The organism is Halobacillus sp. B23F22_1, from assembly GCF_043497005.1.
Lineage (GTDB): Bacteria > Bacillota > Bacilli > Bacillales > Halobacillaceae > Halobacillus_A.
This window is the reverse complement of record NZ_JBIEKE010000002.1, coordinates 460,016-575,358: the sequence shown is the minus strand read 5'-3', so window position 1 is coordinate 575,358 and position 115,343 is coordinate 460,016. Positions and strand designations below refer to the sequence as shown.

114 protein-coding genes, 1 other RNA gene and 1 pseudogene (2 of these 116 running past the window's edge) are annotated in these 115,343 nt (G+C 38.9%); 29 read left to right on the top strand and 87 right to left on the bottom strand.

Annotated elements, in window-relative coordinates; genetic code table 11:
* Both folE2 and plsY read right to left on the bottom strand, forming a co-directional pair.
* Window positions 1-700 carry the 5' portion of a GTP cyclohydrolase FolE2 gene (folE2, locus tag ACGTNH_RS10720; protein ID WP_394586727.1) on the bottom strand. Its footprint begins 233 nt before the window's first position, so the window shows 700 of its 933 coding nt (coding positions 1-700); its start codon is at window positions 698-700; its stop codon lies off the left edge, out of view.
* 171 nt (window positions 701-871) lie between these two features.
* Complete coding sequence (gene plsY / locus ACGTNH_RS10715; RefSeq protein WP_394586725.1) at window positions 872-1,453, bottom strand: glycerol-3-phosphate 1-O-acyltransferase PlsY; 582 nt, start codon at window positions 1,451-1,453, stop codon at window positions 872-874.
* A 174-nt stretch (window positions 1,454-1,627) separates the two neighbouring features.
* Here plsY and ACGTNH_RS10710 point away from each other — a divergent pair, with 174 nt between their 5' ends.
* The 3 genes from ACGTNH_RS10710 (at window position 1,628) to gnd (ending at window position 6,449) form a co-directional block, all read left to right on the top strand.
* Complete coding sequence (locus ACGTNH_RS10710; protein WP_394586724.1) at window positions 1,628-3,103, top strand: flavin monoamine oxidase family protein; 1,476 nt, start codon at window positions 1,628-1,630, stop codon at window positions 3,101-3,103.
* A gap of 421 nt (window positions 3,104-3,524) precedes the next feature.
* Window positions 3,525-4,973: a glucose-6-phosphate dehydrogenase gene (zwf, locus tag ACGTNH_RS10705; RefSeq protein WP_394586722.1), complete on the top strand. Its 1,449-nt coding sequence runs from the start codon at window positions 3,525-3,527 to the stop codon at window positions 4,971-4,973.
* A 63-nt stretch (window positions 4,974-5,036) separates the two neighbouring features.
* Window positions 5,037-6,449: an NADP-dependent phosphogluconate dehydrogenase gene (gene gnd, locus ACGTNH_RS10700; RefSeq protein ID WP_394586720.1), complete on the top strand. Its 1,413-nt coding sequence runs from the start codon at window positions 5,037-5,039 to the stop codon at window positions 6,447-6,449.
* A gap of 722 nt (window positions 6,450-7,171) precedes the next feature.
* On the opposite strand, the gene ACGTNH_RS10695 is transcribed toward gnd, so the two are convergent.
* Entirely contained in the window at window positions 7,172-7,789 is a 618-nt protein-coding gene (locus tag ACGTNH_RS10695; protein ID WP_394586719.1) for a cyclase family protein, read from the bottom strand.
* A gap of 434 nt (window positions 7,790-8,223) precedes the next feature.
* Between ACGTNH_RS10695 and ACGTNH_RS10690 the strand changes: the two genes are divergently transcribed.
* The 14 genes from ACGTNH_RS10690 to ACGTNH_RS10625 all read left to right on the top strand — a co-directional run bounded on the left by ACGTNH_RS10690 (window position 8,224) and on the right by ACGTNH_RS10625 (window position 25,465).
* Window positions 8,224-9,294: an AI-2E family transporter gene (locus ACGTNH_RS10690; RefSeq protein WP_394586717.1), complete on the top strand. Its 1,071-nt coding sequence runs from the start codon at window positions 8,224-8,226 to the stop codon at window positions 9,292-9,294.
* 75 nt (window positions 9,295-9,369) lie between these two features.
* Complete coding sequence (locus ACGTNH_RS10685; RefSeq protein ID WP_394586716.1) at window positions 9,370-10,437, top strand: ABC transporter ATP-binding protein; 1,068 nt, start codon at window positions 9,370-9,372, stop codon at window positions 10,435-10,437.
* The gene (locus ACGTNH_RS10680) at window positions 10,434-11,960 is read left to right on the top strand and encodes an ABC transporter permease/substrate-binding protein (protein ID WP_394586714.1); all 1,527 of its coding nucleotides are present in this window, start codon (window positions 10,434-10,436) and stop codon (window positions 11,958-11,960) included. The genes ACGTNH_RS10685 and ACGTNH_RS10680 overlap by 4 nt, the downstream gene beginning before the upstream one ends.
* Before the next feature lie 12 nt (window positions 11,961-11,972).
* Window positions 11,973-12,383: a CoA-binding protein gene (locus ACGTNH_RS10675; RefSeq protein ID WP_394586713.1), complete on the top strand. Its 411-nt coding sequence runs from the start codon at window positions 11,973-11,975 to the stop codon at window positions 12,381-12,383.
* A 190-nt stretch (window positions 12,384-12,573) separates the two neighbouring features.
* On the top strand, window positions 12,574-14,526 hold the full coding sequence (parE, locus tag ACGTNH_RS10670) for a DNA topoisomerase IV subunit B (protein ID WP_394586711.1): 1,953 nt from the start codon (window positions 12,574-12,576) through the stop codon (window positions 14,524-14,526).
* 15 nt (window positions 14,527-14,541) lie between these two features.
* Window positions 14,542-16,992 carry a DNA topoisomerase IV subunit A gene (gene parC / locus ACGTNH_RS10665; protein ID WP_394586710.1) on the top strand — a complete coding sequence of 817 codons (2,451 nt, stop codon included), beginning with the start codon at window positions 14,542-14,544 and terminating at the stop codon, window positions 16,990-16,992.
* 129 nt (window positions 16,993-17,121) lie between these two features.
* A complete protein-coding gene (locus ACGTNH_RS10660; RefSeq protein ID WP_394586709.1) occupies window positions 17,122-17,754 on the top strand; it encodes a TetR/AcrR family transcriptional regulator in 633 nt (210 codons plus the stop codon).
* A gap of 65 nt (window positions 17,755-17,819) precedes the next feature.
* On the top strand, window positions 17,820-18,962 hold the full coding sequence (locus ACGTNH_RS10655) for an acyl-CoA dehydrogenase family protein (RefSeq protein ID WP_394586708.1): 1,143 nt from the start codon (window positions 17,820-17,822) through the stop codon (window positions 18,960-18,962).
* An 18-nt stretch (window positions 18,963-18,980) separates the two neighbouring features.
* On the top strand, window positions 18,981-20,621 hold the full coding sequence (locus ACGTNH_RS10650) for an AMP-binding protein (RefSeq protein WP_394586706.1): 1,641 nt from the start codon (window positions 18,981-18,983) through the stop codon (window positions 20,619-20,621).
* Between the two features lie 13 nt (window positions 20,622-20,634).
* Window positions 20,635-21,990: an acetyl-CoA carboxylase biotin carboxylase subunit gene (locus ACGTNH_RS10645; protein ID WP_394586705.1), complete on the top strand. Its 1,356-nt coding sequence runs from the start codon at window positions 20,635-20,637 to the stop codon at window positions 21,988-21,990.
* A gap of 12 nt (window positions 21,991-22,002) precedes the next feature.
* Entirely contained in the window at window positions 22,003-22,218 is a 216-nt protein-coding gene (locus ACGTNH_RS10640) for an acetyl-CoA carboxylase biotin carboxyl carrier protein subunit (RefSeq protein ID WP_394586703.1), read from the top strand.
* A gap of 11 nt (window positions 22,219-22,229) precedes the next feature.
* Window positions 22,230-23,150, top strand: coding sequence for a hydroxymethylglutaryl-CoA lyase (locus ACGTNH_RS10635; RefSeq protein ID WP_394586702.1), 921 nt, complete (start codon window positions 22,230-22,232; stop codon window positions 23,148-23,150).
* Window positions 23,150-23,926, top strand: a complete 777-nt coding sequence (locus ACGTNH_RS10630) for an enoyl-CoA hydratase-related protein (RefSeq protein WP_394586700.1) — start codon at window positions 23,150-23,152, stop codon at window positions 23,924-23,926. The genes ACGTNH_RS10635 and ACGTNH_RS10630 overlap by 1 nt, the downstream gene beginning before the upstream one ends.
* Before the next feature lie 15 nt (window positions 23,927-23,941).
* Window positions 23,942-25,465: an acyl-CoA carboxylase subunit beta gene (locus tag ACGTNH_RS10625; RefSeq protein WP_394586699.1), complete on the top strand. Its 1,524-nt coding sequence runs from the start codon at window positions 23,942-23,944 to the stop codon at window positions 25,463-25,465.
* A gap of 39 nt (window positions 25,466-25,504) precedes the next feature.
* On the opposite strand, the gene ACGTNH_RS10620 is transcribed toward ACGTNH_RS10625, so the two are convergent.
* Window positions 25,505-27,466 (bottom strand): AMP-binding protein, encoded by a 1,962-nt coding sequence (locus ACGTNH_RS10620; protein WP_394586698.1) that lies wholly within the window; start codon window positions 27,464-27,466, stop codon window positions 25,505-25,507.
* A 324-nt stretch (window positions 27,467-27,790) separates the two neighbouring features.
* On the opposite strand from ACGTNH_RS10620, the gene ACGTNH_RS10615 reads away from it, so the two are divergent.
* From ACGTNH_RS10615 to ACGTNH_RS10605, 3 genes are all read left to right on the top strand, one after another.
* Complete coding sequence (locus ACGTNH_RS10615) at window positions 27,791-28,939, top strand: NAD-dependent epimerase/dehydratase family protein (RefSeq protein WP_394586697.1); 1,149 nt, start codon at window positions 27,791-27,793, stop codon at window positions 28,937-28,939.
* Window positions 28,940-28,952: 13 nt separating this feature from the next.
* Window positions 28,953-30,122 (top strand): glycosyltransferase family 4 protein, encoded by a 1,170-nt coding sequence (locus tag ACGTNH_RS10610; RefSeq protein ID WP_394586695.1) that lies wholly within the window; start codon window positions 28,953-28,955, stop codon window positions 30,120-30,122.
* Between the two features lie 1,049 nt (window positions 30,123-31,171).
* Complete coding sequence (locus ACGTNH_RS10605; RefSeq protein WP_394586693.1) at window positions 31,172-31,729, top strand: hypothetical protein; 558 nt, start codon at window positions 31,172-31,174, stop codon at window positions 31,727-31,729.
* Window positions 31,730-31,747: 18 nt separating this feature from the next.
* Here the strand turns inward: ACGTNH_RS10605 and ACGTNH_RS10600 are convergent, their stop codons facing one another.
* The 10 genes from ACGTNH_RS10600 to ACGTNH_RS10555 all read right to left on the bottom strand — a co-directional run bounded on the left by ACGTNH_RS10600 (window position 31,748) and on the right by ACGTNH_RS10555 (window position 40,299).
* The gene (locus ACGTNH_RS10600) at window positions 31,748-32,989 is read right to left on the bottom strand and encodes an MFS transporter (RefSeq protein WP_394586692.1); all 1,242 of its coding nucleotides are present in this window, start codon (window positions 32,987-32,989) and stop codon (window positions 31,748-31,750) included.
* 117 nt (window positions 32,990-33,106) lie between these two features.
* Window positions 33,107-33,973, bottom strand: a complete 867-nt coding sequence (locus tag ACGTNH_RS10595) for a CvfB family protein (RefSeq protein WP_394586691.1) — start codon at window positions 33,971-33,973, stop codon at window positions 33,107-33,109.
* 19 nt (window positions 33,974-33,992) lie between these two features.
* Complete coding sequence (locus ACGTNH_RS10590; protein ID WP_394586689.1) at window positions 33,993-34,997, bottom strand: LLM class flavin-dependent oxidoreductase; 1,005 nt, start codon at window positions 34,995-34,997, stop codon at window positions 33,993-33,995.
* Window positions 34,998-35,023: 26 nt separating this feature from the next.
* Window positions 35,024-35,404, bottom strand: a complete 381-nt coding sequence (locus tag ACGTNH_RS10585; protein ID WP_394586688.1) for a PadR family transcriptional regulator — start codon at window positions 35,402-35,404, stop codon at window positions 35,024-35,026.
* A gap of 115 nt (window positions 35,405-35,519) precedes the next feature.
* Window positions 35,520-36,041: a P-loop NTPase family protein gene (locus ACGTNH_RS10580; RefSeq protein WP_394586687.1), complete on the bottom strand. Its 522-nt coding sequence runs from the start codon at window positions 36,039-36,041 to the stop codon at window positions 35,520-35,522.
* 176 nt (window positions 36,042-36,217) lie between these two features.
* On the bottom strand, window positions 36,218-37,048 hold the full coding sequence (locus ACGTNH_RS10575; protein ID WP_394586686.1) for a LysM peptidoglycan-binding domain-containing protein: 831 nt from the start codon (window positions 37,046-37,048) through the stop codon (window positions 36,218-36,220).
* 296 nt (window positions 37,049-37,344) lie between these two features.
* On the bottom strand, window positions 37,345-38,961 hold the full coding sequence (locus tag ACGTNH_RS10570) for an ABC-F family ATP-binding cassette domain-containing protein (protein ID WP_394586685.1): 1,617 nt from the start codon (window positions 38,959-38,961) through the stop codon (window positions 37,345-37,347).
* Window positions 38,962-39,085: 124 nt separating this feature from the next.
* Window positions 39,086-39,295, bottom strand: coding sequence for a cold-shock protein (locus tag ACGTNH_RS10565; RefSeq protein WP_188375938.1), 210 nt, complete (start codon window positions 39,293-39,295; stop codon window positions 39,086-39,088).
* A 75-nt stretch (window positions 39,296-39,370) separates the two neighbouring features.
* Window positions 39,371-39,571 (bottom strand): cold-shock protein, encoded by a 201-nt coding sequence (locus ACGTNH_RS10560; RefSeq protein WP_188375937.1) that lies wholly within the window; start codon window positions 39,569-39,571, stop codon window positions 39,371-39,373.
* Window positions 39,572-39,807: 236 nt separating this feature from the next.
* The gene (locus ACGTNH_RS10555) at window positions 39,808-40,299 is read right to left on the bottom strand and encodes a superoxide dismutase family protein (RefSeq protein ID WP_394586684.1); all 492 of its coding nucleotides are present in this window, start codon (window positions 40,297-40,299) and stop codon (window positions 39,808-39,810) included.
* 17 nt (window positions 40,300-40,316) lie between these two features.
* On the opposite strand from ACGTNH_RS10555, the gene ACGTNH_RS10550 reads away from it, so the two are divergent.
* On the top strand, window positions 40,317-41,129 hold the full coding sequence (locus tag ACGTNH_RS10550; protein WP_394586683.1) for a SurA N-terminal domain-containing protein: 813 nt from the start codon (window positions 40,317-40,319) through the stop codon (window positions 41,127-41,129).
* A gap of 240 nt (window positions 41,130-41,369) precedes the next feature.
* On the opposite strand, the gene ACGTNH_RS10545 is transcribed toward ACGTNH_RS10550, so the two are convergent.
* From ACGTNH_RS10545 to ACGTNH_RS10530, 4 genes are all read right to left on the bottom strand, one after another.
* The gene (locus ACGTNH_RS10545; RefSeq protein ID WP_394586682.1) at window positions 41,370-44,999 is read right to left on the bottom strand and encodes a dynamin family protein; all 3,630 of its coding nucleotides are present in this window, start codon (window positions 44,997-44,999) and stop codon (window positions 41,370-41,372) included.
* An 82-nt stretch (window positions 45,000-45,081) separates the two neighbouring features.
* Window positions 45,082-45,900: an alpha/beta fold hydrolase gene (locus tag ACGTNH_RS10540; RefSeq protein WP_394586680.1), complete on the bottom strand. Its 819-nt coding sequence runs from the start codon at window positions 45,898-45,900 to the stop codon at window positions 45,082-45,084.
* Between the two features lies 1 nt (window position 45,901).
* Window positions 45,902-46,789 (bottom strand): gamma-glutamylcyclotransferase family protein, encoded by an 888-nt coding sequence (locus ACGTNH_RS10535; protein WP_394586679.1) that lies wholly within the window; start codon window positions 46,787-46,789, stop codon window positions 45,902-45,904.
* Between the two features lie 7 nt (window positions 46,790-46,796).
* Complete coding sequence (locus tag ACGTNH_RS10530; protein WP_394586678.1) at window positions 46,797-47,771, bottom strand: P1 family peptidase; 975 nt, start codon at window positions 47,769-47,771, stop codon at window positions 46,797-46,799.
* A gap of 64 nt (window positions 47,772-47,835) precedes the next feature.
* Here ACGTNH_RS10530 and ACGTNH_RS10525 point away from each other — a divergent pair, with 64 nt between their 5' ends.
* The gene (locus ACGTNH_RS10525; protein WP_394586677.1) at window positions 47,836-48,111 is read left to right on the top strand and encodes an acylphosphatase; all 276 of its coding nucleotides are present in this window, start codon (window positions 47,836-47,838) and stop codon (window positions 48,109-48,111) included.
* A gap of 39 nt (window positions 48,112-48,150) precedes the next feature.
* Here ACGTNH_RS10525 and ACGTNH_RS10520 read toward each other — a convergent pair whose 3' ends face one another.
* From ACGTNH_RS10520 to ACGTNH_RS10500, 5 genes are all read right to left on the bottom strand, one after another.
* Window positions 48,151-48,891, bottom strand: coding sequence for an SDR family oxidoreductase (locus ACGTNH_RS10520; protein WP_394586676.1), 741 nt, complete (start codon window positions 48,889-48,891; stop codon window positions 48,151-48,153).
* A 118-nt stretch (window positions 48,892-49,009) separates the two neighbouring features.
* On the bottom strand, window positions 49,010-49,249 hold the full coding sequence (locus ACGTNH_RS10515; RefSeq protein WP_394586674.1) for a ferredoxin family protein: 240 nt from the start codon (window positions 49,247-49,249) through the stop codon (window positions 49,010-49,012).
* Window positions 49,250-49,382: 133 nt separating this feature from the next.
* Window positions 49,383-49,928, bottom strand: a complete 546-nt coding sequence (locus ACGTNH_RS10510) for a histidine phosphatase family protein (RefSeq protein ID WP_394586673.1) — start codon at window positions 49,926-49,928, stop codon at window positions 49,383-49,385.
* Between the two features lie 148 nt (window positions 49,929-50,076).
* Window positions 50,077-50,280, bottom strand: coding sequence for a DUF6501 family protein (locus ACGTNH_RS10505; protein ID WP_394586672.1), 204 nt, complete (start codon window positions 50,278-50,280; stop codon window positions 50,077-50,079).
* A 53-nt stretch (window positions 50,281-50,333) separates the two neighbouring features.
* Window positions 50,334-50,945, bottom strand: coding sequence for an alpha/beta hydrolase (locus tag ACGTNH_RS10500; protein ID WP_394586671.1), 612 nt, complete (start codon window positions 50,943-50,945; stop codon window positions 50,334-50,336).
* 178 nt (window positions 50,946-51,123) lie between these two features.
* Here ACGTNH_RS10500 and ACGTNH_RS10495 point away from each other — a divergent pair, with 178 nt between their 5' ends.
* The gene (locus ACGTNH_RS10495; protein ID WP_394586670.1) at window positions 51,124-51,786 is read left to right on the top strand and encodes a GNAT family N-acetyltransferase; all 663 of its coding nucleotides are present in this window, start codon (window positions 51,124-51,126) and stop codon (window positions 51,784-51,786) included.
* A 3-nt stretch (window positions 51,787-51,789) separates the two neighbouring features.
* Here the strand turns inward: ACGTNH_RS10495 and ACGTNH_RS10490 are convergent, their stop codons facing one another.
* From ACGTNH_RS10490 to ACGTNH_RS10410, 17 genes are all read right to left on the bottom strand, one after another.
* Window positions 51,790-52,368, bottom strand: a complete 579-nt coding sequence (locus tag ACGTNH_RS10490) for a TetR/AcrR family transcriptional regulator (protein WP_394586667.1) — start codon at window positions 52,366-52,368, stop codon at window positions 51,790-51,792.
* 88 nt (window positions 52,369-52,456) lie between these two features.
* Entirely contained in the window at window positions 52,457-53,419 is a 963-nt protein-coding gene (gene msrB, locus ACGTNH_RS10485; RefSeq protein WP_394586665.1) for a peptide-methionine (R)-S-oxide reductase MsrB, read from the bottom strand.
* An 85-nt stretch (window positions 53,420-53,504) separates the two neighbouring features.
* On the bottom strand, window positions 53,505-54,020 hold the full coding sequence (vrrA, locus tag ACGTNH_RS10480) for a VrrA/YqfQ family protein (RefSeq protein WP_394586664.1): 516 nt from the start codon (window positions 54,018-54,020) through the stop codon (window positions 53,505-53,507).
* 70 nt (window positions 54,021-54,090) lie between these two features.
* A complete protein-coding gene (locus ACGTNH_RS10475; RefSeq protein WP_394587690.1) occupies window positions 54,091-54,771 on the bottom strand; it encodes a uracil-DNA glycosylase in 681 nt (226 codons plus the stop codon).
* A 91-nt stretch (window positions 54,772-54,862) separates the two neighbouring features.
* Complete coding sequence (locus ACGTNH_RS10470) at window positions 54,863-55,111, bottom strand: DUF2584 family protein (RefSeq protein WP_394586662.1); 249 nt, start codon at window positions 55,109-55,111, stop codon at window positions 54,863-54,865.
* A 22-nt stretch (window positions 55,112-55,133) separates the two neighbouring features.
* On the bottom strand, window positions 55,134-58,250 hold the full coding sequence (locus ACGTNH_RS10465) for an AAA family ATPase (RefSeq protein ID WP_394586661.1): 3,117 nt from the start codon (window positions 58,248-58,250) through the stop codon (window positions 55,134-55,136).
* A 1-nt stretch (window position 58,251) separates the two neighbouring features.
* The gene (locus tag ACGTNH_RS10460) at window positions 58,252-59,406 is read right to left on the bottom strand and encodes an exonuclease SbcCD subunit D (protein WP_394586660.1); all 1,155 of its coding nucleotides are present in this window, start codon (window positions 59,404-59,406) and stop codon (window positions 58,252-58,254) included.
* 100 nt (window positions 59,407-59,506) lie between these two features.
* Complete coding sequence (locus ACGTNH_RS10455) at window positions 59,507-59,725, bottom strand: YozE family protein (protein WP_394586659.1); 219 nt, start codon at window positions 59,723-59,725, stop codon at window positions 59,507-59,509.
* Between the two features lie 84 nt (window positions 59,726-59,809).
* Complete coding sequence (tatC, locus tag ACGTNH_RS10450; RefSeq protein ID WP_394586657.1) at window positions 59,810-60,577, bottom strand: twin-arginine translocase subunit TatC; 768 nt, start codon at window positions 60,575-60,577, stop codon at window positions 59,810-59,812.
* 72 nt (window positions 60,578-60,649) lie between these two features.
* A complete protein-coding gene (tatA, locus tag ACGTNH_RS10445) occupies window positions 60,650-60,832 on the bottom strand; it encodes a twin-arginine translocase TatA/TatE family subunit (protein ID WP_394586656.1) in 183 nt (60 codons plus the stop codon).
* Window positions 60,833-60,846: 14 nt separating this feature from the next.
* Complete coding sequence (locus ACGTNH_RS10440) at window positions 60,847-61,065, bottom strand: twin-arginine translocase TatA/TatE family subunit (RefSeq protein WP_394586655.1); 219 nt, start codon at window positions 61,063-61,065, stop codon at window positions 60,847-60,849.
* 115 nt (window positions 61,066-61,180) lie between these two features.
* The gene (gene mobA / locus ACGTNH_RS10435; protein ID WP_394586653.1) at window positions 61,181-61,768 is read right to left on the bottom strand and encodes a molybdenum cofactor guanylyltransferase; all 588 of its coding nucleotides are present in this window, start codon (window positions 61,766-61,768) and stop codon (window positions 61,181-61,183) included.
* On the bottom strand, window positions 61,765-62,259 hold the full coding sequence (locus ACGTNH_RS10430) for a dihydrofolate reductase (RefSeq protein WP_394586652.1): 495 nt from the start codon (window positions 62,257-62,259) through the stop codon (window positions 61,765-61,767). The genes mobA and ACGTNH_RS10430 overlap by 4 nt, the downstream gene beginning before the upstream one ends.
* A gap of 20 nt (window positions 62,260-62,279) precedes the next feature.
* A complete protein-coding gene (locus ACGTNH_RS10425) occupies window positions 62,280-63,236 on the bottom strand; it encodes a thymidylate synthase (protein WP_394586651.1) in 957 nt (318 codons plus the stop codon).
* The gene (locus ACGTNH_RS10420) at window positions 63,226-63,852 is read right to left on the bottom strand and encodes an HD domain-containing protein (protein WP_394586650.1); all 627 of its coding nucleotides are present in this window, start codon (window positions 63,850-63,852) and stop codon (window positions 63,226-63,228) included. The genes ACGTNH_RS10425 and ACGTNH_RS10420 overlap by 11 nt, the downstream gene beginning before the upstream one ends.
* A gap of 9 nt (window positions 63,853-63,861) precedes the next feature.
* The gene (locus ACGTNH_RS10415; protein ID WP_394586649.1) at window positions 63,862-64,716 is read right to left on the bottom strand and encodes a DUF72 domain-containing protein; all 855 of its coding nucleotides are present in this window, start codon (window positions 64,714-64,716) and stop codon (window positions 63,862-63,864) included.
* 53 nt (window positions 64,717-64,769) lie between these two features.
* Window positions 64,770-66,440: a formate--tetrahydrofolate ligase gene (locus ACGTNH_RS10410; protein ID WP_394586648.1), complete on the bottom strand. Its 1,671-nt coding sequence runs from the start codon at window positions 66,438-66,440 to the stop codon at window positions 64,770-64,772.
* Between the two features lie 180 nt (window positions 66,441-66,620).
* Here ACGTNH_RS10410 and ACGTNH_RS10405 point away from each other — a divergent pair, with 180 nt between their 5' ends.
* A complete protein-coding gene (locus ACGTNH_RS10405; RefSeq protein WP_394586647.1) occupies window positions 66,621-67,295 on the top strand; it encodes a queuosine precursor transporter in 675 nt (224 codons plus the stop codon).
* 18 nt (window positions 67,296-67,313) lie between these two features.
* A complete protein-coding gene (locus ACGTNH_RS10400; protein WP_394586646.1) occupies window positions 67,314-67,697 on the top strand; it encodes a ribonuclease HI family protein in 384 nt (127 codons plus the stop codon).
* A 7-nt stretch (window positions 67,698-67,704) separates the two neighbouring features.
* Here ACGTNH_RS10400 and ACGTNH_RS10395 read toward each other — a convergent pair whose 3' ends face one another.
* From ACGTNH_RS10395 to cdd, 9 genes are all read right to left on the bottom strand, one after another.
* Entirely contained in the window at window positions 67,705-68,007 is a 303-nt protein-coding gene (locus ACGTNH_RS10395) for a DUF6123 family protein (protein ID WP_394586645.1), read from the bottom strand.
* 90 nt (window positions 68,008-68,097) lie between these two features.
* Entirely contained in the window at window positions 68,098-68,619 is a 522-nt protein-coding gene (locus tag ACGTNH_RS10390) for an isoprenylcysteine carboxyl methyltransferase family protein (protein WP_394586644.1), read from the bottom strand.
* A 1-nt stretch (window position 68,620) separates the two neighbouring features.
* Window positions 68,621-69,706, bottom strand: coding sequence for a type III polyketide synthase (locus ACGTNH_RS10385; RefSeq protein ID WP_394586643.1), 1,086 nt, complete (start codon window positions 69,704-69,706; stop codon window positions 68,621-68,623).
* A gap of 340 nt (window positions 69,707-70,046) precedes the next feature.
* Window positions 70,047-71,540 carry a carboxypeptidase M32 gene (locus tag ACGTNH_RS10380; protein WP_394586642.1) on the bottom strand — a complete coding sequence of 498 codons (1,494 nt, stop codon included), beginning with the start codon at window positions 71,538-71,540 and terminating at the stop codon, window positions 70,047-70,049.
* 17 nt (window positions 71,541-71,557) lie between these two features.
* A complete protein-coding gene (locus tag ACGTNH_RS10375) occupies window positions 71,558-72,691 on the bottom strand; it encodes a THUMP domain-containing class I SAM-dependent RNA methyltransferase (protein WP_394586641.1) in 1,134 nt (377 codons plus the stop codon).
* A gap of 121 nt (window positions 72,692-72,812) precedes the next feature.
* Window positions 72,813-73,190: RNase P RNA component class B (rnpB, locus tag ACGTNH_RS10370), an RNA gene on the bottom strand.
* A gap of 89 nt (window positions 73,191-73,279) precedes the next feature.
* The gene (gpsB, locus tag ACGTNH_RS10365; protein WP_394586640.1) at window positions 73,280-73,600 is read right to left on the bottom strand and encodes a cell division regulator GpsB; all 321 of its coding nucleotides are present in this window, start codon (window positions 73,598-73,600) and stop codon (window positions 73,280-73,282) included.
* 113 nt (window positions 73,601-73,713) lie between these two features.
* Window positions 73,714-74,277, bottom strand: coding sequence for an SLOG family protein (locus ACGTNH_RS10360; RefSeq protein ID WP_394586639.1), 564 nt, complete (start codon window positions 74,275-74,277; stop codon window positions 73,714-73,716).
* 81 nt (window positions 74,278-74,358) lie between these two features.
* Window positions 74,359-74,766, bottom strand: a complete 408-nt coding sequence (cdd, locus tag ACGTNH_RS10355; RefSeq protein ID WP_394586638.1) for a cytidine deaminase — start codon at window positions 74,764-74,766, stop codon at window positions 74,359-74,361.
* A gap of 170 nt (window positions 74,767-74,936) precedes the next feature.
* On the opposite strand from cdd, the gene ACGTNH_RS10350 reads away from it, so the two are divergent.
* On the top strand, window positions 74,937-78,002 hold the full coding sequence (locus tag ACGTNH_RS10350; RefSeq protein ID WP_394586637.1) for an efflux RND transporter permease subunit: 3,066 nt from the start codon (window positions 74,937-74,939) through the stop codon (window positions 78,000-78,002).
* 116 nt (window positions 78,003-78,118) lie between these two features.
* Here the strand turns inward: ACGTNH_RS10350 and ACGTNH_RS10345 are convergent, their stop codons facing one another.
* On the bottom strand, window positions 78,119-78,490 hold the full coding sequence (locus ACGTNH_RS10345) for a DUF1798 family protein (protein WP_394586636.1): 372 nt from the start codon (window positions 78,488-78,490) through the stop codon (window positions 78,119-78,121).
* A 56-nt stretch (window positions 78,491-78,546) separates the two neighbouring features.
* On the bottom strand, window positions 78,547-78,813 hold the full coding sequence (locus ACGTNH_RS10340; protein ID WP_394586635.1) for a hypothetical protein: 267 nt from the start codon (window positions 78,811-78,813) through the stop codon (window positions 78,547-78,549).
* A gap of 494 nt (window positions 78,814-79,307) precedes the next feature.
* On the opposite strand from ACGTNH_RS10340, the gene recU reads away from it, so the two are divergent.
* Together recU and ACGTNH_RS10330 are read left to right on the top strand one after the other, a co-directional pair.
* Complete coding sequence (gene recU, locus ACGTNH_RS10335) at window positions 79,308-79,892, top strand: Holliday junction resolvase RecU (protein WP_394586634.1); 585 nt, start codon at window positions 79,308-79,310, stop codon at window positions 79,890-79,892.
* 16 nt (window positions 79,893-79,908) lie between these two features.
* Window positions 79,909-82,578, top strand: coding sequence for a PBP1A family penicillin-binding protein (locus ACGTNH_RS10330; RefSeq protein WP_394586633.1), 2,670 nt, complete (start codon window positions 79,909-79,911; stop codon window positions 82,576-82,578).
* A 58-nt stretch (window positions 82,579-82,636) separates the two neighbouring features.
* Here ACGTNH_RS10330 and ACGTNH_RS10325 read toward each other — a convergent pair.
* The 17 genes and pseudogenes from ACGTNH_RS10325 to ACGTNH_RS10245 form a co-directional block, all read right to left on the bottom strand.
* A pseudogene (locus tag ACGTNH_RS10325) lies at window positions 82,637-83,073 on the bottom strand (IS3 family transposase); the annotation flags it as partial.
* A 296-nt stretch (window positions 83,074-83,369) separates the two neighbouring features.
* Entirely contained in the window at window positions 83,370-84,032 is a 663-nt protein-coding gene (gene nth / locus ACGTNH_RS10320) for an endonuclease III (RefSeq protein ID WP_394586631.1), read from the bottom strand.
* Between the two features lie 13 nt (window positions 84,033-84,045).
* Complete coding sequence (locus tag ACGTNH_RS10315) at window positions 84,046-84,741, bottom strand: DnaD domain-containing protein (protein WP_394586630.1); 696 nt, start codon at window positions 84,739-84,741, stop codon at window positions 84,046-84,048.
* A 74-nt stretch (window positions 84,742-84,815) separates the two neighbouring features.
* Window positions 84,816-86,108: an asparagine--tRNA ligase gene (gene asnS / locus ACGTNH_RS10310; RefSeq protein ID WP_394586629.1), complete on the bottom strand. Its 1,293-nt coding sequence runs from the start codon at window positions 86,106-86,108 to the stop codon at window positions 84,816-84,818.
* 22 nt (window positions 86,109-86,130) lie between these two features.
* Window positions 86,131-87,315 carry a pyridoxal phosphate-dependent aminotransferase gene (locus ACGTNH_RS10305; RefSeq protein WP_394586628.1) on the bottom strand — a complete coding sequence of 395 codons (1,185 nt, stop codon included), beginning with the start codon at window positions 87,313-87,315 and terminating at the stop codon, window positions 86,131-86,133.
* Window positions 87,316-87,336: 21 nt separating this feature from the next.
* The gene (locus ACGTNH_RS10300; RefSeq protein WP_394586627.1) at window positions 87,337-87,867 is read right to left on the bottom strand and encodes a cell wall elongation regulator TseB-like domain-containing protein; all 531 of its coding nucleotides are present in this window, start codon (window positions 87,865-87,867) and stop codon (window positions 87,337-87,339) included.
* A complete protein-coding gene (locus ACGTNH_RS10295) occupies window positions 87,821-87,991 on the bottom strand; it encodes a YpmA family protein (RefSeq protein WP_188375887.1) in 171 nt (56 codons plus the stop codon). The genes ACGTNH_RS10300 and ACGTNH_RS10295 overlap by 47 nt, the downstream gene beginning before the upstream one ends.
* 98 nt (window positions 87,992-88,089) lie before the next feature.
* Complete coding sequence (dinG, locus tag ACGTNH_RS10290; protein ID WP_394586626.1) at window positions 88,090-90,864, bottom strand: ATP-dependent DNA helicase DinG; 2,775 nt, start codon at window positions 90,862-90,864, stop codon at window positions 88,090-88,092.
* Between the two features lie 128 nt (window positions 90,865-90,992).
* Window positions 90,993-91,382 carry an aspartate 1-decarboxylase gene (gene panD / locus ACGTNH_RS10285; protein WP_394586625.1) on the bottom strand — a complete coding sequence of 130 codons (390 nt, stop codon included), beginning with the start codon at window positions 91,380-91,382 and terminating at the stop codon, window positions 90,993-90,995.
* A 34-nt stretch (window positions 91,383-91,416) separates the two neighbouring features.
* Window positions 91,417-92,268, bottom strand: coding sequence for a pantoate--beta-alanine ligase (gene panC, locus ACGTNH_RS10280; RefSeq protein ID WP_394586624.1), 852 nt, complete (start codon window positions 92,266-92,268; stop codon window positions 91,417-91,419).
* A gap of 13 nt (window positions 92,269-92,281) precedes the next feature.
* Window positions 92,282-93,103: a 3-methyl-2-oxobutanoate hydroxymethyltransferase gene (gene panB / locus ACGTNH_RS10275; protein WP_394586623.1), complete on the bottom strand. Its 822-nt coding sequence runs from the start codon at window positions 93,101-93,103 to the stop codon at window positions 92,282-92,284.
* A complete protein-coding gene (locus tag ACGTNH_RS10270) occupies window positions 93,093-94,088 on the bottom strand; it encodes a biotin--[acetyl-CoA-carboxylase] ligase (RefSeq protein ID WP_394586622.1) in 996 nt (331 codons plus the stop codon). Before ACGTNH_RS10270 ends, panB begins: the two co-directional genes overlap by 11 nt.
* Window positions 94,064-95,251, bottom strand: a complete 1,188-nt coding sequence (locus ACGTNH_RS10265; protein ID WP_394586621.1) for a CCA tRNA nucleotidyltransferase — start codon at window positions 95,249-95,251, stop codon at window positions 94,064-94,066. The genes ACGTNH_RS10270 and ACGTNH_RS10265 overlap by 25 nt, the downstream gene beginning before the upstream one ends.
* Window positions 95,232-96,371 carry an N-acetyl-alpha-D-glucosaminyl L-malate synthase BshA gene (gene bshA, locus ACGTNH_RS10260; protein WP_394586620.1) on the bottom strand — a complete coding sequence of 380 codons (1,140 nt, stop codon included), beginning with the start codon at window positions 96,369-96,371 and terminating at the stop codon, window positions 95,232-95,234. The genes ACGTNH_RS10265 and bshA overlap by 20 nt, the downstream gene beginning before the upstream one ends.
* A gap of 5 nt (window positions 96,372-96,376) precedes the next feature.
* Window positions 96,377-96,790: a methylglyoxal synthase gene (locus tag ACGTNH_RS10255; RefSeq protein WP_394586619.1), complete on the bottom strand. Its 414-nt coding sequence runs from the start codon at window positions 96,788-96,790 to the stop codon at window positions 96,377-96,379.
* A 15-nt stretch (window positions 96,791-96,805) separates the two neighbouring features.
* Window positions 96,806-97,606, bottom strand: coding sequence for a 4-hydroxy-tetrahydrodipicolinate reductase (dapB, locus tag ACGTNH_RS10250; RefSeq protein WP_394586618.1), 801 nt, complete (start codon window positions 97,604-97,606; stop codon window positions 96,806-96,808).
* Window positions 97,593-97,940 carry a nucleotide pyrophosphohydrolase gene (locus tag ACGTNH_RS10245; protein WP_394586616.1) on the bottom strand — a complete coding sequence of 116 codons (348 nt, stop codon included), beginning with the start codon at window positions 97,938-97,940 and terminating at the stop codon, window positions 97,593-97,595. Before ACGTNH_RS10245 ends, dapB begins: the two co-directional genes overlap by 14 nt.
* Window positions 97,941-98,085: 145 nt before the next feature.
* Between ACGTNH_RS10245 and ACGTNH_RS10240 the strand changes: the two genes are divergently transcribed.
* Entirely contained in the window at window positions 98,086-98,958 is an 873-nt protein-coding gene (locus tag ACGTNH_RS10240) for a YitT family protein (protein WP_394586615.1), read from the top strand.
* A 34-nt stretch (window positions 98,959-98,992) separates the two neighbouring features.
* On the opposite strand, the gene ACGTNH_RS10235 is transcribed toward ACGTNH_RS10240, so the two are convergent.
* From ACGTNH_RS10235 to hepT, 19 genes are all read right to left on the bottom strand, one after another.
* Window positions 98,993-99,667: a zinc metallopeptidase gene (locus tag ACGTNH_RS10235; protein ID WP_394586614.1), complete on the bottom strand. Its 675-nt coding sequence runs from the start codon at window positions 99,665-99,667 to the stop codon at window positions 98,993-98,995.
* A gap of 65 nt (window positions 99,668-99,732) precedes the next feature.
* Window positions 99,733-100,434, bottom strand: coding sequence for a sporulation protein YpjB (locus ACGTNH_RS10230; protein ID WP_394586613.1), 702 nt, complete (start codon window positions 100,432-100,434; stop codon window positions 99,733-99,735).
* 57 nt (window positions 100,435-100,491) lie between these two features.
* Window positions 100,492-101,076 carry a lipoprotein heptaprenylglyceryl N-acetyltransferase LhaT gene (gene lhaT, locus ACGTNH_RS10225; protein ID WP_394586612.1) on the bottom strand — a complete coding sequence of 195 codons (585 nt, stop codon included), beginning with the start codon at window positions 101,074-101,076 and terminating at the stop codon, window positions 100,492-100,494.
* Window positions 101,077-101,144: 68 nt separating this feature from the next.
* Window positions 101,145-101,999 carry a menaquinol-cytochrome c reductase cytochrome b/c subunit gene (locus tag ACGTNH_RS10220; RefSeq protein WP_394586611.1) on the bottom strand — a complete coding sequence of 285 codons (855 nt, stop codon included), beginning with the start codon at window positions 101,997-101,999 and terminating at the stop codon, window positions 101,145-101,147.
* Between the two features lie 29 nt (window positions 102,000-102,028).
* Window positions 102,029-102,703 carry a menaquinol-cytochrome c reductase cytochrome b subunit gene (gene qcrB / locus ACGTNH_RS10215; RefSeq protein ID WP_394586610.1) on the bottom strand — a complete coding sequence of 225 codons (675 nt, stop codon included), beginning with the start codon at window positions 102,701-102,703 and terminating at the stop codon, window positions 102,029-102,031.
* 12 nt (window positions 102,704-102,715) lie between these two features.
* A complete protein-coding gene (locus ACGTNH_RS10210; protein WP_394586609.1) occupies window positions 102,716-103,213 on the bottom strand; it encodes a QcrA and Rieske domain-containing protein in 498 nt (165 codons plus the stop codon).
* A gap of 129 nt (window positions 103,214-103,342) precedes the next feature.
* Window positions 103,343-103,801, bottom strand: a complete 459-nt coding sequence (locus ACGTNH_RS10205; protein ID WP_394586608.1) for a DUF2487 family protein — start codon at window positions 103,799-103,801, stop codon at window positions 103,343-103,345.
* Between the two features lie 87 nt (window positions 103,802-103,888).
* Window positions 103,889-104,455 carry a ReoY family proteolytic degradation factor gene (locus tag ACGTNH_RS10200; RefSeq protein WP_394586607.1) on the bottom strand — a complete coding sequence of 189 codons (567 nt, stop codon included), beginning with the start codon at window positions 104,453-104,455 and terminating at the stop codon, window positions 103,889-103,891.
* A 26-nt stretch (window positions 104,456-104,481) separates the two neighbouring features.
* A complete protein-coding gene (locus ACGTNH_RS10195; protein ID WP_394586606.1) occupies window positions 104,482-105,735 on the bottom strand; it encodes a tetratricopeptide repeat protein in 1,254 nt (417 codons plus the stop codon).
* A 19-nt stretch (window positions 105,736-105,754) separates the two neighbouring features.
* Window positions 105,755-106,627, bottom strand: coding sequence for a hypothetical protein (locus tag ACGTNH_RS10190; protein WP_394586605.1), 873 nt, complete (start codon window positions 106,625-106,627; stop codon window positions 105,755-105,757).
* Between the two features lie 61 nt (window positions 106,628-106,688).
* Window positions 106,689-107,978 (bottom strand): 3-phosphoshikimate 1-carboxyvinyltransferase, encoded by a 1,290-nt coding sequence (gene aroA, locus ACGTNH_RS10185; RefSeq protein WP_394586603.1) that lies wholly within the window; start codon window positions 107,976-107,978, stop codon window positions 106,689-106,691.
* Between the two features lie 11 nt (window positions 107,979-107,989).
* Window positions 107,990-109,090, bottom strand: coding sequence for a prephenate dehydrogenase (locus ACGTNH_RS10180; RefSeq protein ID WP_394586602.1), 1,101 nt, complete (start codon window positions 109,088-109,090; stop codon window positions 107,990-107,992).
* A complete protein-coding gene (hisC, locus tag ACGTNH_RS10175) occupies window positions 109,087-110,181 on the bottom strand; it encodes a histidinol-phosphate transaminase (RefSeq protein ID WP_394586601.1) in 1,095 nt (364 codons plus the stop codon). The genes ACGTNH_RS10180 and hisC overlap by 4 nt, the downstream gene beginning before the upstream one ends.
* Window positions 110,171-110,554 (bottom strand): chorismate mutase, encoded by a 384-nt coding sequence (gene aroH / locus ACGTNH_RS10170; RefSeq protein ID WP_394586600.1) that lies wholly within the window; start codon window positions 110,552-110,554, stop codon window positions 110,171-110,173. The genes hisC and aroH overlap by 11 nt, the downstream gene beginning before the upstream one ends.
* Window positions 110,541-111,632, bottom strand: a complete 1,092-nt coding sequence (aroB, locus tag ACGTNH_RS10165) for a 3-dehydroquinate synthase (protein ID WP_394586599.1) — start codon at window positions 111,630-111,632, stop codon at window positions 110,541-110,543. The genes aroH and aroB overlap by 14 nt, the downstream gene beginning before the upstream one ends.
* Window positions 111,632-112,798 (bottom strand): chorismate synthase, encoded by a 1,167-nt coding sequence (gene aroC, locus ACGTNH_RS10160; RefSeq protein WP_394586598.1) that lies wholly within the window; start codon window positions 112,796-112,798, stop codon window positions 111,632-111,634. The genes aroB and aroC overlap by 1 nt, the downstream gene beginning before the upstream one ends.
* 123 nt (window positions 112,799-112,921) lie before the next feature.
* A complete protein-coding gene (locus tag ACGTNH_RS10155) occupies window positions 112,922-113,695 on the bottom strand; it encodes a CheR family methyltransferase (protein WP_394586597.1) in 774 nt (257 codons plus the stop codon).
* A 181-nt stretch (window positions 113,696-113,876) separates the two neighbouring features.
* Window positions 113,877-114,323 (bottom strand): nucleoside-diphosphate kinase, encoded by a 447-nt coding sequence (gene ndk, locus ACGTNH_RS10150; RefSeq protein ID WP_394586596.1) that lies wholly within the window; start codon window positions 114,321-114,323, stop codon window positions 113,877-113,879.
* Window positions 114,324-114,413: 90 nt separating this feature from the next.
* On the bottom strand, window positions 114,414-115,343 hold the 3' portion of the coding sequence (gene hepT, locus ACGTNH_RS10145; RefSeq protein WP_394586595.1) for a heptaprenyl diphosphate synthase component II. Its footprint extends 39 nt past the window's final position; the window shows 930 of its 969 coding nt (coding positions 40-969); the start codon falls outside the window, past its right edge; its stop codon occupies window positions 114,414-114,416.

Here is a 115,343-nt window from a genome sequence, read left to right as displayed (position 1 = left end):
TACTTTCAGCGGCTTCTAGTAAAGCGGCCTTCCAGTCTGTTTTTTGTTCATTAAAATCTTCAGTTAGTTTCACTTCCATTGTGACATTTCCCCGCTGGTTGTGTGCACTGTATTCGCTTATCTCTTTTGAACATGGACATAGCGTAGTAATCTTGCCGGTTAAGCTGACAGTCACATCATATCCTGTATTTTGATCATACTTAACTTGAATCGAAGCATCCGCATGGTTCATCCCAGCCAACTGAGAATAAGGTCCTTTTCTCTCGAAAAACCAGGGGAAAGATACTTCAACTTCAGCATCCTCCTGCTTGAGTCTTGAAGCAAGCTCAGCTGTGAAGTTTTTTAATGTCTCGATGTCTATAGCAAAACCTTCATGATGGTATTTGTCTAATTGTTCAGTGAAACGGCTCATGTTAGTGCCTTTACTGCCTTGAGCAATAGACGATCCAAAGCTAAATGTTCCGATTGTAGTTTGAATTTCTGGTGTTAAATGACTCGGAATGGTAATCGGATGCTTAACATTAGAAATACCTACCATGTCTATATTGAATAGAAAATCTCTTTTAGAATTTTGTAAATCTGCCATTTTTTCTTTTTCAATGGGCTTCGTTCTGGGACCTGGATCGACTGACCCAAATAGTTTATGACGATCCTCTTTAGGAGGAAGTTGTTTTGTTTTATTTAATTCTGCTTGATTCATAACATAGGCTCCTTTCAGACCAGCTCTATAAAACAAAGTATACAATATGTATATTAGTTAATAAAATTTATTGCTTTTATAATGCACCTTATGAAACTGATTATACACACATAGAGAAACCTACGACAACAGTGCTGCCGTAGGTTTTATTGGTGGTGGAATGAAAATATTCTACATCCAAGTAATTTTTGGCTCTGTCTTATTTATAATACGTTTGATATTTGTTCTATGGCGATAGACTACAAAAATCGTCATAATGGCAATCACTATGGCTAAGCCATACTCTCCCAGTACCAATGTCACGATAAAAGAAACTAACCCTGTAACCATGGAAGAGAGAGAGACATATTTAGTTAAATAAAGAAGTAGGAAAAAGGTACCTAATAGGATGCCAAAAACGAGTGGATTGACTCCTAAAATAACCCCTCCTGAAGTAGCTACTGCTTTTCCACCTTTAAATCCAGCAAATACTGGGTACATATGTCCAATGACTGCAAAGATTCCAACAATAAGAGTGATCACTTCAACGCCAAAGAGTAAAGGAAGCACGGTAGCAGCAGTACCCTTTAGAATATCTGCGATGGTTACGATGAGACCTGCTTTTAAGCCAAGGACTCTAAAGGTGTTTGTACCGCCTAAATTTCCACTCCCGTGCTCCCGTATATCTATCCCATATCCCAATTTACCAACAATAAGACCAGAGGGAATTGCTCCTAATAAATAAGCCAAAATGATAAAAATAATGTATTCCATGTCGTACAACTCCTTACGTCTTTGTTATTAGTTTATCATTATATTAGTTTTGAAAGAACAATAATCTTCACTATTTTTCACTTATTGTACTCGCGATAGAGTCAGCTGGGGAGGTTTCTCGAACATACTTAATTTCCCTTTTACATAACTTGGATAAGAAAGGAGAGGTTTCTTATGTTTACGAAAAGACAAGCTCCAGCAAACTTAAATACTGTACAGGAAGAAATGGAAGCTATCATAGATAAAGGATTGGACCTAAATAATCGACCATATTCAGTAATCGTTGTTGGAGCTGGAGTGGCAGGGCTTGTAGCAGCTTCACTTTTAAAACGAGCCGGACACCGAGTGACAATTTTAGAAGGGAATAACCGGGTGGGCGGCCGTGTATACACCATTCGGGAGCCATTTACAATAGGCAATTACCTCGAAGCAGGAGCTATGAGGTTTCCAGACACACATAAACTAACGTTAGCTTACATTAATAAATTTAAGCTTCCTTTCCATCGCTTTAATAATACGAATGAAAATGATTATTTATTCGTAAATGGAAAGGTCCTCCCTACTGCGCTTTATGAAGAAAATCCAGACTTGCTTGGGTTTCCTTTACCAGAAGAGGAACAAGGAAAAACAGCAGAAGAATTATTTACAGAGTCTGTTCAACCGTTTATTGATTTGTATAATAGTCAGGATGAAGAAGGCAAAAAGTTATTAATAGAAAAGTTCAATAAATACTCATTTGAAGACTTTTTAAGAAATAATCCAATTGGACGTTCGCTATCCCCAAACGCCATACGAATGATTAAAGTATTGCTTGGAATCGAAGGATTTCCTGAATATTCATTTACTGACATTTTACTGGATATAGTAAGTACGGTTTTCAACGAAGATTTACGTTTTTTACAAATTACTGGCGGAAACGACCTTCTTCCAAAAGCCTTCCTAAATGAGGTGGGTTCTAACATCATACTTAATCAAAAAGTAGAAGAAATCATTCAATACCCCGACCATGTCTCAGTTATAGCAAGAGATGTAAAAAGTGGAAGCCATAATATTTACAACGGTGATTTTTTAATTACAACGGTTCCATATTCCGCATTTCAATTTATAGATGTTCATCCTTATTCATCCTTTTCATTTGATAAATGGAAAGCCATAAGGGAGTTAAATTATGTGACATCTGTTAAAATTGGATTAGAATTTAAGCGGAAGTTCTGGGAAACCCAAAATATAGGGAATATTACTAGCGATTTTCCAATCCGGTTCACCTATAACCCGAGTGACAGCTACTACGATCAAGGACCGGCCGTGATGTTAGCCAGCTACAGCTGGGGTCAAAATGCAATGTTATGGAGCAGTTTATCTGATGAAGTAAAAATAAGCGAAGCGTTAAGAGGTTTAGCCAAAATTTATGGTCATGTAGTTTATGAGGAATATTTAAATGGAGCAGTCTATGATTGGGGACGTAACCCTTATTCTGCGGGATGTTTCACTCTTTTTACACCCTATCAAGAGCAGGATTTTGGCGATGCTCTATTTACGCCCGAAGGTCGAGTCCACTTTGCTGGAGAGCACACTTCCAACTATCACGGTTGGGTGGAGGGAGCTATAGAATCTGGTATTAGAGCAGCCATTGAGGTTAATGGCAGATAAATCAGCCATAAAACTCTCTTAAGTAAGCTGAAAAGAGAGACCCGCCAGCATACGTATTTTTGATTTTAATTATTTACTGCGTTAATTTATAATAAACCTATCGTGTTTTATGAAGTCGAATGCTTCATTTGTAAAAAGAAGTGTGGAAAAATAACTTTTGTTCCGGCTTATATCCTTTATTATTTTTGACATATAAAATGTTTACATTAGAATATTGAGTACAAAGAAATATTTAAAAATGAAAAAATGGCTTAGTACCAAAGAATAAAGGGTTTACATAAGCGGCTGTTTTTTCAATTTTTAGGTCAATTGTAAATATATTACTTGTGTAATCGATCCCAATATTTTAATGTAACGAGAGTAGTATTTTGAAGAAACTGAAAAATTGGACAAAAGTATTTTAAAAGTGGAGGAAAAGCTATTGGATTCTATGTCGTTTATCTTATTTGGGTCTACGGGTGATTTAGCTAAAAGGAAAATTTACCCTGCTTTATACAATTTATTTATAGATAAATCCATGCCTGCTTCCTTTTCTGTTGTAGGTTTAGGCCGGAGAAATTGGTCACATGAGGAACTTCAGGGTAATGTAGAGGATGCTGTACGTACGTTTTCTAGAAATCCTGTTGATGAAGAAGTGATGGAGAAATTCCTTCAAGCTTTTCGCTATCACCCTCTCGATGTTACGGAGCCAGAAGCCTATGAAAATCTATATCAATACGTTCAAAAACGAGAAAAAGAATTAAACATTACAGACAATCGTATGTTTTATCTTTCTGTTTCTCCTAAACTATTCGACGTCATCATTACCAACGTTAAAAACAGCGGGTTAAGTGATACACAAGGGTGGAAACGATTGATTATTGAGAAACCCTTCGGTCACGATCTTGAATCGTCAAGAGAACTAAATCGAAAAATCAGCGCTGTTTTTGATGAAAAAGAAATATATCGTATTGATCATTACTTAGGGAAGCCCATGGTTCAAAACCTTGAAGCTCTTGAGCACTCTAATCCAGTTCTGCAGGCTTTATGGAATAAAAAGTATATTGCTAATATGCAAATAACAGCCAGCGAAATTGTCGGAGTGGAGGAAAGAGCAGGATATTATGATAAAGTGGGTGCTATCCGTGACATGGTCCAGAACCATATGCTGCAGTTAATAATGATGACAGCAATGCGTCTGCCAAACGAAATTAATGCTGAAAACATACGAAATGAAAAGAAAAAAGTGATGGAAGCTCTCCGCCCCTTAACGAAAGCAGAGGTACCAAAAAACGTCGTCCGAGGTCAATATGGTCCTGGTATTGTAAATGATGAACATGCTCAAGGTTATTTAGATGAAGAAGGAATTGAAGATGATTCAAAAAACGATACGTACATTGCCGCTCGTCTTTGGATTGATAATGACTTTTGGAGAGACGTTCCTTTTTATATCCGGACAGGAAAGCGGATGAAAGAAAAATCCACACGAATTGTTATGGAGTTTAAGAGCCCATATGGCAGGAGGTACGAAGATCAAGATCTCGAACCTAACCTGCTCATTATTGAAATCAGCCCGAATAAAGGTGTCACCCTGCAATTAAACAGTAAAAACTCGCTAAATAATGGTAAACTCGAACCTGTGCATATAAACTTTTCTAAGGATCAAAGAGACCTGCCAGAAGCTTACGAATTATTACTGCTGGACGCCATGCGTGGGGATCAGACCTACTTTGCTCACTGGGACGAAGTTGAAATGTCATGGGAATGGGTGCAGCCGATTTTGGATGTGTATGAGCAGGACGATGCGCCGTTGTATCTCTACGAAGCAGGATCAATGGGACCAAAAGCTGCAGATCGATTAATTGATGAAGATGGGTTTCAATGGTGGTAATTAGCGAAATCATACTTTAAATACAGGTAAATATAGTCATAACTATTAAAGGAGATGAAGGTTTTGAAACAGGAAATTGGTGTAATCGGCCTAGCGGTTATGGGAAAGAATTTAGCGTTAAACATTGAAAGCAGAGGGTATTCTGTAGCGGTGTACAACCGTACAAAAGAAAAAACAGACGTTTTTCTTAACGAGGAAGCATCTGGCAAGAACTTCAAAGGGGCAGAGACAATTGAAGAATTCGTCTCATCTCTTGAAAAGCCAAGGAAGATTCTTCTTATGGTTAAAGCGGGACCAGCTACAGATGCTACCATTGAATCGTTATTGCCTCACTTAGACAAAGGGGACATCTTAATTGATGGAGGAAATACATTCTATCAGGATACGATTCGCAGAAATAATGAACTCAAAGAGTCAGGAGTTCATTTCATTGGTACTGGAGTATCAGGTGGGGAAGAAGGGGCATTAACAGGCCCGTCCATCATGCCAGGGGGCCAAAGGGAAGCTTATGAGCATGTGAAGCCGATACTAGAAGCCATCGCTGCAAAAGTAGATGAAACGCCTTGTACTACCTATGTAGGTCCTGATGGAGCGGGGCATTATGTTAAAATGGTACATAACGGGATTGAATATGGAGATATGCAGTTAATATCTGAAGCTTATTTCATTCTAAAAAATGTACTGGGACTTTCAGCACAAGAACTGCATGAAGTTTTCTCCGAGTGGAACGACGGGGAATTGGACAGCTATCTTATTGAAATTACAGCGGATATCTTTACGAAGATTGATGAGGAAACAGGTAAGCCTCTCGTTGATGTAATTCTTGATACAGCAGGTCAAAAAGGTACTGGGAAATGGACAAGCATTAGCTCTCTAGAGCTGGGTGTACCACTTCCAGTAATCACTGAATCAGTATTTTCCAGATTTATCTCTGCTATGAAACAAGAAAGGGTTAAAGCTAGTAAAATTCTAAGCGGACCAGAGCAGAAGCCATTCACTGGTGATAAGAAAGCAGTTATTGAGTCGATCCGTAAAGCGTTGTATATGAGTAAAATCGTTTCCTATGCTCAAGGGTTCGCTCAAATGCGTTCAGCTTCTGAACATTATGACTGGAACTTGCAGTATGGAGATATTGCGATGATCTTCCGTGGTGGATGCATTATTCGTGCTCAATTCCTTCAAAAAATTAAAGAAGCTTATGACCGTGACAGCGATCTAGATAATTTATTACTAGATCCATACTTTAACGATATAGCCAAAAATTATCAGTCCGGCCTTCGAGAAGTGCTCTCATTAGCGATTGAGCGCGGTGTGCCTGTACCGGCTTTCTCCAGTGCTCTAGCTTATTATGACAGCTACCGTACAGAAACTTTACCAGCAAATCTCTTGCAGGCTCAACGTGACTATTTTGGAGCTCACACGTATCAAAGAATTGATAAAGAAGGTATATTCCATACAGAATGGATGGAAAAATAATAGAGTTAAAAAGGGTGGCACAATTCATCCTTACAGGCTGTCGAGAAAATTCTCGACAGTTTTTTTATGGCTTTTGTATGAGAAAGCCCCTTTATTTCTCGTTACTCTATTAATGTAAAATGCGGTAGGGGAATAAAAGATTCTTGGACGCTATAGTGTGGAAAAAGAAAAGTCAAATACCAGGTGCTGATGACCACTGTCTTCCATCATATGGGAATATTGTCTTTCATCTAGCATGGGTGAGCTAGGTGAAGGAATATTTTTTCTGTCTTATAGAAATCCCAAGTATTTAAGTTTATTGAGTTCACTGAAAAAGTCCTGCCTCTTCTTAAAGAGGCTTGCGAATCGCTTTCTGTTTATGCTTGCCGCAGTTACAGTAAGGAATGGACCTTCCTCCCGGCGGCAAAAAGAATGCTTAAGGGTTTCTCTAAGAGTTGAAAAGGCTGCCGGGACAGAAGTAAAGCAGGGAGATCAAAAAAACGAACACCTGTATAAATGCAGAATAGCAGCGTAGTCAAAATACGAAGACTCCTTTGTGAACAGCGTGAGTATAAGGTAACGCAGGAACGCGTATTCTGAGATTCTGCGGTCTTGCCCTTGGAATGCAGAGGATTTTGACGGAGCGGCGGGCATTTGATTTCATATAAATAATCCGAACTGATTGCTACAGAATCGTCCGGATTATTTTATGCTTTATTCAGTTTTATTCCCGTCTGGTTTTATTATTGATCTTTATCAAACAAAAGAACACGTGCCGGCGACGCATCGGTTCCTACCAGCTTCATCGGAGCAGCAATCATTTGATAAGATTTTTCATCCACATCTTTTAATCTTAACCCTTCAATAACGATAATGTCAGCAGTAAACAACGACTTATGAGTCGGGTGCTCTGGCTGACTCCTTTCGATACCGAGTGAATCGATTCCCACGCCTCGAATGTTTTTCTCAGCTAGAAACCTGGCTCCATCTTCTTTTAAATAAATGAATTCAAAATTAAATTCATCTTCGAAGGAATTGCGTGTTTTAAACAAGACAAAATCATTTTGTTGGATGTCTAATCCTTCAAGATCCTGCTTCGTAATTCCATCCTCAACGCGAGAGAGGTCAAACACTTTTGCTTCCCCGATCAACTTATTCATAGAAATGGATTCAAACGTGTCACCGTCATTCACCATATGTAGCGGTGCATCAATATGCGTGCCTGTGTGAGCGTCTAATTCTAAGCGTGATTCAGTTACATGCCCATTTGTATTGCTCTTAAAGTTTGGCTGCTTCTCTGGTTTGTTCTTATAAACCGGCATTCCTTCGTAAACTGGTTGGGTAATATCGATCATCTTCATAAAAAAACTCCTCTCTGAATATTTAACTAATTGAATTCAATTTCTATTCTTACATTGTTTTAAACGAGTAGCAAATGAAAGGAAGGTTATTTGCAGGAATTTTAAGACTTTTGTCGAATAAAATTTATTGGGATTATCAAGGAGCGTGAATCCATGCGACAAGAGGAGTTATTTAATTTTATCGGAGAAAATCTTGACCCTTTATATAAAGAGCTTGAGAAACTAGTACAGGGGGCCCCATCAGTTAGAATAGCCAATTATAAAATACGGAAAAACAGGTTCGGTATTTTTGAGATTGAAGGAGAGGGTGTTTTTGATTGTGCCAGTTCCCTTGAACAGTGCTACAGATACTTGCGTTTATCTATAAAATAAGATTAAAAAAGAATTAGGTGAGGTATACACCATTGTAATTATGAAAACACGAGGTGTATAGTATGTGGTTGAACCATTCTTATTTTAAATACATGACAGGATTTATTTTAGCATTAATCAGTATTTATTTATTAAGCCTGCTTGACGCTTTTGCGCCCATTGGAACCATCATCAGCACCTTGTTTTATCCGATTCTTATCGCGGGCTTTTTTTATTACATATGTAAGCCAATAGTTCATGTCCTTAGCAAATTAAAGTTTGTCCCGCGTACTTTTGCTATCCTTTTTGTTTATGCCTCAGGTGCGGGTCTCTTTTATTTATTGTATCGACTATTGGCTGCTACTATTCAATCTCAAGTATCCAACCTATCTTCAAATCTTCCAGAGGATTTGAAAAAATCGGCACAGGAAGCGGAGAAGACCATAGAAGAGAACGATATGGGAGTTGTTTCTTTAAGCAGCATTCGTCAGAAAGCAACCAGCTTCTTTAGTGATTTAGCAAGCGCTGCTGGAGATCACGCAACTGAAATTTTTTCTGCCCTTACAGGTGCTGCTACTGTACTAGTAGTCGTTCCGTTTGTTCTTTTTTTCCTGTTAAAAGATGGTCACCGACTGCTTCCATTTTTAATGAATTTTATTCCGGCTCAGCACCAGGAAGAAGGGAAAAAGATTTTAAAAGATATTGACCAGACCCTGGGGGCGTATATCATTGGTCAAATTACCGTGGCTTTTACTGATGGCGTATTAATGTATATTGGCTACCTTATTATTGGAATTGATTATGCTTTAGTACTAAGTATCTTTGTGTTTTTAACAGCTGTTGTACCATTCTTTGGGCCATTACTTGGCGTGCTTCCTGCTGTTGTCGTTAGTTTAACGCAGGATCCTGCTATGGTTATTTATGTTTTTATCATTATGATTGTAGTTCAGCAGCTCGAAGGAAATATTGTAGCGCCGGTTGTATTAGGAAACCGATTAAATGTACATCCACTTACTATTATATTATTATTAATCGTTACTGCTGCGTTATATGGTTTTATCGGGATGCTTATTGCGGTACCGCTTTACGCTGTTTTAAAAGTAACACTTAAAAATCTCTATCACTTCTATCGTTTACGGCGGATTCAAACGTGAAGCAACGATCATATGTTTCGATTTACGAAAAGTTGGGGAATATAATGTTGATATTTGTTATACAGGGGGAACGACATGATTACCTTTAAGGATGTTACAAAGACATACCCAGATGGTACAACTGCACTTAAGTCGATTAATTTAAGTGTCAATGAGGGCGAATTATTAACTTTAATTGGACCTAGCGGGTGTGGGAAAACCACCACAATGAAAATGATTAACCGTCTAATTGAACCGACAGACGGGGAAGTTTTCATACATAATAAAAACATTAAAGATTATAACATTCATGAACTTCGTTGGAATATCGGTTATGTATTACAAGAAATTGCGCTATTTCCGCACATGACAATTGAAGAAAATATATCCATTGTGCCAGAAATGAAAAAGTGGAACAAAAAAAACGTATCCAAAAGAATCGATGAGCTTATGTCAATGGTTGGTCTGGACCCCGGAAAGCACCGCAAACGGAAACCAAGTGAACTATCAGGGGGACAGCAGCAGCGGGTAGGCGTACTGCGTGCGCTGGCTGCTGATCCCGATATCATTTTAATGGATGAACCTTTTAGTGCGCTTGATCCTATTAGCAGGGAACAGCTACAAAAAGATATACTTTCTCTTCATAAAGAAATAAAGAAAACCATTGTTTTTGTAACGCATGATATTGATGAAGCGCTGGCGATGGGGGATCGTGTATGCTTGATGCAGGAAGGGGAAATCGTTCAAGTTGATAAACCCCAACAGTTAATCCTGCAGCCTGCAAACGAGTTTGTTGAAAGCTTTATTGGGGAAAGAAAGTCTCCCTGGCAGACGGCTGTTGACGTAATTATTGATCAAACAAGCCAGTATGTCTTTTCTTCCCAACAACACGAAGAAAAGTCCATTCCAGATCAGGAGGCGTACGTGGTTAAAAATCCAGATGACTCGTTTGCGTTTGGCGTCTATAACAGAAAGAAAGTAGAGATGCCTGTAATTGAACACGGAAAGACTTTAGCAGAAGCAATGGAGTACTTTAATCAAGTCAGCTATCCTTTACTGCCTGTGACTCGAAACCATTCTGTAATTGGAACACTTTCATATAAAGATATGGTGCTTCACTTGAAGAAACAAATGAAACCGAACGGTGAGGTGACTCACTTATGAATGAATTTATAAATGTGTTTCAAGCCCGTCAGGACATTTTTATTGAAAAAGTTTGGGAGCATCTGCAGATTTCAATTATTGCACTCGTTATTGCCACGTTAATTTCTGTTCCTTTAGGATTAATTTTAACGAGAAAGAAACGGTTAGCTGAGCCAATTATAGGGGCTACAGCCGTACTGCAGACGATTCCTAGTTTAGCTGTACTCGCTTTCCTCATTCCTTTTTTTGGGATTGGACAAACTCCGGCAGTCATTGCATTAACGGCTTATGGTTTGCTTCCAATTTTAAGAAACACGTATACAGGAATTAAAGAAGTGAATCCAGCTTTACGAGAAGCAGCAACAGGGATGGGAATGAATTCTTTCCGCCGTCTTTCTAAGATTGAACTGCCGCTGGCTATGCCTGTTATTATGGCCGGTATCCGTACCTCGATGGTTTTAATTGTCGGGACAACAACGATTGCTGCTTTAATCGGTGCCGGGGGTCTGGGGGATTTAATCTTACTAGGCTTAGACCGCGGCGGAGACGTGAATTTAATTTTACTTGGTGCGATTCCGGCTGCTATTCTGGCGATTGCTTTAGATTTAATTCTGCGTTTATTTGAACGTACCTCAGCAAAATCGGGGTTTCGTTCCCTTGTCAGTTTACTTGTTATTGCGGCACTTGTGGCCTTAGGCCCGTTAGCTTTTGGCGGTAAAATTCAAAACGACATTACGATCGGTGCAAAATTAGGTGCTGAACCTGCAATTTTAATCAACATGTATAAGCTGCTCATCGAAGAAGAAACAGACCTGAATGTAGGGCTGGAAGAAAATCTCGGAAAAACGGACCTCGTGTTTGGTGCCCTTCAAGAAGGTAGTATCGATATGTATCCAGAGTTCACAGGAACAGCTATCGTTTCATTATTAGAAAGTGAAGCAGAAAGTAACGAAGAAGGAGAAGTTTATGAACAGGCTAAAGAAGGAATGGCTGAAGAATTTAACCTTGCCTTCCTGGAGCCTATGGAGTTTAATAACACGTATGCTGTAGCTACAACGCAAGAAACAGCTGAACAATATGACTTGGAAACAATTGGGGATCTAAGAGCCGTTGAAGATGAAATCACAGCAGGGTTTACTCTTGAGTTCAATGATCGGCAGGATGGTTACCAAGGAATGAAAGAAATATACGGCTTGGATCTTCGGGAAGTTAGAACGATGGATGCCGGATTAAGGCAAGGCGCAATTGAAAGTGGTGAAGTTGATGTAATCGACGCCTATGCGACAGACAGCTATATGATCGATCTTGATTTAACAGTCCTAGACGATCCAGAGAATTTATTTCCACCTTATCAGGGTGCTCCTCTCATGAGAGAAGAAACGCTGGAACAATATCCTGAAATAGAAGAAGCGTTAAACCAATTAAGCGGTCAAATATCTGACGATGAAATGAGAGAAATGAACTACGAAGTAGACTTTAATGACCGTGATCCTGAGGAAGTAGCGCGCGAATATTTAACAGAAAACGGTTTATTAGAAGAATAGGAGGTATAAACTATGTTCAAAAATCCTAGTCATGATGTTTTACGTACACTGCTAAAAGAATCTAAAACCATTGCAGTTGTAGGTTTATCTAATAAAGCAAACCGAACGTCTTATCAAATTAGTGAAGCTATGAAGCAAGCGGGGTATAAAATTATCCCTGTAAACCCTGAAATAAAAGAAGCTCTAGGTGAAAAAGCCTATGCTTCCCTTCATGAGGTAGAAGAATCCATTGATATTATTAATGTCTTTCGACGTTCGATTTTTCTTCCTGAACTTGCGAAAGAAGCGAAAGAGATACAAGCTAAAGCTTTTTGGACCCAGCAAGGTGTTTATCACGAGGATGTTCCCGCCATTTTAGAAGGAAGCGGGAAAGAAGTAATCATGAATAATTGCATTAAAGTGACGCATGCTCTTCTAAAATAAATTCAATAATTTATTTAAATCCCTGTTTTTACAGGGGTTTTTTCGTGTATGATAATGAAAATAGATTTGCGTCTTTTCGTAAAACCGCTACAATGTAACAAGTGATGTTTTTAAATGTACGTTTACAGTTGGGAACATTTGTTCTATTATAATAGTAGGTTTTGTCGTGTAGAAAGGAGCCGATGGAAAATTGTCGAGTCAAAATCAAGTATATTCAGATGATTCCATACAAGTATTAGAAGGTTTGGAGGCCGTACGTAAGAGACCTGGAATGTATATAGGGTCTACCGATCAACGCGGCCTTCATCATCTCGTCTATGAGATTGTAGACAACTCAGTAGATGAAGCTTTAGCTGGGTTTGGTAAACAATTAACAGTTACTCTTCATCGTGATGGGAGTGTTTCTGTGGCTGATGAAGCCCGCGGGATGCCCACAGGGATGCACCAGACAGGAAAGCCCACTCCTGAGGTTATACTAACGGTCCTTCACGCTGGAGGTAAATTTGGACAAGGCGGCTATAAGTCAAGTGGAGGGTTGCACGGTGTCGGTGCTTCAGTCGTAAACGCCTTATCGGAGTGGCTGGACGTGCATATATTCAGGGACGGTGAAAAATTTTATCAAAGGTTTGAGAATGGCGGAGTTCCCGTTACTTCCCTGGAGAACAGGGGGCCGACAAGAAAGTCAGGGACCACTATCCACTTTAAACCGGACACCTCTATTTTTTCGGTTACGAAATTTAATTATGAAACTCTCTCTGAACGTCTTAGAGAAGCAGCTTTCCTTCTTAAAGGTTTTAAAATTAACCTAAAAGATGAACGGGAAGGTTTAGAAGACTCCTATCAGTTTAACGATGGGATTGAGTCTTTTGTATCTTACTTAAATGAAGAAAAAGATACGCTTCATCCTGTAGTTTCTTTTGAAGGGGAGCATGCGCAAATTGAAGTAGATTTTGCCTTTCAATTTAATGATGGCTTTACTGACAGCATTCTTTCGTTCGTTAACAACGTTCGAACGAAAGACGGTGGAACGCATGAGTCAGGGGCAAAGTCAGCGATTACGAGAGTTTTTAATGATTACGCCAGACGGGCGCAGCATTTAAAGGAGAAAGATAAAAATCTTGAAGGCAATGATATTCGTGAAGGATTTACGGCAATTATCTCTGTTCGTATTCCTGAGGAATTGCTGCAATTTGAAGGACAGACAAAAAGTAAGCTGGGTACCTCAGAAGCACGCTCTTCAGTTGATGCAGTAGTAGCAGAGCAGCTATCTTATTTTCTTGAAGAGAACCCTGATGTTTCATCAATGCTCGTTAAAAAAGCTATTCGTGCTAAAGAAGCTAGAGAAGCCGCACGAAAAGCTCGAGAAGATGCGCGTTCAGGTAAGAAACGCAAGCGTAAAGATGCATTACTGAGCGGAAAGTTAACGCCGGCGCAGTCTCGTAACGCTGAGAAAAACGAGCTTTATTTAGTGGAGGGTGATTCTGCTGGTGGTTCAGCAAAGCAAGGCCGCGATCGAAAGTTTCAAGCTGTGCTTCCTTTACGAGGCAAAGTGATTAACACCGAAAAAGCAAAAATAGCAGATATTTTTAAAAACGAAGAAATCTCAACAATTATTAATACAATTGGAGCGGGAGTAGGCGGAGATTTTGACGTTGAAGATTGTAATTATAATAAAGTTGTCATTATGACGGATGCAGATACAGATGGAGCTCATATTCAGGTTCTGCTGCTCACGTTCTTCTATCGTTACATGCGTCCATTAGTGGAATCCGGTAAAGTATTTATTGCGCTTCCACCTTTGTATAAAGTATCAAAAGGAAAAGGTAAAAAAGAAAAGACCGAGTACGCCTGGGATGAAGAAGGCATGCAAAAGATTATAAAAGAGTTTAAGAATGGCTATACGATTCAGCGTTATAAAGGTCTCGGCGAGATGAATGCCGAGCAGCTGTGGGAAACCACGATGAATCCAGAAACTAGAACATTAATCCGGGTGACTATAGATGATTTAGCACGCGCAGAACGTCGAGTAACAACGTTAATGGGTGACAAAGTCGAACCTCGCCGTAAATGGATTGAATCCCACGTAGCTTTCGGTCTTGAAGACGAAGCGAATATTTTAGAAAATGAGAAAATCGAGAAATAAAAGGGGGATTTTCTGTTGGCTGAGGCAGAGAAGTATTTAGATTTACCACTAGAGGAAGTACTTGGCGACCGGTTTGGACGCTATAGTAAATACATCATTCAAGAACGGGCTTTACCTGATGCCAGAGACGGGTTGAAGCCCGTTCAGCGCCGCATACTGTACGCGATGCATCAAGAGAAAAATACCCATGATAAAGCTTACCGTAAGTCAGCTAAAACGGTAGGTACGGTGATCGGTAACTACCATCCTCACGGCGATACCTCGGTTTATGATGCCATGGTGCGGTTAAGTCAAAATTGGAAAGTAAGAAAATCACTGGTTGAAATGCATGGAAACAACGGTAGCGTTGACGGAGATCCACCGGCTGCTATGCGTTATACGGAGGCAAGGTTATCAAGTATTTCTTCTGAATTGTTAAGAGATATTGAAAAAGATACGGTAGAACACATTCCTAACTTTGATGATACAATTCACGAGCCTACCGTTTTGCCTGCAAAGTTCCCTAATCTACTAGCAAATGGAGCTACAGGTATTTCAGCAGGTTATGCGACAGAAATCCCTCCTCATAACCTTGGGGAAGTGATTGATGCGGTAATTATGAGAATTGATAAACCTGCATCCTCCGTAGATGAATTAATGACGAAAATAAAAGGGCCGGATTTTCCAACCGGAGGTATTCTTCAGGGAATTGAAGGATTGAAAAAAGCATACGAGACAGGTAAAGGCAAAATTATACTAAGAGGTAAAGCATACATTCAGACGGTGCGAGGCGGCAGAGAACAAATCGTTATTGATGAAATTCCTTATGAAGTGAATAAAGCAACACTTGTGAAACGTATGGATGAGTTACGAATTGATCGTAAGGTTGAGGGGATTTCTGAGGTGCGTGATGAAACGGACCGTACAGGAATGAGAATTGTAGTCGAGTTAAAGAAAGATGCAAACAGTGAAGGTGTCTTAAATTACTTGTACAAGCACACAGACTTGCAAATTACGTATAACTTTAACATGGTGGCCATTTATGATCGCAAACCAACGCTGTTGAGTTTACCTCAAATGCTGGATGCTTACATTGCTCACCAAAAAGAAGTCGTGACCCGACAGTCCATATTTGATTTAAACAAAGCTCAAAAAAGAGCCCATATTGTCGAAGGATTAATTAAAGCGATCTCTATCTTAGATGAAGTCATTGCTACGATTCGTGCTTCTAAAGATAAAGCGGATGCTAAACACCAGTTAATCCAAGCGTATGGATTTACGGAAGAACAAGCTGAGGCTATTGTTACTTTACAGCTTTACCGATTAACGAATACTGATATTACAGAACTGCAAAAAGAAGCCGAAGAGCTAAATAAGCAAATTGCGTACCTTCAAACCCTTCTAGCGAGTGAAAATAAACTTTTCAATGTCATTAAAGCGGATCTTCGTTCGATGAAAAAGAAATATGCGGATGACCGTATGACGAGAATTCAAGAAAAGGTGGAAGAATTAAAGGTAGATTTAGAAGTTACTGTAGCAAGCGAAGATATTGTGGTATCTGTAACGAAAGATGGGTATGTAAAGCGGACAAGTTTACGTTCTTATGGGGCTTCTAATGGGGAAGGCCTTGCCTTAAAAGATGGCGATCACGTCCTGCGGCTGCTTGAAATTAATACGACTGATACTATTTTATTATTTACGAATCTAGGGAAATATCTGTACCTCCCTGTTCATAAACTCCCGGATATTCGCTGGAAAGATCTTGGCCAGCATATTGCTAATATCGTTTCGATTGATAAGGAAGAGTATTTAATCGATGCGATCCCGATTCGTGAATATAAAGATGATCAGTACCTGCTGTTTTTTACGAAAAGCGGCATGGTTAAGAAAAGTGAACTCACTCTCTATCAAGCGACACGCCATTCCAAGCCTTTAATTGCTGTTAATTTAAAAGGGGATGATGAAGTCGTAGATGTACATTTAACCAATGGCCAGTCCGACTTATTTATCGCCTCTAATAAAGCGTATGGCTTATGGTACTCTGAGGAAGAAGTCAATACTGTAGGACAACGAGCGTCGGGAGTTAAGGCCATTCAATTAAAAGAGGGAGAACGTGTGGTATCTGGCCAGGTTTTTGATGTAGAAACGGATCCTTCCTTATTGCTCACCACCCATAGAGGTGCGGTGAAGAGGATGCGCCTTAAAGAATTCGAACGGACATCTCGAGCCAAACGCGGCGTTATTATGCTGCGGGAGTTAAAGAAAAATCCTCATCAAGTGGTCGATGTTCAAGCTGTATCTAATCAAGATACACTTGTTGTCAAGACTGTAAAAGATAAACTGTTAACTGTCCAACCTATGGACTTTAAGGCAAACGACCGTTATAGTAACGGCTCCTACGTACTCGATATTGAGCAGAGTGGAGAGGTAACGGAGACATGGATTGAACCTAAATATGAAAAACCATTTATGATAGATGAATCGTAAAAAATTAAAGACTCTTTCCTTTCTCGAAAGGAGAGTCTTTTTTTGTATATTGGTTTTAAAAATGGGAAATGTTGTGTTTTTTAAAAATTATGATAAGATGAATGTATATTCAGTTTGAGGGGATGGTGTATGTTAAATTTAAGAGACCGAATTATCGAGCAATCACTGGGTTTATTTGATCGGTATGGTTATCATGGCGTAACAGTAAAGCAAATTGTAGAGGCTTCTGAAACGTCAAAAGGCGGATTTTATCATCACTTTCAATCTAAAGATGAGCTTCTTTTCGTTATTCACGATGCTTTCATTACATATGTGTCTAAAGAAGCGAGGCGAGCTGACAAAACACACACTTCACCTATTGATAAAATTCAGGAGATTACGAGAGTCTTCGTGAAAGTATTTGATCTCTATAAACCTCACCTTTCCGTTTTCTATCAGGAAAGTAAATACTTAAAGCCGGAATATGAAAAGCTAATCAAGCAAAAACGAGATGAGTTTAAAAATTTAATTTTGCAAGTAATTATTGAAGGACAGCAGTCTGGGCATTTTCGAAAAGAACTGCCTCCATCGCTTGTAAGCATGGCTATTTTAGGAATGGTAAACTGGATGTATAAATGGTATCGGCGGGATGGTGAATATTCGATTGACGAAATTGCAGACGTGTTTATCGATCTTATACTTCATTCACTGCTGCCATCCAACGAATCAGCTTTTTATCAAGATCAAATGTTACACATCCCTTTTTTTTACGAAGGAAAGTAAACGCTTACATTTATTTCTGTCCAATACAGACCAACCAGTCGGTCTTTAAACGAGGGGGAAGCTTTATGAATTTCGAGTTAACGAAAGAACAAGAGATGACTAGAAAAATGGTGAGAGATTTCGCAGATGGAGTGATACGCCCGCGGGCAATTGAGATTGATCACAAAGCTGAATTTCCAGAAGATATTTTTAAAGAAATGGGTCAATTAGGCCTGCTCGGTATTCCATTTCCAGAGGAATATGGCGGAGCTGGGGGAGATACAGTCACTTATGCTTTAGCCGTGGAAGAAATCGGGAAAGTGTGCGGGTCAACTGGGTTAAGTTACGCAGCTGCTGTTTCACTTGGAGCAAGTCCGATTTATTATTTCGGATCAGAGGAACAGAAACAAGAATTTCTCATTCCTTTAGCCAAAGGGGAAGGTTTAGCTTCCTTTGGTTTAACCGAGCCGAATGCCGGGTCAGATGCTGGTGGCACAAAAACACGAGCAGAGCTGAATGGAGATCACTACGTCATCAATGGGGAAAAATGCTGGATTACGAACGCGGAATATGCACGGTCCATTACAGTAACAGCGGTGTCTGGTAAACGTGAAGACGGGAAAAATATCATTTCTGCTTTTATTATTCCAAAAGATACACCAGGTATGAAGATAACAAGTCCGTATGAAAAAATGGGCGTGAGAGGATCAAATACTTCAGAAATAATTTTAGAAGATGTTCGTGTACCAAAACAAAATATTTTAGGTGATCCCACTGGAGGCTTTAAACAATTTCTGTATACGTTAGATGGAGGACGTATCTCCATCGGCGCACTGGCCGTCGGGATCGCGCAAGCTTCCCTAGATAAAGCATTAGCTTATGCTAAAGATAGAAAGCAGTTTGGACAATCGATTTCAAACTTTCAAGCGATTCAATTTAAACTAGCTGATATGGCGATGGAAGTAGAACTGGCTCGAAATATGGTTTTAAAAGCAGCTTGGCTGAAGGACCAGAAGAAAAACTTCTCTAAAGAAGCAGCTTATGCCAAACTTTTTGCTTCTGAAACAAGCTTCCGTTCAGCAAATCAGGCGATTCAAATTCATGGGGGTTATGGTTACATGCAGGAGTACGAGGTCGAACGATATTTACGAGATGCGAAGCTTCTTGAAATCGGAGAAGGTACCTCTGAAGTTCAACGCCTCGTCATTGCTCGTCAATTAGGCTGCTAAATTTAAAGGAGGGTTAGGATGTCTCTATTAAAAATGACTGTTGGAGAGTTACTAGAAAAGCAAGTGGAACTATATCCGGAACACGAAGCCTTTGTATATCCTCAATTAAACTTGAGAAAAACGTATAAAGAATTTAATGATATGGTCGACAAAGCGGCTAAAGGGCTTATGGCGTTAGGCATTGAAAAGGGCGATCATATGGCTATCTGGTCAGATAACAAACCAGAGTGGCTCACTTCCCAGTTTGCAACAGGAAAAATGGGAGCCGTTCTCGTTACCGTAAATACCAATTATCGGGCGCAGGAGCTGGAGTATCTTTTAAAACAATCAGATGCTTCCACACTCGTTTTAGCAGAAGAATTTAGAGGTGTCTCCTACATCGATATTTTAAAAGAAATCTGTCCAGAACTTGAGCATTCCCCTAAAGGAGACTTACAAAGTGAAAAGCTTCCCCGATTAAAAAATGTCATTGTGTTAAGTGATCAGGAACATCCAGGTTGTTATACGTGGGAGGACGTCATCCGCGGCAGCCGTTCTGTTAGTGATTCCATGTTGGAAGACCGTCACGCCTCCCTGCATTATGAAGATGTCATTAATATGCAGTACACGTCTGGCACGACAGGATTCCCTAAAGGTGTCATGCTCAGTCACTATAATATTGTAAACAATGGGAATCAAGTGGCGGACTGCATGCGTCTTACCAACGAAGATCGCTTATGTATTCCCGTGCCTTTTTTCCATTGTTTCGGCTGTGTGTTAGGAACGATGGCGGCTGTCTCAAAAGGTACCACGATGGTCATCCTTGAACAATTTGACCCCGAAGCGGTGTTAAAAGCAGTCACGGAAGAAGCTTGCACAGGGCTTCACGGTGTACCGACGATGTTTATTGCTGAATTAAACCATCCAAGTTTTGATAAATATAAGCCGACTACTCTTCGAACAGGCATTATGGCAGGGTCGACTTGTCCAATGGAAGTAATGAAAGATGTCATGAATAAAATGGGGGCGGATGAAATTACAATTGCTTATGGGCAAACGGAATCTTCCCCTGTGATTACGCAAACAAGAACAGACGACCCGATAGAGCTTCGCGTGAAATCGGTTGGAAAAGCTCACCCGAATGTAGAAGTTAAAGTCATTGATCCAGCGACTAGAGAAGAAAATGAACCAGGCATTCCTGGAGAATTATGTACACGCGGTTACCTCGTAATGAAAGGCTATTACAAAAATGAAGAAGCGACACAAGCCACGATTGACGAGGAGCAGTGGCTTCATACGGGCGATATTGCCGTCATGGACGAAAATGGGTATGTGGAAATTACGGGGCGGATGAAGGATATGATTATTCGTGGGGGAGAAAATGTGTACCCTAGAGAAATTGAAGAGTTTCTTTATCAACATCCGGACATTCTTGACGTTCAAGTGATCGGCGTTCCGGATGCCAAATATGGGGAAGAGATTATGGCCTTTGTGATTCCTAAAGAAAACACACATCCAAGTGAGGAAGACATTCGAAAATTCTGCGATGGACGAATTTCCAAACATAAAATCCCGCGCTACATTCGTTTAACAGACGAGTACCCAATGACGGCTAGTGGAAAAATTCAAAAGTATAAGTTAAAAGAAGTGGCCCTTGAAACATTGAGTACAAACGAATAGGAGGGGAAGATACATGTTTACAAAGCTGTTAATCGCCAATCGAGGAGAAATTGCTGCACGAATTATACGAACATGCAAGCGGCTTAACATTCAGTCGGTAGCTGTCTATTCAGAAGCGGATCAAGACGCGCCGTACGTGAAAGAAGCGGACGAAAGCTATTTAATAGGAAAACCCCGTGTTAATGAATCTTACTTAAATATCGATAAAATTATTAAAGTTGCTAAAGATTCCGGGGCAGAAGCCGTACATCCCGGCTATGGCTTATTAAGTGAAAATGCTGCATTCGCTAAACGTGTAGAAGAAGATGGACTCACGTTCATCGGTCCGTCTGCTGAAGTGATTGCAAAAATGGGCGATAAAGTAGAAGCGCGAAACGTCATGAAACAAGCCGGCGTTCCTGTCGTCCCGGGAACGATGGATGCGGTGAGTAATGTTAACGAGGCTAGAGAGGTAGCCGAAGACATAGGCTATCCTGTGATGGTCAAAGCTGCTGCAGGCGGTGGAGGTATTGGCATGCAGGCCGTGTCTTCAAGTGAAGAACTTGAAAAAGCATTTGAAGGAAATCAAAAGCGGGCGAAAACCTTTTTTGGTGATGGAAAAATGTTTATCGAAAAGCAAATCTTAAACCCGAGACATATTGAAATTCAAGTACTCGCTGATCTTCATGGGCATGCTCTTCATCTATTTGAAAGAGAATGCTCCATCCAAAGAAGACATCAAAAAGTAATTGAAGAAGCTCCCTCTCCTTTTTTATCCGAAGAAACGCGTGAAAAAATGGGAGAAAGTGCACTTCAAGCCGTACGCACGCTTGGTTACGCCAATGCAGGAACGATTGAATTTTTAGTTGATGAAGACGAAAACTTTTATTTTCTAGAAATGAACACACGGCTGCAAGTTGAACATCCAGTTACAGAAGAGATCACGGGTGTGGATTTAGTGGAACAACAGCTGAGGATCGCTTTTGGAGAAGCTTTAACGTTAAAGCAAAACGATCTTGTCATTAATGGCCATGCGATTGAAGTACGCGTCTATGCAGAAGATTCAAATACCTTTTATCCTTCACCTGGCCAGTTGACAAAGCTGTCATTACCGAAAGACGAAGGAGTCAGGCACGAGTTAGCCGTACACTCTACTTCAGTGGTGTCTCCTTTTTACGACCCTATGATCGCTAAGTTGATCGTTCATGGAGATACAAGAGACGAAGCAATTGACAAACTAACGGCTGCGCTTCATCAATATGAGATAGAAGGAATTAAAAGTAACTTAACAATGCTGAAGCGGATTGTGACGAATGAGCAATACTTACAAGGCAATACGACCACCTCATTCATCCAAGACTATTATTTACCAGCTATCACAAAACCGTAAGGAGGAAAAATAATGACAGAAATTAAAGCATCCATGGCCGGAAGTGTATGGAAAATTGTGGCGCAGGCAGGGGAGCAAGTAGGCATGGGAGACGATATCGTAATTTTAGAATCTATGAAAATGGAAATTCCTATCGCTTCAGAAGAAGAAGGTACCGTGAAGGAGTTAAAAGTAGCAGAAGGCGATTTTGTCAATGAAGGAGACGTTATCGCGATTATCGAGTCATAAGGAGCGTCAGTATGAACGGACTGCCTGAATTTGTCACTGTCAAAGAAGTGGGACCACGCGATGGTCTTCAAAATGAAGCAGAACACATACCTACAGAATTTAAAGTGGAATGGATGGATCTGCTATCAGAAGCAGGCTATTCCTCCATCGAATTTAGTTCTTTTGTCCATCCAAAATGGATTCCTCAATTAAAAGATGCGAAACAAGTCGCTGAGCAAATGACAAGAAACCCAAATATCACTTACGCAGCACTCGTCCCAAACAAAAAAGGATTAGAAGCTGCGCTTGAAGCGGATATCGATGAAGTTGCTGTATTTATGTCTGCTAGTGAGACCCATAACTTGAAAAACATAAACAAAACGATACAGGATACTTTTCCTGTATTGAAGGAAGTCATACAAGAAGCAAAGCACCATAACAAACGAGTGCGCGGCTATGTGTCGACGGTATTTGGATGTCCATATGAAGGAGAAGTGCCTATCTCTCAAGTGTTACACGTATGTCAGCAATTGATAGACATGGGAGTTGATGAGATTTCACTAGGAGATACCATTGGCGTGGCCGATCCTTTGCAAGTCGAACAATTTCTCAAAACGATAGAGGGGAAAATGGATTTTAACCGCCTTGCGATGCATTTTCATAACACTCATGGCATGGCATTAGCGAATACTCTCGTATCTCTCAAGCATGGCATTACTATTTTTGATAGTTCACTCGGTGGACTCGGCGGATGTCCCTATGCGAAAGGTGCGTCGGGAAACTTAGCTACTGATGATTTAGTGCACATGCTTCACAAAATGGGAATACAGACTGGAATACGTGAAACGAAGTTAAAAGAAGCGGCTTTATTCATCCAGCAGGCTATCCAAAAAGAATTACCTAGCCATCAAATGCAAATTTATAACCGTATGGACCAAGGGGAGGGCTGTTAATGGCTGGTGTTGAACTTGAATTTATTGATTCACAGATTGCTTTACTCACGTTAACTCGAAAAGAAGCGGCCAACAGTTTATCCATTGAACTGCTCGATGAACTTTCCGAACGGTTGGACGAAATTGAAGCGTCCAATGCCAGAGTTGCTGTAATCACCGGAAGTGGTGAAAAAGCGTTCTGCGCTGGTGCCGATTTAAAAGAACGAGCAGGAATGTCAGATGAGGAAGTTGTGCAAACCGTTAAAAAAATCAGAGATACGGTCATGAAGCTCGAACAGCTGTCGATTCCGACGATCGCCATGATAAACGGTGCGGCGTATGGTGGGGGGCTTGAATTAGCCCTGGCTTGTGATATCCGTACGATGAGTGAATCTGCTAAATGCGGCTTAACTGAAACATCGTTAGCTATTATTCCCGGGGCAGGAGGGACACAGCGTCTGCCTCGATTAATCGGATTAGGAAAAGCGAAAGAGCTTATTTTTACAGCAACACCTGTGACTGCCGCAGAAGCTCTGACCATTAGTCTTGTGGAACATGTCTATCCCGGTGATCAATTAGTAGAACAAACATTAACCATGGCAAGAGCGATCGCTAAAAATGGTCCAGTCGCCTTAAAAATGGCGAAGACTTCCATACAATATGGAAACGAGACAGACTTACGAACGGGCCTTGAATTCGAACGACAGTGTTATAAGCAAACCATTCCAACTCTTGATCGTACAGAAGGGCTGAGAGCCTTTAAAGAAAAACGCAAGCCTGAGTATACCGGAAAATAGGGAGGGAGACTTAAAATGAACGAAACGTTACAGTCAATGCAGGAGAAAGTAGCTTCAGGCGGACTGGAAAAATATCATAAAAGCAATCGCAGCAAGGGAAAGATGTTCGTCAGAGAAAGACTGCAGCGATTATTCGATGATGATATAAACATTGAGGATGCTTTCTTTGCCAATTGTATGGATGGATCATTACCAGCTGATGGAGTCGTCACTGGTATTGGAAAAATTAATGGAGAGCAAGTATGTGTGATGGCTAATGATTCAACCGTTAAAGCAGGGTCATGGGGCGCACGTACCGTTGAAAAAATTATCCGTATCCAAGAAACAGCGATGAAACTTGAAGTACCGATGTTATACTTAGTGGATTCTGCAGGGGCAAGAATAACCGACCAGGTGGACATGTTTCCTAACCGAAGAGGAGCGGGACGTATTTTCCATAATCAAATAAAGTTATCAGGACGCGTGCCTCAAGTCTGTTTGTTATTTGGACCATCAGCAGCTGGAGGAGCTTACATCCCTGCCTTTTGTGATATTGTGGTCATGGTAGAAGGTAATGCCTCCATGTACTTGGGATCACCGAGAATGGCCGAGAAAGTAATTGGAGAAAAGGTTAGCTTAGAAGAAATGGGCGGAGCTAAAATGCATTGTTCCATTTCTGGCTGCGGCGATGTTTTAGCCAGTGACGAAGAGGAAGCAATCAATTATGCGCGCCGTTATTTGAGCTACTTTCCGTCTAATTTTAGAAGTATACCTAAGCGAAGGGAAACGATCGATCCGCCTGAATTAGAAAAAAGTATCGCCGATCTTATTCCGCAGAACCAAAACGCACCTTTTGATATGTATCATTTGATTGAGCGGCTCATTGATGAGGAATCTTTTTGCGAAATTAAAAAGAAATTTGCTCCAGAGCTGATCACAGGATTAGCTCGCATCGATGGACGTACGGTTGGTATTATCGCTAATCAGCCTCGAGCAAAAGGAGGCGTGCTGTTTCCGGATTCTGCAGATAAAGCAGCTAAATTTATGCAGCTGTGTGACGCGTTTAATATCCCACTGCTATTCTTAGTAGATATTCCAGGCTTCATGATCGGAACGAAGGTAGAACGAGCAGGAATTATTCGTCACGGAGCAAAAATGCTTTCAGCCATGAGTGAAGCAACCGTTCCTAAAATATCAGTGATTGTTCGCAAGGCTTATGGAGCAGGCTTATATGCGATGGCAGGCCCTGCTTTTGAACCAGATGCCTGTATTGCATTACCATCAGCACAAATTGCTGTTATGGGACCGGAAGCGGCTGTAAATGCTGTATATGCGAACAAAATTGCTGCGCTTGATGAAGCAGAGCGTCCTGCTTTTATAAAAGAAAAACAAGAAGAATATAAAGAGAATATCGATTTATATCGCTTAGCCTCAGAAATGGTTATTGATGATATCGTACAGCCTGAGAGGCTGAGACAAGATTTAATGCTTCGCTTTGAAGCCTATCAAAGTAAAAATGTCACGTTTACGGAACGTAAGCACGGCGTGTATCCTGTCTAATGAAAAAGTGCCACTAAGCAGTGGCACTTTTTTAATCCTTTATTTTTTGGTCAGCTCTCGTTTGCCTATTGCTTGGATTTCCTCCACCGTATGAGAGTTTTCAAGAGCACTAAGATCCCCTGCTGGTTTATCTAAATAAGCCGATTTAATAGCTCTTCTCATCACTTTAGCATTTCTTGTTTTGGGCAGATCAGACACTGCGTAAATTTTACGAGGGGCCAATGCTTTGCCTAATTTACGAATGACATATTCTTTTATTTCATCTATTAATGATTCCTGTTGCTGAGCAGAGGCGTCTAACACAATAAAGGCCACAGGTTCTTCACCCTTCACATCATGAGGCACGCCAATTACACCTGCTTCCGTGACAGCATCGTGCCCAACAAGTACGGATTCAACTTCAGCAGGTCCTAATCGTTTTCCAGCAACATTGAGAACGTCATCTGAGCGGCCAGTGATCGTGTAAAAACCTTCATCATCTACGGTGATCCAATCCCCATGAACCCATATATCTTCAAAGCGGCTCCAGTACGTTTCGTGATAGCGTTCATCATCTTCAAAAAACCCTTTCGTCATTCCTACCCATGGCTGCTTAATGACGAGCTCTCCGACTTCATTTGATAATGATTTTCCTTGCTCATCATAGACATCAACGTCCATCCCAGGTAAGGCAGCGTTAAATGTCACAGGTTGGATAGGCTTAACGAGTACGTTACCCAAAATACCTCCTGAAATCTCAGTACCTCCTGAGTAATTAAAAATCGGAACTTTTGATCGGCCTACATGTTCAAAAAGCCATTTCCACGGTTCAGGATTCCAAGGTTCACCCGTAGAACCGATGAGACGGAGAGACGATAAATCATGTTTATCAATCCATTTTGTTCCATGTTTAATCATAGAGCGAATAAGCGTAGGGGAGATTCCTAAGTGAGTAACCTGGTAATCATCAACCATTCTCCACAGGCGATCAGGTTCTTCGTAATCAGGAGTTCCTTCAAACATTATAATAGAGGATCCATTTAAAAGACCACCGTATACGAGAAATGGACCCATCATCCATCCCATATCCGTATACCAGAAGAACGTATCATCTTGTTTTACATCCATCGCCAGGCCAGCATCAAATGCAGCTTTAATAGGAAAGCCAGCGTGAGTATGGAGTACGCCTTTGGGTCTTCCAGTCGTCCCTGACGTATAAATCAACATAAATGGGTCATTCGATTTTGTATGATTAGTGGGATATGGATTTGGATTTTGCATAAGAGAATCGAAAGAAATATCTCTTTCCTTATTCCATGAAATCTCTTGATTGGTTCGTTTAACGACAATTACATGTTTCAGCTCGTTACATTGTTCTGCAGCTAGATCTGCTTCTTGTTTCATTGAGATTACTTTACCTCTTCGGTAAAAGCCATCAGCAGTAATTAACAGCTTAGAACGGGAAGCGCTTACACGAGTGGCGACAGCATCAGCCTTATACCCTGAGAAGGTAGGACAAATAACAGCTCCGACTTTTGAAATGGCGAGCATGGCAATTAATGTTTCTTTTAGCATTGGCAAATACAAAGTAACGATATCACCCGTTCCAATACCAATGTCCTCTAATCCATTCGCAAATGCGTCAACTTCTGTTTGAAGCTCCCTAAAAGTTAACGACGCTTTCTCACCATTATCTCCCTCCCAGTACAAGGCGATTTGATCTTGCGTAACTTTATCTTCAGCCCATTTGTCCAAAGCATTATGAGCCACATTAATTTCTCCTTCGACAAACCATTCCGGGTATTTAATTCCATTTGAAAGGTCCAGTGTCTTAGAATAATCTTTGTACCATTCGATCCCTAATACAGCGGAGGCTTGGTCCCAAAGCCATTCTATGTCCTGAATCGATTTTTTATAGAATGCGTCATAATGATCATATCCTAAGGATTTCATCCATTGGTAAAGTCTTGTGCTTTGTTTTCCTTCGTCAGTAGGGGTCCATGCAATTTCATATTCACTCATTGTCATCCTCCTTACAATTTACTGAAACTTTAAAATACTTCTATCTACAGTATAACTGAATTAAACATATGAATGAACATTCAATGTAGAGTTAAAAAATAGAATGTTTAAAAACATGAATACTTTTCTAGGAAGTTTGGGTATATAGAGGAGAAGACTTTGGTCAAATGGTGATTAATTGTGTTTCTTTTTTTATAATGGTAAAGTCAACATCGTAGGTATATGGTAAGATAATTTAAAAAATTATAATGTTTTCATTACCTGCACTGAATGAAAGAATGTTATTCTAAAATGGAATTGTTAATTGGAACTAGGAGGTAGATTATGAGGATTATAGTAGCAGGGGGAGACGGTTTTTGCGGATGGCCAACCGCATTATACTTATCAAAACAAGGTCACGAAGTAACCATCGTAGATAATTTAGCTAGAAGAAAAATAGATGATGAATTACACTCAAATTCGGTGACACCGATCGCGACATTAGAAGAGCGAGTAGCAAAATGGAAAGAACTCACTGGTAAAGAAATTCGTACATTTATTGGTGATCTAAACCATTATGATTTTCTTAGAGAAGTGTTCCGTCAAACGGAGCCAGAAGCTTTCGTACACTTTGCCGAGCAGCGCTCTGCACCTTATTCAATGATTGACCGTGAGCATGCTGCCTATACACAGACGAATAATGTAATTGGTAATCTAAATGTGCTGTATGCCATTAAAGAGTTTGCTCCAGAATGCCACCTGATTAAGCTCGGCACAATGGGTGAGTATGGGACGCCTAATATTGATATTGAAGAAGGGTATATTGAAATCGAACACAATGGAAGAAAAGATACTCTTCCTTATCCAAAGCAGCCTGGATCTTTCTATCATTTATCGAAGGTCCACGACAGTCACAACATTATGTTTGCTTGTAAAATCTGGGGTATACGAGCGACAGATTTAAACCAGGGGATCGTCTACGGTCTTCATACGGAAGAAACTCAGTTAGACTCTGTATTAGTCAATCGCGTAGATTATGATGGAGTATTCGGAACAGCTCTAAACCGTTTTATTAATCAAGCAGCGATCGGACATGATTTAACCGTTTACGGTTCTGGAGGACAAACACGTGCTTTCCTTAATATTGAAGATACTGTACGCTGCGTGGAGATTGCAGCTGAGAATCCAGCCGACCGTGGCGAGTTCCGAGTGTTTAACCAATTTACAGAATGGTTCTCCGTACAAGATCTAGCCGATCGAGTGCAAAAGATCGCGAAAGAAGAAGGGTTTGACACACAAGTAAAAAATATCGAAAACCCAAGAATAGAAAATGAAGATCATTACTACAACGCAAAAAATACGAAACTTCGCGACTTAGGCTTGGAGCCACATCTCTTAACAGATGAAGTGATTCGAGATATATTAAAAGTTGCTGTAGAAAATAAAGATCGAATCATTGAAGAGAACGTGCTACCATCTATTACTTGGAAGTAAGGAGTTTTCCGCTTTGAAAATCGCCATAATTACAGAAACATTCTTACCATCGACCGACGGAGTCGTAACAAGATTAAAAGAGGCTATTAAATATCTAAGACAACAAAACCATGAGATTGTTGTTATTGCTCCGGACTTTGGGGTAACTGAATATGAAGGTGCGATTGTTGAAGGGGTAAAAACAACTACTATGCCTTTCTACAGGTATAGAGAATTTTCTATGCCTCAGAAAAGAGTGAAGAGTTTACTTTTAAAGCATGATCCAGACCTTGTTCACGTCGTAAATCCTGCACTAGTTGGTGTTTCAGGTGTTTATTACGCGAGCAAGCTTGATTATCCATTATTAGCTTCTTATCACACACATGTACCTAAATATTTAGAGTATTATCGGTTGTATCCTTTTGTACCAATTGTTTGGTGGTATTTTAAGAAGCTTCATAACTATGCTCATTTAAACTTATGTACATCTAAAGCTATTCAAGGTGAGCTTATGGAAAAGAAATTCCATAATGTGCACGTTTGGGATCGAGGAGTAGCTATCGATCATTTTCATCCAAGTCATAGAAGTGAAGAAATGAGAAACAGATTATCAAATGGTGAGCCTGCCAATAAATTACTTGTTTTTGTCGGTAGATTAGCACCTGAAAAAGAAATTCATAAGATAAAGCCACTACTGGAACAGAGAGAGGACCTTTCTTTAGCCATCGTCGGTGATGGACCAGAAAAAGAATCTCTTGAAAAGATTTTTGCCGGGACAAAAACAACATTCACAGGGTTGCTGCATGGAGAGGAGCTTGCCCAGGCTTTCGCTTCATCAGACGCCTTAATCTTCCCGTCAGTCACAGAAACATTAGGGCTTGTAATTCTAGAATCCATGGCCTCAGGACTGCCTGTTATTGCAGCGAAAAGCGGGCCTACTATGGAGCAAGTGGAAGATGGGCATACAGGTTTGTTGTTTGAAAATGAAAATACGGACAGTATGATTGAAGCCATTAATCAACTTGAAGATGAAGAACTTTACACTCAACTAAGTACCAACGCCAGAGAAGAAGCAGAAAAGTTCAGTTGGCAGAAGCCTTCAGAGCAAATATTAGAATTTTACAAAGAAACATTAGAAGTATACGAACAAAATAAGGCAAAATCTAGATCTTCAAGGAAATCTAAAATTAAGGTCACAGAGTAAGCCAAAAATTCTGTGGCTTTTTTATTTTGTCTGTAAACAACAGTGGAGTTTGACTTAAAACTTAGTAGTAACTCCGAATTAAAATTTAAAACCATTACAATAAAATGAAAAAAGACCTGGATAAATTATAATGGATAGCAGCTAATGATTTATTAAGTGTGAATTATAGCATATAAGTTAAATGTAAAATAACTGGAGTTTACAGTTAATGAATTAAATAGAATGTTTTGTTGTATTTTAATTTTCAATTGTGTCTCACTATCAAGAGTATACTTAGCCATTGAGACATAATTGAGTTTTTATGTATAACTTCCTATAATATATATTATGTCTACTCGAAAAAATTAAAACGTTATCTGATCTTCAATCTACTTACCTTCTCTGAATTTTAATCATAATAAATCCACTGATAAAACTTCGTTACGTTTATTTCTCCACTAATATAAATTCTATATTGCTTTGAATTAATTTCCTTTAAAATAGGATCAATCCCATGTTTTTTTAGTTCAGAAAACGCTGTTAACATAAAATTATGATCCACTTATGAGATCCACTCACGATATTAACAAAAAATTTATCTTTATAGATACAACCATCTCCGTCAAAGTATCCTCTCATAAAGTGTGATAAATAACAATTTGGCACATTAGGAAATTCTAAGCTTAATGATTTAGCAGAACCTATTCCATGAAGGTTTACTAAATCTTCTTTTATTATTTTTCTATTTAACATAAGTGTGTATTTTGTTTTCATTTGTCCTAATTGGCTGTTCAGCTAGCATTTCGTTTTTTTATTAATCATACCTAACTCACACATTAGCTTTTTTAGCGATATCTACTGTTCTTTCTCCACTTTCACATACAACCTCACCACTTCTTCATTCAATTTATACTCCTCTCCCTTCTATCTTTCATTATACCGAACAATTGTTCTTGCTCGCAAAATATAGCAGTATTTATCGGTATTACAGGCCCTCTAATTTTGAATTCCTTTATTGAGTAACCTAAAATAGATTATGATACCCATTATGATGTAAGGATGAATCAGTAATGAAAAAAGGACAACTTTTAATCAGCATCCTGACCGGTTTTACTTTTCTATTAACTCGCCCAAAAAAAGTTACGGCTCCAATTAAGCAGGAAGATCCAGCATACTATCCAGGCACGAATATTAAAATCAAGCCTGGAGATTTATTATTTTCCCCGATTGGGAAAAGCGAATCTAAATATGTAGGACATGTTGGGATCGTAAATCACGAAAACAAAGTCGTTCATTCCGTTCCTGCTGGTTTAGTTCAAGATTCAGTAGTTAATTACTGTCGTAAATTTCGTTCGATTACGGTATTTGCACCTAATACCCCATTCCTCGGTATACAGGCTGCAGACTATCTTAGAACGTTATATAAAGAACATCCAAAAGCTGTCTACAAGGTTTTTACGCCTCTTGGAAACTCGGATGAAGTACAGTATTGTACGAAAACTGTCTGGCAATGTTATATGTATGGAGCTGATGTCAATCTTGGTAACCTTTCAAAAGAAGCGAGAGCTATACATCCTCAATTACTAAAAGATAAAAAAAACCTTACAAAAAAAGGAGCCATCCGTTAAGGATTGGCGCCTTTTTGCTTAGGCAATACTTTCTTTCGTCTTTTTAGATTTATCAGTTTTCACCAGAAACAATGTAAACAAAAGAAGTACAATACCGGCTATTCCAGCAGATATATAACTAGCATTTAAATAATTTTTCATAACCATTGCCATTCCTGGAGGTCCAAGTGCAACTCCAATAAATCTAGATGAGCTATAAAATGAAGTAATTGTCCCGCGCTCTTCTTTTTCTATTCCCTCAGTAATCATGGCGTCAAGCGTCGGCAGTATGGCTCCAATAGCTACACCCATTAATGTAGTAATAACCAGCAGCCAGAGTAACTTATCACTTACCATTCCTATAAATATCACTGTACTTGAAGACATAAGCAGGCCGCAGACTAATACCCTTTTCATTACCTTAAGATCTCCTTTAATGATCTTACCAGTGATAAAAGATGCTAAACACAAACCAAATAAAGGAATGGCTAAATAAAATCCTTTTTTCACTCCATACAAATCATGGATTTTTTCAAAAATATCAGAAAGGAAAAATAAAACGCCAAACAGTATTAACATTAAATAAACACCTGTTAAAAAAACAGTATACAGCCACTTACCTTCTTCATTAAATATCTTTTTCGTTTTCTTAATAAATGCCTTAAATTTAGGAGGTTCCTCATTTTTCTTAGGAGCCTTTATGAAAAAGAAAACTAAGATAATCGAAATTAAGCTGAAAAATGATATAGAGAAAAACGGTAAAAACCAAAGAAATGCAGCAAACAAAGCCCCTAAAATCGGACTTAAAACTTTTCCAAAGGTATTTGATGTTTCAATTATTCCTAAACAAGAACTCGTTTTTTCGTCATCATCTTTATATAAATCCCCCACTAAAGGTAATATAATTGGAGTTGCTCCGGCAGCACCAATTCCTTGCAACACACGGCCAATAACAATCCAGGTGAATGGATCATTAATTTTCCAAGATGCAAAGCCAGCTATCAAACCTCCTATAAGAGCAATAATTAAACTTGGAAGAATAACGATTTTCCTCCCATAACGATCAGATAAATATCCGGCTACAGGTATAAGAAAAATAGCTGCTATCGAATAGCTAGTAATAATCATACTAGACTGAAATGAAGAAATACCTACTTTTTTCTCGAAAATCGGAAGAACTGGAATTAACATTGAATTTCCTAATGTCATGACAAGCGGAATTGAGGCCATGCTCACAAGACACCATTTGCTAACTGTTTGATTCTTCGTATCGTTAGCCATTCACTACACCTCATTCATTATCTATCTTCCGTTATTTTTGTTTAAGACGAATAGAATTATTCAATGAATATTTTTAGAAAACAAAATCCCCGCATTAAAGAAAGCAGGGATTGATAATTATTCTTCGTGCTGGATGTAAGTTTTACCACTTTTTTGAATGATTTTTCTTTCTTTCATTAATGTACCTAAAGCTCTTTTGAATGCAGCTTTACTAATTTGAAAAGTGTCACGAATCTCATCAGGAGAGCTTTTATCTGTAAATTCCATCACTCCATCGTTTTCAATAAGATAAGAATAAATTATTTCGGCATCATCCTTAAGGACATCCTGCTTTAAAGGACGTAACGTAAGGTTGATTGTACCATCGCTTTTCACATCAATTATACGAGCTTCTACAGTTTCACCTATTCGCGGCTCATCTTTTCTTTCATTCGGATGTATAAACCCTCTATATCCCTGTTCAGTTAAGACAAATGAACCGGCTTTTGTAGAGCGATAAACACGACCAGTTACTTTATCGTTTAATAACGATTGAGGGGCTGCTTCGAGATCTTCTATTACTTCGCTTTCGGAAATCAGTTCTGCAAAAACCCTACCTTTTTTATCTTTTTCTAAACTTACAAACAGAAAATCGCCTTCTTTTGGCCAAACTGATTTTTTAAATGGAAGTTCGTCCTTTGAAACCAGGAAGGCTTTATCTACCCCAATGTTCACAAAAGCTCCCAGATTAGGAACAACTTCCTCTACCTCTGCCCAGCCATAGGAGTCTAATGTAACTTCTGGAATGATTGTAGAAGCAACAATCTCTTTGCTTCTATTTTGATATATAAAAACAGAAAGGTTTTGATCTAATTCTTTTATCTCGCTTTCTATTTGGTTGTTAGGTAATAAAATTTCTTCTTTGCCATCGGTTAAGATGAATCCTTCTGCTTTCTTTTTGATAACGTTCAATTCCTGCACACTTCCGATGAGATCTTTAAACATTTTAACCCTGCTTTCTCTTTTACTTTTCTTTGCTCTTTATATAATCCGCAATTAATTGGTAAGACTTCTTTTTTTCATTGAAGTTATATATATTTGTAATTAATAATACTTCATCTGTCTGGTATCTTTCACATAATTCCTGTAATTGATGATACACATGCGCTGGATTCCCAATAATACATCTTCTTCGATTACTTTTTATTTTGCTTAAATCTTTAGAGGTAAAGTCAGTATAATCAACTTCTTCTACTGATGGCACTCGTGTATCTAATCCTTTTTCTACCTGCAGCAGCCACATATCCTGGCTTTTCGCTAATTTTTCAGCCTTATCATTCGTTTCTGCGCACACAACAAATATACAGGCATTAATTTTTGGGTTCGTTAAGTTGGTTGAGGGCTGAAACTTTTCAAGATATGTTTCAATAGACAAAGTGGCCTGATCAGGATTTATAAAGTGGCCAAATGTAAAACCTGTTCCGTTGACAGCCGCATGTTGTGCTCCTCTTTCCGAAAGGCCCAGTACCCATAAATCGGGATTGGTCTTCGTTGAAGGTTTTGCAGAGACGCCGTAATAAGGATGTTCCTTAGGGATTTCAGCAGCCAAGAATTGTTGGACCTCCTTAATTTGACGGGAGAAAGAACTTAATGGTTTATCATACCCATCGTTTAATGCTGCCCTGGTTTTTTTGCCTCCCCCTGGTGACCTTCCCAATCCTAGATCAATTCTGTTTGGAAATAAAGCTTCTAACATTTTAAAATTTTCTGCTACTTTTAACGGACTGTACTGAGGTAAAAGCACGCCTCCGGACCCCACTCGTATCTGTTCGGTAACAGAAGCAATTCTTCCAACCAAAATTTCTGGAGAACTGCTGGCTAATCCATTTGTATTATGATGTTCAGCGACCCAATACCGATGATAACCTAATGAATCGGTTAGTTTTGCTAACTCAAGCGTTTGTTGCAATGCTTCTTCTGATGTTTTACCTTTCGAAATGGGACTCTGATCTAACACACTTAATTTCATTACATAGCCCTTTCTATCCTGTCCGATTAGCGATAAATATTTTTCATAATTTGACCCAAAACCATTTGCTGTTCTTCAAATAATATTTTATAACGTTTCTTTAAAACATTAAATTCCTCTTTACCAGCATCTGTTAAGTAATACCAATATACCTTTTGTCTTTTTTTCTCATGAGATTTAAAGTCTTCTTTTCGATAGAGTAGCCCTTCTTCAGTCATTTCATGCAAAGTATCAAGTAAAGTTGAAGGTGCAGGAATCCAATTTTTCGTGAGATTTTTAAATTCAGATTTAAAATGTTCACTTATCATAGGTTGACTAACTTGAAGCAAATGCATAATGTAAAACTTAGTGAATTGAGCTGCACTCATATTTAAAGCAAACTTTTTAGGATTATTTTTATGAGACATGGTAACCTCTCCCACTCTTTTCTTCTATTTTACAATAAAGTGGTTATGGTTTGTCTAATAATAAGTACGTTTGTTCGGTTATTGATGGTTGTTTTAAAGCAGTTCGGAGTTACTACTAAGTATTAAGTGAAAGTATATTTTGTTTTAAAAAATGATGAACTGCTTTCCTTTTTTGCAAAATAAGGATTTGAGTGTGAGAATTTTGTTGTAATATTCTTCTATAAATTTTTTTATTCTTATCTTTGGGAAATCGCCAAACGTAAAGTATAAATTCCACAGTGATTCGCTCAGGGCATCCTTCAGCAAGATCTTCTCTCGTCCTTCCTCTATGTTTAATCCAGCGCTTAATTACTCGATAAGTACAGAGAAAACGATTCACATCTAGAAAAATGATTGTGTCAGCTGCTCGAAGTCGATCTTCCCAAACGGAGGTATAATTCCCTTCTATAATCCATGATTTTTTCTTTAGATGAATTTCCTGTTTATTCAGTAACTCTTCCCGGGTAGACTGTAACCAACCGGGTTTCCAAAAAAGTTGATCCATATGAACAACCTCTATTTTTAAAATTGAACTTAATTGCTTAGCTAATGTTGATTTCCCTGAGCCCGGAGAACCTAATATCACAACTCTTCTCAAAACCTAATCACTCCGATCATATAATCACTTAAGTTTATAGTTTAGCAATATTCTACAAAATTCTAAAGAAATAATAGTTAAAATGAAACCGATTTATTATGACCTTCGTCTATATTATGACAAATAAAAAAAGCCCACTATTGTGGGGGCAACAGCAGGCTTTTCCTTTCTTACTATTATTCAGCTAGTACTTGAACTGTTACGTTTTGACGACCGAAGTCAAGGGCTTCGCCGCGATCCTGCATATAAAGATCAACTTTATTACCTTGGATCGCACCGCCAGTATCTCCGGCAATTGCTACACCATAACCTTCAACATGTACTTTGGATCCTAGTGGAATAACATCAGGATCTACTGCAACTACTTTCTGATCAGGGTTTGCATTTAGATCAATACCTGTACTCGTGACACCACTGCACCCAGTACAGTCAGCAGTATAGGCCGTTGCTTCAACGTTTACTTCTTTAATTACATCATTACTTGTATCTTGAGAACTGTCCGTCTGTTCTTGAGTTTCTTGTTCGTCTGAACTGTTAGCCTCTTCGTTGCTAGATTCAGTTGAAGTTTGTTCAGTTGATTCTTGTGCACTTTCGTTCGAAGATGCTTCTTCAGTTTGTGGAGCATCAGATGAAGCTTGACCACTTACAGAAAGCTTATCACCAGGATAAATTAATGAACCGGAAAGACCGTTCCAATTCATTAGATTATCCACTGACACGCCGAATTCTTGTCCGATTTGATAAAGTGTGTCGCCAGATTCAACTGTATAAGTGCTTTGTTGTTGTTCTTGTTGTTCACCAGATACTTTTAACGATTGATTCGTTACAATTAGGTTTGAGCTTAAGTTGTTTAGTTCTTTTAGTTTATCAACGGATACTCCTTTTTCTTGAGAAATGCTCCATAGAGTATCACCTTTGTTTACTTTATATTCGTCGGCACTTACACCTGTTGCAAAAGCACCAGTAAGTGCTGCGGTAGCTGCTATTGAGAAAGCTGTTTTTTTCATTTTGTAAAGTCCTCCTCGAAAATTGATGTGTTTGAATTAACCACAATTACAAGATTAACAGATTCTCAATAAAATTTAAGAACAAACAGCTAACAGTTTCTTTTCAACTATGACGCTTATTTTGCATTAAGTTTACAAAATAGGTAAAAATACTTATCTGTCTACATAATTTTCCATTATTTTTGAATGATTTGTCGTTTCATGCTTACTGTAATGTAAATTGCAATAGGAATTTTTAAATAATCTTGTTTATAAATGAAAAAAGCTGACTCCATTTTATTTGGAGTCAGCTTTCTTTACATTGATGCAATTTGTTTTTGTACTTCAGGGTCTTGTAAAAACTCATCATACGACATTTCCTTATCCATAATATTGCCATTTGGTGTAATTTCAATAATTCGATTAGCAACTGTCTGAATAAATTCATGGTCGTGGGAAGCAAAAATAATAGATCCCTTGAAATTAATTAACCCTTTGTTTAATGAAGTAATAGACTCTAGATCCAGGTGGTTCGTAGGTTCATCTAAAAGAAGAACATTTGCACCAGAAAGCATCATTTTAGAAAGCATACAACGTACTTTCTCTCCTCCTGATAATACATCAGGTTTTTTTAATGCTTCTTCCCCTGAAAATAACATACGGCCTAGAAAGCTTCTTAAGAACGTTTCAGTTTCATCTTCAGGCGAATATTGTCTTAACCATTCTACCAGATTAATATCTGAACGGCTGAAATAGGCGGAATTATCTTTTGGAAAATAGCTTTGAGACGTTGTAACTCCCCATTTGTAAGATCCTTCGTCAGGCTCCATTTCACCCATTAGAATTTGAAATAATGTAGTCTTCGCTACCTCATTACTTCCGACGAGAGCTACTTTATCATCCTTATTCAATGTAAAGCTTACATTATCTAATACCTTAACCCCATCCACAGTTTTTGAAAGGTTCTTAACCATGAGTAAGTCGTTCCCGATTTCCCGATCGGCTTTAAATGCAATATAAGGGTATTTACGAGACGACGGCTGGATATCGTCAAGGGTGATCTTCTCTAAAAGTTTTTTACGAGAGGTGGCTTGCTTAGATTTCGATGCGTTTGCACTAAATCGTGCAACAAACTCTTTTAAATCTTTTATTTTTTCTTCTTTTTTCTTATTTTGTTCTTCCGCCATTTTTTGTGCTAGTTGGCTGGATTCGTACCAAAAGTCATAGTTCCCTACATATACTTGAATTTTACCAAAGTCTAAATCTGCAATATGCGTACATACGTTATTTAAGAAGTGTCTATCGTGCGAAACAACAATTACGGTATTCTCAAAATCAATTAAAAAGTCTTCAAGCCATTGGATGGCATTGATGTCAAGGTGGTTTGTAGGCTCATCAAGCAGCAGAACATCTGGGTTTCCAAATAAAGCTTGGGCAAGTAACACTTTTACTTTTTCAGCCCCACTTAATTCATTAACCGTTTTATCATGTAAATTTTCAGAAATACCTAATCCAGTTAACAATCGTGCAGCTTCAGATTCTGCTTCCCAGCCGTTCATCTCCGCAAATTCACCTTCAAGTTCAGCAGCACGCATACCATCTTCTTCCGTGAAATCACCCTTCATATAAATAGCATCTTTTTCCTGCATGACTTCATAAAGTCTTTCATGACCCATAATTACAGTTTGAAGTACCTGGTACTCATCGTATTCAAAATGGTTCTGCTTAAGGACAGCAAGTCTTTGATCTTTCTTTAATGATACTTCTCCCGTTTGGGCTTCAATTTCACCGCTTAGAATTTTTAGAAAAGTTGATTTGCCGGCACCATTTGCTCCAATAAGACCGTAGCAATTACCTGGTGTAAATTTTATATTAACGTCTTCGAATAATTTTTGATCTCCGAAACGAAGACTTACGTTTTGTACATTTAACATTTAAAATCCTCCCGTACCTAAGTGTATAACATTAGAATTATATCATTCATTACTACCATCGGATAGGCTTTTATATTATAATTCCCAAATCAAGCGTAAAAAAGAACCCTTTCTAAGGGTTCTTTTACTTTTCTTTATAATATAAGCTGTTATTATTAACGACTTGAAGAACTTTGCTTTCTTCTTTCATCTCACTCGAGCACATCGGACAAATCGCTTTTTCTTCTGTTCTGAAATTATCTCTCATCCAGCAATTGCAATCTTCTGACGTACATACCCAAATTTTTGTTTCTTCCTCTACAATCTCATCCTGGTTCTTTTTACCGAATGCCATTACGTTGAAACCTCCTTTGGACATGTCCAATATGTAAAAGAGACTGACTAGCCTTAAGTCAGTCTCTTTTCGTACTTATAGTTTAGTTACATTAGCAGCTTGTGGTCCGCGGTCGCCTTCTGTAATTTCGAATTCTACGCTTTGACCTTCTTCAAGAGATTTGAATCCTTCTTCTTGAATTGCGCTGAAGTGTACGAATACATCGTCTCCACCTTCAACTTCAATAAATCCAAATCCTTTTTCAGCGTTAAACCATTTTACTGTACCAGTTTTCATAAAAATGGGTCCTCCAATATTTCTAAAAATTAATATGTGTTCCATGTGGATGAAAAAAATCACATATTATAAAAAGTACCAATGAAATTGATAACTCTTTATAATAAGTGATTTAGGAGTTAATCATGAATTGGTGCCCTTTTTATATACATTTATTACTATACATGATTTCCACCCAGTCGTCAAGTTATGATTACATTTATTTTTTATACGCTAAGGAGCCTTAGCGTATAATCTTATATTTTCTCAATCACTCCGCAAGCGATTCGAAGACCAGATTTACCGCTAGGCTGTGATTGATAATCATCAGGGCCTTGATGAATAATGATCGATTTTCCAATAATATCATTCACTTGAAAACGATCTGAAAAAAAGATCATTCTTGCTCTTCCATGATTTGAGAACAAAACTGGAAAATCGCCGGCATGGTTCCCGTGAGGCTGATCATCAGGGTTCCAATGTTCACCGGCAGAATCGAACGGTTTTTCTCCATTCCCTATCTCACATATACCTTTATTATGAATATGAAATCCGTGCGGTCCGATTTGTGTGCCGTTTTTCACTTCAAACATTGGAAGTCCTTCAACTTGTACAATTACTTCCACCCCATACGGCTGTTGTATAAAGTCAACTGTTCCTTTTAATTCCGGAGCTAGCGGGCTGCTGCGGAAGTTTGCTGCTGCACGATCCCCGTACATATTTCTTGTATGGTAAAGTATCGGTTCCAATATGATCCCCTCCCTGTATGAACATTTTATGTATTGTATGTGGTATTATGACCATACAATTTTACTTCAATTTGCGTCTTGTGCTACACTCCGTATATGCTTTAATAAGAAAAAGGAGAGATCTTATAATGAAAAAAAATTTATTAATTGCATTACTATCTCTATTTACCTTAGTTGGTTTAGCAGCCTGCTCTGGAGATGATAATGCTGAAAATGATAATAATAAAGAAGAAAAACAAACGAAAGAATCCTCTGAAAAGAACAGCGAAGACGGCCCGGTTGCCACAGTCAATGGAGAAGAGTTATCTCGTGAAGATTTTGAGCAGCAGCTTGCTAACGCCCAGCAGCAATATGAACAAATGGGTATGGATACAGAGGGTCAGCAGGATCAAATCGAACAGAGCGTAGTCGATGAAATGATTGGCATGGAACTCCTTCAACAAGAAGCAGAAAACGAAGGTCATGAAGTTTCCGAAGAAGAAGTAGATGAGCGCTATGAAGAATTTACTTCTCAATTTGAAAGTGAAGAAGCTCGAGACGAAGCTTACGAACAAAACGATTTAGATGAAGAAACCGTGCGTGAAGAATTAAAACGCAGCCTGCTTATTAACAAGTATGTAGAGGAAAACATAGACGAAGCTGAAGTCTCTGAAGAAGAAATAGAAGAACAATATGACGCAATGAGTGAACAGCAAGGTGAAGAAGCACCCAGCTATGATGAAGTAAAAGATCAAATTGAACAACAATTAATTACACAAAAAGAAAACGAACAAGTAACACAATTAATTGATGAACTTCGTGAAGAAGCCGACGTAGAGGTATTAATTTAAAGAAATAAAAGAGTAAAGCAGAGATCTCAGAAAGCGAACGTCTTATAAACGCAGATTATGAGCGTAGTTAAAATGCGATGCCTCTTGTAGAAATAGCACGAGTCGAGGCTCCTGCAGGAAAAGCGGAGTATTTGACAAAGCCATGGTATGGAATCTCACTAACATAAAATAATCCGAACTGATTCCTCCAGAATCGTTCGGATTATTTTATGCTTTATTCAGTATTGTTCCATCTTGTTTTTATATGCATTTTTCAATTTGAGATAACCGTTCTTTGAGCTCATCACTATTGACTTCCTCTTTTAAGCTGAACATTTTACTATCATAATACTGTTTGATTTCTTCTTCCCATTCCTTATTGACTTCCTGTAATTGTTTTTTAAACTGATTATGAAAATGAACAGCAAAACGATCCTTATTATTCATCATTGATTGACGTATTGGTTCGTTAATAATAGAAATCATTTCTTCCTTCATCTTCTCTTTGTCATTTCCCTCAAAGAAAGTTTTTGTACCTTTAAACATTTTCAAACTTGAATTAAATGCTGCCAAAGGTACAGGTATTTCCTCCTTAAACATCATGACTTCTGAACCGGCAAGAGCCCATTCTTTATTTTCTAAAGCTAAAGAGGGTTCAATTTTATTTAATTCTGTCTGAAGTTCTTCACGATAACGATTTACCAATTGTAAAATAAAAGATTCCATACGCACAGCTATTGCTCTCAGCTCTTGATTCATTTCAAACTGAACTTCGTGAAGCAAGGGTTTTATCGATGCTTCTAATTGGCTTTTCGCCTGTTGGTTCGACCCATTTACGATGGAAGGGTTAATATGATTTTTAAAATATTCATTAAAGTTAAGCATCATACGCTCATGCGCATAAAATATTTGTTTTTCTACTTTTTGCTGAATCTGATCAATTGCCCGGTTCGTAGACCGATCATTAAATATGCTAAACACAGTGTGCTTATCTTCTTTAAGTCTCTTTAGGTGCTCTGCTTTTTGCTGCTCATTTAATGAAGCATTATCGATATAAGTTTTTAGGGAAGTCGCCGCAAACTCCATGTCGTTTTGAATGGAATGCTGCAGTACTTCGGTTAATTCATGCGTTAAGAATTTCTCAAATCTTTCTTCAAATGACGCGAGACCGGAACGGTTCCCCCTATCTCCTTCCAGTTTGTCCTTTAATCCGTACAAACTGGATAAAGAATACAATCGTGGTTTTCTTATTTCGAACGATTGAAGTTGATTAACCACATAATCTTCTACTTGTCTTATCTCTTCGTTGGAACTGGCAAGATCCGCCGCATTAATAATAAAGAACATTTTATCCATTGAAAATGCGTCTTTAACTCGTCCTAATTGTTTTAAGAAAGATTCATCGGCTTTAGAGAAAGGATGATTAAAGTAGGTGACAAATAATATAGCATCTGCATTCTTTATATATTCAAATGATACATCGGTATGTCTTGCATTTACCGAATCCGCTCCAGGAGTATCAACTAACGTTACGCCCTTCCTTGTCCAGTCGCAGTCAAAATAGATCTCTACCCATTCAATAAAGCAGGAGGTTTCTTCTTCTGATACAAAAGAAGACAGTTGATCCCATGAGATTTCCATCTCTACACCTATATAGTCTTTCATGTTTCCATAACCTTTTAAAAATGCCTGTAAGAAAGATTTCTTTTGGTGAAAAAGCTGATCAAGCGTCCCTTCATCCCATTGAGCGATCATGTTATAAGCCCCTCCCAGGGTTGATTGAGGAGAAAGCGATTCATTTGTTGAATGAATTAAATCATCTATGAGTTCTTTTTCAGACTTAACCTTTACTAGCACACTCTTGTGATCGTATTGTTCATTAGGCGGTGCAATCTTATTAATCGTTGCCGTCGTTGGGTTGGGGGATACAGGCAGGATTTTTTCACCTAATAACGCATTAGCAAACGACGATTTGCCTGCGCTAAAGGCACCAAATAACGCAATGGTATATTGCCTGTCTCTTAAGCGCTGTTGTTTTTCTTTAAGATGGCTTCTTACATACTCAAATCCAGGCACACCTTTTAAGATGGTACGAACAGATTCTGCTTTCACAGCTAGGTTATTCGTCAAAGCAGGCTGCTGTTGATTACTGTTTTCTTTCGTAAAAGTTTTATCAATATCAACTTTCACTTCTTTATTTGGTACTTGTATCGTTTGAGCATCCACTTCAATAATCTCTTTTTCTCTTGCTTTCAAATTTTGAAAAACCTCAGCCATTTGCTCTTCTGTCACTTCCGGATGCTGCAGCGCCTCAAGTAAAGATTGCTGATAGTTAGATATATCCGCCTCTATAGCCTTAAGGCTTTCTTCTAACTGATCTTTTTCTCCCATCGCTCGTAACAGTTCATAATTGCGGTTAGATTCTTGCTTTGTTTGCTGCTCCAGCTCTTTCTCAATTTGCAGCCACCATTCTTGCATCACTGCACGATAATGTTTCTGAATATCTTGAGATAATTGATCGGTGTATCTTAAAACATACTCCCCCGTTACAGAAGCACCTGCTTCAATTAAGGTTTTCACACGTTCTTCTGTAGGATATGTTAACTTTAACATTTCCGCTTCTTTGAGAAGTTGCTCGTTTGTTATATCTACTTGTTGTAACAGTTCCCTTAATCGATCTTTCAAAGGCCAAATTAAATTTTTTTCTACAGTAGCATCTACTTCTTCACAAAAAGCTTGCTTTCTCTCTGCCCGCTCCTCTTCTGTTTTCTTCCTGGCAAATAACATTCCTACTTTAAACCCAGGCTGTTCTGATTCTAAAAAAGAGGCAGCTTTTTCTCGCACTGGACTAGGCATTAAATAAGCATTCGAAATAAACTTCTTCACGCGATCATCAAATTGATCTTTTGCTTTAGGGACTCGGTTCGCTTGTCTGTCTTTCAATGTTTCTAATCCGTTAAAACCTTTCTCTTCTATCACTTTTTGAAAATTATTAAGGTCAGCTTCAATTCGGGAAGTTTGATCGGCATACTGCTCTCTGTACACTTCAATGCATTCATTAACGATACCATAGAGATGAGCTGCTGCTTGTTCTTCTGCTTCTTTTTGTTCAAAACGTTCACAGAAGTCGGTTTGCAGACTTTTTAAGTCGCTATACGGATGATCAGTATCCTTTAAAGACGAATAATAAATATGTTCTGGAGTAATCCCCCAAAGGCTGAAGGATTCGCGAACACTCTTTGAAAACCTATCGAAGGTAAGTTCTTCTTTTTGATGTTTGTCCACTTGATTAATTATGATAGAAAAAGGTATATTTCGTTTCTGCATTTCCACTAGAAAGTTTAAGTTAACTTCCGATTGCACGTGATTATAGTCCATGACGTAATACATAAAGTCCATTACATGCAAAGACGCTTCGGTAACCACTCGATCTGCATCATTTGTAGAATCAACCCCCGGCGTATCCAATACTTTTACATACTCTGGAATTGAGGAGACGGGACGGCTGATTTCAATTTCTTTTATCGAGTCTCCATCCTTACAAAAATCCTTAACCAACTCTAAAGAAATATCACCTATATACTTTTTAGGAGGGGCTTCATGAAAGTGAACCGTTGTATAAGGAGCTCCCGATGAGAGCTTTACAATATTAGCGCTCGTTGGAATCGGACTTGAAGGTAAAATATTCTCTCGAGCCAAATAGTTAATCATTGAAGATTTACCCGCAGAAAAATGGCCGGCAAAACCAATGACCACTTCATTACGATAAACTTTATCAGCTAAATCCAGCATCTTATGAGCCAAATCTGGATGTTGGGGTTGAATCTTAAGGTAAAGATTCACTATTTGATTCATTACTGTGGCACGCTTTTCTTTGGTGATTACAGACATCTGCCATTCTCCTTTTTTCATTTACGTTACGTTATGAAACATATTATAGCAGAAACCTGCTTCAAGCCATAAATGAATCAAATCATAATAAGAATTCAGCTAATTGTTGGTGGACGATTTTACTGTGAAGCAGATGGTTGTGATCCTCCTCTGGAATAATCATAACTTTTTGTTTGAACATTTTCTCATGCCAGTCTTGAAGATTAGAAGGCACAATCACTTCATCATCCGCTCCAACAAAAGTGATCATTTTTTCTGGCATTTTATCATTAGATAGTGGTTCTAAAAACCTTGAAATGAGAAGTCTAAATGTTAAATGAACATCAGCCTCCCGGTTAAACTCATCCGGAATAATGGCTACGGTTCGATTATTCCACCAATTAATCCCCGTTTTTTGAAGAACATTTAGAAGTGCAGCTTTTTTGGAGTATACTTTGTAACCCACATGTGTACCTGGCTTAAACTGATCATTCGCATCGTCTTGATAGACAGGCAGTCTGGGGTGAAAGTAAGGAGCAAAAAATACATAACTATCTGCCGCATGTATATTTTTATGTATGAGCCTTAATAGATTGGCACATCCCATAGAATGACCCGCAAGTATAATTTCTGTAAATCCTTGCTTGCGAACAAAATGGATAAAATCAAAGAGATCATCGTCATACTGTCCGATATAATCTAGATCTCCTTTTGGGTGATTATCGTAACCTCGTAATATCGGTAAGAATGTATCGCCGCCCGCTTGATAGGTTACAGCCATTTCTTCATGGTGATCAACTTCTGCTGTCACCCCGTGAATCATAATAAAAGCTCTGTTATTTGTAAGCGTTTCATTTTTAAAATGCACGTAAGGTAAAGATGAAAAATCTCTCGCTGTATAGTGTTTCCATTCTGCTTTCATATTAACTCGATCCCCCTTCCGTCTGTTCTTCGAGGTATTCAGTAAAGCCTTCTACAGGCAGTTGTTTAGAAAACATATTAACAATTTGCTCTCCATATGAACTAGAGACATAGTTGGTAGCTCCTCTATGAATTTCAATCGCATAATGCAGCGGCACCGCTCGATTAGGTTTTTTTGAAATAACGGTAAACGTAAGCGCTCTGTAGGAACACTCCCCTTGTTGAACGTGTACGACTGTCGGCCGATAATGAAACGAGTATACACCTTCCCTATTATACAAATAGTCCAGTGCTTCTTCATTTACTTCATAAAGAACGCCTTCTACTCGTTTTCCTTGCGCCTCTCCAATATCTGCTCTAGCTCCATCTGATAAATGGTGCGAAAACAAAAGTTCATAATGATCAAGGTGTGCTCCCCCGATTATTTTCTCAAATAAATGATCAACACCCGCCTTCATAAACCGTTCATTGTCCATACAAGACCCATAGGCAAAGTAATAGACAGGGGAGGAATGCAGAAGACGTTCTACTTTCCAATCTCCAGAGGTAATTTCCATTTCTTTCTGTAAACCATCGCTGCCGAAGTACGTGTACGCTTCAAATTCCCCTTGCTGTGTCGTAACCTTAATCCATTCTTTTTTAAATAAAGGGTCAGAATCCTCTGGGTGATACCCCTCTAAACGATCAATCAGACCCTCCTGTTTCGGATCAATCTCATATAATTCTCCAAACGTAATTTCCGTTTCATCATGAACAATATAAGGATAATAGAACTCACTCTTATATAACTTGGCACGTACCCAGGCCTGCTCACTCAAGCACGTTTCATTTGCTATATAATGATGATTTCGTTCTCCTTTACATAATGAACCGTAAACAAATAAATACATTCTTGCTTCACTCCAATTTCAAATCTCGATTAGCAACTATACCATAACAGCTTTCCGCTGCATATGCAGCCTGTAAAACTGCTTGTTCCACTACATGGGCATATAAATAGCTTAAACTATTTAAATCCACTTTAACTTTCCCTGAGCTCATTGTAAAAATAGTATCTCCATCTACAAAAGTATGAGCAGGCATTATCGTTCTTGCAAATCCGTCATGAGCTAAAGCAGCCAATTTATTGGCTTCTGGTTTTGTTAACACAGCATTCGTCAACACCGCACCTATTGACGTATTCTTACTAAAACGATTGGTTGAGGGGGAAAGCACATGTTTCAGCAATAATTTTTCGGTATGTAAGAAGACGCGCTCCTTACGATTGTAAAGCCCAGCTATTCTTTCTCGATTAGAAGGATGGATAACATCTCCAAAGCAGTTTACCGCCACAACAGCACCTACTTGTAAATCGTGAATTTGAACGGCATACGTCCCAATTCCCCCTTTCATCGCTAGTTCGTTGCCTAACAGCTTTCCTACCGTAGCACCAGTTCCTGCCCCATAATTTCCCATTAAAAATGGTTGATTTGATAAAGCATTCTCACAAGCTCTTTGACCCATGGCAGCATCAGGCCTGATCGCAGACCCTCCCACATTAAGGTCATACAAAATGGCTCCTGGGACGATTGGAACTTTTGCAGTAGGTGTATCAAATCCGATTCCTCGTCTTTCTAATGCATCCATGACCCCGCTTCCCGTTTGCAACCCAAATGAACTACCCCCGGCTAAAAACAATCCATGAATTTTTTGAACTAAATTTTCCGATTTTAATAAGTCGGTTTCCCTGGTACCTGGTGCACCTCCTCTTACATCCACCCCCGCCGTTGCTCCATCCTTTGCGACGATAACCGTGCAGCCCGTCCCTGCCTTTTCATTTTGATCATGTCCAAACTTAAAGTCATTTATATCGGTAACGTCTATTCTGTTCATTCATCGTTCACCCCTATGTTTTTAAAATTAGTAAAAAGGTAAAATAACCTTAGGAGGTGTTCACATGCCAAGAAAACATTTGGTTTTTCACGGAAGAGTACAAGGTGTTGGTTTTAGAGCAACTGCTCAGTCTCTTGCGAAGCAGCACAGTCTGAAAGGATGGGTGAAAAATAAAGAGGATGGATCCGTTGAGTTAGAAGCCGAAGGAGAAGATCAAGCTCTTCAATCTTTTTACGAAGAAATCAAGGAAGATCCTAGCCCCTTTATTAAAATCGAGACCATTGATGAACAAGATTACGAAGAGGAAAAGGGTCATCAAAATTTTAAAGTTCTTTACTAATAAAAAACACACCGCACAGCTGCAGGATGCGGTGTGTTTTTATTTTTGGTGCATGGGGCGGACAATTAATTCATTTACATTCACTGATTCCGGCTGCATAACGGCGTAAGTAACGGCACTCGCAATGTCAGCTGATTCTAAGGGAGTCATGTCGCGATTTTTAAACATATCAATGACATCACCGTCTGTAATATGCTCCGTTAATTCAGTATCCACAGCACCTGGTGAAACGTTGGTCACGCGGACACCAGATTTTGATAATTCTTTCTCCATCCCCATCGATAAAGCTTTTACAGCATATTTTGTCGCACTGTAAACCGTACTTGATGGAAATACTTCATGCCCCGCCACAGAAGATACGTTGATAATGTGACCAGATTTTTGCTTTAACATTTCAGGAAGGGCCGCATGGATCCCATATAAAACACCTTTTATATTTACATCCACCATCTGCTCCCATTCATCAACATGGTCATTTTTTAGAAATGACAGCAGCATGACACCTGCGTTGTTCACATAGATATCAACCGAGTTAAACTTATCTTTTGTATGTTGAACAAGCTGCTCTACATCTTCCCGCTTAGTCACGTCTGTTTCCACGACAGCTGTCCTAACCCTATACTCATCTTCAATCATTTCCGCCAGCTTCTGGAGTTTATGAGCTCTTCGGGCAGCTAACACAACATTGGCCCCATGTTCAGCTAAATGCTCAGCAATGGCTTTACCGATTCCGCTGCTTGCCCCAGTGATGATCGCTACTTTATTAGTTAGTTTTCCCATCTGCATAGCCTCCTTCTCCATTTACAGTTTTATACCCTTTTTCTAAGAATTTTATTCAAATGGACCTACCAAAAAAGCCATCTCCAATAAGAGAGATGGCCTTTTACGTATGTGTTCACTATCGTTCCTCAAAAAACTTACGGTTTAACTCAATGTATTTGTTTTCTTCCTCTGGTACTTCATCCTCAATATAGATGGCCTCTACAGGACATACAGCTTCACAAGCACCGCAGTCAATGCAAATAGCTGGATCGATATAAAACATATCTTTACCCTCTTCAATACAATCGACTGGACAAACATCTACACATTCTCCAGCTTTCTCGTCTTTACAAGGGGAAGTAATTACAAAAGCCATGTGAATCTCCTCCTTCTCTTAAAAATTACAAGTGCATACTAATTATATACACCTCTTCATGGAGTCTTAAACAAAACTCTATCTATTATGATAACGACTAACGAGTAAAATCGCAATTTTTGCAGAAAAATATCTAATCCTGCCAAATTCGTTCTACCGTATAATCTCCGCCTTGCTTTTGAACTAAGAAAATGTCAGGTCGAGAGAGCCGTTTCCATTCGTTAAATCCAAATTCTCTTTTGTACTTTTGAAGGAGCAGCGCTAATAAGTTGCCATGAGTGACGAGAACCACATTGCCAGGTTCACTCTCTAATTCATTGACGAGTGATAAGGCACGCTCTTTTGCTTCTGTAGAGGATTCCCCGCCAGCCATTTTTAATTCAGGATCCATAAACGTATCATAGAGCACTTCTTCCCAATCATCTAACGGCGTATGACTCAGGATACGTTCTTCCAGCCTTTCATCTAGTTCAACTTCAATTCCTTTCTTTTGAGCAAAAGGTTTGATGGTTTCCACCGCCCGTAAAAAAGGACTAGAAATAATACGATCCACATCGTATGCTGATTGTTCAAGAAAGGCCGATATCATTTGTGCCTGGCGCACCCCTAGTTTTGTTAACGGTGAGTCCTCGTGTTGTCCTTCGGTTTCACTGTGACGAACTAATAGCAATTTGTCCATTTTGTGACTCCCCCTTCAAACTTTCACTTACTTCTATTATCAACCATATGACAGCCGTTGACAAGAAGTGAACGGTGGAAATTGGTCCATGTCCTAATAAGAAAGGCTTTATAATATAAAAAACTGAAGCGGAAGAAACCACTTCAGTTTACACTTCTTTAAAATAGCCTTTGTAAAATCCGCCGATTCTGCCGGAATTATCTAAGACAAAATAAAATTCTTCACTCTCATTCTTAACGTCATAAACCTTTCCAGGAGTTAAAACATTTTGAACGACAAATTTTTCTGCTTCATTATGCACACACTCAACTTTTTTTATTGTTTCTGACTGCTCCCAAGTTTTATGGATCATAGCAAAAACCAGCCTCCTTCATTTTACTATCATACACGTATAAAGAAGGGGACTCAATTGCTGACTTTAGTTTTATACCATTCGGCCGATTTCTTTACTTCTGCTTCTGTTAAACGATGGCCCATGTTTTCCCACTGCGTCGTTACATTAGAACCCGCTTCCTCTAAAAGCTTTTTTAATTCTTTTGTTTCTTCAGCGGGGCAGATCGGATCATTCTCTCCAGCGCCAATAAAGACGGGAACTTCAGCAAGATCAGGTAAGACAACTTCTCTTCTAGGCACCATAGGATGATAAAGAATCGCAGCTTTTAAACTGTTTTTGTAGTGAAATAGCAGACTTCCAGCAATATTAGCTCCGTTAGAATATCCAACAGCAACAACCTTTTCTCGAGAAAACCCGTACTCTTCAGCCGCTTCACTTATAAAATCATACAGTTCTTTCGTGCGGTAAAGAAGGTCCTCTTCATCAAAAACGCCTTCTCTTAACCTTTTAAAATAGCGGGGCATACCGTTTTCTAAAACGTTTCCCCGAACCGATAATATGGCTGCATCCGGATCAATCATCTGTCCCAGCGGAAGCAGATCTTCTTCCGTGCCTCCTGTTCCGTGTAACAACAACAGTACTTGACTGCTTTGATCTTTACCTTCTTTAAATATATGTTTCATAAAAATGATGCCTCCCCTTTGTTTCCATAATTCAATTACAGACATTTAAATTTATTTTTTAATCTACCTGAAATTTTATCTTTATTTCGAGATAATGTCAAAGAAACTAGTTTAAAAGTTGAATCGCCAATACTCGTGTTATAATCTAAATAACAATTTATTAAGTGGGGTGTTGATATTGGATAAGTGGATCTATGGTTATGATTCGAAATCCGAGAAATTCAATCATATACATATCCGCAATTATGAAGAAAAAGACTTTCTCCGTTTAATTGAAATTCAGAAGAAAGCCTTCCCCCCTCCTTTTCCCTCTAAGCTATGGTGGGATGAAGATCAGTTAAGAAACCATGTTGCTATTTTTCCACAAGGCTGTATCTGTATAGAAGTTGAGGGAGAGGTTGCAGGATCAATGACTGCTATGAAAACGAATATAGATGAACACACCGATCATACATGGGATGAGGTTACCGGCGGCGGTACAATGCAAACACATAACCCTGAGGGATCCGCTCTATACGTCGTCGATATTTGTGTTGACCCCGCCTACCGTTCATTAGGATTAGGCGGGCAGTTAACGCAGGCCATGTATGAGACAGTTGTCCACTTTCACCTGGAGCGCTTAATAGGGGGTGCAAGAATGCCTAACTATCATAAACACAAGCATGAACTGACCCCCGAGGAATACGTGAATTTAGTGATTAAAAACGAATTAACCGATCCGGTGCTTACCTTTTTGTTTAAAGCCGGGCGTTCCCCCGTGCGTCCTATTGCCCATTATATCGATGATGAAGAATCCGCTCACTATGGATTATTAACGGAGTGGAAAAATCCATTTGTCTGATATTTATGTTTTCGAAACAGCGGCTCCATGTTCAATAAGCAGCATAAGCTGCTCCGCCATTTCTTGAGGACCTACTTTGTGTTTATGAGGAAACAAGATCGCGTGAAAAATAATATCTGCAATTATTTCAGTATCTACTTTAGCAGACCATATGCCACCAGCTTTCGCATCATTAATCCATTTTACTAATACCTCGTATGTTTTTTTGTGTTCACCAGCTAACTGAGATTGATAATACGAAGCGAGTTCTTCTTCACTTGTCTGAATTTCACGAATCATACGTTCCACTTGATGAATTTGAGCATGATCCAGCAGAATGAATAACAAGGAACGGAGCTTTTCATTTGGCTGGATCTCTGCTGGAATATTTTCAATACGCTGGTTCATCTCATCCATAATTTCACGCAAATAAGCGATCAACAGCTCTTCTTTATTACGGTAATATTCGTATAACGTGCTTCGCCCTACTCCAAGAATTTCAGACAATTTTTTAAAATGGACGCCATGAATCCCGTCTGAACGAATGACCTGACCTGTCGCTTGAAAAAGCTCTTCTTTCGTTAATGACTTTCTTCTACCCATAGCGTTCCCTCTCTTACTCTAATTAGTATACTTAAGTATATCTTACTTTGAACTCACAAGAAAAGCAGGCTTAGAAAGCCTGCTTTTTTTATGAAGTAAATAGATTCGCCAGGTAGCCGTAACCTCTTTCTTCTAACTCTTCTTTTGGAATAAATTCTAAAGCAGCCGAATTAATACAGTAGCGTAATCCACCTCGATCACTAGGACCATCTTCGAATACATGTCCTAAATGAGAATCAGCTTTATCACTTCGAACTTCTGTGCGAATCATTCCATGGGAATTGTCTACGTGCTCAAGAACGTGCTGTTTTTCAATAGGTTTTGTAAAACTTGGCCATCCACAGCCGGCATCGTACTTATCTCTTGAACTAAAAAGAGGTTCTTTAGAAATAATATCGACGTAAATTCCTTCCCCTTCATGATCATAATATTCATTTTGAAAAGGGCGTTCCGTGCCGTTTTCCTGTGTCACAAAATACTGGAGATCTGTTAGCGTTTGTCTTAGCTCCTGCTTATTTTTCTTAATCGCCCAATGATCTTTAATAAAGTCTGCTCGGCCGGATCCTTTTTTATATCGTTTATAATGATACGAATTTTTTTTATGATACTCCTGGTGTTCATCCTCTGCTTTATAAAATGGTTTAGCGGGCAGGATATCAGTGACGATCGGCGCTTTGAAAATCCCTGATTTTTCCAACCGAAACTTACTTTCCTCGGCTATCTTACGCTGCTCCTCATCATGGTAGTAAATCGCCGTTTTATACGATTCACCCCGGTCGGCAAACTGGCCTCCAGAATCCGTAGGGTCAATTTGCTGCCAAAAAATTTCGACCAATCTCTCATAAGGAAAAAGTGCAGGATCGTACGTGATCTGCACAGCCTCACGATGCCCTGTAGTTTCAGTAATAACAGCCATATACGTAGGGTTATCTGTATGCCCACCGGTATAACCTGAAGTCACTGAAATAATGCCTGGGCGTTCTTCAAACGGCTCAACCATACACCAAAAACATCCTCCAGCAAATGTAGCTATTTTATATTCTTCATTCATATAAGAACCTCCGTTGACATGATGTTTTGCTGCATGGTTATTATTCTTGCTAAAATAAAACAAAAAATCAAGTAACCTGCACAGCCTAAATATATAACTTAGGCTGTGAAGTTCCTTGAGTCACTGAACGAGTCTTTCTCTTTTCTTTATCCTGCTCTGGCTTTTTTCGATCTGAGAAGTGTTTATCACGATGCTTTTTGTCTGCTTCACGTCTTTGAGAAGGGTTACGTTCTTTCTTCTTATGGTCTCGCTTCTTGTTAGCTTTAGAATGACTCGAACTCTCATTTTCTTCTTCATCCGATTCATTCATGATCTTCATCATATTTATCATGGCTGGGAGGTTTTTCATCATCGGACCATATTCTTTAACCATTGGTGCAGCAGATTGCATAGCTTTTAAAGCGCCCTGTATTTGATTGAGCCAGCCAGCTCCTGCTTGAGGCTGTACGGGCGGACCTAAAAAGGGTGCACCTCCGAATCCACCTGGACCTCCTTGATTAAAAAATTTAGGGAGAAAACCTCCTAAATTTTGCATGTGATGGGGTGAAAAACCTTGAAAATTCCTGGCAGGGCCAAAAAAAGGCAGCTGATTATGATTCATACTAGACCCCTCCGTCATTAGTCATGTCATAGCCTATGCTGTAAAGGAGGGGGATGTATGGGCATTCTATTTATTTGTTAATCGAAGACCAGTCAATTGGTTTTTCATTCATTTTTTCAAGAAATTCATTTGCTTGTGAAAATGGTCGACTGCCAAAGAAGCCTCTATAAGCTGAAAGGGGGCTCGGATGAGGGGATTGAATGATACAGTGCCTATCCTGATCCACAGAAGCGGCTTTCTTTTGAGCAGGCCTTCCCCATAAAATAAATACGAGCGGACGCTCGCGTTGATTGAGAAGTTCAATGACTCGGTCGGTAAGCCTTTCCCATCCCGCTCCTTTATGAGAATGTGCTTCGTGGGCCCGTACAGTTAACACGTTATTTAAAAGCAGTACTCCTTCATCTGCCCATGCTTTCAGATTGCCATGAGCTGGCGGCTCCACACCCAAATCTTCTCGCAGCTCCTTGTAGATGTTCTCTAAGGATGGAGGCACTTTCACACCTTTTGGCACAGAAAAACTATACCCGTGGGCTTGGCCTTCACCATGATAAGGATCCTGACCTATAATAACGACTTTCGTATTTTCATAGGACGTTCGCTGAAAAGCAGCAAAAATATCGTACATATTGGGGAATATACGATGTGTTCCGTATTCTCTTTTTAAATACTCTCTAAGATTTATATAATAGTCTTTTTCCAGCTCACTTTTAAGGACGTCAGCCCAATCATTTATAAATACCGCCAATCGTATCACCTTTCATATCTTTTATTTCTCTTTATTACCTACTGTTATTTCCCGGGCAAGCGCAAGAAGTGACAAATCATCATGCGTTTAAGGTCATTTAGTTGACTGAATGCAATGAAATTAGGCGATATTTGCAAACTGTTGTATTTTTTCTTAAGATAAGCTCTTCTATTTCTCCTGACCCAATGTGATCTGAACGAATATGTCGCTTAATAACAATCCTTTCGTTCATAGGAAATAACTTATACCCCTCAAAAGTAATTTCAAATAAATTGTCATTAGATTGAACTCTTTTCTCTTTACCTTCTGTGATCAGTGTCCATTCCATTGATAATGGTGTTGACATAATGATCCTCCCCTTTCAGATCTTATTGAAATGCCATTTGTACAGTGGAACCTTCCGGACCGGAGTGAATTTGCAACTTTGCAGGAATTTCCTCTTTTAACTGGGAAACATGGGATATAATTCCTAACATTCGATTCCCGTCTTGAAGAGTTCTTAAGCATCCGATAGCTTGTTCCAATGATTGTTCATCTAACGTACCAAACCCTTCATCTATGAATAAGGTTTCCAATTGAACTCCACCGGCATGTGATTGAACCACATCAGCCATGCCTAAAGCTAAACTTAAGCTTGCTTTGAAGCCTTCACCGCCTGAGAGCGTTTTAACGGAGCGTTTTTGTCCCGTGTGGTGATCAATGACTTCAAGCTCCAATCCGCTTTGAGCTCCTCTTTTAGCTAATGCATCGCTGCGCAGCAACTGATAACGGTGATCTGTCATTTGATCTAAGCGTATATTTGCCTGCACTAAAATTTCATCCAGATAAGAAGCCAGTACATACCTCTCGAGCGAAAGTTTTAAAGAGTTATCGCCGCGAGCCATATTAGAAACTTCTGCTAAGTCGTAATAGCGTTCAGCAAATTCCTTCTGTTCTTCGATTAAACTTGTCATTGATAATAAAATATTTTCATTATGCTCATACTCAACCTGACAATCATGAAGTTCCTTTTGTTTAAGATTGACTTTCTGTTTATGTTTTTCAAATGCTTGCTTCAATTCGTTTAGAACTGGGCGTTTCTCTTCTTTCAACTTCAATTTTATTTCCATTAAACGCTCGTGAACTACAGCCTTTCGCTGATTAAACTCATTAAGTTTTTGGCTTAACTTGTTTATCTCTTCTTCTGATAAGGTGGCTTCTTTGTAAGCACGGACTGTACTAAATTCCAGTTGATCAAGCTTTCGGTTAAATTCTAATTCCTTATTTCGACACATTTTTTCAGCTTCCATCAAGTAACGCTCTAATTCTTCTTTTTTTGTACGCATTTGCTGGACTTCTTCATGTTTTTGAGTGTAGACTTTCTGAATCTTCTCCCAATAATTTAACGAATCAGTAAGTTTTGTTTCTGCCTTCTTAACAAACTCATTCATCTCATTTAGATCGAATGTAGGAAAAGCATAATTTGATTTCAAATTTTCGATTTCAGTTTGGCGAGCCACTTTATCTTCAGCCCACTTTCTAAGTTGATTGTTCACGTCTTCTTCCTGTTTCGTTAGCTCGCTCATCTGGTCTTCTATTTGAGAAAGCTGATCTGCTGCTTCATGAATGGTTTTAAGTTCTGTTTCTATATGAGTTAAACTTTCCGTGTTCGTTCGCAACCTATGCTCTAATTGCTGGGCAGCGTGCCGTAAAACTTCTGTCGATAAATCCCCTTTGATCAGTGAATGAACCTCGTCATACAACGTGTCTACCAATTGCTTGTGACTTTTACCTTCTGCTCTAGCAGCAGTCATTGACTCATGCATTTTTAAGTACTTTTGTTCCTGCCGCTCATAAGTTTGTTTAAGAGCATCCATTTCTTCATTCGATAATACCCCTTTAGGCTGTGTTGCTAAATCGGGATGTTCACATGAGCCACAGACCGGACAAGGAGCTCCGCTGTCTATCTCTAAAGCTAAATGGTAAGCCCGGTGCTCTTTTAGTTTTTCTACAGCTTTATCATATTTCCTTTTCAGTTCATTCTTCTCTTCCTTGAACGCATCCGTATCTTTCTTCAGTAATTGATAATTCTCTCTTAACTGCTGTAGTGTATTCCATTCCTTTATTAATCGATGCAAGCTTGAAAGATTTCTTTTTTCTCGTTCTGTTTTCTCTTTTAGGTCGAACACTTTTGAAGTTATTTCTCTTTCTTTGGAAGCCAATTGGCTTTTCTTCTCTCTATCCTCAGCAAGTTGCTGTTTTCGAGAAGACAGATCGGCCAGCCGTTTATTATACTGTACTTGCTTTTGCTCAATTTGAGCAATCGTTTGTTGAATCTCTAACAAACTCTTCAATTTCCCTTGGGCTTCTCTTTTCTTTTGAACCTCATCTTTAAGTTGGTCTCTAACACTTTCTTTCGCTTTTTCTCTCTCATATTCTTCTTGGGTTTGTTTGAAGCGCGTTTCCAACTCTTTTATAACTTCGATATTTTCTTTTAATGAGGAAGAAAGCTTATTCACTTCCTGCTTTCTTTCAACCATCTGGCGTTCGTAGGGTCTTAATTCACGTGCTTTCTTCCCAAGATCCAGCACATCAGCTTCATGATCCCTATCTGGCTGACGCTCATCAATGTCTTGCTGTTCAATCATTAAGCGATCCAGTTCCCTGTACAATTCATCGATGGTTTTAGCATGATAATAGCGGTCTTGAACTTGATCCAGCTGTTCAGACAGTACACGTAATTGTTCTTTGACTTGTTTTTTATCTAACTCTTGACGCTCAAGCATTTCCTCTAACTTCTGGATCACTTGATGAGGGTCTTTAGGAATTTCCACTTGTTCCTTAGAAACCCACTTGATTTTTTCGCTCTCTTGTTCAATTTTCCACTCAAACTGTTCCATGTCTTTTTCTAAGGATTTTTTTTGTTCGCGTAGATGGTCTGTTAACTCCGAATAAAATTGGGTACGAAAGATCTTTTGTAGAATCTCTTCTCTTTCCTTACTATTTTCTGAGATCAACTTACGAAACTCCCCTTGAGGGATCATAATCATTTTACGGAATTGATCATAATCTAAACGAAGTAATTCTTCGACCATCTCATTCACTTCTTTAATTTTCGAAGCTAATAATCGTTCCTCCCCATTATGCTGCTGGTAAAGATAAGCTTTTGTAGGCTCTTCTTTATAGCCTTCCCCACGCTCTTTTTTCCTCCATTGTTTCGGCATACGCTCGATTCGGTACTGTTTTCCCCTAAGCATAAAAGTAAAATCCACTATTGTTATATCTTCTTCATTGGAAAAGTGGCTTTTTAATGTATCCTGGTCTCGATCTGTTCCGCTCGCTCTGCCATATAGAGCAAAACACATAGCATCAAATATAGTTGTTTTGCCTGCCCCTGTAGGACCTGTCACTAAAAAGATCGTTTCACTTCCCAATTGGGAAAAGTCAATTGTCTGCCGCTCTTTAAAAGGGCCAAATGCTTTTACAGTTAAATGTAGAGCCCTCACGTTACTTCCCCCTCTCTTTTAAACGCAAGTCTTCAATAGCGTTTTTGATCATTGATTTCCTTTTATCAGGAAGGTCGTCCTGTTTAATTTCCTGATAAAAAGCGGAAAAGAGATCCAGTGGCTCTAGTTTCTGTCTGGCTTTCATCTCTTCTATTGATGCTTGTTGTCTTTGGGGAGACAATGCGGCTCGTTCAAGATGAAGAACGTTAGGATACACTTTCCTTAGTTTTCCCATAGGATCTAAAATTGTTCCTTCATCTAAAAGTCGCACATGCAGATAATTCTCTCGATGATCAGCAGAATTCCCTTCCATCAATTCTGCAAAGTAGCCTTCTACTATTTCAAAGTCCCTTCGAGGCACGAGCGGAATTTTCTCTACTGAATATTTATCCTTGTCTTCTAAATCTATCATAGTAACTGACTTATGGTGATTGACCTCTGAAAAAGAATATTTAAGAATCGAGCCGCTATATCGAACGGTTTCTCTTAGAATTCTTTGAGCTTGATGAAGGTGCCCTAGCGCCACATAAGAAAACTGATCAAACAAAGATGCATCGACGTAAGGCGTGCCCCCGACCATCGACAGACGCTCTTCTGATTCTGATTCCATGCCTCCAGCAATGAAAGAGTGGCCCACCCACACATGACGGTCACTCATGTCATATTGACTCTCAATGTGTTCAACAAGCTTTTCAGTTGCTTGCTGGTGACTTTTGATCGAATCGTCCTCAAAAATATAAGCCACTTCTCCAGGTTCGACATAAGGGATTAAATGAAAATAAACAGGACCCCATTGATCATAAATTGTAATGGGTTCATATTCTTTCGTTAATTTTGTTTCTAAGTATAAACTTTGTCTTCTAAAAAGCTTAGACCCAAAATCCAGTCGGTCCGGACTATCATGATTTCCTGTAATGGCTAATACAGGTACATTTATTTCATTGATTAATTCAGTCAGCGTCTGGTTTAGCAATTCTACTGCTTGTTTAGGCGGAATCGAACGATCATACAAATCACCAGCAATAATCACGACATCTGGCTGTTCTTTTTTTACAATCGACAGGAACTGCTCTAAAATGTAAGCTTGATCCTCAGTCATATAAATATTGTTAACAATCTTACCTAAATGCCAATCCGCTGTATGTAATATCTTCATGGTCCCCCAACTTTCTTTTCCTAATATATATCCTCATTATACTAGATCGTAAGAATCCTTGAAAAAAGAAAAGATACCTTTCACAGGTACCTTTTTCTAATTAATCTTCTTCAATTTGATAAGCATCATATAATCGATCAAATACAGTTAGAGCATTTGTAAATGGGATATTCCACTCCAGGTAGCTGCTAATTTCATTGTACGATGTCGCTTGTTTAGGAAAGCTATGGTCCTCGAACATCCACTCCGCAAGTCTTTTCTCTTCATCAGCTTGAATATTTCCTCTATATCTCATCATGTAGTGATAGAACGAGCGCATTTCTGTTCCTCCCTCACCGGAATACTTTCGTATAGTTTTATCATGTTTACAAGGAAGAAGCAAAAATAATGAAATCGACTGGCCTTATCTCTGTTCGTCAGTATCTTCCATAAATTCTTGATGCGCCTTAAGCTTCTTGCGATATACGACCCTCGAAAGTACAATACTTACTTCATAAAGCAAAATGAGAGGTACAGCCACAACAATCTGCAGAATGAAATCCGGGGGAGATATCATCGTCCCTATGATAATAAGAACAAAGTAAGCATACTTTCTTATTTTTGATAACAGTTCCGGATTTATAAGACCTAAACTAGTTAAGAACATGACAATGATAGGAATTTCAAAAAGCAAAGCAAAAGGTATCGTTACTCGGAAAACAAATCGGAAATAACGTTCTACTGTAAATAATTCATTAAACATTCCATCATTAAGTGATAACAAGAATGGTAAAATTAACTGTACAAATACGGTGTAACCAAAAGCTAAACCTGCAATAAATAAGAAGAAGACCGCAGGGATATAAGCGAGCGATACTTTCTTTTCTTTAGGGGTTAATGCAGGTTTAATAAAAAGCCACAATTGCAAACATAACATAGGCAGTGAACCAATGAGTGCAATAATGCTAGCCAGCGTAAAGTAAATCCATACGATTTCTCCAGGACTCGTGACGCTTAGCTGAATAGGAATATCATCTTCTAAAAATCCATAAATTTCTCTAATGTATATAAACCCTGCAATAAAGAAAACGATAAAAGAGAGCAGGGAATAAATGATCCGCTTACGAAGCTCACTCAAATGATCGGTCATATTCATTTCAATATCTTGACTACTATTTTTAGGTTCTGGCAACTGTAAAACCTCCCTGGCACTACACAAGTGCCGCGACATAAAGAAGATGTAAGGGTAGCCCCTTACATCTTCTTATTTTTCATTTTTATCTTTGGTTGATTGATCCTCTGACATCATATCTCCAGCTGCTTTTTTAAACTCTTTCAACGAGCTTCCAAAAGCTTTGCCAATTTCCGGCAGCTTGGCAGGACCAAAAATAACCAATGCTATAATCAAAATGAGCAAAAGACCTGGAACGCCAATGTTCGATAACATGGATCAACACTCCGTTAGGACGATTTATTTTTTGAATGGCTATCGTCTATAATATTTTTAGTTTCCGTAACATCATCTTTTACGTCTCCTGTGAGATCGCGAGCGGACTTTTTAAACTCCCGCAGCGTTTCCCCAGTAGCTTTACCAATCTCCGGCAGTTTCTTAGGCCCGAAAATAACTAAAGCAATCACTAGAATCAAAATTAAACCTGGGATCCCAATACTTGAAAGCATGCAGGTCACCCTCCTTATGATAAGTATCTTTACTTCCATTTCTACCTGAAACTATGTCTACGTTAATCCTGCGTCTATCATATCACGTTTGTGTACCCTTGTCTTTATTCTATTACTAATTTTTCACATGTCGCTGTGCTAGTTCGAATTCTTCTTTTGTATTCATATTGAAGAAATGCCAATTAAGCTTATTCTCTTCCAGGTTAAATTGGTCTACAAATGTCACATCACATTGATCAAACAAAGACTGCATTTTACGTTCCCCATTTTCAAGCAATTGCTTACACACTCTTTCTAATGATTTTGCGTAAACGCCTGCTAAAGGCTGCACTTTTCCTTGATAAATGGGAATCACCGCACCAACATCATCAGAAAGGTGAGCCATTAAGCTTTCAATTACATCACGATCAATAAAAGGTGTGTCACAAGCTGTTACATAGACATATCTTGTCGTTGCTGCTTTTAAAACTGCGTGTAAGCCTCCTAAAGGTCCGTGATCTTTAAATTCGTCGGCCACGTAAGACGATTGTAAAGAAAGAGGAGTGTTTCGATTAATTATAACGGTTGTAAAAGATCGCTGTAACGTCGTGAAAATACGTTCAATCACAGTTTGGCTCCCAAGGTGCAATTCAGCTTTATCTTGTCCCATCCTCGTCGAACCGCCCCCTGCCAAAACGGCTGCACTTACCTCATAATTCATCATGGTCTTACTCGGTCATAGATTCTAAAGTAGTATTCATAGGGGTTTTTTTCATCTTTAATCCCTTTCGTTTCCTCAATCAAATGCCAATCCGCTTCTTCATAGGCTGGAAAGTAAGTATCCCCTTCGAAGGAATGGTCGATATACGTCATATACATTCGATCGGCATAGGGAAGCATTTTTTCAAAAAGAACACTTCCTCCAATAACAAACCATTCTTTTTCAGGGTACGTTTCATTCAAACGAATAATTTCATCAATTGAATTGTAGGTTTCGCATCCCTCAACCTCATAGTCAGGATTTGACGTTACAATTATATGGCGCCGTTCAGGAAGAGGTTTCCCGAACGATTCGAACGTTTTTCTTCCCATGATAATCGTGTGTCCCCATGTTTTCTCTTTGAAAAACTTAAAATCACGGGGGATGTGCCAGGGCAGATCGTTATTCTTACCAATTAATCGATTTTTATCCATTGCAAATACGAAAGAAATCATAGCTTCACCTCTATCCCTATTTATACCGCTACTGGAGCTTTAATACCAGGATGCGGGTCATACCCTTCCACTTTAATGTCTTCCATTTCAAAGTCAAAAACACTTTCTTTACTATCATTAAGCGAAAGCGATGGTGCTTCTTTTATTTCTCGCGATAGTTGTTTATTAATTTGTTCCACATGATTGGAATAAATATGAGCATCTCCCAGCGTATGAACAAATTCTCCTGCCTCTAATTGACATTCTTTTGCAATCAAGTGGGTTAATAAAGCATAGCTTGCGATATTAAAAGGGACACCTAAGAAAATATCACCACTTCTTTGATACAGTTGACAAGAGAGCTTCCCATCGGCTACATAAAATTGAAACATCATGTGACAAGGGGGTAAAGCCATATTAGAAGGAACATCTTCAGGGTTCCAGGCGGTAACAATATGTCTTCTTGAATCTGGATTATGCTTGATGTTGTCAATAACATCCTTTAATTGATCGATCGTTTCTCCACGTGAAGTCTTCCATGCTCTCCACTGCTTGCCATAAACAGCGCCAAGGTCACCAAACCGTTCACTAAATGAATCGTCATGTAAAATTTTCTCTTTAAATATTCCCATTTGTTCATCGTATCGGGCTTTAAATTCCTCATCTTGTTGACTGCGTCTTCCGAAATCTTCCATATCCGGACCATCGTACTCCTCACTCTCTATATAAGATTGAAAAGCCCACTCGTTCCAAATATTGTTGTTATGTTTTAATAAATAGCGAATGTTCGTATCCCCTTTAATAAACCATAACAGTTCACTCACAATTAATCGAAATGGAATTCGTTTCGTTGTTAATAAAGGGAAACCTTCTTGGAGGTCGAACCTCATTTGATAGCCAAACAACGACTTCGTACCCGTCCCTGTTCGATCCCCTTTGACTGCTCCATTACTCAACACTTCTTGACATAGGTTTAGATACTGTTCTTCATTTGTCATTGTGCTCACCTGCTCTTTCTGCGCTGTTCCATTCACTGTAAAATTGATTCAAATAATTCTCCATAAAAGTGTGTCGCTGTTTTGCTTCGATTTGAGCTCTTCTTGTGTACATCCCATCGCTGAGTTTTAGCAGCTTATCGTAAAAATGCTGGATAGAAGTCAAAGAATCTGAGTATTCATCATAAATCAATTGACTCTTTAATCCTCCAAAAGCAAAGGTCCTCGCTATTCCTACAGCACCAATGGCATCTAATCGATCAGCATCTTGTACAATTTTTCCTTCATGGGAGGCAGGAAGCTGTCCTTTTGAAAAAGATACACTTTTAATAATGGTTAATAGTTCTGTTCTTTTCTGTTCTTCCACCTCTAATGAAGTTAGAAAATCATTTAATTCCCGATAGGCAGCTTCTGTATCTTCATACAGCTTCGCATCGCCGACATCATGAAGCCAGCCGGCCAGCTCTGCGGTGTAATGATCAGCTCCTTCATCAAGTGCAATTTCTTTTGCCCAATGAGCCACTCTTTTCATATGATAATAATCGTGTCCCGTCGGTTCGGATGAAAATTGCTCATATACATATTTCCTGACATTACATAAAACATCTTTTTTTTCCATAGTTCACCTCTAAAACTGAAAGAGATCCATTTGCCTCGGGTTAAGGTCGGTGTACTCAATATTAAGCATCTCTTGTAGCTGTTTTGCATTATCTGCGGCATCTCCGCCTGAATTATTATTAAATAGTAAAGTCACCTCTTTTGTTTCTTTTTTCAGACGCTTCACTCTCTCTGCCCATTCTCTTAATTCTTCCTCATTATATCGATAAAGAAAACGGACCTTCCGCCAATCTTTACGTCCATTCTTATTCCAACCATGTATATTTCTCCCATGAAATCTAACAAGGGATTGGGTGGGGTGTGTAGTCGCTTCTACTAATGGTACAGACCCTTCTCCAGCTTGAGGTTCATCACAAATGGTATGAATCCACTCATAGTCTTTCATAAAGTCTAATGTTTGCCTTCTATATTTCTTATGAAACCACGTTTGATTTCTAAACTCTAAAGCCAGGGGGTAGGGCTCGAGCCATTCTCTTATCAACCTTAATTTTTGAATATGTTCTTTCCTTACGTCAAACCAAGGTGGGAATTGAAAAAGCAGAGATTGCACTTTACCAGCCTCAACGACCGGCTGAATAGACTCTTCATAAGCTTTCACAAGGTCTCTGGCTTCCTGCACAGTTCGTGTTTGACGGTCATGACCTGTCAATTGTTGAAATGCTTTAATGACAAAAGTGAAATTGTTCGGAGTCTGGTTCAGCCATTTTTCGTAATGAGTTCTGGGTTGAATCGCATAAAAAGCTGTATCTACTTCAACTACAGGAAAATGAGAAGCATAAACTGACAGCTTTTCATCAGGTCTTGTTTGATCCGGATAAATAGAGGCATGGTCGCCCCAGCCCGTTACACCTATTTTTATAGTCATCCTTCTCTCCTTCCCAGCAAATCGAGTATTTAGTATTTTCGTACTAAAAGTCGTTAAAACAAACCAGTTATCGTTCCATTTTCTTGTACGTCCATATTCAAAGCAGCCGGTTTTTTAGGAAGTCCCGGCATAGTCATTACCTCTCCGGTTAAAGCTACAACGAATCCCGCCCCTGCAGAGACGCGTAATTCTCTCACCGTCACAGTAAATCCATTTGGACGTCCTAATAAGGAAGGGTCGTCAGAAAGCGAGTATTGTGATTTCGCCATACATATAGGCAGCTGATTATGACCATGTTCCTTAATTTGTTTCAGCTGCTTCCTCGCAGCCGAGGTAAATTCAACATGACCGGCCCCGTATACTTTTGTGGCAATTTTATGGATTTTTTCTTCCACAGGATCATCAAGCTCATACGTATATCTTATAGAACCTTGACCTATTTTACAGCATCTTATCACTTTTTCGGCTAAATCTAGTCCTCCAGCGCCTCCCTTAGTAAATACTTCCACTAGGGACACCTCAGCACCTTGCTTTACACACCATTCTTTTAGAAAATTAATCTCTTGACTGGTATCAGTCGGAAATTGATTGATGGCGATCACAAAAGGCAAATTGAATTGCTCAATGGTTTCCATATGTTTTTTTAAATTATCCACACCACGTTTTAAAGCAGCGACATTTTTATATGCTAAATCTTTTTTACCCACGCCACCGTGCATTTTCAAGGCTCTAATCGTAGCCACGATTACAACAGCATCCGGTTGAAAATTACCTGCTCTCGCCTTTATGTTTAGAAATTTTTCCGCTCCGAGATCTGCACCAAATCCGGCTTCCGTCACCACATAATCCCCTAGTTTAGCAGCTGTCTTGGTAGCCATTAAACTATTACACCCGTGAGCAATGTTCGCGAACGGACCACCATGGATAATAGCTGGCGTGTTCTCTATTGTTTGAACTAAATTTGGCTTAATCGCTTGATTGAGAAGCAAGGTTAAAGCTCCTTCAAACCCTAACTGCCGTACTGTGACTGGTTGTTTATCATATGTGTACCCGATAATAATCTCAGCTAGACGTTTTTTTAAATCTTCGAGGTCGGTAGCTAAGCAAAGGATAGCCATTATTTCAGAAGCTACCGTTATTGTAAAACCGTCTTCCCGAGGTACCCCTTTCACAGGACCGCCAAGCCCTACAATTACTTCACGAAGAGCACGGTCATTTAAATCCATCACTCGCTTCCACCCAATGCGTCTAGGATCGATATGTAATTCATTTCCTTGATGAATGTGATTATCAATAAACGCTGAAAGTGCGTTATTTGCAGATGTAATCGCGTGCAAATCACCTGTAAAATGCAGGTTAATGTCCTGCATAGGTAAAACCTGAGAATATCCTCCTCCACAAGCTCCTCCTTTTATTCCCATGGTTGGACCAAGAGAAGGTTCTCTTAAGGCAATAATCGCTTTTTGATTAAGCTGACAAAGAGCCTGTCCCAAACCAACGGTAACCGTCGATTTTCCTTCCCCGGCAGGTGTTGGATTGATCGAAGTGGTTAAAATAATCTTTCCATCTGGTTTGTCATTCATCTCACTTACAAGGAGCGAAGATAATTTCGCTTTATAGTGACCATAAGGTTCCCAATCATTTTCTGATAAATTTAATCGTTCCGCAATGTTTTTAATCGGGGACATACTAGATTGTAAAGCAATTTCAATATCAGAGTTCATCCTAACAGCTCCTTTAAACGAACAGTCTACTTCTATTGTACCCGAAGATCAGCCATATTAAGAATAGGAATTTCCTAATCCTGTCTATTGCAATCTTCGGTTGTTAAACGTATAATGATAGGCTGCTGCTGCGCGGTTCGAAAACCTCCCGCGACACCAAAACTAAGGAGGAATAATTATATGAGCAACGAATGGATATGGATTTTATTTGCCATCGTCAACTTTAGTTTATTACTAGTCGTTTATCGTAGCTTCGGTAAATCAGGCTTATTTATATGGATAGGTATGTCTACAGTAGTCGCTAATATCCAAGTAGTAAAAACCGTAGAATTATTTGGTTTAACCGCTACACTAGGAAATATTATTTATGGCACTGTCTTTTTAGCTACTGATTTAATCAATGAAAAGTACGGGAAACGAGAAGCACAAAAAGCTGTTTGGATGGGATTTTCCACCCTCATTATTTTAACCATCATGATGCAGATTACCTTAACGTTCACTCCATCTGAAGCAGATATAGCCCAGCCAGCTTTGGAAATATTATTTGGAGTTGTGCCAAAAATAGCTGCAGGAAGCTTAATTGCTTATATTGTCAGCCAATATTTCGACGTTTGGCTCTATGCCAATTTAAAAAAGATATTTACTTCAGAACGCACACTTTGGGTTCGAAATAACGGAAGTACGATGATGAGCCAATTGCTTGATACGGCTATCTTTTGTGGGATAGCCTTTTACGGAGAGTATCCGCTTGATATTTGGTTCGAGATCTTTTTGACAACCTACCTTATCAAGTTTATTGTTGCCTTAATTGATACACCATTTTTATATGCAGCAAAAACATTCCACCGTTCTTAACAAAGGGGCAAGTGATCTATGATAGAAGTTTATACCGATGCAGCCACAGCCGGCAATCCTGGACCGAGTGCAGTTGGCATTTATATAAAAGATCGTCACAAATTCAGCAAATACCTCGGCTCCTGTTCCAACCACGAGGCCGAATTTCTCGCGGTCATCTATGCGCTGGAATATTGCTGCCAATATTACAGCGGAGAAATAATTTCTATACGCAGTGATTCGCAATTAGTTGTTCATTCAGCTGACACGGAGCATTGCAAAAATCCAGCCTATGCTTCCCTGTTAGAAAAAATACTAGCTCTTCATAAGCACTTTTCTTATGTATTTTATAAATGGATTCCAGATAAAGAAAACAAGCATGCAGATCGTCTTGCTCGTGAAGAATTGAAGAAGAACCAGTAACTATCGATTAGGAACTGGTTCTTTTTTTTGTTTCCATATTTGATAAACCGCGTTCTTCCAATGATTGATACGCCGACTTTTTCGTCATAATGGAACGATCTGATATATGCTCAAGCAAACTTATGTAAAAGCTGGGATCGAACTTTTTTTGAAACTTCAGCGTCATCTGAAGAGCTAAAATGACCTTCCAATCTTCCGTATTGGTAGAATTTTTGCCAAAATAAATAAAGTGTACATTCTCGTCAGACAATTTAAAGCCTTTTGACCATAAGTCCTCCAAGTAATAAGCTAATGAATGAGTTGACTTCATAACATTCTCCTTATCTTTAAAACCGTTATCGACAAAATTCGCAATACTTCTATTATACAAAATAAAAAGCCAAGTGGGAATCACTTGACGTCAATTGGTGTCCTGTTTTTCTCTCATAAATAGTTTTCCTGACAACGCACGTTCTTCTGCGGGAACACGGATCATAAGAACGAGCAGGTGCAATAGTGGAAATAAAAAAGCCGTCACAAAAGCTTGGAATAGCAGCGGAATTACCAGCAATTCAAAGAATACAATCATGTAATTAGGGTGTTTGATATATTGATAGGGCCCTCGCTCAATAAGAGGCTCATTCGGAATCACAATAATCCTCGTATTCCATTTCCTCCCCAGTGAAGCTATACACCAAACTCTTAATCCCTGTAACGTTACAAACAGAACAAGTAAGAAAGGAGATAACCATAAAACGCCTCCCTTAAAAATAGACCACTCCATAAAAATAGAGAGAAAGAAAAGGGTGTGCAGCCAAATAAATAATTGATAATGCTTCGCCTCTACTTCAACTCCTCCGTGCTTTATCATCCACTTTTTATTTTGCTTAGCTATACACAATTCCGCCAGGCGCTGAAAAATTAAAAAAATAAACAACCACATCCTAAACCCACTCCAGACTCACAATTTCTGATGAAAAACCAGGTCCTAACGAGGTCATAAAAGATTTTGTCCCTGCTGTTGGTTTTTCAAGCATAACTTGATGCAGGACAAAATGGACCGTTGGAGAGGACATATTGCCATGGCGGGATAGAACTTCTCTTGAATAAGATACAGCTTGCTCAGAAATTCCTAGCGTGGAAACAAAAGCCTCGATCACTTTTTTCCCGCCGGGATGAGCGACAATAAAAGGCAAGTCAACTGCTGCCATGTTTAATGCTGCTAACCTTTCTTCCATATGCGATTTCCAGAAACTTTCAACCAATTTAGGTATGCTTTTATTGAAAATAACTTCAAAACCTGAATTCACTACTCGCCACCCCATAACAGATTGACTATGAGGTTTAGTTTTTGTACTCGATGATGTCACTTTAGGTACTGGGGCAATTTTTTCATGCAGCAGAGATGAACCTTCTCCTACCACTAACAAAGCAGATGTCCCGTCACCAAATAATGCAGATCCTACAAAATTACTTATTCTTGTATCATTATGTTGAAAGGTCACACTGCACAATTCTGCACAAATGATGAGGACATTGCTTTTGGGTGCTCCTTTTAAGTAATCGAAAGCTTTCCCTACGGCACTTGTGCCTCCAGCACATCCAAGACCAAATATTGGGCTGCGTTTAATATTCTCACGCAGACCGAGCTCATCTATTAAATAAGCATCAATGGTGGGAGTAGCTACCCCCGTAGAAGATACGAAAAGAATATGGTCAATTTCCTTAGGATCAATTTCTCTTTTAATAAAGTTACGGTTAGATAAACACGTCAAAGCAGCTTGTTTACTATAGCTGATCACCCGTTCACAATATGAGGCGTTTACTTCTTGCAGCTGCCGTTCCTTTGTATACCATTCTAATGGGAAAGCTAGTTGGCGATTTTTAATTTCACTATTGCTAAAAATCGGCATTAATTTTTGTTTATCTGCTTTTTTTATAGGAAATACATTAGCAATCAGCTCTTGAATATCCTGCTGCTTATAATTATATTCCGCTTCCTTGATACTACATGATAAAATAAAAGCCATTTTCCAATCCACCTCTTTAAGAATAAGGTGGCTTAATACACACGAATTATGCGAAATAGTAAGTATATGTGAATAGGCGTCTTTAGTTAAAAGATAAGAACGAGGAAGTAGCAGAAGAGTTCGAATAAGCCATCTCTTCAAGAATACATTACATGTTAGAAGGGAATATGAATGAATCTGATTTAGCGTAAGAAACAAAACATTTAATGAGTTTCAGGAACGCTCTGTCGGTTTATAGATCTCACTCTGTTCAAAAGAAAGGGCCGCCACCTTAGAGTCCTCCGAGGAAAGCGGCGCATTTCAAGTTCTCTATCTTATTAACCGCTTTTCGGGTTCTTTTTTAAAATTGATAAATGAGTTTATATTTGTTTCTGAGGTAGGTCACTAAATCATCTGGATTAAGTCCTTCCCCTGTGACTTCTTCTAAGATTTCTAAAGGTTTCTTCATCTTCCCGTATTGATGAATACGATCTGAAAGCCAGGTTTTAATAAGCTGAAAATCTCCTGATCTTACGGCAGCCGGAACGTTTACATCTTTTCTCATGGCGTTATTAATTTGTGCTGCATACATATAACCTAACGCATAGGATGGAAAATAGCCAAAGTCTCCTCCTGCCCAGTGAATATCTTGAAGAACTCCTGTGGAATCACTATCTGGTACGACCCCTAAGTACGTTGCCATTTTTTCATTCCATAACTCAGGCAGTTGTTCTACCTCAATTTCACCATTTATTAAAGCTTTTTCCAGTTCATAGCGAACCATGATGTGAAGACAATAAGTCAATTCATCCGCCTCAATGCGAATAAGGGAAGGCTTCACTTCATTCACCGCCAGGAAAAAATCATCAAAGGAAACTTGTTTAAAACGATCAGGAGCATAAGATTGAAAGAGCGAATAATGATTTTCCCAAAACTCACGACTGCGTGCTATAAAGTTTTCCCAGAACAACGACTGAGACTCATGAATTCCCATTGATGTACCTGTTGCTAAAGGGGTAAAAGATAAATCTGAATCGATATTTTGTTCATAAAGGGCGTGACCCCCTTCATGAATGGTTCCAAAAACAGCTGTTCGGAAGTCTCTTTCATCGTATTTAGTTGTCACACGTACATCGTTTGTATTCAAACCAATAGCGAACGGGTGAATGGTTTCATCGAGACGACCAGCCTCGAAGTCGTAATTCATTCGCTTAAGAATCTCTTCGCTAAAGGCTTCTTGGGATTGCTTTGGAAAATGGCCTTGTAAAATAGCGGGATCCGGCGATATCTTTGAATCTTGAATTTTTGTTAACAGCGCGGCTAATTCATCCCTAACCTTAGGAAATACTTGATCTAGTTGTTTCACCGTTACACCCGGTTCATAATTGTGCAGCAATGCATCATAAATATTGTCTTCATAACCCCAAAGCTCGGCAAATTCACGATTATATCGAACAAGCTCTTTTAAATAAGGCTGAAAACCTTCAAAATCATTTTGTTCTTTTGCTTCTGCCCATTTAGACTCAGCAGTAGTCTGAAGCGTTACAAATTCCTTATACAGCTGTGTAGGGATTTTATTCGTTCGATGATATGTTTCCTCCGTTTCACGCAGGGCTGCAATTAATTTAGGATCGGAAGCTGTTTGCTTAAGCTCGTCTATATAGTGTTTTATTTCATCACACGTCTGAATTTCATGAACTTTTTCGGAGAGAACGCCAATCACTTCTGAACGATTCTCAATCCCTTTCTTTGGTGCTTTCGTACGCATATCCCACGCCATTAAACCAATAGCTTCTTCAAAAGAAGATTGCTCTTTTAACAGATTCCAAAATTTTTGCTCAGTGGAAAAACCCAAATGAAACTCCCCCTCATTTATTGTTTCTTACCGAAAAATTGATAGTAATCCGTTTTTATAAAGCCGTTAAATAATTTCCTTTTCTTCGTGGCCTCTCTCCCGTATAACTTTTCGAATTTCTCATTCGATGTAAGAATATATACGCTCCAAGAGGGATAATCTCTCATTCTAACTCCTAAATCACGATACATATTTTCCACTTCTTCACGGTCACCCATTCTCTCTCCATATGGGGGGTTCCCTAAAAGGTATCCATTGTTTTTTCTAGGATTAAAATCTTTTACCTGCATTTGTTTCCACTTCACTAAATCACCAAGCCCGGCTTCCATTGCATTTGTTTTTGCAATCTCAACCATTTCATGACTGATGTCTGATCCAGTGATATCAAGCGGTTGCTCATAATTCGCACAATCTTCCGCTTCTTGAAAAGCTTCGTCCCAATAAGAATCCTGAATGAAGTTCCAGTTTTCAGAAGCAAACTCCCGATTAAAACCGGGGGCAATATTTTGCCCAATTAACGCTGCTTCGATAGGAATGGTTCCCGAACCGCAAAAAGGATCGACAAAAGGTTGATCAGGTTTCCAATTTGTAGTTTGAACAAGAGCGGCAGCTAAAGTTTCTTTAAGTGGTGCTTCCCCTTGCCCTACTCTATAGCCTCGCTTATGAAGACCGCTGCCTGAAGTATCAATGGTCAGTAAAACCTCATCTTTATGAATCGCTACCTCAACTCGATAGAAAGCTCCCGTTTCTTTTAGAATGGAAGCCACACCATACTTTTGCTTCAAGCGTTCAACGATTGCTTTTTTTACTATAGATTGGCAGTCAGGCACACTATAAAGTTTGGATTTAACCGATTTACCTATTACAGGGAATTCTCCATCTTCTGTAATAAATTGTTCCCAGGGTAAAGCTTTTGTGCTTTCAAATAATTCATCAAAGCTATAAGCATTAAACCTTCCGACCAGCAAGCGAACACGATCGGCTGTTCGAAGCCATAGATTGGCGCGTGGTATGGCGGACACAGGAGCTTCAAATAGTACACGCCCATTTTCCACTTTCACATCTTCATATCCTAAGTCTTTTACTTCTCTTGCCACAAAAGCCTCTATTCCCATTGCAGCTGTCGCTATTAATGTTACATTCGATGCCATCCTTAGCCTCCTAAATCTAACTATCATTCAATTCCATTGATTATATTCATAAAAATAACCCTTCTAAAAAGCGTCTGGCTTTTCAGAAGGGTTTTCTGTGATGATCAATGACCTTTGAATACTCTGTAAGCCATGTTCTGTTCCTTTGTACTGCAAACGGTGGTCAACCTCGTACTCCGGTGGTAACCATCTATCTGCCGCATTAAGCGGCCTTTTTTCAGGTTGAATTCCCATCCAAAAGTGCCCCTACCTTAATTTGGGTTGCTCGCTCGTGGGGTTTACCTCGTTCCACCTGCAATATTTCTATTCCAGCTTCGTCACTGTGGCACTTTCAAGGTAGTCATACCTTATTCATAAAGAACGTAGGTATTTTCCCTGCCGTTAACTAAGAGTTACCTTGACTTATGGTTTCGTCAAGCACGAACACTACAAGCATCTCAGCTTGTGCGAGCATGGACTTTCCTCTGCATACGTAAATACGCAGCGATTACCCGAGTATTCAATATTCATTATTTGTTAGCTATTAAAAGTAAGTTCCAATAGAATAGCATAATTCTGGGCATAAGTCATCTGTTATTTTATTACAATTTACTCTTCGGCATACTTCTTTCCAAACACTGCTTTTTCAAGATTCGATACTCTTTTTAAAATATCGTAATTTACTTGATGATTTTGTGTGTTGTTTACTGGTTTCGTACGCTGAGTTGGAGCGTCATCACGAGCTGGATACTTCTTCAATCGATTGTTTTCATTCTGCAATTGATCAATTTCTTTTTGAAACTTCTCATAGTCTTGAATAATCAAATCTAAAAATTCATCGACTTCTTCTTGGTTATATCCACGCATAGAAGTTTTGAAATCTTTTTCTAAAATCGTTTTGCCATCTAAGTTATACTTTTCTTCACTCATTTTTATCACCTCTGTTCAGCACATTACCTACATTTTTTCAAATCCTTCGCGTAATGTCAATTTAATTTATTCATTAACCTTAGTTCGGCTAGTATCTTCATTATAAATTTCATTTACTGAGTCCAATAGTCAGGGTTTGTCAATCTTATTTCTTCCACAGTCTCATCGAGGTCAAGAGGTGTTATAAATAGTAATTCGTACGTGTGATGCTCTTTATACTTTTTGATTAATTTTAGAAAATACTGAGGCGATCCTGGCGTCTCTTCATCATAAAGCATTATACAACCCTCAGAATGCTCTACAAAAAATTGATCTCTAGCCCTGAATTGATAAGGACCATCGTACTCCTTTTCGTAAATTTCCTTATAGAAATCACATTGCTCGATGATGAATTCATAAGTATGCTGCATCGCATCTGGCCACCTGGATTGTTGGTTAGAAAAAGGTGGAAGTACCGCTAATTTGATGTCATATTCCTCTTTAAGCTCTAATATAATTTCTCCTGTCCACAATTCTACACCCATTTGACCGGAAATCAAAACCCAGTGAAGACCTTCATCAATAAGCGCAATCAAACGTTTCTTTATCGCAGTTTTAATAATTTCTACTTTAGGGTCGTCATTTTTAAAAATTCCTAATTCCATTGGCTTGTAGCCAGTAACAACGATTGTTTTCATAAGTGTCTCCCTTCACACTTTCTGCTTTTAACCAATTATAGATTATACAAGAAATGGCTGCCTACTGTCGGCAGCCATTTGCTAGTTTTCTTCTTTCGTTAGGTCATCTGGTGAAAATGAAAAAGGTAAAAGTTCAGACATCTTCACGGTTTTTAAATCCCCAGTTAAGTTCGTTAAATAAATATTTAAATCAGGGCTGAAAAACTCGCTCATTACTTGCCTGCATGATCCACATGGCGGCACAGGCCTTTCAGTATCTGCTACAACAGCAATTTCACTAAAAGCGTGATGACCATCGGAAATTGCTTTAAAAATAGCTACTCTTTCGGCGCAGCAAGTAACTGGATAGGCGGCATTTTCTATATTACACCCTGTATACAAGGTACCGTCTTTTGTAAGAAGCGCCGCCCCTACTTGAAATTTAGAATAAGGTGTGTAAGCTTTCTCTCTAATTTTCTTTGCTTCTTCAATTAAATTTTGCTTATCCATTTTTTCTCCCCCTTTAGTGGGAAAGTAATTATAAAAGATTATTCCATTATTGTAAAGCGTTTTCACTCCTTTTGTAGAATCAGCACATTGAAACCTTTATTTTTGACACAAGTGTCAAGAAAAAGTTTATACTGAACTTATACTTTTCAAACGTAAAGGTGGGTAAAAAAATGAGGAAACTAATTAATTATAAAAAAATGGTATGGGTACTTGTAATCATTCTCATTTTCACAGGAATTTTTACATATTTTCAATTACCGAAACGTGAAATTCCGGAGATTAGTGTAGATGTAGCAACTATATCTACTGCTTACCCAGGTGCATCGCCAGAAGAAATAGAACGTGCTGTTATTAACCCGCTTGAAGAAGAATTGCTGGATGTAGATGGAATAGATGAGCTCACCTCAAATTCAACTACCGGATTCGGTACCATTTCAGCTACTTTGGATGGAAGCACAGACTCTGATACCGTTAACAGTCAAATTCAACAAGTAGCAACTGATGTCTCCAGTACCTTTCCTGAACAGGCTGAATCACCTGAAGTCAGCCACGCTCAGGCTTCTTCCGCTGTCGCGGCTTATCACCTGCTTGCTGACTCTCCTGAAGAACTTTATGAGCTAAGGAATACGGTCGATGAATGGCAGGAGAACCTCTCCTCCTTAAATGGTGTCGACTCCATTGATTTTAAAGGATTACCTGAACAACGAGTTACCTTCTCTCTAAACAATGAAGCATTAGAAGAATATCAAGTGACACCAAATCAGGTATTAGAAGCTATTCAGCAGGAACTTTCCCCGGCCGCCATTGGTACTGAAGAAGAGAACAATACAATCTATCAATTAACTTTTGAGAAATTTAATGAACTTTCTCAATACGAGGAACTATCTATTTCAACTGACGAGAACGGAGAGCCCGTTACGTTTAGTGATATCGGAGAAATCAAAATAGAAAATGAGAGTGTGAATGATCTCATTACCGTTGAGGAGCAAAGTGCATTAACGATGACCGTTCTTGCTGAAAAAGGAGTTAACATTTCAGCTTTACAAGAAGATATTACTGGTGAAGTAGAAAGCCTTTCAAATGACCTCCCTTCTCACGTGTCTGTGGACCAATTCTATACCCAGAGCACAGTAATAGATGAAGTATACACGAACTTAGTTACTTCTTTTGCCATTTCTTTGTTTGCGGTTATATTTATCATGATCCTTGGGTTACCATTATCATCCGCAATATTAGTGGCTATAGCCATTCCAATTTCCATTTTAGTCGGTCTGATCCCTCTTCCTTATATTGGAGTCGATCTTAACCAAATTTCAGTGATTGGAATTATTATTGCGATAGGTATTCTCGTTGATGACGCCATTGTGGTAAATGATAACATTCAACGTAGATTTCAGTTAGGCGACTCTCCCTTAGAAGGTACGATAAACGGAATAAGAGAGGTCCGAAAATCAATCATTACCTCCACTCTAATGATCGTATTCAGCTTTTTTCCGCTTACTTTCATTTCTGGGACGAATGGAGAATTTATTCGAGCTTTACCTAGTGTATTAATTTTTACAGTACTTGCCTCTACCTTTATAGCACTTACTCTGATTCCTACTGTTCAATATGTCAGGCGTATGCGGGCGAAGAAAGAAACATCTTCTAAAGTTGGACTGCTCGGAAAGTTTTTCAACCGATTAGAAAGAAGTTACGCTGACCAATTGCTTCCTAAAGTGACGAAAAAACCGATTCGAACTGGCATAGCTGGAATTCTGGTTTGTCTACTCTTGTCACTCCTTGTCATTAAAATTCCTTTTGAATTTTTTCCGGCTGCTGACCGTCCGGAAGTGACGATTTCGGTTAAATTTCCTCAAGGTACGACTATAGAGGAATCGGAAGCACAGCTGGAAGAAATGGAAAAGATGCTTGCAGAAAATGAAGAGACGATTACTGAAACAGCTATATACGCTGGAAGCGGCTTACCAAACCTTTTTAATGAAACGCTCACTCAATCAGGAGAAAACACCGGTCAATTGCTCGTACGTGTAGATCGAAACGTAACTAACGCTACTACATTTATTAATGATTGGGAAGAACAGTTGAGGGATGAGTTTACAAACGCTGAAATTTTCCTTGACACCATTGTATCAGGACCTCCCCCTTCCCCGCCTGTGGCACTTAATTTACAGGGGCCTAGTATTGACAAATTAGCTAAAGAGGCTGAGAACATAAAAGACCGATTGGAATCTCTGGAATATTCAGAAATTGTAACTCTAAATATAGGAACCTTGCAGCCGATAAAGGAATACAGTCCAGACCGTGAGTTATTAGCAGAAAATAATATCTCTCTGGAAACCGTTACTTCACAACTGCAAATGGCAAATACCGGATTACCTCTTAGAACTTTTGATGATGGAAATGGACGTCTTCCTGTTCAGCTGCTCGTTGATGACGGAAATGAGAATGGAGTGAATTTAAGGGAGCTCACGATTGTAAGCGAACCAGTTAATGATTTACCACCCAATGAATTCACTTTAGATGAGGTTATTAATGAAAGTGAGAGTGAGCAGATTGGAGTAATTCCACACCTCAACGGTGATCGCACAATTACAATCGAGGCCTATCCGCTTACTGGTGAAGAATCTGTATTTACTTCAACTGCCCAGGAGGAGATTGAAGCAATCAGCTCTGAGCTGCCTGAAGGCTACACAATTGAAGAGACCGGACAGTCTGACGCTCAATCCGATTTTTTTGTAGAGGTATCAAAATTGTTTGTGATTGTATTGTTTCTTATCTATGTAACAATTGCGCTTCAATTTAACTCTTTAACGATGCCTCTTCTTATAACAAGCTCGGTTTTCATCGCGATTACAGGAGCTATTATAGGATTGTTTGTTACAAATGAACCGCTGAGCTTCTTAGCTGTATTAGGTATTGTTTCTCTCTCAGGGATTGTAGTTAGAAACTCAGTTATCCTTATTGAATTTATTGAACAAAATAAAAATCAGTACACATCTATAGCTGATAGTGTGATTGAAGCTGGTAGAGCTCGAATTAGACCTATCGTTCTCACTTCACTTACATCAATTGCTGCCTTAACACCAATTATTTTTACGGGCGACGTGTTGTTTAAACCACTGGCCATATCAATCGTATCAGGATTAATTTTCTCAACGGCATTAACACTCATTTTAGTACCTACGTTTTATTTGATCCTTGACCGGATCAGAAAAAGAGGTCATAAAATTTAATCAGAGACGGGAACCAAAAATTATTAAATAATCCGAACGATTCTGTAACAATCAGTTCGGATTATTTATGGTTGATCAAATGTTCGCCCCGCCGTTCACGGCCATAGCTTTCTCTTCTAACTAGGAGGGTGTTCTTTCTTTTCGAGATCTGTTAAAACCATATCAAGCACATAATGAGAAGATTGATGAAGTTCTTTAAATCTTTTCTTATCTACATCTAAATAATAACTATGCAAAATAAGCATTTCAATATTTTCATGCGTTGACTTTACTTGGTTGGGGTGAACACTTACACCCCTGTTTTTAACGAAAAGCTCAGCTTCTTTCAACCAATCCTGTGTTAATTCAAACATCGGTTTGGTTTCTTCTTTTACTTTGTTAAAAAATGCATGATCCTTTTTATCAATAGGACCTTCCGAGCGAAGAAACGTCTCATGACGTTGATCAATTAATTCTTTAATTTTATTTGTAAGTTCACGTAGCGTCATTACCCACCCTGCCTTTTTCTCATACCATATCATTCTTTATACTGCCTAAGCAAAGTTCATCCAACTGATTTTTTCCTAGAGGATAAATGAAGATTTCTTTTGTATCCCGATTTTTGTGTTTTTTTTACGTCCTTTATTTGTTCTCTTAAATGTATGACTTCTTCTTTGAGTTGATCAATTTCTTTACGGTGAGAAACAGCCATCGTAAAAACAATTTCGTCCGCTTTTAAAGATAAACGCTTTTCAAGCAGTTCAAACTTTTCTTTCAGCTGAACAAATTGACGCTCATAAGTAGCACGGGAAACTGATTGATCTTTACTCATTTAATCTCCTCCTATTTAAGCTCTTGCTATGATAATTCTGGATCTTTTGTATAACTCCTTTGAGGATGACAAAACTAGAATTAATGCAACAAAGAAAGACATCTTATAGATGAAGGAGGTCCATCATGAGTAAAAAACAAAAGAAAACCCAAAAGAAAAAGCCAACTCCCGCTAAAACGGATAACCCTAAATTAGCAGGTGAGAACAGACCTTCCACGTAATACTTTCTTAAAAAAACGCTGCTGTATGAGCAGCGTTTTTTTTAAAACAACCTACCCTGAAAATAAGATGGCGCAACGAATTAATATACAGTGGATTTTTTTACTTATGCTTTATTGATTATAATTTGTCGTATCATGTTTCACGTCGTATAATTAGATGAAACCTTTTGTGGGTTTCGTTCGTTAATTAATTGTAGTTAGAGGAGGAATTTTTTTAACACGAACAACTCTTTTTTTGTTATGATACGTTCATGATGTTAGGAGGGAATGTTTGTGAATTACCCAAACGGGAAAAAGTCCCCTGCCCGAGCTTCGTATACTAAAACCAAACCCGATTTTAGCAATAGGGGAATGACTTTAGAGGATGACATAGCTGCAACTAATGAATATTACCGCATCGCAAACATTGCAAATATCCATAAAAAGCCTACACCGATTCAAATCGTAGATGTACATTACCCTAAACGAAGTGCGGCTGTTATTAAGGAAGCATATTTTAAACAAGCTTCCACAACTGATTTTAACGGAGTTTATCGAGGACGTTACGTGGATTTTGAAGCAAAGGAGACAAAAAACAAGACGTCATTTCCTTTGAGTAACATCCATCAGCATCAAATTGATCACATGAAGGATTGTCATCAACACGGTGGAATTTGTTTTCTTATCGTTAAATTTACTGTGCATGATGAAACCTATCTTTTCCCTGCAGAAAATTTGTTTTCTTATTGGGAAGTTCAATTAAATGGCGGGCGAAAATCGATACCTTATCTTGATATTAAAGAAAAAGGAATTGCCCTTAATTTTCACTTTCAAGCAAGAGTCGATTACGCCAAAGCTATAGATAAGCTCTATTTTTGAATGGAGGAATGACGACATGGCCAATGAAAGTCAGTCGAGAGCAGCAAGAAGAAAGCAACTTAACACGAAAAAGTCAAAAGGCCGGAAACGACCATCAGTTAAATCGATTTTTATGACGTTATTAACAATTGGAATCGTTCTTATGTTGGCTGTAGGGGCTTTATTCGCCTACTACATCGCTAAGGCACCTGCGTTAGATGAAGAGCAATTATCTGATCCCTTTTCTTCTAAAATTTATGATAAAGACGATAACTTAATAACAGATGTAGCTGGAGATGAGAGACGTACGAGAGTAAGTTATAATGATCTTCCCTCTCAAACCGTTGATGCAGTTCTAGCTACTGAAGATGTTCGTTTCTTTGATCATTTTGGTATCGACCCTAGGAGGATTGGAGCGGCCGTTCTTTCCAATGTCACAAGCGGTTTTGGATCAGAAGGTGCAAGTACCATAACACAGCAGGTCGTTAAGCGTTCTTATTTAACAAGCGATAAAACGTTAGAACGTAAAGTTCAAGAGCAATTCTTAGCGATTAAATTAGACCAGCAGTATTCTAAAGAATCGATTTTAGAAATGTATTTAAACAAAATTTATTACGGTCAAGGGGCTTACGGAATAGTTGAAGCAGCTGATACCTATTTTGGTAAAGAAGATTTAAATGAGTTAACACTGCCAGAATCAGCTTTGCTAGCAGGTCTTCCGCAGAGACCCTCCGGCTATGATCCTTACGAGAATCCTGATCTAGCTCAGAAGAGAATGAACACCGTGCTTAATTTAATGGTTCAGCACAACAAGATTACTGAAGAAGAAGCGGAAGAAGCAAAACAAACGAACGTAGAAGATATGATTGTAGAAGATACTGAAGAGGAAAACACTCCATATCGCGCATTTATTGACCAAGTTGAAAAAGAAGTGAGCGCGAAAATGGATGATGCCAATATTTACGAAGATGGACTAAATATCTATACTACAATTGATCCTAATGCTCAAGAATATGTAGAACAAGTATTAAACGATGAAACAGTTCCATGGCCGGATGAAGACCTTCAATCTGGTATTGCAGTTACAGATACAAAATCAGGAGCCATTCGAGCTATTGGCGGTGGACGAAACTATACAAAAGGAAACTATAATTTTGCCACGGATATTAATCGCCAGCCAGGCTCAACTTTTAAACCGATCACGGCTTTCGGACCAGCCATTGAAAATGAAAAACTCTCTACTTATCACCAAATCAACGATGAAGAAATCGATATTAATGGATGGCAGCCTAACAACTATGACGGTGAATTTAGAGGCTGGGTCAGTATGAGATATGCACTTAGTCGTTCACTTAATATTCCTGCTATTAAAATGTTGGAAGAGACAGGGGTAGAGAATGCTAAACCTTTTGTTGAAGGTTTAGGTTTCAAGTTTGAAGATGACACCATGAATCTTTCTGACGCCATAGGAGGCGGTGTACTGACAAACCCTGTTCAGATGAGTGGGGCTTATGCAGCCTTTGGTAATGGTGGAGTGTATAATGAACCTCATACTGTCCGGGAAGTAGAATCTGCTGACGGACAGACAACTGATTTAAGGCCAGAATCTAAGTCAGCTATGAGCGACTCCACAGCTTATATGATAACCTCAATGCTTGAATCTGTAATGAGTGACGGTACAGGTACTGCAGCAAATATTCCAGGACTGCCGGTAGCAGGTAAAACAGGAACTACCAACCGCGAAACTAGTGATGGTCAAGACATTGTACCTGATGTTTGGTTTAGTGGTTATACGACTGACTATTCCGTTTCCATTTGGACTGGGTATAGTGATAATAACGTAAACTTGTCTGACAGTTCTCAACAAATTCCGCGGCAATTGTTTAAATCCGTTATGGGCCACATATCCGAAGGTAACGCTCCCGAAGATTTTCAAAGACCAGATTCGGTCGAATGGGTTGATGTTGAAGACGGTTCTCGCCCGGCGGAGCTTCCTAGTGACTACACTCCTGAAAGTCAAATTGTAAGTGAGTTATTCCACGTGGATAACAAACCGACTGAAACGTCCGAACAATTTGATAAAATGGATGCAGTCGGAGGATTAACAGCCACATACAACGAAGATACAGAGGCTATAGATTTAGAATGGAGCTATGATGATGACGATGTTACCTTTGAAGTATCAGTGGCTACAGATGGCGGAGATGCTCGAGAACTGACTACAACGCAGAGTCAAAGCATGGAAATCTCTCAAATTCAACCTGGTTCCACCTATGAATTCACTGTTATTGCCGCAAGTGACAGCGGGGATGCTGAAGAAAGCGATCCTCAATCGGCCAGTGTTACAGTTCCAGGTGGTGAAGAAGAGTCAGAAGAAACGGAAGAGGAATCTGAAGAAGAATCCGGAGAAGAAACGGAAGAAGAAACTGATGAAAACAGCGAGTCAGATGCCGAAGACGAATCTAATGATGAAGGTGAATCTGAAGAAAATACTGAAGAAGAAAACAACGGAAATGGCAACAATGATGATAATAATGGAAACAGTGGAAACAATGAAAACGAGGATAGTGAAGAAGAAAGCTCTCCTACCGAAGAAGAGGATACTGAAGAGACTGAGGAATCACCAGAGCCTGATGACGAAGGCTCTTCTGAAGAAGAGGATTCTTCAGGTGAAACTAATGAAGAGCCAGAAAACGAGGAACAATAAAGAAAAACTCCAAGACCATCTTAAAGTGTACCCTTCGTAAAGGACATTTTTAAAAAAACTAGGCAACGTGATTAAGAAGATGATTCCTGCAAAAAGCAGGAGTCATTTTTTTTAGGTTCCATTGCCCTCTGAAATGGTTGTGTCATATAACTTTTGACCTCTCGCTTTATTTCCTCGAATGTTCTACAAGATGTAAGATCGATTTCATCCTTAAAGTGACCAAAAAAGGATTCTTGTGGGGCATTATCCCAACAGTTCCCTCGGCTGGACATGGACTGCCCGAGGCTATGTTTCTTTAATAATTTTGATACTCAGGAGGTGTATAGTGTGTTCCTTTATCGGAGTGGATGAAGGCTACCTCTGCCAAGGTTATGGCCAGGTTCTTCATCAATTTATCAATAGTAAGCGTTGCGAGCTCCATCGTTATAGGGTCACATGATAAGCCAGAATTTGATTGGTCGATCCATCCTTAATTGTTGCTAAATAGGCTTTCTGCCGATCATATCAATATCAAAGCAGTTTTCTTGAAAGATCTGAGATGTAGTTTTTTCTTTTCATATTCCAAGCGCTTGAATACGTCTGTGTAAGTGATCCCCTTTGTAGAGACAGTTTTCACGTAAGTTTTCGCTTGTAGGGCTTGAACATCTTTATCGCTAAATAATCATTTACTTATCTTCTCATCTCCGTACGAATTGAAATTGTCCCTATTATACAGAAAAGTACCCTATAGAGTAGACTTTTTTTAAAGTGTCTATTCAATAGGGTACTTTTTATCCCTGACTTGGAGTTTTTTATTGCATTAATTTTTCCTCTTTACGCTTTCTCTTCTGTCCTTCCCTACACAAAAATAACAAGGGGCATTCATGACAGTTCGGGTTTTTGGCTTTACAATGATAACGGCCAAAAAAAATCATTCGATGATGCGTGTCACTCCACTCTTCCTCTGGAATCTTCTGCATCAGCCTTTTCTCTACTTCAAGTACTGAATCTTTATAACGGCATATACCTAGTCTTTTAGAGACTCGCTCCACATGAGTATCCACCGCAATAGCCGGTTCTTTAAATGCTACCGAAGCTACAACATTTGCAGTTTTTCTCCCTACTCCAGCTAAACTTTCCAATTCTGCCTTTGTCTGAGGAACTTGCCCATTAAACTTTTCAAGCATTGTACGACTTAACTTTTGAATATTCTTTGCTTTACTTCTATATAATCCAATTCTGCGAATATCTTGTTCTAATTCTTCTAGCGGTACGTTTACGTAATCTTCGGGAGTTTTATATTTTTCAAAGAGTCCTGGTGTTACTTTATTCACTAATGCATCTGTAGCCTGAGCTGACAAAACGACAGCGATAAGTAACTCAAAAGAATTTTTATGGGTTAATTCACACTCTGCTTCAGGAAACATTTCTTCAAACGTATTCAAACAATACCTTATTTGAGCTTTGTTTAACATATACCTACCTCTTTTACTCTTCCTCTAACCAATTGTAATATAAGGAAATATCACGTTTTTCCGGTGGCTTAGGTGAAGCTGTGTTTTTCGTCTGACCTTGTCTGAATTTTTTACCATGCTGTCTAGCTTGATCTACAGTCTGAATGCCCTTTCTCTTCCACTCTCTTAATATCCGATCGATGTATTTAAAATTTAATTTACCCATTAATACAGCTTCTCGAAGCGCAGCTTTAATTAAAGCCGGTTCCTGCTCCTCTTGATCAAGCCATATATTTATATTCTCAATTTCAAATGGAGATAATGGGCGTCCAAATTCTTGTTCAAATAGAGGAAATAAATTTTCAGGCTGAGCAGTTGGCTCTTTCTGCTCTTTTGGCTGTTGAAATAACTTTTCCCAAAGCGGCTCTAATGAATAGCATTCATTGCCTACCTGCTGTTCCCTGTCTTTTTGCTCAATGGTCAGAAGCTGTTTTTGAATAAGGCTTCTTAACACTCTTGAACATTCTTCTTCCGTAAAAGAAGTACGGTTGGAAATTTCTCCTGGAGTAGGAAAAGAGTTCCCGTCCATGTGGAATTGATGAATTTGTAAAACCGTTACAAGCTCTTTTTCTGCAATACCTAACCTTCTATAGTGAGTGATTAACGTCTTAGGCAAGGAAATTTGACTATCAAGTACGGCTTGGTAATTATAATAACTAGCGATTTCCATCACCTCATTCTAGGATGCTAAATAATGAAAACACCGACAGGGTTAACGGGCATCGGTGCTTTCATCTTTCTGTATTAAGGATATAATCGGTTCAATAAGCGCGGGAATGGGATGGTTTCACGTACATGTTCTACTCCAGAAATCCATGCCACTGTACGTTCAAGACCTAAGCCAAATCCTGAATGCGGTACCGTTCCATATTCACGAAGCTGCAAATACCATTTGTAAGCTTCTCCAGTTAAATCATGCTCCTCGTAGCGCTGTTGCATGAGCTCTAAATCATCAATACGCTGAGATCCTCCAATAATTTCCCCATACCCTTCAGGTGCAATTAAGTCAGCACATAATACTACTTCTGGACGCTCTGGGTCAGGTTTCATATAGAAAGCTTTAATCTCAGCAGGATAGTTCGTAATAAATACTGGCTTATCGTAGCTCTCTGCTATCACCGTTTCGTGAGGGGCACCAAAGTCTTCCCCCCATTCGATATCATCAAAGCCTTTCTCTTTCAGCAGCAGTACAGCATCATCGTAGCTGATTCTTGGAAAAGGAGCTTTAATTTTCTCAAGTACACTTGTATCTCGGTCAAGAGCTTCTAAATCCAGCTTGCAATTTTCTAAGACTGATTGGACAACATGGGATACATATTGTTCCTGAACTTCAAGACTGTCGTTATGATCCATGAACGCCATTTCTGGTTCTATCATCCAAAATTCGATAAGGTGACGACGAGTTTTAGACTTTTCCGCTCTAAATGTAGGACCGAAGCTGAATACTTTTCCTAGTGCCATGGCCGCTGCTTCCATATATAACTGTCCACTCTGGGACAGATACGCATCTTCGTCAAAATATTTGGTATGAAAAAGTTCAGTGGTTCCTTCTGCAGAAGAACCAGTTAAGATTGGCGCATCTACTTTCACATAACCATTTTGATTGAAAAATTCATAAGTTGCACGGATAATTTCATTTCTGATTTTCATTACTGCGTGTTGTTTTCTTGAACGTAGCCATAAATGACGATGATCCATCAAAAATTCTGTTCCGTGTTCTTTAGGAGTAATCGGATAATCTTTTGCTTCTTGAATAACCTCGAAGTTGCTAACTTGCATTTCATATCCAAAAGATGAGCGGCTATCCTCGACTATTACCCCTGTAACATAAAGAGATGATTCTTGAGTTAGGCCTTTTGCCTCCTGAAACTTGTCCTCGCCAAGTTCTGCTTTAACAGCTACCCCCTGCATAAAGCCGGTTCCATCTCTTAACTGTAAAAAGGCGATTTTACCGCTCGACCGCTTATTGTGGAGCCAGGCTCCTATCGTTACTTCTTCACCTACAAACTTAGATACCTCGGCAATCGTTGTTTTCACTGTTTAAACCTCCAAATTTCACTTATGATTGACGCATTTCAATAAATCGTTTAATTCGCTTAGCTGCTTCTTCTAATTGTTCTAAAGAAGTTGCATAGGAGAGACGCACATTGTCCGGAGACCCGAAACCAGAACCAGGTACGAGAGCCACTTTTTCTTCATCAAGCAAGTCTTTAACCCAGTCATCCACACTATCAACCCCGCATATCGTTGCTGCTTCCTTCACATTAGGAAACAAGTAGAAGGCGCCTTTTGGTTTCTCGCAATGGACACCGGGAATCTCTATTAACCAGCTGTGCAGCTTAGCTAAACGCTCCTTAAAAGCATTTCTCATTTTTTCCACATCTTCGTCAGAACCGGTATAAGCTGCAAGAGCACCATATTGAGCTAATGAAGTGGGATTAGAAGTCGAATGAGAGGCCATGCTTGTCATGGCTTTGATTATATCTTTATTTCCTAGAGCATATCCAATTCTCCATCCAGTCATCGAATGAGATTTAGATACTCCATTAATAATAATCGTCTGCTCATAAAGCTCAGAAGAAAGCTGGGCAATTGAAACATGCGCTTCTTCTGTATAAATTAATTTTTCATAGATTTCATCAGAAACGATTAATATGTCATGTTTTAAACAAACTTCACCTATTGCTTCCAGTTCTTCTTTAGAATACATCATCCCTGTAGGATTGCTTGGTGAATTAATAATTACTGCTTTTGTTTTATCCGTAATGGATTGTTCAAGCAGTTCCGGGGTCAGCTTAAATTGCTGATCTTCTTTCGTTTGTACGATAACTGGACGACCTTCTGCCAGCTTAACTTGCTCAGGGTAACTTACCCAATAAGGAGCTGGAACCACCACTTCTTCTCCTTTGTTTAGCAATACTTGGAATAAAGTAAACAAGGCGTGTTTGGCTCCAATTGTTACAATGACTTGTTCCTGGGTATAAGTAAGATTTTGATCCTTTTTCATTTTATGAATGATGGCATTCTTCAAATCTGGGATGCCGCCTGAAGGGGTGTATTTCGTTAAACCTTCATCCATAGAACGTTTAGCTGCTTCGATAATATGCTCTGGAGTGTTGAAATCAGGTTCTCCGGCCCCTAAAGCAATAACATCATGACCTTCTGCTTTTAGGGCTTTTGCCTTTGCTGTAATCGCTAATGTGCTTGATGGTGTTAAAGATTGTACTCGCTGTGCTAAATTCAATTTGGTCACTCCTTAAAATAATTATGTTTGGCGAAACGCAAAACGTTGTACTTCCTCGCCGTTTCTAACGTCTAAGTATTCAAAAACATAACGGTTACTCTCATCCTTATAAGTAACTTCCCAGACAGGTCGATTTTCTTCAAATGCAAGCTGAACATCTACAAATTCACAACCATTACACTGGTTTACATTTCTTCTAGCCGAATTTTCATCAATCATGTCTGCTGCAGATATAGTAGACACCTCTTCTTGATTAACAAAATCAATAAAAAGATATCGTTCTTCGTTCTGATCGTCCATACCATTAACGATATGAATAGGAGTCTCCCCATTATAACGGGTCACTTTATCCACACTTTCAAGAAGTCCTTCACCTAATACAAATTCACTCACTTCATCGTATTGACTTGTACGCGTATTTTCAATATGAAAATACATCCAAGTCAGCAATCCTATTCCTATAATCAATAAACTACCGAAAATGAGAAGAACCCATTTCAACCACTTAGGTACGGTAAATTGTGAAGACCGCTGTGTCCCGATCATCTTCATCTAAAGCCATTCCAAACATTAGATTTTCTTCTTTTAACGTACGATTCAGCGTATCTACGATTTTGTATAAATCGTCCGTTTTCTGCACACGTACTGTGGAAAGGGTTTCTACTTTATTCGCCATTAGACATATCTCCTAACTCTTTATACATTGGTTCTTTTTCGGTAAATACCTAATCTATTATAACAGGTCTCTCGTTCTTTTAATAAAAATTCCAATATTTATAGCCAATTCTGAGCTTGTTTTATTAAATTCGTAGTTGAGTCATACGTCACTGGAATATCTGGTATCGAGGAAATAAAATACTTCCCATAACGTGCCTCCATAATCCGATGATCACAGACGAAAACGATTCCTCGATCCGTACTGGATCGGATTAATCGTCCAAACCCTTGTCTGAATCTAATAATAGCTTCTGGCAGTGAATAATCCATAAAAGGATTTTTTCCTTCTTTTTTAATTACCTCTTCCCTAATACTTTGGACAGGCTGCCCAGGAGGCTGAAAAGGAAGTCGCACAATCATTAAACAAGATAGATCATCACCAGGAATATCAACCCCTTCCCAAAAGGAGCTTGTTCCTAATAAAACCGATTGATCGAAAGCTTGAAAGTTCTTTTTTAAACGATCTCGACTTCCACTAGAAATACCTTGACCGAAAATCATATATTCTTCTGGATTAATCATCTCTTTTAACAAGTAATATGTTTTTTTCAGCATATCATATGAAGTAAATAATACGAGCATTCGCCCTTTAGTGACTTGTGATAATGAATAAATGGCTTCACTTACCGAATAGATAAATTCTTCTTGATCCTCTCTTACATTCGGAAAGTCATTTGGAATCATTAACCTCGCATTTTGGTCGAACTTATAAGGTGAAGGGAGAACTTTTTCAATAACTTTATCTTCTTTTATAAACCCTATGGTTTTTCTTATGAAGTCAAAAGACTGTGCTGTTGTAAGTGTCGCACTAGTAAGTACAATACTTTCTTTTCGTGTAATGAGCTTTTTGCGAAGAAGTTCATCAAGGTTCACGGGTTCACTGTACATATAAAAGGAATGTTGATGTCCGCTCCCTTCTATTTCAACCCATTTGGCTTCTTCCAATGATTCTTCTTTAAAGTATCTACCAAGCTGATCCACAATATTAAAGCATACATTTTCATACTGTTCGAGCCGCGAAACTAGTATGGCTATGGGCTCTGTTTGTTGAACAGCTATAAATTGATTAATAATTGTCCTTAATATTCTCTTTATTAATAAGATTTTAGATAAAAAGCGCTCCATCATTTCAGCGGCTGTCGATATCATAGCTTCGTCTTTTGAATGAAGAAGAGAATATTGGACACGGCCTATATCACTTTTCGTTTTACTAGATGGACGATTTCGTTTAATACTATGATAAATAAACTTCGATAGTTGACTTAACTCTTCTTTAGCCTGTTCAACTGCTTCACGGCTTTGTTCTAATTTTGTATTAATAACTGGAGAACCACTGGAAAGAAAACGATCAGAAAGTAATTCATTTAGATGAGTCAACTGACTTTGTAATTCTTTGTAATTAAGTTGAACACCAAAATATCGACTTGCAACGGTAGTAAATTGATGGGCTTCGTCAATGATAACTTTTTCGTAACTCGGTAACTGTTGCTGGTCACTGATTAAGTCTAAACTTAAAAGTGAATGATTCGTAATAATAACATCTGCATACTCCGCTTTTTCCTCAGCGAGCGCATAAAAGTAGTTTTCTTCTTTTTGATGTTTAACAGATTGTTCGGCTGAAATTTTATGCCAAAATTGCTGCCCGTTTGATGGAAGCTGAATTTCTTCAATATCACCTGTATACGTTTGAGACAGCCAAACAAGTATCATAGCCTTAGCCAACGCTTCATCATAGTTATCTAAATAAGAGTTTTCCAGTTCATAACTGAAATGAGACAAACTAATATAGTGCGCTTTCCCTTTGAAAAGCTCAACTCGTATTGGCTCATTAAATAATTTTTCAAGCTTAGGTACTTCTTCATGAAGTAATTGATTCTGTAATGAAGTCGTGTAAGTAGAAACCACGATTCTTTGGTTGTTTTTTATCGAATAGTATAGTGCAGATAATAAATAAGCAATAGATTTTCCTGTTCCGGCTCCAGCTTCTATTAAAGCATGCTGAGAGTCTGTAAGAGCACTATATATAGATTCAGACATTTCTCTTTGGCCTGCTCTAGTCTCATAAGTAGGAATGGATCCCTTAAGTCCTTCTTTCCCTTCAAAAATATGAGTCATCCATTCTGAAAAATTTTTTGTGACGACTGGTTTTTCTTTTTTATCAGGTGTGAGTTTTCTAACAGCAATACCGTGCATAATTCTGTAATGCTGCATACCTTTTACAGAATACCTTGCTTGATCAATGGCTTCTTCAATAAATGGTCTCATCTGACTTTTTAACTTTTCAGTAACTTTTAATAATTGTGTTAGCGTGTGCTCTGGTAATTCTTTTAGGCGCTCTAATAGACAAAGTAATAGCTCCCCTGTAACCTGAGCATCTGATAAAGCTCTGTGAGGACGGTCATGTCCTAAATTCATCTGCCCGGCTAAATGTCCCAATTTGAAACTCTCAGAAGAAGGAAATAAAATACGAGCCATCTCTACTGTATCAATAATAGGATTAGTTAAGGCAGGCAATCCGCAATTCTTAAGCTCTGCGTTTAAAAAGCCGAGGTCAAATTCAACGTTATGAGCTACTATGTAAGCATCGTTAAATAAATGGTAAACTTCGTGTGCAATTTCTGAAAATAAAGGTGCACCGATGACATCCTCATCATCGATTCCGGTTAAAGAGGATATAAATGGAGGGATCTCACGCTCTGGATAAACGAGTGCCGAAAATTCTTTAACGATTTTTTTTTCTTTAATAAGTACAATTCCAATTTCTATGATTCGATCTTGTTTTGAAGATGAATTTCCTGTTGTTTCAAGATCTACTATGGCAAATGAAGCCATGACAAACCCTCCTTAAACACGCACAATAACATAAAGTAAGGATCTTTGCCGATTACTTACATGGGCTAAGATCCTTACCGACACTCCAAGACTTTAGGGATTCAACGCTAAATTATCGCTGGTTAAGATTATAGGGGGAGCACCGTCAATGGAGATTCTTCTTCAATGATCTCCATTACTTGATTGTCTTCACTCATAATGGCAATTTTAGGTTTAAACTCAGCCATTTCTTCTTCGTTCACTATAGCATAAGAGACAACAATAATGACATCATCCGGCTGAACCAGCCGGGCAGCTGCACCATTTAAACAAACAACTCCACTACCTCTTTCTCCAGCTATTACATATGTTTCCAACCGAGCTCCGTTGTTATTATTTACAACCTGTACCTTTTCATGCGGGAGTATGTCGACTTTATCCATTAGATCCTGGTCAATTGTTATGCTTCCTACATAATTAAGGTTAGCCTCGGTGACCCGGGCACGGTGTAATTTTGCTTTCATCATTGTTCGAAACACGATGATGACTCCTCCTTGAACAATTACCCTGTTATCACTCGGCTTCACTAAACACGATATTATCAATAAGTCTGGCTCGCTTATAGTTGACGGCTATCGCGAGTATGACCTGACGATCTATTAAATTAACGCTTTCGAGTTCAGGGTATGATAGTAACTCAATATAATCTATTTTACCATGACTCCGCTCTTCAAGGAACTGTCTGGTTTTTTTAATAATATAATTGACGTTACTTTCTCCAGAGTCATATAGCTCTTTCCCATATTGTAAAGCTTGAAAAATAGCAGGTGCTTCTTTTCGTTCCTCATCGCTTAAATTAACATTTCTGCTGCTCTTAGCTAAACCATCAGACTCTCTCACTGTAGCAACCGGCTTCAGTTTTACAGGGAAGTTAAAATCTTTAATAAGAGCGTCAACTACTGCCACTTGCTGAGCATCCTTCATTCCAAAATAAGCGTTAGTAGGCAGACAAATATTGAATAACTTAGTAAGGACAGTAACTACGCCCTCAAAATGGCCCGGTCGACTGCGTCCGCATAGAACATCAGCTCTTCTTATGACTGACATTTCTATCGATAAAGAATGAGGATACATTGTTTGCTCTGTAGGAAAAAATACGAGGTCCACTCCGTGCTCTTGAGCCAGTTGTAAGTCAGTCTCTTCATCTCTTGGATAAGAATCTAAATCCTCATTCTCTCCAAACTGCAGCGGGTTTACAAAAATGGATAGAATAACAAAGTCATTTTCATTTTTGGCTTCCTGTATGAGTTTGAGGTGTCCTTCATGTAAAAAACCCATAGTAGGCACGATCCCGATGCTTTTACCGTCCAGCTTAACTTGTTGAGCTTTCTGTTGTACTTCAGCTATCTGTTTGAAAACTTCCATTTTTGCTAACTCCTTATTGCTTTGGAAGCGATTCTACCTCCATTGTGAATGTATGTTCTTCACCAGGAAATTCTCCTGATTTCACTTCCGTTACATATGACTTTACAGCTTCTTTGAGGTGTTCATTACCATTAAAATAAGCTTTAACAAATTTAGGCAAGCGGTCGACTCCATATTTTAAGATATCATGATATACGAGCACTTGACCATCAACCTCCGCGCCAGCTCCTATCCCAATTGCAGGAATCTTAAGTTGTTTTGTAATCAACGAGGCTAATTCTTTCGGTACACATTCTAATACCAGAGCCATTGCACCGGCTTCTTGAATTTTTTTTGCGTCGTCAATCATTTGATAAGCAGCTTTCTTTTCTTTCCCTTGAACTTTATACCCGCCTAAAACGTTAACAGACTGCGGCGTTAACCCTAAATGCCCTACCACAGGTATACCTGCAGCAGTTAATGATTCAATCGTATGCAGGACGTTTCCTGCCCCCTCTACCTTTAAGGCTTGAGCTTCAGTTTCTTGATAAATCTGCTTAGCATTTTTAAGTGTATCTTCCAAAGATACATGATAAGACATAAATGGCATATCTACTACGACAAACGTATCCCCGGCCCCTCTTCTTACAGCTTTACCGTGATGCACCATATCTTCCACAGTAACAGGAATGGTAGAATCGTATCCTAGTACTACCATTCCAAGACTATCTCCTACTAAGATCATATCAGTTTCGGCTTCCTCAGCCACCTTCGCTGAAGGATAATCATAAGCAGTAAGCATAGTAATCTTATCTTTTTCTTCTTTCATTTTCATGAGTTTAGTTTTATTTAGCATCATATCCTCCTTCTCCCCAATGAATTTCTGCGGAATAAAGTTTTTCTTCGTTCCCATATAAGTCTCTTGCTTTTAAAGCACCATCAGGTTCAATCCCTATCAACTCGGCTTTCCATTCTTTTTTCATCGTCTTAATGGTCACTTGTTCACCAATCTTATACCCATACTTCTCCCAAATCTTCTTTACCTGTTTAAAGCCCTGCGACATAAATTGATCATAAGTTTCTTCAAATTGATGTAAAATGCTCTGAATAGTTTCGGCGATTGACCACTCCTCCTCTGATTCGATACGTAAGGAAGATGCTTTATGTCTTAAGTCCTTTTGAATATCTTCAGCAGCCTGATTGACATTGATGCCGATCCCGAGCACTATATATTGAATTTGATCATGTTCTGCCTGCATCTCAGTAAGAATCCCTGAAACTTTTTTATGTTTTATAAGAATATCATTCGGCCATTTAATTTGAGGCTTCAGTCCCGACTTGCGGGCGAACACCTCTGCGAGAACGGTAGCCGCTAACAGCGTTAGCTGGGGAGCTTGGACAGGCATAAGCTCAGGACGTAATAAGATACTCATCCATATTCCTTTCCCTTTTGGTGAATGCCAGGGTCTTGACATACGTCCTTTCCCTTTCACCTGCTCATCTGCCATAACAACAGTACCATGAGGTTTTCCTTGTTTTGCAAGCTGGTGTGCAATATCCTGGGTCGAATCCACTTCTCTATAATGATACAGCTGATGTCCCAGCCAATCATTGTTTAACCCCCATTGAACTGTGTTTTCACTCACTTTATCAGGAGAGGATATAATTCGATAACCTTTTCTTTGGAGAGCTTCAATTTTATAACCGTCCTTTTCAAGCTCTTTCATATGTTTCCATACGGCTGTACGTGATATTTCCAGTTGTTCTGATAACTGCTGTCCTGACACATATCCGTCCTTTTTAACCAACAGTTGGATTAATCGGTTTCGGGTGGATTCCATGTTTTTATCCATTCCTTTATCGCTTGATTTTCGTTAGGGATGAGTTCTAGTACCACAGCTTTTTCTATTTTGTTCAAGAAATCTCCAATCCATGGTCCTTTTGTTTGACTCGGATATTCTTTCATTAAATCTTCGGCTTTGAAATCTAATTGCTTTCGGGAATGTATCGGCAGTTTATCGTAAACTTCCTGAACATAAGAATGTTCGATGTTTACATCGATGGCCTGCAGTACATTGACTAGACTCTCAATTAAATGAGAGGGAACTGGATATATAACCTCAGGCAGCGGTTTGTGATCATATGAATGCACCGCTTCATAAATAATTAACGAATTTCTCTTTACCAGGTTGGATTGTTTCCAAGCTTTAATCCATTCTGATATTTCATAGGGAGAGCCTTTTTCACAATAAAAAGGAATGAGTTCTGAAAAACCTTGTAACCGTACAGAAGGTATAACTTTAATCTGCTCTGAATTTTCTTTAAACAAAGGTAAATAATGATGAACCTTAAGTTTTTCTAAGTGAAGGAGAACGGCTTTATATTCTTGACCTTTACATAATTTTTCAAATTCTACGGCTATACGCTCAATAGAAATTTTCGATAAAAGGGAAGCTTGATACGAAATAGCATCACTGATATATTTGTCCAAACTGAAGCCGAGTTGACTTGAAAAACGCAAGGCTCTCATCATACGTAACGGATCTTCGCTAAATCGTTCTTTAGCATCACCAACGGCCCTTATCAACCCTTTTACCAAATCTTCTTGTCCGCCGTACGGGTCAATTAAGTGCCCTTCTCCATTTAGTGCCATCGCATTGATGGTGAAATCTCTACGCGCTAAATCCTGCTCAACTGAACGGACAAATTCGACCTGATCAGGATGGCGAAAATCATTGTACCCTTCCTCCGTACGGTATGTAGTGATCTCGTAGGATTCCGAGTCGTAACGAATAAGAACAGTGCCATGCTCAATGCCGATTGGGACAACCTTAGAAAATAACTTGCTAATTTTATGAGGGGTAAAAGAAGTAGCTAAGTCAACATCTTCTATAGGTCTTCCTAGAAGTGTGTCACGAACGGCCCCTCCCACTATGTGTGCCCTGCCTCCTGCATCTTCAATGATTTTTACAATTTCTAATGCTTTAGCAATTTTTGAGTTCATGTTCCATCACCTGATTGTAAAGTTGTTCATATTGCTCAACAATAGCTGTGGATGCAAACTTCTCATGAACAAGAGATTCTGCATCTTTTGAGAATTGTTTTATTTTAACTTCATCGGATAATAAGTCAATGGCTAGTCTCGAAATTCCTGAGACGTCTCCCAGCTCGCCAATATAGCCTGTAACACCATGCTGAATAACTTCGGGTATGCCTCCAATATTTGTTCCAATACAAGGTACACCGCAAGACATTGCTTCAAGCAGCACTAGTCCAAAACTTTCTTTTTCAGATAAGAGCAGCTTTAAATCTGAAATAGCCAGGAGTTCGCTTACATTTTCTTGTTTGCCTAAAAATAAAACATACTCTTCAAGTTCTAACTCTTTTACAAGGTGGTAGCAATTAGAATACTCCGGACCATCACCAACCAAAACAAGCCTGCTAGGTATTTTCTTGACGATTTCGGCAAAAACACGGATGACATCATCCACTCTTTTTACTTTTCGGAAATTAGAAATATGAATAATAACTTTTTCATCCTCCGACATCCCATACTCTTCTTTTAATGTGGGTGTAGGAATACGATAATACTCCCGCTCATCAACAAAGTTATAAATGACATCAATATTTTTTGTTGTATCGAGTTGCTCTCTCGTTTGTTCAACTAAACTGTGGGAAACGGCTGTGACACAGTCTGATTGCTCAATACCAAAGCGTATCATACGTTTTAAAGTTGAATCGATTCCCAATACAGTAATGTCAGTGCCATGCAGAGTTGTTACAATTTTCACATCTCTATTACACATTTGTTTAGCCAATATAGCTAATACAGCATGAGGCATAGCGTAATGCACGTGTAAAATGTCCAATTCTTCTCGATCGATTACTTCCGCCATTTTGTTTGCAAGTGATAAGTCATATGGGGGATGTTGAAAAACCGGATAATTGCTTACTTCAACTTCGTGATAAAAAATATTAGGGTAAACGCGATTGAGACGAAATGGGACTTGAGAAGTGATAAAATGAATTTTATGCCCTTGTTCTGCTAGTAGTTTACCTAATTCCGTTGCAATTACCCCGGATCCACCGACTGTAGGGTAGCAAGTAATACCTATTTTAGTCATAAAAGTTACACCTGATCTTTCCTGTCTTTAACTACTTGTCTCCAGTTAATCTCTCCACGATCTAACGCACGAATCATAATTTCAGCACCCGCCATATTAGTAGCCACAGGAATTTGATGTACATCACATAGCCTTAAAAGAGCTGTTATATCTGGTTCATGAGGTTGAGCTGTTAAAGGATCACGAAAGAAGATAACCACATCCATTTCTTCATTGGCAATCCTCGCGCCTATCTGCTGGTCCCCTCCAAGCGGTCCAGATTGAAAGCGTACAACGGGTAAACCTGAAGCCTCATTTATTTTCTTTCCTGTTGTACCAGTTGCAAATAAATCATGTTTTTTTAAAATATCACGATAAGCAGTAGCAAAATTAATTATTTCCGTTTTTTTCTTATCATGTGCAATAAGAGCAATATTCATTTCTTTAACCTCCCTTTAGTCTAGCAGATGTTCTAATCCATACACTAAAACATCGAGCTTCATAACTTCGGTTGCAGCTAATTTTACTCCAGACATAAAGGATTCACGGTGGTGGGAATCATGTTTAATCGTCAACGTCTCTCCTAAGTTTCCAAAAACAACTTCCTGGTGAGCAACAAGCCCTGGTAATCGCATACTGTGAATTCTCATACCTTCAAATTCTGCTCCTCGTGCCCCAGTCATCGTTTCTGTTTCATTTTCGTGACCCTGCTTATGCGCTTCTCTCTCTTCTTGGATGAGCTGTGCTGTTTTAACAGCGGTACCTGAAGGCGCGTCGAGTTTCTGATCATGGTGCTTTTCAATAATTTCAACATCGGGAAAATGTTTCGCAGCCCACTTTGAAAACTGCATCATTAAAACAGCTCCAATAGCAAAGTTAGGTGCTATGACCGCCCCCAGTTGTTTTTCTGCGGCTAAACTTCTCAATTCCTCAAGCTGTCCATCAGAAAATCCAGTGGTCCCGACGACAGGGCGCACATTTTGCTCTAAAGCAAGTTTCGTATGTTTATATCCAAATTCTGGAGTAGTCAGATCAATTAATACATCTGCTTCCACCTCTTGGAGGCAAACTTCCGCATCTGTAAAAATAGGAGCATCCAATTTAGGAAGGCCATCAACGTCTTTTACGTTTATTCCATCATGTTTACGATCAATACAGCCAGTCAACGTTAATTGCTCGTCTTTCTCTATCATCCTCAAGGCCTCACTGCCCATTTTTCCTCTAGGCCCAGCTACAATACACTTAATTCGACTCATGATTATTCTCTCCTTCTTTACGTGTCCAGCGATTACGATCTCTTGTTTCTATTTTACTCATTGATTGTTCAAATGCATCTGATAAATCTATGTTTAAAGAGTTAGCAAAGCAAGTAAGCACAAAAATAATGTCCCCTAACTCTTCCTCTAAAGCTTTTTCATTCTCAGAAGACTTTTTAGGCTTCTCACCGTACCGGTGATTAATTTCTCTGGCCAGTTCTCCCACTTCTTCTGTCAAACGTGCTTGCAGACTCAAGGGAGAGAAATACCCTTCTTTAAATTGGGATATGTAACGATCGACTCGATCCTGAATCTCCTTTGTATCATATTTCAACAATATTCCTCCTTACACTTACCTGTATCATAATGTAATGGTAGCCAAAAGGAGGGGATTTGACAAATTATTAATACTATAGACGTTGTGGGTTTTTTAGGAAAACTTTATAATTAGAGCCGTTACTAAATGTGGAGGTGAGATAGTGAAACTATTTGGATTAAAAGTTAAAAACATTTTATTTATTTTATTAGGATCAGCTGTTTTTTCATTTGGCCTTGTTCACTTTAACATTCAAAATGAACTGGGGGAGGGTGGTTTTACCGGAATTACTCTATTGCTATTATACTTATTTAATTGGGATCCCGCATTAATGAACATCGTTCTTAACATTCCTGTTCTTATTGTTGGATGGAAAATACTTGGCCGACATACTTTTTTTTATTCTTTAATTGGAATATTAGCGGTTTCTATATTCATCCGTCTTTCACAAATGTACTTAATTGAAATTAATCTTGCAGCTGATTTAACTCTTGCCGCCTTATTTGCCGGAGTCTGTATTGGGGTAGGTCTTGGCATCATTTTTCGTTATGGAGGAACCACAGGAGGCGTTGATATCATTGCCAGGCTCATGAACAAATACCTCGGTTGGAGCATGGGGAGATCCATGTTTCTGTTTGATGCACTAGTTATTTTCACATCGACTATTACTTACTTAGACCACATTAAAGGAATGTACACGCTGGTTGCCGTATTTATCGGGGCCCGGGTTATCGACTTTATCCAGGAAGGTGCATATGCAGCTAGAGGGACAACAATTATATCCGAAAAGAGTGAAGAAATCGCCCATAAGATAATGAAAGAAATGGATCGGGGGGTCACCGTACTCGAAGGGAGAGGATCATTTACAGGATCCCGTAGAGACGTGCTTTATTGTGTTATAGGAAAAAACGAGATCATTCGATTACGAAATGTCATTGAACAAATCGATCCTCATGCCTTTGTTGCGGTAAGTCACGTGCACGAAGTGACTGGTGAAGGTTTTACATTAGATGAAAATAAAATGCCTTTAAATTAAAAAACTCCCGCTTGAAACCTCAAGCGGGAAATTTTTAATCTTGGTTCATTCCAATAAACATAAATACAAACCTTAATAGCTCAGCAAGGGCAACTAAAGCACCAGCAACATATGTTAACGCTGCAGCATTTAGCACCTTTTTTGTTTTACGTTCTTCATCATTTCTAATCACTCCTGTGGAAACCAACTGCCCCATCGCTCGATTGGAAGCATCAAACTCTACAGGAAGCGTTACAAATTGGAAGAGCACAGCAGCCGCAAAGAATACAATGCCGACAAGCAGCAATCCTGACATTTGAAGCAGCATGCCACCAATAATTAAAAAGATGGAAATGTTTGACCCAAAACTTGCTACAGGTACTAAAGCACTTCTGAACTTAAGAAACGCATATTCTTCAGCATCCTGAATCGCGTGACCTACTTCGTGTGCGGATACTGCAGCTGCCGCCATGGAACGACCATGATAATTGTCTGAGGAAAGTCTAATAACTTTCTTTCGAGGATCGTAATGGTCAGATAGCGTTCCTCTTGTTTCTTCAATCCCCACATCGTAAATACCGTTGTCATTTAAAATTTTTCGTGCGACCTCTGCCCCAGTCATGGATGAGGACGTCGGTACTTTTGAATACTTCTTATACGTACTCTTTACTTTTGAAGAAGCCCAAATAGGCACCAACAAAATAATCGCAAAATAAATGAGAAACTCCATCTTCATTCCTCCATCTTAGATGTCTACTGCATATAGGTCAATTTTAGTCAAATAAACTTAAAAAATCAACTATTTTGTTTTCGGGTTTGCTTCTCTTTTACCAGTTCCTTTTCCGCTTTGTATTTACGGTAACCGACATAAAAAAGCGTGCCTATGATTGAACCACCTATAATTATCGCTGTCCAAATGAAAGCGTCGTGTGTGTTATCTTTTTCGTCCTCCGGTATCATGTAGTCTAAATAATACAGCAACGATTGCTGTGTTTCTAATGAACTGCTCGCATGATAACTTTGTAAGGCTTCATTCACGTAATGAACTTTTTCCTGTGGAAAGTACAATTCAATAAAAGAAGATAAACTTGTCCATTTCTCCAGCACATCTGTACGGTTAATATCTGAGTTTTCTGCCAGTATTTGAATTTCTTTTAGCTTTTCTTTAACTAATTTCTCCTCATCTGGACTTATAGAGAGATCTAGAAAGTTCAACAAATGAACTATTTGTTCAGGGTTTTGGTTCGTGTTACCCGCAAGTTGAGCAAAAGTTTGTTTGTGAGCTAAAGATTTTTCCTCATAATAGTTTTCCAATTCTTGATAACGATTATCCAACATTTTTTCTGCAAGATCATATTTTCCATCAAAAACTAAATACCTGTATTGTTCTACAAAAGGCTCTAAGTTTTCGTCATTCGTATCAGCTGTTATCCATTGATTACACACAAAGATTATACCGGCTAACGACAGAAAAACAATGAGAATAGCTCGTCCCATGTAGCCTCTCCCCTTCTACTTCTATCTTAATGATAGTGTATGAAGAAGTAGAGAGGATTAGACCGAATCCATTTTAATTCTTACCACGTAGAACCCAATGGCTATAGATACTATACTAAGCCAAAATGTGAAATAACCAATTTCGTTCATATGGTCCATGATAGAAGGGTAAATTGGCATTTGTTCGTACACGTAATCAATAACATCATTGTGTAACGTCCATACAGCTGCTACGACTACATGGCGGAGTTTTAATTTATAGTAAGGGGCATAGAGAAGTCCCTGGATCGCCATGGCTCCATGAGAAATAACAAGCATATATCCTGTCCATGGAAGTGAACCGTATTCCATCCATGTTAATCCATTCATGACTACAGCCCAAACCCCATATTTGAACAACGTAATCAAAGCCAACGCTTCGAAATAAGGTACATTCTTTTTAAAGATATAAAAAGCTAAAAATATGGTAAAAAATAGACTGGCAGTCGGACTATCAGGCACAAATAGTAAAAAAATAGGGTCAGTCATTTTCAACTGTGATGCATACCATATATATCCGTATATAGTACCTAAAAGATTAATGATAAAAAGAGCTATTAGAAAGCTGCGCTGATTTAATATGTAATTCAGTAACGCCTTCATAAGAACCTCCAATGATAAAATAAGCCGTGCTCCGAAGGAAGGGCACGGCTTATTTCTATAAGATTATGTTATTCTTCTGATTCTTCATCAGAACCCTCTTCATCATCAGAACCTTCTTCTTCTGATCCTTCTTCTCCACCTTCACCGTCTTCTTCTCCCGTAGGATTTGTTACGAATGCGGCTAGTTGATCGAGTTCTTCTTCAGAACCTTCAAAGATTCCTTCAGGCATCTCGCCGATACCATTCTGGGCAATATCTTTAACCTGATCTGCAGGCAGCTGTGTATCAATTAAAGCCGGGTAACTTCCTGTACCCTCAAGGTTTCCGCCGTGACAGCTGGCACAGTTATTTTCATAAATTTCATAGCCGGCAGCTTCTGTGTCAATCTCTACCTCTTCCGCTTCAATACTTACACCATATTGCTCATCACGCTCAGCATAGTCTACTTCTGATACAGATTCATAAGTAAGCCAGAAAGTAGCGATAAATCCAAGCATCATAAGGCCAACAGCAATAGGACGTTTATGCGGACGGCGTTCAGGTCCTCTATCAAGAAACGGCGCAAGCAGCAAAGCTCCAAATGCTATACTCGGCGCAACAATCGCTCCAAAGACGATAAAGTCTCCACCAGCATATTGATACTTTAAAAATTGGTATAAGAATAAGAAATACCAGTCGGGTAACGGAATATACCCAGCATTGGTTGGATCGGCCTGCTGCTCAAGTGGTGATGGGTGAGCTGCAGTCAAAATCAGAAAACCAATAAGGAAAACCGAACCAACTAACCATTCTTTTAGAAGGAAGTTAGGCCAGAACGCTTCCGTACGACCAGGGTATTCTGAATAATCTTTTGGTAAATTGGCTTTTTGTTCAGCGGTAATTCGTGAATCACCGACGAACTTCATACCTTTTCCCCTATGCACAGCTTTCCCTCCTTTACATCATTTCCATTTTATAGTGGACCGGAAATTCCTTGTTTACGAATTAAAACAAAGTGAGCACCCATTAAACCGAATAACGCTGCAGGCAAGAAAAACACATGAATCGCAAAGAAACGCGTTAATGTCTGCGCTCCTACAATTGTTGGATCTCCTGCTAATAGCGATCGAATACTATCACCGATTACAGGTGTTGCCGCTGCAATTTCCAGGCCGACCTGAGTGGCAAAATAAGCTTTGTTATCCCACGGAAGTAAGTAACCTGTAAATCCTAAGCCAAGCATGACGAAGAATAAAAGCACACCTACAATCCAGTTTAATTCACGAGGTTTCTTATATGCTCCTTGGAAAAACACCCGTAAAGTATGTAGAAATAACATGACGATAACAAGACTTGCTCCCCAGTGATGCATTCCACGAACGATCTGTCCATAAGCTACTTCTCTTTGTAAGTAGTAAACAGATTCCCAAGCATTTTCAATATCAGGCACATAATACATCGTTAAAAACATCCCTGATAAAATTTGAATTACTGTAACAAAGAATGTCAAGCCACCAAAACAATAAACAAATGCGGAAAAGTGGTGGGCAGGGTTGACATGCTCGGGCACTTCGTGGTCGGCGATATCACGCCATAACGGTGTGATGTCTACGCGCTCATCGACCCAATCATAAATTCTCTGTAGCATGATTTACGCCCCCTATCTATCTTGTTCTTGTCCAAGGTACAACATACCTTCCTCAACTTTATGGTCGAATAAAGGTAAGGGTGCAGTAGGCGGTGTGCCAGGCACATTCACTCCATCCTTTGTATAACGACCAGCGTGACATGGACAGTAAAACTGATCTGGATACTCTTCATTTGATGCCCAATCGACTGTACAGCCTAAATGCGTACAAATTGGAGACAAGGCAACAATTTCATCCTCCTCAGTTCGGTACACCCATGCCGTTTTTTGTACCTCAGATTCATACCAGCCATCGACTTGATCAACAACCCACTCAAATCTTTGCGGCTCATTTGTAATTTCATCAACGGATGCAACAGATTTAAAGTCACCAGCAGCCGACGGCTTCAGCACAGGATCAATGGCAAACCTAACCATTGGTGCAAGCATTCCTGCAGCCATAAAACCACCAACACCTGTCAGTGTGTAGTTTAAAAATTGACGACGGGATACTCTTTGTTTATCGCTCATTCTTTTCCCCCCTCTATGCTGTAATCCATGCGACATGGATCGGTTACATACAGTTTACTAGGACATTACTATGATAGCGCAATCTTATAGCCTGGTCAATAAAATATCGACGTTAAAGGAAAGTTTTAGTCAATCCCAGTACGCTTTTATAAGGTCACTAATTTGATTTACCTGTTCTTTTACAAACGACTTTGTTTCAGTAGATTGTAGATTTCTTTCGTGTAAACTAGGTACCCACAACAAATGTCCTCTCAATTCTTTTTCCCATCTTTTCCATTTTGTATCAAAAGTAAATAAAAATATATGGGCAAACGGCTGTTTTTCAAACTTTTCTATCCATTGATTAATCCTTTGAGACTCTTCTTCATAATTTCCAGTTATATAATTATAGTCAGGAGCTAATAAAATACGGCCTTTATAACCTTTTTCTAACAAGTGTGTAGTTAAATGATTTAATTCTCTTTGAAATGCTTCTTTTGCTATTGTGCTATCCGTTTCTGGATTAAATGGAATTAAGGGAATGATTAAGGTGTCTACATATTTCTTTTCAGTTAAATAGAGTTCAGTATCTTCTTTTGTCCATTGCATAGTATACGATCCCATTCCTTTCTTACTTTAGTCTATTTTACTAAAAATAAACAAAAAGAAAAGCTAAGAGGAAAAATTTCCTCTTAGCTATTCCACCTGCGTGTACTTTAAAGCTTCGTTTACATCTTTCAAAGCTTCAGCTAATCGTCTAAAACGGCTTTGATCTCCACTTTGCAATGATTCATCTATTTCTTTCTCCAACTGCTGCTTTTTAAATGCGAGAAGACTGATAGATAATACATGTTCTGCCTCTTCACGATCGCTTTCGTTTACATAATGATCTTTCGGTAAATAAGGATTCTCTTCAAGAACCAGGGCATACATCGAACATTGATGGGCATTTTCAAAATTCATTTGAATATAAATCGGTTCGTCTTGATTCATTCTCAAATCATGAAATGACTTTTCCGCATCATTCGTCATCACTTGACCTTTGTAAAAGCGAAATGGAGGATCCTTTACTCCTTGAGCGGTGATTTCCATCCCACGTGGACACAACTTAACATCTTCTACGAAACACACTGATGATAGCAAAGATTCATGGTTCATTAAATAGTTTAGAATCCAGACACTTTCCCGCTTCTTCAATTGATAATGATTTAAGAACCAACGGACAAATTCTTTTTTTTCATTAACAGAAATCGGTGTTTCCATAGGCGCCCCTCCTGCGCTTGTTAAAATTACTTTTCTTTTAATCGATGGATAAATTCTTCCACTTCAGTGTTGGACGGTTCAATGGCCAAGTATTCTTCTAGTACTTGCTGGCCATCCCTCATCCTGCCTTCTTCCACCAAGAAATAACCATAAGCCTTAAGGAATACATCATCATCTTTAAGATTTGGATATGCATTTTGATAATACTCTAGTGCTTGTTTATAATCTTCCTCTTCCTCATAGGCTTTAGCAAGTTCAAATAAATAATACGGATCTTCCTCGCCCAACGTAAGAAGCTGGTTAATTAATTCTATGATGGATTCATGGTCCCCATCACTTTTATAATTTTCAATTAAGAAAAGAACGGCTTCCTTATACCCAGGATCGAGTGCTACTGCTTCTCTCATATAGCGGTATCCTGCTTCTTTATCTCCGGATTTATGCGACAGAGTACCCACTAAGTGATAAAGTTCTTTATTGTACTCATCTTTAGCTAACCCTTTTTCAGCCATATTTAATGCTTCTTTAGGCATCCCTTCTGCTTCATAAGCCTGAGCTAGTAAAGGGTAAACAGATTGATAATAAGGATCATCTTCAATAAGACGTTCCCAAACGTGAATGGCAATATCGTTTCGCATCGCTTGAAAAGCTACAAATCCGTAACGAAATAACACGTCAGCGTTATCTTCTTCCACTTTTTCATAATAATCCAGTGATTTCTCAAACTCCCCACTGGCAGCAAATGCTTCAGCCAGCCTTGTTGCAACTTCAATATCTGCAATCACCGGCTGGTGATGCATTGCATTTTCATAAAATGGAATACATTTATTATATTCCCCATTAGAAAAGGCAAGTTCACCTAGAGCGAAATCAATTACAGCTTCGTTCGGTTCCATTTGCTTAGCAGCAAGTAACTTTTGTTCAGCTACTTCAAACAGCCCTTGCGACTGATAGAGGTCTGCTAGCTGCAGAAGAGATTCTAAATAACCTTCATCCTCTGGTGTAAATTCATTTAATAAACTAATAGCATCCTCATCTTCATTTAGATCGATATGGATTTCAGCCATCATCACTTTTAGTTCCGCTTCCTTCGGATAGCGTTGAATGAGTTCCTGCAAAATCATTTTTGCTTCTTCCAACATTCCCCATTGAATATAAAGTTCAGTTATTGTAAAGCGCTCTTCTTCATCTGCTTCAGGCAAATATTGCTGTAATATTGTAATAGCTTCTTCCGTTTTTTCTGCTTCCATTGCTTGGATAGCTTTATGAATTTCCTCCATACTGACTTCCTTTCAACCATTAGACAAAATGTTTGTAAATCGAGCTTTTAAAAAAAATGCCTTTTGTATTTGGTTCAACTTTTTGTTGAATCTGGATTGGACATCCCCTCATTACAGTAATAGCTGGAACAGGTTCATGATATAAGAAATTTTCTTCTTCATCAATCAACTCGATTGAAGACTTCTCATATAAATTATAATCAGCATAAGCATTAGTTCTTAATGTTCCTTTATAAGGGTATATGCCGCTATCTTTCATATTTTGAAGCGTTAACCTTTCATTTGTAATAGGTTGAGATAACTTAATGATACCATAATAATCTGTAAGGGTTGTCCAAAACCTTTCGTTATTCATCTCACTATTTCTACTATTTTTGACACTATAAGTAAGGGGGATTCGACGGTAGCTTTGAGCTTGGGCTATCCATCCCCAAGCCACGTTTTTCAATTGTTCCATTGAATCAGCTTGAACAATGATAAAAGGGGTTTTCCTTAAGGCAAAATACCGTATCATCTCTGGGTGCAGGACATGAGAAGATATTCGAGGGACAATCATATAATCCAACGGCAAATCTTTTAAAAAGGTCTGCATCTGCTCGTACTCTTTTTTAAAATGTTTTTTTGTGTGAATGAAAAGTTGTATAAGCAGCAGTGTACATCCTTTTTTCATGTATTCGTAGCATTGACTTACGTGCGAAGGAGAACGGCTTAAGGGGAACGATGTATCTAACATGACGTGACCAGGTGCAATAATAAACTGATTAACGTTTACATTTAAAATATGACTATAGGCTTCGGAAGGGTCTTTGAATTTATCATGATTCACAAATAGCTCTCCGTAGAAGCTTTGACTATCTTCATTAAGGGTCCCATGAAACCAGTGAGCTCTCATCCGATAAAACCTCCAACAGGCTTTTTATATCGTATGAGAGCTCTAGTTAATCTATGAATTCTTATTTACAAACCTTTTCTAAATGGTCAAAAAAATTAGGGTAAGAAATATTTATACAATCTTTATCCTGGATAAGGACAGTTCCATCTGTTATTAATGAAGCTATGGCCCCCATCATGCCAATTCGGTGATCTCCATATGATTCAACTGAGCCTCTAGTTAATTTATTTTTACCATAAATAATCATGCCATCTTCAGTAGGTTCTACTTCCGCTCCTAAATTGCGTAAGTTCGACACAACAGCTTCAATTCGATCTGTTTCTTTTACCCTTAACTCTTTGGCATCTCTAATGTGAGTGGTGCCTTCAGCTTGAGTCGCAGCAAGAGCTAAGATAGGTATTTCGTCAATTAAGTTAGGAATTAACTCACCTTCAAAAGTGCATCCTTTAAGTTTACTGGTTTTCACTTGTACCCTTCCTACTGGTTCATGTCCAATCTTCTTAACCTGATCCACTTCAATTTGAGCCCCCATTTTTTTGAGAGCCGTAATAATTCCATCCCTCGTGGGGTTTAAACCTACATTTTCAATGCAGATAGAGCTATTAGGCGTTATAGCTGCCGCTGCAATGAAAAATGCAGCAGATGAGATGTCGCCGGGAACGGTTAAATTCGAAGCTAGCGGCTGTTGGTTACCAGCAATCGTTAACTTATTCCCTTGTTTATCCAGGGAGATTCCATATTGAGACATGAGCATTTCAGTATGATTCCTTGTAGTGCCTTTTTCATAAATAACGGTTTCTCCCTCTGCCAGCATCCCCGCTAATAATAAAGCAGATTTAACTTGAGCACTTTTCACTTGCATTTCAATACTAGTTCCTCGTAATTTCTTTCCGTTAAATGCTAAAGGGAGGAATTTCCCATTTTCCCGTCCAGTAATTTCAGCTCCCATTTCTGAGAGAGGTACAACTACACGATCCATCGGCCGCTTAGAAAGGGAAGGGTCGCCATATGCGGTGCTAAATAATGGGAGAGCTGATAAGACCCCGCTCATTAGACGTGCAGTTGTACCCGAATTTCCAAAATAAATCGGATTTACAGGTGCTCTAAGAGCATCTAAACCTTTACCATATACCGTAACGTTCGTTCCTTCTTGTTTAATTTCCACTCCGAATTCTCTAAAAGCTTGAACGGTGCGGAGACAATCTTCTCCTGTTAAAAAATTTGAGATATAGGAAGTCCCCTCTGCTAAAGCAGAGAAAATAATCGAACGGTGAGAGATTGATTTATCCCCCGGTACTGAGAGCGTGCCATTGATCCCTTTAGAGGCTGGCTGTAATTTTATTTCTGACATAATAAAGCCTCCTATTCTTCCATCATCACTTCATATCCTCTGCTGGTTAAAAGATCATAACTCATTTTTTGCTCTTTGCTTGAAGAGAAGCTAATTCTTAGTACTCCAGTAATTCCTTCTCTAATTTCGAGGATCTCAATGTTTTTGATGCTGATTTCTGTTTCAGCTAGCTGCTGAATTACTTTATAGATGGCCCCTGGCTGGTCGTGAATATCAACATAAAGATCATAAAAGGCTGGAATGGCACCTTTTTCTTTAGCAGGTAATCCATCACGGTACTGTTTAGCCTGAAGTAAATATTCGTAAGTCGTTTGAGCTTCTCTATCTTGTAATAGAGATTGCAGCTCTTGCATTTCGTCGATCCAATCACTAAGCATCTGAATAAGCAGGGTACGGTTTTGAAAAAAGATGTCCTGCCATAAAGTAGGATTGCTCGAAGCAATCCTAGTTATGTCGCGAAAGCCACCTGCTGCTAATTGCTCAAGGAAGGGATGAGTTTTTTGCCATTCCTTCGCTTGGTGTACAAGAGAGGAGGCTATTAAATGTGGAAAGTGAGAAATAACCGCTGTCATTTCATCGTGTTCTTTTGTACTAAGAGTAATAAACCTGGCTTTTGTCTCCTCTAATAATTCCTGCAGACGCTTTGCTTGGGCTCCATTTGACGTGTTACTAGGCGTTAACACATAAATGGCGTTCTCAAATAGATGAGGTTTTGCAGCCGAGTACCCTTGCTTATGTGAACCAGCCATTGGATGCCCGCCTACAAAAGTTACTTGGTCGTTTTTAATGACATTAGCTGCTTCTAATACATTATTCTTTACAGAAGATACATCGGTAACAAGTAAAGGTTTCTCTAATGAATAATCATTTAATTGATGCAAATACTCAATCGTTATAGAAATAGGAGTTGCTAGTATAAGAATATCCGCTTGCTGACAACCTGACTTGAAGTCTTCTGCTTCTTCATAAATAACACCTTGGATTTTAGCCATGTCAATCGTTTTTGGGTCAGGATCCAAAGCAATAACTTTGCAGTCCTTCTTCTTTGCTACATTCATAGCAATTGAACCGCCAATTAAACCTAACCCTACAATAAAGACGGTTTGACTCATTTAGAAATACCTACTAATCTTTCTTTAATTTCCGATTGAATAACAGCCATATCTTCCTCTTTACCAATCGTTAGACGAATCGAATTAGGAAGCCCCAGAGCTTCACCTGATCGAACAATGAATCCCTTGCTTAATAAATGCTCAAACATCTCATCACCGCTTACAGGCAAACGAACCATAACAAAATTAGCTTCCGAAGGATAATAATCTAATCCATGCTCATCAAGAAATTGCATTAATTTTCTTTTATTGATTGAATTTTCAGCAGTTGTTTCATTAATAAATTCTTGATCATCTAAAGCCAATAGTGCGGCTGCTTGAGCAATAGTAGAAGTATTAAAAGGCTCTCTAGCTGGTTCTAAAGTAGAAATGATTTCTTTGGAAGCTACTCCGTAACCTATTCTTAACCCCGCTAAACCATATGCCTTTGAAAACGTACGTAAAACGATAAGGTTTTCATAGAGGGGAAGAGATGATAGAGAATCAAACGCATCTTCTGCTTCCATATATTCATAGTAAGCTTCGTCCATAACAACGAGTACATGTGAAGGGCAATTTTCTAATACCTGTTTGATTTCAGAAGTTGAGAGGTGAACACCCGTTGGATTGTTAGGGGTGCACAACCATAATACACGTGTGCGCTCATCAATTTGTTCCAGCATAGAAGGAAGATCATGACGCCCCTCCACTAACGGAACCTCTCTTACTTCAGCCCCTTCTATTAAAGCATTATGCTTATATTGAGGGAACGTTGGTGTAGCCATAACAGTGTTTGAACCTGTCTCTAAAAATGTACGACAGATAATTTGAACTATTTCATCAGATCCATTTCCAAAGATTAGTTGCTCTTCTTCTACCTCTAGAAATGAAGCCACCTTTTTACGCAGAACACTGGCGTAACCATCAGGATACTTTTCTAATTGCTCTATTAGTTGAGGAAGCTGTTTTTTCACTTGTGGTGAGAAGCCGAACGGGTTCTCATTAGAAGCTAATTTCACGATTTTAGTTAGACCATATTCTTTCTTGACTTCTTCAATTTGTTTACCCGGTTTATAAGGGGTCATCCCTTTAAGTATTTCTTTAGCTTTCATGATCCTCACTCCTTACTTGCTCTAAATCCGGTCGTAATACTTTAGCTCCGTAATGATAAACGTGGTGGATATCTTTCTGAGACGAGTCTGAATTGACCGTCATCATAACTCTAATGCAACCACCTAAACTATTAGGGACAGGAATCTCCTGCATACACATAACAGGCACATAAGTCCAACCATTTATACTTCTTAGAGATTTCGCTGGAAATGCGGCATCGAGGTCTTCTGTTACACTAAAAAGAACGGAAGCTACGTCTTCGGCAGCAATATCGTTTTTATCGATCATATCTAAGGCCAGCTCGCGAGAACGAGCAACAATATCTTCTGCCTCATTGCCTTCGACGGTTGTTGCTCCTCTAATTCCTCTCATCAATATGACTCACCTCTTTCAAAAAACCAGTTAATAATTCATCCAGTTTTGATTCTTCAATCGTTTTAACTGCAGGCTTTCCGATTGCTTCTAGTAGAACATAATGAATTTGACTTTCGACAGTCTTTTTGTCCCATTTCATCCGTTCAATAACTCGTTTCTTATTGATATTTTTAATAAGATGAATAGGATAGTAGTTTTGAGTTAACCACTTCACATATTTTTCAGTAGGCAAGTTAGCACCTAATTGCTGCTCGCTTACTCTTAGAGAAAACCATATACCTAGAGCTACCGCTTCCCCATGAGTGATCTCACCATACCCTAATTCAGCTTCTAGAGCATGAGCCAGCGTATGCCCTAAATTAAGGTGTCTTCTTATACCATTTTCTTTTTCATCTTGTTCTACAATATCCGCCTTAACTTGAATCCCCTTAGATAAGTAAGAAATTAACTGCTCAGGTGAAAGTTCAGAAACGTTCTTTTGAAATAGATCGTCACTCCACTCTGCATCGCTTAATAAAGCATGCTTAATGACTTCTCCAAAGCCGGAACGCACCTCCGAAAGCGGAAGGCTCAAGAGCGTGTCCGAATCATAAATCACATAAACCGGATTATAAAAACATCCGATTAAGTTCTTTCCTTGTGGATGGTTTATCGCTACTTTTCCTCCAACACTGCTGTCATGAGCCAAAATAGTTGTCGGCATTTGTACGAAATCGACACCTCTTAAATAAGTGGAGGCAACAAATCCAGCCAAATCACCAACCATTCCTCCACCTAAACCAATAATTAAGGATTTCCGGTCCAGCTGCAAAGAAATACAAGCATCTAACAGCCGGCTGTATTGTTCCATGCTTTTAGAAGCTTCTCCAGCCGGTACTACATAATCATCTACAGTGACTTGGGATGAAAATGCCTGTTTTACATCCTCTAAATAAAGTGGCGCGACTTGTGTGTCTGTAATTATGAGCACTTTCTTATAAGTCGCCTCCAGAAGTTCCTCCACTTGGTAGCGGAGAGACTTACCTATTATTACATTATAAAAATGAGAGGCCGCCTCAATTGAAATCTTTTCCATTAAAATTCACGCACTTCTTCACGGTAATCTTCCACTGCTTTCTTTAAACGTGGGAAGTAATCGGAAGGGAACTCTTCTGTAATGGCTTTCGCTAGTTCAAATGCTACGATATGTTCCATGACTACTGAAGCCGCAGGAACAGCACAGGAATCAGAGCGTTCAATGCTGGCTTGAAATGGTTCTTTCGTTTCTATATCCACACTTTGTAAAGGCTTATAGAGTGTTGGGATTGGCTTCATTACACCTTTAACAACGATTGGCATACCTGAAGTCATTCCACCTTCAAAGCCGCCAAGGTTATTCGTGCGTCGGTAGTATCCTTTTTCTTCATTCCATAATATTTCATCGTGAACCTTGCTGCCATTTCGACGCGCAGCCTCAAAACCAATACCAAATTCTACACCTTTAAAAGCATTGATACTCATAACGGCACCAGCTAATTTGGCGTCCAGTTTGCGATCATATTGCACATAAGACCCTAAACCAGCAGGCATCCCTTCTACATATACTTCACAAACGCCGCCGATGGAATCTCCCTCTTTTTTAGCTAAGTCGATTGCCTCCATCATTTTTTGTGCGGCTTCTTCATCAAAAGTGCGAACTGGAGATTCTTCAGAAATACGCGCTCTTTCATGAACATCTAATGTTTCGTCCACTTTACTAACGATCCCTGCAATCTCTCTAACGTACCCAGCGACTTCGATCCCCAGTTCTTTTAAAAGAACCTTAGCAACGGCTCCTGCACCTACACGAGCTGCTGTTTCTCTAGCTGAGGAACGTTCAAGAACGTTCCGCATGTCACGGTGTCCATATTTCATTCCCCCATTTAAATCCGCATGGCCAGGGCGTGGTCGGGAAATGGTTCGTTTTACTTCAGCATCTTCAGGTAAGGGCTCTTCTCCCATAATATTAATCCAATGCTTAAAATCATCATTATGCACGACTAAAGAAATAGGTGATCCTAAGGTATAGCCGTGCCGAACACCACTTGTAATATCTACTAGATCTTTCTCTATCTGCATGCGTCTGCCGCGTCCATAACCGCCCTGCCTTCTAATTAGTGATTCATTTATTTGTTCTGGTACTAATGGTAAGTGTGATGGTACTCCCTCAATAATCGTTGTTAACTGTTTCCCATGAGACTCACCTGCTGTTAAATAACGCATGAGTAACGGCCCCCTAGTTTTAAAATTTATGTACTACTATATCATAAGGTTCAAGCTTTGTGTTCTTTAAATATTCAATCTATTAGAAAAAAAGAACGTAAATGCTTTTTCGCTTCTTTGGTGTCAATTCTTTTGGTAAAAAAATGTATCAAACACCTTAAAGTCATAATTTTGAGGAGAAAAAATTTGTTCAGTACTCCCAACAAAGAAGATACCTTTTTCTTTAAGTGATTGACTAAACTTTTGATAAATCATATGTTTGGCTTGCTCGGTAAAATAGATTAATACATTTCGACATACAATCAAATCATAATTGTGTCCATATGCATCTGCTAATAAGTTATGCTTTGTAAACGTTACGTTCTGCTTCAACTCATTGTTTATATGATACATAACATCTTCTTTTTTAAAATGCTTTTTCACCATATCTTGTGGCACTTCTTTAAGTGATCTTTCTGGGTACACACCCATTTCAGCACGCTTTAGTGCATTCTCGTCTAAATCTGTGGCTATCACTTGAAATCTTCCAGAAGGCAGATATTTATGCATAATCATCGCAAGCGTATAGGGCTCTTCACCGGTAGAACAAGCTGCACTCCAAACCTTTAATTTCCCCTGTTTCTCTAACAGGTGGGGCAATACTTTATGTTCAAGTATATCCCATCGCTTTTTATTCCTATAAAATTCGGATACATTTATTGTTAATCGGTCTAACAATTCATGAAAAAGATGTTCATCAGCCATTATTGCATTAAAGTAAGCTGAAAAAGTAGTAAATCCTCGTTTTGTTCGTAATGAAGTTAATCTTCTCTTCATTTGAGCTTCTTTGTAAAATAATAAATCAATTCCAGATTTTCTTTTTAATTGTTGTACAAACCAATGATAATCATTGTTCATAAGCAAAGCTCCTAACACTAAATCCTCTTTTACAGAGTAAAGCATTAAATTAAAGCTGTAAAGTTCTATTAAAAATTTGACGATGTAAAAATTCACTTTAAATATGTTAACACCTTCAAAAATAAGGAAAGAGCTATCCAGGCGAGAACGTGTCATCGTTCATCACCGAGATAGCCCTTACTTAGTATACCCAGGATAGATCATCTTTGTTGTAATCAATATGTTCAATTTCCTTAAAGAATAAACCAATTTCTCTTTGAGCACTCTCTTTAGAGTCTGAACCATGAATTACATTTTTACCTACAGTTAAACCGTAATCCCCACGAACTGTACCAGGAGAGGCTTCTTGAGGGTTAGTGGCACCCATCATTTTACGAGCTGTTAAAATTACGTTCTCTCCCTCCCAGATCATCGCAAATACTGGACCTGATGTAATAAAATCAACTAGTTCTTCAAAAAAAGGTTTGCCTTTATGCTCTCCATAATGCTCTTCAGCTAGAGCACGATCAATCTTCATCAGCTTAGCACCTGCTAATTTGAAGCCTTTATTTTCAAATTTAGAAGTGACTTCGCCTACTAAATTTCTTTGTACTCCGTCAGGCTTAATCATTAAAAATGTCTTTTCCATGGATAAACACCTCAGTTTATGTAATGTGAAAGCGCTTTTAATCGGCGCCATAAAAGATTTTACCAGACTTTAACCAAGCTGGCAAACCTTTTATGCCCTTCTTTTTCCAATGTACTTAGCAATCCCTTTTAATGTCTGCTTCGCTCGATTTTGCGGCAGCTGACTAAGGGCTTCATAAGCTTTTTTTAAATAGCGGTCACTTAATTCAAATGACCTTTCTATCGACCCATTAGTTTTAATCTTTGTAATCACTTTCTCAAAATCATCAGGTGTTTTGTCCTCTCTAAGAAAAACACTCATAAGATCTGATTTTAATTCAGGGTCCTCAAGCGAATAAAGAACCGGTAAAGTGATGTTCCCTTGAATTAAATCACTCCCTGATGGTTTGCCTAATTCTTTCTCTGAAGCTGTAAAATCTAATATGTCATCAATAATTTGATAGGACATCCCCACATAGTAGCCATAACGTTGGAGCGCTTTTTCTTCCACTTCACTTACATTAGCAGCTATGGCGCCCATTCTGCAGCTTGCGGCGATGAGTATGGCTGTCTTTCTTTTGATCCTTCTTAAATACCTGCGTACATTCTGTTCGAGATTATATTTATCTTTTATTTGTTCAATCTCTCCTAAACAAAGCTCCACCATTGTTTCTGCAAGCACTTGATGAGCTCGTGGATTGTTGATAGTTGTAAGGTTCTCCAAGGAGCGGGCAAATATGTAATCCCCGGTATACATGGCAATACGATTATCCCACTTTGATTTAATCGTTGGTTCGCCTCTTCTCATCTCCGCCTCATCAATGACGTCATCGTGCACAAGTGATGCGGTGTGAATAAGCTCTAAAGATACAGCCACCGCTTTCATTTGATCCAATTGGTAGTCGCCAAATTTACCCGCAAGTAAAACAAAAACAGGACGTATTCTTTTTCCACCTGCATTTAATAATTGGCTTGATGCTTCGCGTAAAACAGGGTTATCGGATTGAATCGTTTCATTGACAGCTTGTTCGATTGCCGCTAA

What these genes read in the sequence shown, in the direction of transcription:
- hisC (WP_394586601.1), bottom strand. Translation starts at nt 110,181, where the DNA reads ATGAAAGCTAAAGAAATACTTAAAGGGATGACCCCTTATAAACCGGGT.
- ACGTNH_RS10600 (WP_394586692.1), bottom strand. Translation starts at nt 32,989, where the DNA reads ATGGCTAACGATACGAAGAATCAAACAGTTAGCAAATGGTGTCTTGTG.
- ACGTNH_RS10630 (WP_394586700.1), top strand. Translation starts at nt 23,150, where the DNA reads ATGGCTGGTGTTGAACTTGAATTTATTGATTCACAGATTGCTTTACTC.
- ACGTNH_RS10385 (WP_394586643.1), bottom strand. Translation starts at nt 69,706, where the DNA reads ATGGCTTTTATTTTATCATGTAGTATCAAGGAAGCGGAATATAATTAT.
- ACGTNH_RS10295 (WP_188375887.1), bottom strand. Translation starts at nt 87,991, where the DNA reads ATGGCGAATAAAGTAGAAACCCTTTCCACAGTACGTGTGCAGAAAACG.
- ACGTNH_RS10420 (WP_394586650.1), bottom strand. Translation starts at nt 63,852, where the DNA reads ATGGAAAAAAAAGATGTTTTATGTAATGTCAGGAAATATGTATATGAG.
- msrB (WP_394586665.1), bottom strand. Translation starts at nt 53,419, where the DNA reads ATGAATGAAGAATATAAAATAGCTACATTTGCTGGAGGATGTTTTTGG.
- ACGTNH_RS10410 (WP_394586648.1), bottom strand. Translation starts at nt 66,440, where the DNA reads ATGAACTCTGATATTGAAATTGCTTTACAATCTAGTATGTCCCCGATT.
- ACGTNH_RS10645 (WP_394586705.1), top strand. Translation starts at nt 20,635, where the DNA reads ATGTTTACAAAGCTGTTAATCGCCAATCGAGGAGAAATTGCTGCACGA.
- ACGTNH_RS10440 (WP_394586655.1), bottom strand. Translation starts at nt 61,065, where the DNA reads ATGCTTTCAAGTATTGGGATCCCAGGTTTAATTTTGATTCTAGTGATT.
- ACGTNH_RS10515 (WP_394586674.1), bottom strand. Translation starts at nt 49,249, where the DNA reads ATGGCTTTTGTAATTACTTCCCCTTGTAAAGACGAGAAAGCTGGAGAA.
- ACGTNH_RS10615 (WP_394586697.1), top strand. Translation starts at nt 27,791, where the DNA reads ATGAGGATTATAGTAGCAGGGGGAGACGGTTTTTGCGGATGGCCAACC.
- ACGTNH_RS10360 (WP_394586639.1), bottom strand. Translation starts at nt 74,277, where the DNA reads ATGAAAACAATCGTTGTTACTGGCTACAAGCCAATGGAATTAGGAATT.
- nth (WP_394586631.1), bottom strand. Translation starts at nt 84,032, where the DNA reads ATGTTAAACAAAGCTCAAATAAGGTATTGTTTGAATACGTTTGAAGAA.
- dinG (WP_394586626.1), bottom strand. Translation starts at nt 90,864, where the DNA reads ATGGCTTCATTTGCCATAGTAGATCTTGAAACAACAGGAAATTCATCT.
- ACGTNH_RS10430 (WP_394586652.1), bottom strand. Translation starts at nt 62,259, where the DNA reads ATGATTTCTTTCGTATTTGCAATGGATAAAAATCGATTAATTGGTAAG.
- ACGTNH_RS10270 (WP_394586622.1), bottom strand. Translation starts at nt 94,088, where the DNA reads ATGGAATCCACCCGAAACCGATTAATCCAACTGTTGGTTAAAAAGGAC.
- aroH (WP_394586600.1), bottom strand. Translation starts at nt 110,554, where the DNA reads ATGAGAGGAATTAGAGGAGCAACAACCGTCGAAGGCAATGAGGCAGAA.
- ACGTNH_RS10350 (WP_394586637.1), top strand. Translation starts at nt 74,937, where the DNA reads ATGAGGAAACTAATTAATTATAAAAAAATGGTATGGGTACTTGTAATC.
- ACGTNH_RS10590 (WP_394586689.1), bottom strand. Translation starts at nt 34,997, where the DNA reads ATGAAATTAAGTGTGTTAGATCAGAGTCCCATTTCGAAAGGTAAAACA.
- ACGTNH_RS10690 (WP_394586717.1), top strand. Translation starts at nt 8,224, where the DNA reads ATGTGGTTGAACCATTCTTATTTTAAATACATGACAGGATTTATTTTA.
- plsY (WP_394586725.1), bottom strand. Translation starts at nt 1,453, where the DNA reads ATGGAATACATTATTTTTATCATTTTGGCTTATTTATTAGGAGCAATT.
- ACGTNH_RS10685 (WP_394586716.1), top strand. Translation starts at nt 9,370, where the DNA reads ATGATTACCTTTAAGGATGTTACAAAGACATACCCAGATGGTACAACT.
- ACGTNH_RS10635 (WP_394586702.1), top strand. Translation starts at nt 22,230, where the DNA reads ATGAACGGACTGCCTGAATTTGTCACTGTCAAAGAAGTGGGACCACGC.
- ACGTNH_RS10200 (WP_394586607.1), bottom strand. Translation starts at nt 104,455, where the DNA reads ATGGAAACACCGATTTCTGTTAATGAAAAAAAAGAATTTGTCCGTTGG.
- aroA (WP_394586603.1), bottom strand. Translation starts at nt 107,978, where the DNA reads ATGTCAGAAATAAAATTACAGCCAGCCTCTAAAGGGATCAATGGCACG.
- aroB (WP_394586599.1), bottom strand. Translation starts at nt 111,632, where the DNA reads ATGGAAAAGATTTCAATTGAGGCGGCCTCTCATTTTTATAATGTAATA.
- vrrA (WP_394586664.1), bottom strand. Translation starts at nt 54,020, where the DNA reads ATGAATCATAATCAGCTGCCTTTTTTTGGCCCTGCCAGGAATTTTCAA.
- ACGTNH_RS10680 (WP_394586714.1), top strand. Translation starts at nt 10,434, where the DNA reads ATGAATGAATTTATAAATGTGTTTCAAGCCCGTCAGGACATTTTTATT.
- ACGTNH_RS10595 (WP_394586691.1), bottom strand. Translation starts at nt 33,973, where the DNA reads ATGTTTAAAGATCTCATCGGAAGTGTGCAGGAATTGAACGTTATCAAA.
- ACGTNH_RS10415 (WP_394586649.1), bottom strand. Translation starts at nt 64,716, where the DNA reads ATGACTATAAAAATAGGTGTAACGGGCTGGGGCGACCATGCCTCTATT.
- lhaT (WP_394586612.1), bottom strand. Translation starts at nt 101,076, where the DNA reads ATGAAGGCGTTACTGAATTACATATTAAATCAGCGCAGCTTTCTAATA.
- ACGTNH_RS10195 (WP_394586606.1), bottom strand. Translation starts at nt 105,735, where the DNA reads ATGGAGGAAATTCATAAAGCTATCCAAGCAATGGAAGCAGAAAAAACG.
- ACGTNH_RS10395 (WP_394586645.1), bottom strand. Translation starts at nt 68,007, where the DNA reads ATGAAGTCAACTCATTCATTAGCTTATTACTTGGAGGACTTATGGTCA.
- gpsB (WP_394586640.1), bottom strand. Translation starts at nt 73,600, where the DNA reads ATGAGTGAAGAAAAGTATAACTTAGATGGCAAAACGATTTTAGAAAAA.
- ACGTNH_RS10570 (WP_394586685.1), bottom strand. Translation starts at nt 38,961, where the DNA reads ATGTTAAATGTACAAAACGTAAGTCTTCGTTTCGGAGATCAAAAATTA.
- ACGTNH_RS10650 (WP_394586706.1), top strand. Translation starts at nt 18,981, where the DNA reads ATGTCTCTATTAAAAATGACTGTTGGAGAGTTACTAGAAAAGCAAGTG.
- ACGTNH_RS10560 (WP_188375937.1), bottom strand. Translation starts at nt 39,571, where the DNA reads ATGAAAACTGGTACAGTAAAATGGTTTAACGCTGAAAAAGGATTTGGA.
- ACGTNH_RS10510 (WP_394586673.1), bottom strand. Translation starts at nt 49,928, where the DNA reads ATGGACAAATTGCTATTAGTTCGTCACAGTGAAACCGAAGGACAACAC.
- panC (WP_394586624.1), bottom strand. Translation starts at nt 92,268, where the DNA reads ATGGAAGTTTTCAAACAGATAGCTGAAGTACAACAGAAAGCTCAACAA.
- ACGTNH_RS10390 (WP_394586644.1), bottom strand. Translation starts at nt 68,619, where the DNA reads ATGTGGTTGTTTATTTTTTTAATTTTTCAGCGCCTGGCGGAATTGTGT.
- ACGTNH_RS10255 (WP_394586619.1), bottom strand. Translation starts at nt 96,790, where the DNA reads ATGAATATTGCTCTTATTGCACATGATAAGAAAAAAACGGAAATAATT.
- ACGTNH_RS10180 (WP_394586602.1), bottom strand. Translation starts at nt 109,090, where the DNA reads ATGAGTCAAACCGTCTTTATTGTAGGGTTAGGTTTAATTGGCGGTTCA.
- ACGTNH_RS10265 (WP_394586621.1), bottom strand. Translation starts at nt 95,251, where the DNA reads ATGAACTCAAAAATTGCTAAAGCATTAGAAATTGTAAAAATCATTGAA.
- ACGTNH_RS10550 (WP_394586683.1), top strand. Translation starts at nt 40,317, where the DNA reads ATGAACATTTTATGTATTGTATGTGGTATTATGACCATACAATTTTAC.
- ACGTNH_RS10640 (WP_394586703.1), top strand. Translation starts at nt 22,003, where the DNA reads ATGACAGAAATTAAAGCATCCATGGCCGGAAGTGTATGGAAAATTGTG.
- ACGTNH_RS10470 (WP_394586662.1), bottom strand. Translation starts at nt 55,111, where the DNA reads ATGTCAACACCATTATCAATGGAATGGACACTGATCACAGAAGGTAAA.
- ACGTNH_RS10620 (WP_394586698.1), bottom strand. Translation starts at nt 27,466, where the DNA reads ATGAGTGAATATGAAATTGCATGGACCCCTACTGACGAAGGAAAACAA.
- ACGTNH_RS10565 (WP_188375938.1), bottom strand. Translation starts at nt 39,295, where the DNA reads ATGGCATTCGGTAAAAAGAACCAGGATGAGATTGTAGAGGAAGAAACA.
- ACGTNH_RS10545 (WP_394586682.1), bottom strand. Translation starts at nt 44,999, where the DNA reads ATGTCTGTAATCACCAAAGAAAAGCGTGCCACAGTAATGAATCAAATA.
- mobA (WP_394586653.1), bottom strand. Translation starts at nt 61,768, where the DNA reads ATGATGAATTATGAGGTAAGTGCAGCCGTTTTGGCAGGGGGCGGTTCG.
- ACGTNH_RS10520 (WP_394586676.1), bottom strand. Translation starts at nt 48,891, where the DNA reads ATGGGAAAACTAACTAATAAAGTAGCGATCATCACTGGGGCAAGCAGC.
- cdd (WP_394586638.1), bottom strand. Translation starts at nt 74,766, where the DNA reads ATGGATAAGCAAAATTTAATTGAAGAAGCAAAGAAAATTAGAGAGAAA.
- ACGTNH_RS10655 (WP_394586708.1), top strand. Translation starts at nt 17,820, where the DNA reads ATGAATTTCGAGTTAACGAAAGAACAAGAGATGACTAGAAAAATGGTG.
- ACGTNH_RS10155 (WP_394586597.1), bottom strand. Translation starts at nt 113,695, where the DNA reads ATGAACAATGATTATCATTGGTTTGTACAACAATTAAAAAGAAAATCT.
- ACGTNH_RS10315 (WP_394586630.1), bottom strand. Translation starts at nt 84,741, where the DNA reads ATGGAAATCGCTAGTTATTATAATTACCAAGCCGTACTTGATAGTCAA.
- ACGTNH_RS10300 (WP_394586627.1), bottom strand. Translation starts at nt 87,867, where the DNA reads ATGAAGATGATCGGGACACAGCGGTCTTCACAATTTACCGTACCTAAG.
- bshA (WP_394586620.1), bottom strand. Translation starts at nt 96,371, where the DNA reads ATGACTAAAATAGGTATTACTTGCTACCCTACAGTCGGTGGATCCGGG.
- ACGTNH_RS10605 (WP_394586693.1), top strand. Translation starts at nt 31,172, where the DNA reads ATGAAAAAAGGACAACTTTTAATCAGCATCCTGACCGGTTTTACTTTT.
- aroC (WP_394586598.1), bottom strand. Translation starts at nt 112,798, where the DNA reads ATGCGTTATTTAACAGCAGGTGAGTCTCATGGGAAACAGTTAACAACG.
- ACGTNH_RS10340 (WP_394586635.1), bottom strand. Translation starts at nt 78,813, where the DNA reads ATGAGTAAAGATCAATCAGTTTCCCGTGCTACTTATGAGCGTCAATTT.
- ACGTNH_RS10490 (WP_394586667.1), bottom strand. Translation starts at nt 52,368, where the DNA reads ATGGGTAGAAGAAAGTCATTAACGAAAGAAGAGCTTTTTCAAGCGACA.
- qcrB (WP_394586610.1), bottom strand. Translation starts at nt 102,703, where the DNA reads ATGCTACAGAGAATTTATGATTGGGTCGATGAGCGCGTAGACATCACA.
- ACGTNH_RS10575 (WP_394586686.1), bottom strand. Translation starts at nt 37,048, where the DNA reads ATGAAAAAAACAGCTTTCTCAATAGCAGCTACCGCAGCACTTACTGGT.
- ACGTNH_RS10425 (WP_394586651.1), bottom strand. Translation starts at nt 63,236, where the DNA reads ATGACAAATGAAGAACAGTATCTAAACCTATGTCAAGAAGTGTTGAGT.
- ACGTNH_RS10530 (WP_394586678.1), bottom strand. Translation starts at nt 47,771, where the DNA reads ATGAACAGAATAGACGTTACCGATATAAATGACTTTAAGTTTGGACAT.
- ACGTNH_RS10540 (WP_394586680.1), bottom strand. Translation starts at nt 45,900, where the DNA reads ATGAAAGCAGAATGGAAACACTATACAGCGAGAGATTTTTCATCTTTA.
- ACGTNH_RS10405 (WP_394586647.1), top strand. Translation starts at nt 66,621, where the DNA reads ATGAGCAACGAATGGATATGGATTTTATTTGCCATCGTCAACTTTAGT.
- ACGTNH_RS10625 (WP_394586699.1), top strand. Translation starts at nt 23,942, where the DNA reads ATGAACGAAACGTTACAGTCAATGCAGGAGAAAGTAGCTTCAGGCGGA.
- ACGTNH_RS10710 (WP_394586724.1), top strand. Translation starts at nt 1,628, where the DNA reads ATGTTTACGAAAAGACAAGCTCCAGCAAACTTAAATACTGTACAGGAA.
- ACGTNH_RS10675 (WP_394586713.1), top strand. Translation starts at nt 11,973, where the DNA reads ATGTTCAAAAATCCTAGTCATGATGTTTTACGTACACTGCTAAAAGAA.
- ACGTNH_RS10345 (WP_394586636.1), bottom strand. Translation starts at nt 78,490, where the DNA reads ATGACGCTACGTGAACTTACAAATAAAATTAAAGAATTAATTGATCAA.
- ACGTNH_RS10235 (WP_394586614.1), bottom strand. Translation starts at nt 99,667, where the DNA reads ATGGAGTTTCTCATTTATTTTGCGATTATTTTGTTGGTGCCTATTTGG.
- tatA (WP_394586656.1), bottom strand. Translation starts at nt 60,832, where the DNA reads ATGTTATCGAACATTGGCGTTCCAGGTCTTTTGCTCATTTTGATTATA.
- ACGTNH_RS10585 (WP_394586688.1), bottom strand. Translation starts at nt 35,404, where the DNA reads ATGTCTCATAAAAATAATCCTAAAAAGTTTGCTTTAAATATGAGTGCA.
- ndk (WP_394586596.1), bottom strand. Translation starts at nt 114,323, where the DNA reads ATGGAAAAGACATTTTTAATGATTAAGCCTGACGGAGTACAAAGAAAT.
- ACGTNH_RS10505 (WP_394586672.1), bottom strand. Translation starts at nt 50,280, where the DNA reads ATGATCCATAAAACTTGGGAGCAGTCAGAAACAATAAAAAAAGTTGAG.
- ACGTNH_RS10210 (WP_394586609.1), bottom strand. Translation starts at nt 103,213, where the DNA reads ATGAGCGATAAACAAAGAGTATCCCGTCGTCAATTTTTAAACTACACA.
- ACGTNH_RS10330 (WP_394586633.1), top strand. Translation starts at nt 79,909, where the DNA reads ATGGCCAATGAAAGTCAGTCGAGAGCAGCAAGAAGAAAGCAACTTAAC.
- panB (WP_394586623.1), bottom strand. Translation starts at nt 93,103, where the DNA reads ATGCTAAATAAAACTAAACTCATGAAAATGAAAGAAGAAAAAGATAAG.
- ACGTNH_RS10660 (WP_394586709.1), top strand. Translation starts at nt 17,122, where the DNA reads ATGTTAAATTTAAGAGACCGAATTATCGAGCAATCACTGGGTTTATTT.
- ACGTNH_RS10190 (WP_394586605.1), bottom strand. Translation starts at nt 106,627, where the DNA reads ATGAGAGCTCACTGGTTTCATGGGACCCTTAATGAAGATAGTCAAAGC.
- ACGTNH_RS10460 (WP_394586660.1), bottom strand. Translation starts at nt 59,406, where the DNA reads ATGAAGATATTACATACAGCGGATTGGCATTTAGGTAAGATTGTTAAC.
- ACGTNH_RS10400 (WP_394586646.1), top strand. Translation starts at nt 67,314, where the DNA reads ATGATAGAAGTTTATACCGATGCAGCCACAGCCGGCAATCCTGGACCG.
- ACGTNH_RS10455 (WP_394586659.1), bottom strand. Translation starts at nt 59,725, where the DNA reads ATGCGCTCGTTCTATCACTACATGATGAGATATAGAGGAAATATTCAA.
- ACGTNH_RS10205 (WP_394586608.1), bottom strand. Translation starts at nt 103,801, where the DNA reads ATGCAATGGACAAAAGAAGATACTGAACTCTATTTAACTGAAAAGAAA.
- ACGTNH_RS10535 (WP_394586679.1), bottom strand. Translation starts at nt 46,789, where the DNA reads ATGTATTTATTTGTTTACGGTTCATTATGTAAAGGAGAACGAAATCAT.
- ACGTNH_RS10525 (WP_394586677.1), top strand. Translation starts at nt 47,836, where the DNA reads ATGCCAAGAAAACATTTGGTTTTTCACGGAAGAGTACAAGGTGTTGGT.
- ACGTNH_RS10695 (WP_394586719.1), bottom strand. Translation starts at nt 7,789, where the DNA reads ATGAAGATGATCGATATTACCCAACCAGTTTACGAAGGAATGCCGGTT.
- ACGTNH_RS10500 (WP_394586671.1), bottom strand. Translation starts at nt 50,945, where the DNA reads ATGAAACATATATTTAAAGAAGGTAAAGATCAAAGCAGTCAAGTACTG.
- dapB (WP_394586618.1), bottom strand. Translation starts at nt 97,606, where the DNA reads ATGAGTCGAATTAAGTGTATTGTAGCTGGGCCTAGAGGAAAAATGGGC.
- ACGTNH_RS10375 (WP_394586641.1), bottom strand. Translation starts at nt 72,691, where the DNA reads ATGGCATCGAATGTAACATTAATAGCGACAGCTGCAATGGGAATAGAG.
- ACGTNH_RS10230 (WP_394586613.1), bottom strand. Translation starts at nt 100,434, where the DNA reads ATGGGACGAGCTATTCTCATTGTTTTTCTGTCGTTAGCCGGTATAATC.